98 protein-coding genes, 1 tRNA gene and 2 other RNA genes (2 of these 101 cut by a window edge) are annotated in these 115,343 nt (G+C 64.5%); 29 read left to right on the top strand and 72 right to left on the bottom strand.

Annotation, left to right across the window (positions count from 1 at the left end):
• From LRX75_RS17580 to uxuA, 6 genes are all read right to left on the bottom strand, one after another.
• Positions 1–123, bottom strand: partial view of a FadR/GntR family transcriptional regulator gene (locus LRX75_RS17580; protein ID WP_231815974.1) — the beginning only. Its footprint begins 573 nt before the window's first position; the window shows 123 of its 696 coding nt (coding positions 1–123); it begins with the start codon at positions 121–123; its stop codon lies beyond the left edge, outside the window.
• A 3-nt stretch (positions 124–126) separates the two neighbouring features.
• The gene (locus LRX75_RS17575) at positions 127–1,155 is read right to left on the bottom strand and encodes a four-carbon acid sugar kinase family protein (protein WP_231815973.1); all 1,029 of its coding nucleotides are present in this window, start codon (positions 1,153–1,155) and stop codon (positions 127–129) included.
• 208 nt (positions 1,156–1,363) lie between these two features.
• Positions 1,364–3,073, bottom strand: coding sequence for a methyl-accepting chemotaxis protein (locus tag LRX75_RS17570; protein WP_231815972.1), 1,710 nt, complete (start codon positions 3,071–3,073; stop codon positions 1,364–1,366).
• Between the two features lie 160 nt (positions 3,074–3,233).
• Positions 3,234–4,250 carry a Zn-dependent oxidoreductase gene (locus LRX75_RS17565; RefSeq protein WP_231815971.1) on the bottom strand — a complete coding sequence of 339 codons (1,017 nt, stop codon included), beginning with the start codon at positions 4,248–4,250 and terminating at the stop codon, positions 3,234–3,236.
• 38 nt (positions 4,251–4,288) lie between these two features.
• Positions 4,289–5,698 carry a mannitol dehydrogenase family protein gene (locus tag LRX75_RS17560; RefSeq protein ID WP_231815970.1) on the bottom strand — a complete coding sequence of 470 codons (1,410 nt, stop codon included), beginning with the start codon at positions 5,696–5,698 and terminating at the stop codon, positions 4,289–4,291.
• Between the two features lie 3 nt (positions 5,699–5,701).
• The gene (gene uxuA / locus LRX75_RS17555; RefSeq protein WP_231815969.1) at positions 5,702–6,898 is read right to left on the bottom strand and encodes a mannonate dehydratase; all 1,197 of its coding nucleotides are present in this window, start codon (positions 6,896–6,898) and stop codon (positions 5,702–5,704) included.
• 329 nt (positions 6,899–7,227) lie between these two features.
• Between uxuA and LRX75_RS17550 the strand changes: the two genes are divergently transcribed.
• The 4 genes from LRX75_RS17550 to LRX75_RS17535 all read left to right on the top strand — a co-directional run bounded on the left by LRX75_RS17550 (position 7,228) and on the right by LRX75_RS17535 (position 13,947).
• A complete protein-coding gene (locus LRX75_RS17550) occupies positions 7,228–7,959 on the top strand; it encodes a GntR family transcriptional regulator (RefSeq protein ID WP_231815968.1) in 732 nt (243 codons plus the stop codon).
• A gap of 321 nt (positions 7,960–8,280) precedes the next feature.
• Entirely contained in the window at positions 8,281–9,288 is a 1,008-nt protein-coding gene (locus tag LRX75_RS17545) for a TRAP transporter substrate-binding protein (protein ID WP_231815967.1), read from the top strand.
• Positions 9,289–9,409: 121 nt separating this feature from the next.
• Positions 9,410–11,269: a TRAP transporter large permease gene (locus tag LRX75_RS17540; RefSeq protein WP_231815966.1), complete on the top strand. Its 1,860-nt coding sequence runs from the start codon at positions 9,410–9,412 to the stop codon at positions 11,267–11,269.
• A 437-nt stretch (positions 11,270–11,706) separates the two neighbouring features.
• Positions 11,707–13,947, top strand: a complete 2,241-nt coding sequence (locus LRX75_RS17535; protein ID WP_231815965.1) for a methyl-accepting chemotaxis protein — start codon at positions 11,707–11,709, stop codon at positions 13,945–13,947.
• Positions 13,948–14,110: 163 nt separating this feature from the next.
• On the opposite strand, the gene arsC is transcribed toward LRX75_RS17535, so the two are convergent.
• The 7 genes from arsC to LRX75_RS17500 all read right to left on the bottom strand — a co-directional run bounded on the left by arsC (position 14,111) and on the right by LRX75_RS17500 (position 19,230).
• Positions 14,111–14,533 (bottom strand): arsenate reductase (glutaredoxin), encoded by a 423-nt coding sequence (gene arsC, locus LRX75_RS17530; RefSeq protein ID WP_231815964.1) that lies wholly within the window; start codon positions 14,531–14,533, stop codon positions 14,111–14,113.
• A 4-nt stretch (positions 14,534–14,537) separates the two neighbouring features.
• Positions 14,538–15,578, bottom strand: coding sequence for an ACR3 family arsenite efflux transporter (arsB, locus tag LRX75_RS17525; RefSeq protein ID WP_231815963.1), 1,041 nt, complete (start codon positions 15,576–15,578; stop codon positions 14,538–14,540).
• Positions 15,579–15,684: 106 nt separating this feature from the next.
• On the bottom strand, positions 15,685–16,044 hold the full coding sequence (locus tag LRX75_RS17520; RefSeq protein WP_231815962.1) for an ArsR/SmtB family transcription factor: 360 nt from the start codon (positions 16,042–16,044) through the stop codon (positions 15,685–15,687).
• A 138-nt stretch (positions 16,045–16,182) separates the two neighbouring features.
• Positions 16,183–16,258 (bottom strand) — tRNA-Lys (locus tag LRX75_RS17515).
• A 97-nt stretch (positions 16,259–16,355) separates the two neighbouring features.
• Positions 16,356–17,273 (bottom strand): PhzF family phenazine biosynthesis protein, encoded by a 918-nt coding sequence (locus LRX75_RS17510; RefSeq protein WP_231815961.1) that lies wholly within the window; start codon positions 17,271–17,273, stop codon positions 16,356–16,358.
• Positions 17,274–17,363: 90 nt separating this feature from the next.
• On the bottom strand, positions 17,364–18,134 hold the full coding sequence (locus LRX75_RS17505) for an NUDIX hydrolase (protein ID WP_231815960.1): 771 nt from the start codon (positions 18,132–18,134) through the stop codon (positions 17,364–17,366).
• Complete coding sequence (locus LRX75_RS17500) at positions 18,127–19,230, bottom strand: endonuclease/exonuclease/phosphatase family protein (protein ID WP_231815959.1); 1,104 nt, start codon at positions 19,228–19,230, stop codon at positions 18,127–18,129. Before LRX75_RS17500 ends, LRX75_RS17505 begins: the two co-directional genes overlap by 8 nt.
• 166 nt (positions 19,231–19,396) lie before the next feature.
• Between LRX75_RS17500 and LRX75_RS17495 the strand changes: the two genes are divergently transcribed.
• Entirely contained in the window at positions 19,397–20,455 is a 1,059-nt protein-coding gene (locus LRX75_RS17495) for an aldo/keto reductase (protein ID WP_231815958.1), read from the top strand.
• A 47-nt stretch (positions 20,456–20,502) separates the two neighbouring features.
• Here LRX75_RS17495 and LRX75_RS17490 read toward each other — a convergent pair whose 3' ends face one another.
• The 4 genes from LRX75_RS17490 to LRX75_RS17475 all read right to left on the bottom strand — a co-directional run bounded on the left by LRX75_RS17490 (position 20,503) and on the right by LRX75_RS17475 (position 25,033).
• The gene (locus tag LRX75_RS17490; RefSeq protein WP_231815957.1) at positions 20,503–21,450 is read right to left on the bottom strand and encodes an SHOCT domain-containing protein; all 948 of its coding nucleotides are present in this window, start codon (positions 21,448–21,450) and stop codon (positions 20,503–20,505) included.
• 95 nt (positions 21,451–21,545) lie between these two features.
• On the bottom strand, positions 21,546–22,775 hold the full coding sequence (locus LRX75_RS17485) for an aminotransferase-like domain-containing protein (RefSeq protein ID WP_231815956.1): 1,230 nt from the start codon (positions 22,773–22,775) through the stop codon (positions 21,546–21,548).
• A gap of 547 nt (positions 22,776–23,322) precedes the next feature.
• Positions 23,323–24,342 (bottom strand): ketol-acid reductoisomerase, encoded by a 1,020-nt coding sequence (ilvC, locus tag LRX75_RS17480; protein WP_092984265.1) that lies wholly within the window; start codon positions 24,340–24,342, stop codon positions 23,323–23,325.
• Between the two features lie 37 nt (positions 24,343–24,379).
• Positions 24,380–25,033, bottom strand: coding sequence for a TetR/AcrR family transcriptional regulator C-terminal domain-containing protein (locus LRX75_RS17475; protein WP_269456252.1), 654 nt, complete (start codon positions 25,031–25,033; stop codon positions 24,380–24,382).
• Between the two features lie 167 nt (positions 25,034–25,200).
• Between LRX75_RS17475 and LRX75_RS17470 the strand changes: the two genes are divergently transcribed.
• Complete coding sequence (locus LRX75_RS17470; protein ID WP_231815954.1) at positions 25,201–25,647, top strand: hypothetical protein; 447 nt, start codon at positions 25,201–25,203, stop codon at positions 25,645–25,647.
• A gap of 41 nt (positions 25,648–25,688) precedes the next feature.
• Here LRX75_RS17470 and LRX75_RS17465 read toward each other — a convergent pair whose 3' ends face one another.
• A complete protein-coding gene (locus LRX75_RS17465; RefSeq protein ID WP_231815953.1) occupies positions 25,689–26,153 on the bottom strand; it encodes an Lrp/AsnC family transcriptional regulator in 465 nt (154 codons plus the stop codon).
• Between the two features lie 164 nt (positions 26,154–26,317).
• Between LRX75_RS17465 and LRX75_RS17460 the strand changes: the two genes are divergently transcribed.
• Complete coding sequence (locus tag LRX75_RS17460) at positions 26,318–27,040, top strand: aspartate/glutamate racemase family protein (RefSeq protein WP_231815952.1); 723 nt, start codon at positions 26,318–26,320, stop codon at positions 27,038–27,040.
• Positions 27,041–27,050: 10 nt separating this feature from the next.
• Here the strand turns inward: LRX75_RS17460 and LRX75_RS17455 are convergent, their stop codons facing one another.
• Positions 27,051–27,413, bottom strand: coding sequence for a winged helix-turn-helix transcriptional regulator (locus LRX75_RS17455; protein WP_113149632.1), 363 nt, complete (start codon positions 27,411–27,413; stop codon positions 27,051–27,053).
• A 195-nt stretch (positions 27,414–27,608) separates the two neighbouring features.
• On the opposite strand from LRX75_RS17455, the gene LRX75_RS17450 reads away from it, so the two are divergent.
• Positions 27,609–28,493 (top strand): SDR family oxidoreductase, encoded by an 885-nt coding sequence (locus LRX75_RS17450; RefSeq protein ID WP_231815951.1) that lies wholly within the window; start codon positions 27,609–27,611, stop codon positions 28,491–28,493.
• A 21-nt stretch (positions 28,494–28,514) separates the two neighbouring features.
• Here the strand turns inward: LRX75_RS17450 and LRX75_RS17445 are convergent, their stop codons facing one another.
• Positions 28,515–29,270 carry a pyridoxine 5'-phosphate synthase gene (locus tag LRX75_RS17445; protein WP_231815950.1) on the bottom strand — a complete coding sequence of 252 codons (756 nt, stop codon included), beginning with the start codon at positions 29,268–29,270 and terminating at the stop codon, positions 28,515–28,517.
• 551 nt (positions 29,271–29,821) lie between these two features.
• Here LRX75_RS17445 and LRX75_RS17440 point away from each other — a divergent pair.
• The gene (locus tag LRX75_RS17440) at positions 29,822–31,081 is read left to right on the top strand and encodes a hypothetical protein (protein ID WP_338110335.1); all 1,260 of its coding nucleotides are present in this window, start codon (positions 29,822–29,824) and stop codon (positions 31,079–31,081) included.
• A 42-nt stretch (positions 31,082–31,123) separates the two neighbouring features.
• Here LRX75_RS17440 and LRX75_RS17435 read toward each other — a convergent pair whose 3' ends face one another.
• Complete coding sequence (locus LRX75_RS17435; RefSeq protein WP_113148945.1) at positions 31,124–32,251, bottom strand: ATP-dependent DNA helicase; 1,128 nt, start codon at positions 32,249–32,251, stop codon at positions 31,124–31,126.
• A 302-nt stretch (positions 32,252–32,553) separates the two neighbouring features.
• Here LRX75_RS17435 and LRX75_RS17430 point away from each other — a divergent pair, with 302 nt between their 5' ends.
• A complete protein-coding gene (locus LRX75_RS17430; protein ID WP_231815948.1) occupies positions 32,554–33,648 on the top strand; it encodes an AbrB family transcriptional regulator in 1,095 nt (364 codons plus the stop codon).
• 69 nt (positions 33,649–33,717) lie between these two features.
• Complete coding sequence (locus LRX75_RS17425) at positions 33,718–34,560, top strand: aldo/keto reductase (protein WP_231816011.1); 843 nt, start codon at positions 33,718–33,720, stop codon at positions 34,558–34,560.
• Positions 34,561–34,677: 117 nt separating this feature from the next.
• Here LRX75_RS17425 and ilvN read toward each other — a convergent pair whose 3' ends face one another.
• The 4 genes from ilvN to LRX75_RS17405 form a co-directional block, all read right to left on the bottom strand.
• Positions 34,678–35,250, bottom strand: coding sequence for an acetolactate synthase small subunit (gene ilvN, locus LRX75_RS17420; protein ID WP_231815947.1), 573 nt, complete (start codon positions 35,248–35,250; stop codon positions 34,678–34,680).
• Between the two features lie 18 nt (positions 35,251–35,268).
• Positions 35,269–35,673 (bottom strand): type II toxin-antitoxin system VapC family toxin, encoded by a 405-nt coding sequence (locus LRX75_RS17415; protein ID WP_231815946.1) that lies wholly within the window; start codon positions 35,671–35,673, stop codon positions 35,269–35,271.
• The gene (locus LRX75_RS17410) at positions 35,657–35,941 is read right to left on the bottom strand and encodes an AbrB/MazE/SpoVT family DNA-binding domain-containing protein (protein WP_231815945.1); all 285 of its coding nucleotides are present in this window, start codon (positions 35,939–35,941) and stop codon (positions 35,657–35,659) included. The genes LRX75_RS17415 and LRX75_RS17410 overlap by 17 nt, the downstream gene beginning before the upstream one ends.
• Positions 35,942–36,027: 86 nt before the next feature.
• The gene (locus LRX75_RS17405) at positions 36,028–37,812 is read right to left on the bottom strand and encodes an acetolactate synthase 3 large subunit (RefSeq protein ID WP_269456251.1); all 1,785 of its coding nucleotides are present in this window, start codon (positions 37,810–37,812) and stop codon (positions 36,028–36,030) included.
• Positions 37,813–38,191: 379 nt separating this feature from the next.
• Here LRX75_RS17405 and LRX75_RS17400 point away from each other — a divergent pair, with 379 nt between their 5' ends.
• Complete coding sequence (locus LRX75_RS17400; protein ID WP_231815943.1) at positions 38,192–40,240, top strand: ATP-binding protein; 2,049 nt, start codon at positions 38,192–38,194, stop codon at positions 40,238–40,240.
• Positions 40,241–40,266: 26 nt separating this feature from the next.
• On the opposite strand, the gene miaA is transcribed toward LRX75_RS17400, so the two are convergent.
• Positions 40,267–41,163, bottom strand: coding sequence for a tRNA (adenosine(37)-N6)-dimethylallyltransferase MiaA (gene miaA / locus LRX75_RS17395; RefSeq protein ID WP_420851223.1), 897 nt, complete (start codon positions 41,161–41,163; stop codon positions 40,267–40,269).
• On the opposite strand from miaA, the gene serB reads away from it, so the two are divergent.
• Both serB and LRX75_RS17385 read left to right on the top strand, forming a co-directional pair.
• Positions 41,162–42,064: a phosphoserine phosphatase SerB gene (serB, locus tag LRX75_RS17390; RefSeq protein WP_231815942.1), complete on the top strand. Its 903-nt coding sequence runs from the start codon at positions 41,162–41,164 to the stop codon at positions 42,062–42,064. The two genes, miaA and serB, sit on opposite strands and share 2 nt — an antisense overlap.
• Entirely contained in the window at positions 42,061–42,606 is a 546-nt protein-coding gene (locus LRX75_RS17385) for a GNAT family N-acetyltransferase (protein ID WP_231815941.1), read from the top strand. The genes serB and LRX75_RS17385 overlap by 4 nt, the downstream gene beginning before the upstream one ends.
• A gap of 48 nt (positions 42,607–42,654) precedes the next feature.
• Here LRX75_RS17385 and LRX75_RS17380 read toward each other — a convergent pair whose 3' ends face one another.
• Positions 42,655–44,292 carry a DegQ family serine endoprotease gene (locus tag LRX75_RS17380; protein WP_231815940.1) on the bottom strand — a complete coding sequence of 546 codons (1,638 nt, stop codon included), beginning with the start codon at positions 44,290–44,292 and terminating at the stop codon, positions 42,655–42,657.
• A 320-nt stretch (positions 44,293–44,612) separates the two neighbouring features.
• Between LRX75_RS17380 and LRX75_RS17375 the strand changes: the two genes are divergently transcribed.
• Complete coding sequence (locus LRX75_RS17375) at positions 44,613–44,831, top strand: alkylphosphonate utilization protein (RefSeq protein WP_062592536.1); 219 nt, start codon at positions 44,613–44,615, stop codon at positions 44,829–44,831.
• 21 nt (positions 44,832–44,852) lie between these two features.
• On the opposite strand, the gene LRX75_RS17370 is transcribed toward LRX75_RS17375, so the two are convergent.
• The 5 genes from LRX75_RS17370 to LRX75_RS17350 form a co-directional block, all read right to left on the bottom strand.
• On the bottom strand, positions 44,853–45,239 hold the full coding sequence (locus tag LRX75_RS17370; protein ID WP_092984301.1) for an ACT domain-containing protein: 387 nt from the start codon (positions 45,237–45,239) through the stop codon (positions 44,853–44,855).
• A 238-nt stretch (positions 45,240–45,477) separates the two neighbouring features.
• Positions 45,478–46,428, bottom strand: coding sequence for a protease modulator HflC (gene hflC / locus LRX75_RS17365; RefSeq protein ID WP_420851222.1), 951 nt, complete (start codon positions 46,426–46,428; stop codon positions 45,478–45,480).
• Positions 46,428–47,564 (bottom strand): FtsH protease activity modulator HflK, encoded by a 1,137-nt coding sequence (hflK, locus tag LRX75_RS17360; protein WP_231815939.1) that lies wholly within the window; start codon positions 47,562–47,564, stop codon positions 46,428–46,430. Before hflK ends, hflC begins: the two co-directional genes overlap by 1 nt.
• 144 nt (positions 47,565–47,708) lie before the next feature.
• Entirely contained in the window at positions 47,709–48,263 is a 555-nt protein-coding gene (locus LRX75_RS17355) for a dihydrofolate reductase (protein WP_231815938.1), read from the bottom strand.
• Entirely contained in the window at positions 48,260–49,054 is a 795-nt protein-coding gene (locus tag LRX75_RS17350) for a thymidylate synthase (RefSeq protein WP_231815937.1), read from the bottom strand. Before LRX75_RS17350 ends, LRX75_RS17355 begins: the two co-directional genes overlap by 4 nt.
• A gap of 317 nt (positions 49,055–49,371) precedes the next feature.
• Between LRX75_RS17350 and LRX75_RS17345 the strand changes: the two genes are divergently transcribed.
• From LRX75_RS17345 to LRX75_RS17325, 5 genes are all read left to right on the top strand, one after another.
• Entirely contained in the window at positions 49,372–50,250 is an 879-nt protein-coding gene (locus LRX75_RS17345) for a transglutaminase-like domain-containing protein (protein ID WP_231815936.1), read from the top strand.
• A gap of 84 nt (positions 50,251–50,334) precedes the next feature.
• Positions 50,335–50,733, top strand: a transfer-messenger RNA (tmRNA) gene (ssrA, locus tag LRX75_RS17340).
• Between the two features lie 197 nt (positions 50,734–50,930).
• Positions 50,931–51,473, top strand: coding sequence for an SspB family protein (locus LRX75_RS17335; protein ID WP_231815935.1), 543 nt, complete (start codon positions 50,931–50,933; stop codon positions 51,471–51,473).
• 6 nt (positions 51,474–51,479) lie between these two features.
• Positions 51,480–51,719, top strand: a complete 240-nt coding sequence (locus LRX75_RS17330) for a DUF4169 family protein (protein WP_231815934.1) — start codon at positions 51,480–51,482, stop codon at positions 51,717–51,719.
• Between the two features lie 73 nt (positions 51,720–51,792).
• A complete protein-coding gene (locus LRX75_RS17325; protein WP_231815933.1) occupies positions 51,793–52,047 on the top strand; it encodes a ribbon-helix-helix domain-containing protein in 255 nt (84 codons plus the stop codon).
• Between the two features lie 32 nt (positions 52,048–52,079).
• Here LRX75_RS17325 and LRX75_RS17320 read toward each other — a convergent pair whose 3' ends face one another.
• The 4 genes from LRX75_RS17320 to LRX75_RS17305 all read right to left on the bottom strand — a co-directional run bounded on the left by LRX75_RS17320 (position 52,080) and on the right by LRX75_RS17305 (position 62,090).
• Positions 52,080–55,901: an AsmA family protein gene (locus LRX75_RS17320; RefSeq protein WP_231815932.1), complete on the bottom strand. Its 3,822-nt coding sequence runs from the start codon at positions 55,899–55,901 to the stop codon at positions 52,080–52,082.
• Positions 55,902–56,100: 199 nt separating this feature from the next.
• Positions 56,101–57,510, bottom strand: a complete 1,410-nt coding sequence (locus LRX75_RS17315; protein ID WP_231815931.1) for an FAD-binding oxidoreductase — start codon at positions 57,508–57,510, stop codon at positions 56,101–56,103.
• 189 nt (positions 57,511–57,699) lie between these two features.
• Complete coding sequence (locus LRX75_RS17310) at positions 57,700–60,855, bottom strand: efflux RND transporter permease subunit (RefSeq protein ID WP_231815930.1); 3,156 nt, start codon at positions 60,853–60,855, stop codon at positions 57,700–57,702.
• On the bottom strand, positions 60,852–62,090 hold the full coding sequence (locus tag LRX75_RS17305) for an efflux RND transporter periplasmic adaptor subunit (RefSeq protein WP_231815929.1): 1,239 nt from the start codon (positions 62,088–62,090) through the stop codon (positions 60,852–60,854). The genes LRX75_RS17310 and LRX75_RS17305 overlap by 4 nt, the downstream gene beginning before the upstream one ends.
• 232 nt (positions 62,091–62,322) lie before the next feature.
• Between LRX75_RS17305 and LRX75_RS17300 the strand changes: the two genes are divergently transcribed.
• Complete coding sequence (locus tag LRX75_RS17300) at positions 62,323–64,881, top strand: ATP-dependent helicase (RefSeq protein ID WP_231815928.1); 2,559 nt, start codon at positions 62,323–62,325, stop codon at positions 64,879–64,881.
• A gap of 6 nt (positions 64,882–64,887) precedes the next feature.
• On the opposite strand, the gene LRX75_RS17295 is transcribed toward LRX75_RS17300, so the two are convergent.
• The 3 genes from LRX75_RS17295 to LRX75_RS17285 all read right to left on the bottom strand — a co-directional run bounded on the left by LRX75_RS17295 (position 64,888) and on the right by LRX75_RS17285 (position 68,393).
• Positions 64,888–65,562 (bottom strand): spermidine synthase family protein, encoded by a 675-nt coding sequence (locus LRX75_RS17295; protein WP_231815927.1) that lies wholly within the window; start codon positions 65,560–65,562, stop codon positions 64,888–64,890.
• Between the two features lie 83 nt (positions 65,563–65,645).
• Positions 65,646–66,680 (bottom strand): DUF2778 domain-containing protein, encoded by a 1,035-nt coding sequence (locus LRX75_RS17290; RefSeq protein WP_231815926.1) that lies wholly within the window; start codon positions 66,678–66,680, stop codon positions 65,646–65,648.
• Between the two features lie 444 nt (positions 66,681–67,124).
• Positions 67,125–68,393, bottom strand: coding sequence for an SfnB family sulfur acquisition oxidoreductase (locus LRX75_RS17285; RefSeq protein WP_231815925.1), 1,269 nt, complete (start codon positions 68,391–68,393; stop codon positions 67,125–67,127).
• A 232-nt stretch (positions 68,394–68,625) separates the two neighbouring features.
• Here LRX75_RS17285 and LRX75_RS17280 point away from each other — a divergent pair, with 232 nt between their 5' ends.
• Positions 68,626–69,126: a CreA family protein gene (locus LRX75_RS17280; RefSeq protein ID WP_231815924.1), complete on the top strand. Its 501-nt coding sequence runs from the start codon at positions 68,626–68,628 to the stop codon at positions 69,124–69,126.
• Between the two features lie 27 nt (positions 69,127–69,153).
• On the opposite strand, the gene pncA is transcribed toward LRX75_RS17280, so the two are convergent.
• From pncA to LRX75_RS17265, 3 genes are all read right to left on the bottom strand, one after another.
• Positions 69,154–69,789, bottom strand: coding sequence for a bifunctional nicotinamidase/pyrazinamidase (pncA, locus tag LRX75_RS17275; RefSeq protein WP_231815923.1), 636 nt, complete (start codon positions 69,787–69,789; stop codon positions 69,154–69,156).
• A gap of 115 nt (positions 69,790–69,904) precedes the next feature.
• A complete protein-coding gene (locus tag LRX75_RS17270) occupies positions 69,905–70,369 on the bottom strand; it encodes a chemotaxis protein CheW (protein ID WP_092934375.1) in 465 nt (154 codons plus the stop codon).
• Between the two features lie 2 nt (positions 70,370–70,371).
• Positions 70,372–72,438, bottom strand: a complete 2,067-nt coding sequence (locus tag LRX75_RS17265) for a methyl-accepting chemotaxis protein (protein WP_231815922.1) — start codon at positions 72,436–72,438, stop codon at positions 70,372–70,374.
• A gap of 214 nt (positions 72,439–72,652) precedes the next feature.
• Here LRX75_RS17265 and LRX75_RS17260 point away from each other — a divergent pair, with 214 nt between their 5' ends.
• From LRX75_RS17260 to LRX75_RS17245, 4 genes are all read left to right on the top strand, one after another.
• A complete protein-coding gene (locus LRX75_RS17260) occupies positions 72,653–72,805 on the top strand; it encodes a hypothetical protein (protein WP_162742857.1) in 153 nt (50 codons plus the stop codon).
• Between the two features lie 83 nt (positions 72,806–72,888).
• Positions 72,889–73,488: an SCO family protein gene (locus tag LRX75_RS17255; protein ID WP_231815921.1), complete on the top strand. Its 600-nt coding sequence runs from the start codon at positions 72,889–72,891 to the stop codon at positions 73,486–73,488.
• A gap of 116 nt (positions 73,489–73,604) precedes the next feature.
• Entirely contained in the window at positions 73,605–74,486 is an 882-nt protein-coding gene (locus tag LRX75_RS17250) for a 50S ribosomal protein L11 methyltransferase (protein ID WP_231815920.1), read from the top strand.
• A 459-nt stretch (positions 74,487–74,945) separates the two neighbouring features.
• The gene (locus LRX75_RS17245; RefSeq protein WP_231815919.1) at positions 74,946–76,775 is read left to right on the top strand and encodes an aminopeptidase P family protein; all 1,830 of its coding nucleotides are present in this window, start codon (positions 74,946–74,948) and stop codon (positions 76,773–76,775) included.
• Positions 76,776–76,818: 43 nt separating this feature from the next.
• On the opposite strand, the gene LRX75_RS17240 is transcribed toward LRX75_RS17245, so the two are convergent.
• The 12 genes from LRX75_RS17240 to LRX75_RS17185 all read right to left on the bottom strand — a co-directional run bounded on the left by LRX75_RS17240 (position 76,819) and on the right by LRX75_RS17185 (position 91,141).
• On the bottom strand, positions 76,819–77,145 hold the full coding sequence (locus tag LRX75_RS17240) for an AzlD family protein (RefSeq protein ID WP_231815918.1): 327 nt from the start codon (positions 77,143–77,145) through the stop codon (positions 76,819–76,821).
• A complete protein-coding gene (locus LRX75_RS17235) occupies positions 77,142–77,837 on the bottom strand; it encodes an AzlC family ABC transporter permease (protein WP_231815917.1) in 696 nt (231 codons plus the stop codon). Before LRX75_RS17235 ends, LRX75_RS17240 begins: the two co-directional genes overlap by 4 nt.
• 135 nt (positions 77,838–77,972) lie before the next feature.
• The gene (panB, locus tag LRX75_RS17230; RefSeq protein WP_231815916.1) at positions 77,973–78,806 is read right to left on the bottom strand and encodes a 3-methyl-2-oxobutanoate hydroxymethyltransferase; all 834 of its coding nucleotides are present in this window, start codon (positions 78,804–78,806) and stop codon (positions 77,973–77,975) included.
• Positions 78,803–79,678: a pantoate--beta-alanine ligase gene (panC, locus tag LRX75_RS17225; protein ID WP_231815915.1), complete on the bottom strand. Its 876-nt coding sequence runs from the start codon at positions 79,676–79,678 to the stop codon at positions 78,803–78,805. Before panC ends, panB begins: the two co-directional genes overlap by 4 nt.
• A 115-nt stretch (positions 79,679–79,793) precedes the next feature.
• Complete coding sequence (gene ligA, locus LRX75_RS17220) at positions 79,794–81,944, bottom strand: NAD-dependent DNA ligase LigA (protein WP_231815914.1); 2,151 nt, start codon at positions 81,942–81,944, stop codon at positions 79,794–79,796.
• 141 nt (positions 81,945–82,085) lie between these two features.
• Positions 82,086–83,759 carry a DNA repair protein RecN gene (recN, locus tag LRX75_RS17215; RefSeq protein WP_113148979.1) on the bottom strand — a complete coding sequence of 558 codons (1,674 nt, stop codon included), beginning with the start codon at positions 83,757–83,759 and terminating at the stop codon, positions 82,086–82,088.
• Between the two features lie 21 nt (positions 83,760–83,780).
• Positions 83,781–84,599, bottom strand: coding sequence for an outer membrane protein assembly factor BamD (locus LRX75_RS17210; RefSeq protein ID WP_231816008.1), 819 nt, complete (start codon positions 84,597–84,599; stop codon positions 83,781–83,783).
• Between the two features lie 222 nt (positions 84,600–84,821).
• A complete protein-coding gene (gene lpxC / locus LRX75_RS17205; RefSeq protein WP_231816007.1) occupies positions 84,822–85,769 on the bottom strand; it encodes a UDP-3-O-acyl-N-acetylglucosamine deacetylase in 948 nt (315 codons plus the stop codon).
• Positions 85,770–86,088: 319 nt separating this feature from the next.
• Positions 86,089–87,876 (bottom strand): cell division protein FtsZ, encoded by a 1,788-nt coding sequence (gene ftsZ / locus LRX75_RS17200; RefSeq protein WP_231815913.1) that lies wholly within the window; start codon positions 87,874–87,876, stop codon positions 86,089–86,091.
• Between the two features lie 87 nt (positions 87,877–87,963).
• Positions 87,964–89,295, bottom strand: a complete 1,332-nt coding sequence (gene ftsA / locus LRX75_RS17195) for a cell division protein FtsA (RefSeq protein ID WP_110728194.1) — start codon at positions 89,293–89,295, stop codon at positions 87,964–87,966.
• Positions 89,292–90,227 (bottom strand): cell division protein FtsQ/DivIB, encoded by a 936-nt coding sequence (locus LRX75_RS17190; protein WP_231815912.1) that lies wholly within the window; start codon positions 90,225–90,227, stop codon positions 89,292–89,294. The genes ftsA and LRX75_RS17190 overlap by 4 nt, the downstream gene beginning before the upstream one ends.
• The gene (locus tag LRX75_RS17185; RefSeq protein WP_231816006.1) at positions 90,215–91,141 is read right to left on the bottom strand and encodes a D-alanine--D-alanine ligase; all 927 of its coding nucleotides are present in this window, start codon (positions 91,139–91,141) and stop codon (positions 90,215–90,217) included. Before LRX75_RS17185 ends, LRX75_RS17190 begins: the two co-directional genes overlap by 13 nt.
• A 457-nt stretch (positions 91,142–91,598) precedes the next feature.
• Here LRX75_RS17185 and LRX75_RS17180 point away from each other — a divergent pair, with 457 nt between their 5' ends.
• A complete protein-coding gene (locus LRX75_RS17180; RefSeq protein WP_231815911.1) occupies positions 91,599–92,903 on the top strand; it encodes an MFS transporter in 1,305 nt (434 codons plus the stop codon).
• A 462-nt stretch (positions 92,904–93,365) separates the two neighbouring features.
• Here the strand turns inward: LRX75_RS17180 and murB are convergent, their stop codons facing one another.
• The 17 genes from murB to LRX75_RS17095 form a co-directional block, all read right to left on the bottom strand.
• Positions 93,366–94,340 (bottom strand): UDP-N-acetylmuramate dehydrogenase, encoded by a 975-nt coding sequence (gene murB, locus LRX75_RS17175; protein ID WP_231815910.1) that lies wholly within the window; start codon positions 94,338–94,340, stop codon positions 93,366–93,368.
• Positions 94,337–95,764: a UDP-N-acetylmuramate--L-alanine ligase gene (murC, locus tag LRX75_RS17170; RefSeq protein WP_113148987.1), complete on the bottom strand. Its 1,428-nt coding sequence runs from the start codon at positions 95,762–95,764 to the stop codon at positions 94,337–94,339. The genes murB and murC overlap by 4 nt, the downstream gene beginning before the upstream one ends.
• Positions 95,761–96,885: an undecaprenyldiphospho-muramoylpentapeptide beta-N-acetylglucosaminyltransferase gene (gene murG / locus LRX75_RS17165; protein ID WP_231815909.1), complete on the bottom strand. Its 1,125-nt coding sequence runs from the start codon at positions 96,883–96,885 to the stop codon at positions 95,761–95,763. Before murG ends, murC begins: the two co-directional genes overlap by 4 nt.
• A 226-nt stretch (positions 96,886–97,111) precedes the next feature.
• Positions 97,112–98,266: a putative lipid II flippase FtsW gene (gene ftsW, locus LRX75_RS17160; RefSeq protein ID WP_092934414.1), complete on the bottom strand. Its 1,155-nt coding sequence runs from the start codon at positions 98,264–98,266 to the stop codon at positions 97,112–97,114.
• A gap of 72 nt (positions 98,267–98,338) precedes the next feature.
• Entirely contained in the window at positions 98,339–99,727 is a 1,389-nt protein-coding gene (gene murD / locus LRX75_RS17155) for a UDP-N-acetylmuramoyl-L-alanine--D-glutamate ligase (RefSeq protein WP_231815908.1), read from the bottom strand.
• A gap of 4 nt (positions 99,728–99,731) precedes the next feature.
• A complete protein-coding gene (mraY, locus tag LRX75_RS17150) occupies positions 99,732–100,832 on the bottom strand; it encodes a phospho-N-acetylmuramoyl-pentapeptide-transferase (RefSeq protein ID WP_113148991.1) in 1,101 nt (366 codons plus the stop codon).
• 74 nt (positions 100,833–100,906) lie between these two features.
• A complete protein-coding gene (locus tag LRX75_RS17145) occupies positions 100,907–102,343 on the bottom strand; it encodes a UDP-N-acetylmuramoylalanyl-D-glutamyl-2,6-diaminopimelate--D-alanyl-D-alanine ligase (protein WP_231815907.1) in 1,437 nt (478 codons plus the stop codon).
• 4 nt (positions 102,344–102,347) lie between these two features.
• Positions 102,348–103,841, bottom strand: a complete 1,494-nt coding sequence (locus tag LRX75_RS17140) for a UDP-N-acetylmuramoyl-L-alanyl-D-glutamate--2,6-diaminopimelate ligase (RefSeq protein WP_231815906.1) — start codon at positions 103,839–103,841, stop codon at positions 102,348–102,350.
• A gap of 64 nt (positions 103,842–103,905) precedes the next feature.
• Positions 103,906–105,657 (bottom strand): peptidoglycan D,D-transpeptidase FtsI family protein, encoded by a 1,752-nt coding sequence (locus LRX75_RS17135; protein WP_231815905.1) that lies wholly within the window; start codon positions 105,655–105,657, stop codon positions 103,906–103,908.
• Positions 105,657–106,061, bottom strand: coding sequence for a cell division protein FtsL (gene ftsL / locus LRX75_RS17130; RefSeq protein WP_231815904.1), 405 nt, complete (start codon positions 106,059–106,061; stop codon positions 105,657–105,659). Before ftsL ends, LRX75_RS17135 begins: the two co-directional genes overlap by 1 nt.
• A gap of 3 nt (positions 106,062–106,064) precedes the next feature.
• Positions 106,065–107,090 carry a 16S rRNA (cytosine(1402)-N(4))-methyltransferase RsmH gene (gene rsmH, locus LRX75_RS17125; protein ID WP_231815903.1) on the bottom strand — a complete coding sequence of 342 codons (1,026 nt, stop codon included), beginning with the start codon at positions 107,088–107,090 and terminating at the stop codon, positions 106,065–106,067.
• A gap of 14 nt (positions 107,091–107,104) precedes the next feature.
• On the bottom strand, positions 107,105–107,545 hold the full coding sequence (mraZ, locus tag LRX75_RS17120; protein ID WP_231815902.1) for a division/cell wall cluster transcriptional repressor MraZ: 441 nt from the start codon (positions 107,543–107,545) through the stop codon (positions 107,105–107,107).
• A gap of 438 nt (positions 107,546–107,983) precedes the next feature.
• Positions 107,984–108,386, bottom strand: an RNA gene (gene rnpB, locus LRX75_RS17115) — RNase P RNA component class A.
• Positions 108,387–108,450: 64 nt separating this feature from the next.
• Positions 108,451–109,632, bottom strand: coding sequence for an NAD(P)/FAD-dependent oxidoreductase (locus LRX75_RS17110; RefSeq protein ID WP_231815901.1), 1,182 nt, complete (start codon positions 109,630–109,632; stop codon positions 108,451–108,453).
• A 48-nt stretch (positions 109,633–109,680) separates the two neighbouring features.
• Positions 109,681–110,313, bottom strand: a complete 633-nt coding sequence (locus LRX75_RS17105) for a lytic transglycosylase domain-containing protein (RefSeq protein ID WP_231815900.1) — start codon at positions 110,311–110,313, stop codon at positions 109,681–109,683.
• Between the two features lie 204 nt (positions 110,314–110,517).
• Positions 110,518–111,282 carry an N-acetylmuramoyl-L-alanine amidase gene (locus LRX75_RS17100; RefSeq protein WP_231815899.1) on the bottom strand — a complete coding sequence of 255 codons (765 nt, stop codon included), beginning with the start codon at positions 111,280–111,282 and terminating at the stop codon, positions 110,518–110,520.
• Entirely contained in the window at positions 111,279–111,986 is a 708-nt protein-coding gene (locus LRX75_RS17095; RefSeq protein WP_231815898.1) for a J domain-containing protein, read from the bottom strand. Before LRX75_RS17095 ends, LRX75_RS17100 begins: the two co-directional genes overlap by 4 nt.
• 336 nt (positions 111,987–112,322) lie before the next feature.
• On the opposite strand from LRX75_RS17095, the gene LRX75_RS17090 reads away from it, so the two are divergent.
• Together LRX75_RS17090 and LRX75_RS17085 are read left to right on the top strand one after the other, a co-directional pair.
• Complete coding sequence (locus tag LRX75_RS17090; protein WP_231815897.1) at positions 112,323–113,537, top strand: pyrophosphate--fructose-6-phosphate 1-phosphotransferase; 1,215 nt, start codon at positions 112,323–112,325, stop codon at positions 113,535–113,537.
• A gap of 276 nt (positions 113,538–113,813) precedes the next feature.
• Positions 113,814–114,851 (top strand): lytic transglycosylase domain-containing protein, encoded by a 1,038-nt coding sequence (locus tag LRX75_RS17085; RefSeq protein WP_231815896.1) that lies wholly within the window; start codon positions 113,814–113,816, stop codon positions 114,849–114,851.
• 139 nt (positions 114,852–114,990) lie between these two features.
• On the opposite strand, the gene LRX75_RS17080 is transcribed toward LRX75_RS17085, so the two are convergent.
• A protein-coding gene (locus LRX75_RS17080) for a serine hydrolase domain-containing protein (RefSeq protein ID WP_231815895.1) crosses the window boundary here: on the bottom strand, positions 114,991–115,343 show its end. The gene runs 1,012 nt beyond the window's last position; only the last 353 of its 1,365 coding nucleotides appear in the window; its start codon lies beyond the right edge, outside the window — the gene reads right to left on this strand; it ends in the stop codon at positions 114,991–114,993.

Raw genomic sequence — 115,343 nt, 5'->3', positions numbered from 1 at the left:
CAGATCATGCTCCGTCGGCAGACGCTCGTCCGGCTGGTAGGCTCCGGACTTGATGGCGCGGTGCATGCGCTCGAAGACCACGTCGCCGAGGCTCTTGCGTGTCGTTCCCGCTTCCAGTCCCATCCCTCAACCCCCGTCCCGAAGCATCTGCGCGGCAATCTCGCTCAGCGTTTCCGCCCCGCCGAAACCACCGGATTTCGCGATAATGCAATGCCCGTTCGCAAAGGCAACACCAAGACCGGGCATGCATTCCCCCATCAGCCGGAACCGATGGATCCCCATGCGCTCGAGCACAGCCTCGGCCGTGGCGCCCCCCGAGAGGACCAAGGTCGCCGAGGGCTCGACGCAGCCGGGAAAGACGCCCGAAGCGAGATGGTGCGCAACCTCGAGCGACGACACCTCGTCCTCGCCGGGAACGGCCTGCACCAGCGTCAGGACCGAACCCGCGCAATGGTCGGGCGTAAGGCGTCCGTTCGGTGCGGCACGATAGGCCGGGGCATGACGGAGACGAAGATGGTCGATCTGCGCCAGCGTGATGGTATCGCGCGAGCCGATGACGAAGAGGCCGGGGCCCGCCGGAACCGGCGCGCCGATGGCCGGCGCATCGCCGGTCATCCGCCGCGCCAGAGCTTCGGCGAGGCCGCGTGCGCCAACAAGCAGATCGATGCCTGCAGCCAGAGCCGCCTCGAGCTCTGACGCCATCTCCGGCATGTCGGCCGTGTCCGGTATCCGCGCCTTCTCGGCATGCGGGCCGAGACGCCCGGCGACGGGAATGGGCACATCGACGCCGAAGCCGGTGACCTTTCCGCCCTGCACGATGCGGCCGAAATCCGGGATCGCCGGCGCCACCAGCGCCGCCCGAAACGGCGTCCCGTCGAGCTCGGCGGCGATATGTCCCTTCAGCCGCGAATCGACCTTCTTGAAGCGCACGGCATCCGCCGGCAGAGCGGCGAGAACGGCCCGCGTCGCCGCCTGCGCGGCGGCCGCACCGACTTCCCGCGACCGGACGTTGATCGAGAGAACATCCGGTCCATCGGCCAGAGCCCCGGGGATCGCAGCGGGCGTCAGGGCGACCTCGACCGTCAAGCCCCGCGCGGCAAAGGGCGCGGCGGCATCGAGCGTGCCCGTGAGATCGTCGGCAAGAATGACCAGCAAGATGACAGCCTCCGCAATAAGTTGTCATCTTTATTCGAACATGGCGTATTGATTTGTCAAGATTTTCTGTCTGAATATGACAGATATTCAGGCGTTTCCAGACGCGTTGCGGTCGTGCCGCCCCTGCAGCGGCCGCAAGCCGGTCAAACGGTTCGGCCATCGCATCCCAGGGACGCGATGGCCGTTGGTTTTCACGCGTCTTTGGCGGTCAGGCGGCGACCTTGGTGCGCGCGCCGCGCGCGGCAGACGGGGACGAGACCGTCCGATGCGACACAGGCTCGTCGAACTGGAACTGTTCCAGCAGGTTGAAGAGCGCCCGTGCTTCCTCGGCAAGGCCGTGACTTGCGGCCGTCTGCTCTTCGACCATGGCCGCATTCTGCTGCGTGCCCTGATCCACCGTGTTGATGGCCTGGTTGATCTCGCCGAGGGCGGTGGATTGCTCGCGGGCGGCCTCCACGATCGCCCGGATGTCCTCGTTGATCTGCTGCACATGGCCGGCGATCGTCTGCAGGGCGTCCCCGGCCTTGCTGACGAGCGACACGCCGTCCTCGACATGGGCGGTCGAGGTGGTGATGAGCGCCTTGATCTCCTTGGCAGCGACCGCAGACCGCTGCGCAAGCTCGCGAACCTCCTGCGCCACGACCGCGAAGCCCTTGCCCGCATCCCCTGCCCGCGCCGCCTCCACACCGGCATTCAGTGCCAGAAGATTGGTCTGGAAGGCGATCTGGTCGATGACGCCGATGATGTTGGCGATCTCGCGGGAGGAATTGTCGATCTTGTCCATGGCCGAGATCGCTTCGCGGACCACATCGCCAGAATGATCGGCACTCTCCTTGGCCCGGCCGACGAGAACGCCCGCACCCTCGGCCCGGCGGCTGGAGCCCTTCACCGTGGTGGTGATTTCCTCCAGCGCCGCGGCCGTTTCCTCGACGGACGCCGCCTGCTGCTCGGTTCGCCGCGCGAGATCGTCGGCCGAGACGCGAACCTCGTCCGCACCGGCGGCGATGGCTTCGGCATTCGATCTCACCGCCTTCAGCGCGCTTTCGAGCTTGCGACAGGCTGCATTGAAATCGGTCCGCAGCTTGTCGAGGCTGGGGAGGAACGGCGTGTCGATCTGCTGTCCGAGATGGCCGTCCGCAAGCTTCGACAGGCTGTCGGCCAGACGATCGACATTGGTCACGCGCTCGCTCACGTCGGTCGCGAACTTGACGACCTTGATGACCCGGCCCTTCAGGTCGAAAACAGGGTTGTAGGACGCCTGAATGAAGACCTCCTGCCCGCCTTTGCCGATGCGCGTGAACTCGCCCGAGACGAACTCGCCCGCGTTCAGCTTCCGCCAGAAGTCGGTATAGGCACCGGACGCGCGATACGTGGCATCGACGAACAAGCTGTGATTCTTGCCGACGATGTCCGTTAGACTGTATCCGAGGGCATCGAGGAAGTTGGCATTGGCGGTGATGATCGTGCCGTCCGGCTTGAACTCGATCACGGCCTGCGCCCGGGAGATCGCATCGATCTTGGCGCTGAAATCCATGCCCGCCAGCGTCGTCTCGGTGACGTCGTTGGCGAACTTGATGACCTTCACGACCTTGCCGGTCGCGCTCCGGATGGGATTGTAGTTGCCGCGGATGAAGACCTCGGCACCACTTTTCGTGATTCGCGTGAACTCGCTGCTCACGAAGTTCCCGTCCCGCAAGTTCTTCCAGAACGCCGCATAGTCGTCGGACACGGCGTAATCCGGTTCGACGAAAATACGGTGGTTCCGGCCGACGATCTCGCTTTCGGCATAGCCGAGAAGGTCACAAAAATTCTTGTTCGCCTTGAGGATCTTCCCCGTCGTGTCGAACTCGATAATCGCGGACGATCGGTCGAGCGCATCAAGAACTCTATCGGATGCTGTTGAAAAAAGACGAGTCATCAAATCCTCCACAAATATATGTGAAGAACTATCAGAGTTTAAAATTAAGAGATCACTAAGATAAAATACCAGAAATAGGGGTCAGTCTGGGACGGTGTTCTCCCTTTTTTAACGACAGGCGGCCCCCGCTCAGGTGCAGAAGGCCGCCATTCCAAGCCTGTTACGAGAAGGCGAGCTGGACCTTCAGTGTCTGCTCGGGGTGCTTTTCGACAAGATCGAACGCTGCGCGCGCATCACGGGCGTCGAAGGTTTGCGTGATCATGGCTTCCGGACGCAGCAGACCGGCTTCCAGCCAGCCGATGACCTCGGGAATGAAGCGGCGATTGAGGCGCGAGCCGACCAGAGTCAGTTCCTTGCGCACGATTTCCTGCTGGCTGATGTTGCAGGGCCCCGGCGAGAAGCCGAGAAGCCCGATGCGTCCGGCGGGTGCGGCCACCCGGCAGGCTTCTTCGAGCAGGCTCGGAATGCCGGCACCGTCGATGACGATCGATGGACCGAGACCGTCGAGTTCCGGGGCGACGACCTCGGCCACCGACTGTTCCCGCGAGTTGATGACCACGTCGGCGCCGAATTCGCGTGCGCGCACGAGGCGGTCGGCGTCGATATCGGCGATGATGCAGCGAGCCCCTTTCATCTTGGCCATCTGGAGCACGGTGATACCGACGGTGCCCGCACCGTAGATCAGGACGACATCGTCCTTCGTGCATTCGGTGCGCCAGAGCACGTTGGCCGCAACGGCCAGCGGCTCGGCCAGGGCCGCGACATCGAGCCCGAGCGTGGAGGACACCTTGACGGCATTTGCTTCGGGCACGATCGCAACCGCCCGGAAGCCGCCATCGCGGTGCACACCGATCACCTGCAGGTTGGCGCAGACATTGGAGCGTCCGATCCGGCAGGGGTAACAGGTGCCGCAGGAGATGACCGGATCGGCGACGACATGCTGACCGATCGCCAGCGACGACACGCCCTCGCCCAGCGCCTCGATGACGCCGGCGAATTCATGGCCGATGACGCGCGGGTAGACCGCGAAGGGGTTCGAGCCGTGGAGGATGTGCATGTCGGACCCGCAAATGCCGGCACGGCGAACCCGGATCGCGACCTCGCCCGGGCCGGGCTGGGGAACGGGCCTGTCGTCGATTTCGAGCGTGTAGGGCTCGCGAACGGAAATCGTCACCATGTCGTCAGTCTCCTGCGCGCCGTCGCGCCTGGCTATTGTCAGAAAGCGTTCATTGCCGAAAGCCGGCCATCGATCGATGCGCGCCAGGCCGTGTTGTCCTCAAGCGCCGGCGGAAACAGGCCGGCGACCGCGAAGAAGGGCGCGGAGGTGCCGGCGGCGACCGCCTGTTGCGCTGCGACCTTCAGCTCCTGCGCCCGCGGATCGTCCAGCCGATCGACGGCGACGATATAGGCGAGCCAGAGCGCCACGACATCGGCAAAATCCGCGGCGTCATCGCCGGCGGCCAGCCGCTCCATCGCCGGCGCGAAGATGCGCTGCGGCATTTTCTGCGTTCCGTCCATGGCGATCTGCGCCGTGCGATGCGCGATGGCCGGGTTGGCAAAGCGCGCGACGAGCTGCTCGCAATAGGCGGAGAGGTCGATTTCCGGCACGGCATCGAGCGTCGGCAGGACGGCGCGCATGTGGCGGCGAACCCGCTCGGCATGCTCGGGAACCGCCATGACCTCCCGGACATAGTCGAGACCATGACGCTGGCCGAGATAGGCGATCAGCGAATGCGAACCGTTGAGCAGCCGGAGCTTCATGGTTTCATAGGCATGGACATTGTTGACGAAGATCGCACCGCCCGCCTCCCAGGCGGGGCGTCCGGCAGCGAAATCGTCCTCGATGACCCACTGGGTGAAGGGCTCGGTCTCGAGCGCCAGATGATCGTCCGCCCCGATGAGGGAAGCACTCAGCGCCCGCGTGGCATCCGTTGCCGCAGGCACGATCCGATCGACCATGCTGGAGGGAAAGCGGATCTCCCGTTCGATCCACCCGGCCAGCGCTGCGTCACGGCGCTCCGCCATCTCCAGGACGAGGCGGCGCACCACCTGCCCGTTGCCCGGAAGATTGTCGCAGCAGAGAATGGTCAAGGGGTTGCGGCCCCGCTGCAGGCGCCGCGCCAGCGCCTCGACCAGCAGTCCGATCACGCCCACGGGCGCGCCCGGCGTTGCGAGATCGTGAGAGACGGCCGCATGGGAAAGATCGAGCCCGCCGGACACCGGATCGATGCCATAGGCCTTCTCGCTCACGGTCAGGGTAATGATGCGGGTGGCATTGTCGGTCAGCCGGTCGAGAAGAAGCTCGCGCTGTTCCGTCGCGGCGATGGCCTCGACGATCGAGCCGACGATGCGCGCCCGATCGCCGTCCGCCCCGCGCGTGACGACGCTGTAGAGATGGTCCTGCGCCTTCAGATCCGCGACGATATCGACGGACCGCAGGCTGGCGCCGACGATCCCCCAGTCGCCACCCGCGGCCGCAAGCGCCAGATCGGTATAGACGGCATGGTGGGCGCGATGAAAGGCACCGATGCCGATGTGGACGATGCCGGGCTTCAAGGCAGCCGGATCGAACGCCGGGCGTTCGACATGGGCCGGGAGATGGGTCGTCCTGTCGAGGCGTGTCATCGCTTAATTCAGTCCATATTCCGCATGAGACAAAGCCTGCTCGATGCCGCGCAATTCCGCGAGCCCTTTAAGCCGGCCGATCGCGGGATAACCGGGCTGCGCGCCTCGGGTGAGGTCCTCGAGAATCTCCTGGCCATGATCGGGCCGCATGAAGATCACGCTGTCAGCCCGGCCTTCCGCCGAGCGGCGGCGCTCTTCGGAAACGAGCGCGGCAATCACCGCCACCATGTCCGTATTGCCTTCCAGATGTTGCGCCTCGAAAAACGAGCATGGCAAGCCCTCCGTCTCGCGCGTCACATTGCGCAGATGCGCGAAATGGATGCGCGGCGCCAGACGCTTGACCATGGCCGGAAGGTTGTTGTCCGGCCGGGCACCGAGCGAACCGGTGCAGAAGGTGACGCCATTGGCGTTCAGATCGACGGCGTCCAGCACCTTCACATAATCGGCTTCCGTCGAGAGCACCCGCGGCAGGCCGAGGAGCGGCCACGGCGGATCGTCACCGTGCGCGCACAGGCGCATGTTCAGGCTTTCGGCGACGGGGGCCACTTCGGCCAGGAAATCGATGAGGTTCGCGCGCAGCTTGTCCGCGCCGATCCCGTCATAGCGCGTCAGCGCGACATTGAGCTCGTCGATGCTGTAGCCGTCGGAGGAACCCGGCAGACCGGCACCGACATTGCGCGAGATCGCCGCGATCGTCTCGGGCGACATCTCGGCGAAACGCCGCCCGGCGGCGTCCAGCAGCGCGTCGGGATAATCTTCCGCAGCGCCGGGACGCTTGAGGACGTGAACATCGAAGGCGACAAAATCGACCAGATCGAAGCGCATGGCGCGCGCGCCATCGCCCGTTTCCCAGCGAAGCTCGGTCCGTGTCCAGTCGAGGACCGGCATGAAATTGTAGCAGACCGTCGAGATGCCAGCCTTGGCCAGCTGCCGCAGGCTTTCCTTCCAGGCCTCGACATGCGCCTTCCAGTCGCCCGTCTGCGTCTTGATGCTCTCGGAGACGGGAATGCTCTCGACGAGCTCCCATTCCAGCCCACCCGCGCGAACCTCGGCCTGCCGCTTCTGGATTTCCTGCTGGGTCCAGGCGGTGCCTGTCGGCACATGATGCAGCGCGCTGACGATGCCGCGGGCCCCGGCCTGCGCGGCATCCTGCACCGTCACCTTGTCGATCGGACCAAACCAGCGCCAGATATGTCTCATGTTCTTTTCCTCTTCGGGCTTCGCGCTTCCGCGTCCGCACGTCTCATCGGGAACCCAAGGTGCCGCGCCGGCACGCCACGCAAGGCGCGATCGGCATCGACCGGGCTCGGCCAAGGGAGATGCCTAGCGACACAAACCGGCGGTACGTGAATCATGGAAGCCTCCCCAGCCGACCGAGTCGGAATGCGCTCCTCGCCATCCCGACCATTAGGGTCGTATTATTTAATATACTACCATGGCAGACTGTCAACGCACCAGCCGTGGATATTCTTTCGGAACTGTGCGATTACGGTCCTAACGATAGAGATGAAGGGTCGCCCAGGATGGTGATGAAACGTACGGATGAGACCTCCGAATCCGGGATCGGGGCGCCCGCCTCGTCGGTTGTTCTGACCATCAATCCCCGCCAGCCGATCGCGGCCCAGATCTACGAGAAGCTGCGGCGTGCGATCATCACGCTCACCATGATGCCGTCCGAGGCGCTGAGCGAAAAGGAGCTATCCCTCCAGCTCGGCGTCAGTCGCACGCCGGTGCGCGAGGCCCTGATCCGGCTGGCCGACGAAGGCCTCATCGACATCCTCCCGCAGCGCGGCAGCTTCGTCGCACCGATTCGCCTTCGTGACGTAGAAGAGGCGCAGTTCATCCGGGAAGCCCTGGAGGTTTCCATCACGAAGCGCCTTGCCGCCGGCTGTTCACGGCATTTCCTGACGGAGATCAAGAGCAATCTCTACGACCAGGAGAAGGCCGTGAAGGCGGAGGCGCTCGACCTCTTCCTCGATCTCGACGAAGCCTTCCACCGCAGCTTCTGCGAGGAGGCGTCGCTGTCGAAGAGCTGGCGCGTCATCCAGTCCGTCAAGCTGCAGATGGACCGTGTGCGCTATCTCAGCCTGCCGGACCCGTCGCACCTTCGCACTCTCCTGGGGCAGCATCGCGCCGTCGTGGATGCCATCGAAGCGGGCGACGCCGACGCCGCCGGCCACAGCATGGCGGCGCATCTGCGCGAGGTCCTGCGCACCGCCCATCGCCTGCGCGAACAGCGCGCCGATCTCATCGAGGCGTGAATACCGGACCTCGCTAAAATACCTGTCACACAGACAGTTGACATTCTACCATGGTAGTCATAGACAAGCTGGGAGGATAGCCGCGGATCGGCGAATGGAGGAAGCAGGGGGATCTGCATCACGGATTGCATCGCTGGACCGCCGCCGAGATCGTGATCTCGAGGCTGCCTGCAAAGCGCAAGATGCCGAACGATGCAATGGGACGGCCTCGACAGCCTGCCTCGCTCACCCCATCGACACCGACCGATCATCGCGTACGACCACCCGCGCGGCACAGGCTGCAGCGGGACGAGGAACACATATCAACCTGGGAGGACTATCATGAACATCACACGTCGAACGTTCGGCACACTTGCGACCGGTGCGGCTGCGGGGCTCGTTGCAGCACCCGGCATCCTGCGCGCGGCGCCCAAGATCAAGCTGCGCTACGGCACGGCCTTTCCTCCCACGCATCCGGGCGTCACGCGCATCGTCGAGGCGTCGAAAACCATCGCGGCGCGCTCCGAGGGCGCCATCGACCTGCAGGTCTATCCGGGCAGCCAGCTCGGCGGCGAATCCGACATGTTTGCGCAGGTCCGCGGCGGTGCCCTCGACCTGATGTCCACGTCGAGCGTCAACCAGACCATCGTACCCTTCGCCGCCATCAATGCCGTCGCCTTCGCCTTCCCGACCTACGACCATGTCTGGAAGGCCATGGACGGCGACCTCGGCGATTTCGTGCGCAAGGCCTTCTTCGAGGCCGGCCTGTTCGTCTTCCCGAAGATGCTCGACAATGGCTATCGCAACATCACGACGGGCAGCAAGCCGATCGTCACCCCGGCGGATCTCGCCGGCATGAAGATCCGCGTTCCCGGCAACCAGCTCTGGGTCACGCTGTTCCAGACCCTGGGTGCCGCCCCGACGCCGCTGAACTTCGGCGAGCTCTACGCCGCGCTCCAGACGCACATCGTCGACGGGCAGGAAAATCCGCTGGCGCTCATCCAGAGCTCCAAGCTCTACGAGGTGCAGAAGCATGTTTCGATGACCGGCCACATCTGGGACGGCCATCACATCTTCTGCAACAACCGTCGCTGGTCGGCCGTGCCTGCCGAAGCCCAGACCATCATTCTGGAAGAGCTGTCGACCGCCGCGGTCAACGAACGCGCCGACATCAAGGCCCTGAACGAACAGGCCAAGATCGACATCGAGGCCGCCGGCCTGACGTTCCACACGGTCGACAAGGCGCCGTTCCGCGACGTTCTGGCAAAGGCCGGCTTCTACACCGGCTGGAAGGAAAAGTTCGGCGCAGAAGCCTGGGGCCTGCTCGAGAAGGACGTCGGCACGCTCTGACGATCAAAGCGCGGCGCGCGGTCCCTGAACGGGCTGTGCGCCGTGTTGCTTCGGGACGCCGCTGGGCATTCCCGAACAGGATGACATGCCGCGTTGAAGCGGATTTTCGGGGGGTATCATCATGGAAGCAACAACCACCGCGGACGTTCCCGCTCCAAAAGGCGCAGTCCAGCGCTTCGACCGCCTTTTCGGGCATATCGTCGAAGCCATTGCCGCCACGATCGTTCTTGCGGAGATCATTCTCCTCGGCTGGGCGACCACGGCCCGCTACCTCCTGCACACGCCCCTCGTCTGGTCCGACGAGGTCGCAACCATCCTCTTCGTCTGGATGACCATGCTCGGATCCGTCGTCGCCCTGCGGCGCGGCCAGCACATGCGGCTCACGGCCTTCGTGCGCAAGCTTTCGTCCGTCTGGGAGAGCCGCGCCAATGCCTTCGCCATGGTGATCGTGACGACGCTGCTTGCGCTCATGCTGCTCCCGACCTGGGAGCATGTCGAAGAGCGGATCATCAGCGTGACGCCCGTTCTGCAGATCAGCGAAGCCTGGCGCGAAGCGGCGCTGCTCGTGGGCGTCGTGCTGATGCTCATCACCGCGGCCGACAAGATGCTGCGGGCGAGCTCGCTCGCGCAGATCGCGGTCAGCCTTGTCGTTCTCGCGGCCGTCTTCGGCTGTTTTCAGCTGGCGATGCCCTGGTTCGAGGAAATCGGCAATTACAGCCTCCTGATCTTCTTCATCGGCCTCGTCCTCCTCGGCATCATGCTCGGCGTCCCGATCGCGTTCGCCTTCGTCCTGGCAACGGCCGCCTATCTCAATTTCGCCAGCTGGGTGCCGATCTCGATCGTGCCGGGCCGGATGAGCGAGGGCATGTCGCACATGATCCTGCTCTCTGTTCCCATGTTCGTCTTCCTCGGCGCCGTCATCGAAATGGCCGGCCTCGCACAGGCCATGATCGCCTTCCTCGTCTCGCTGATCGGCCACCTGCGCGGCGGTCTGCAATATGTCCTCCTCGGCGCCATCTATCTTGTCTCGGGCATTTCCGGCGCAAAGGCCGCCGATATGGCCGCCGTCGCACCGGCCCTGTTCCCCGAAATGAAGAAGCGCGGCAACAAGGACAGCGACCTCGTCTCCCTGCTCTCGGCATCGGCCGTCATGTCGGAAACCATTCCGCCATCGATCGTGCTGATCACGGTCGGCTCCGTCACGGGCGTCTCGATCGCGGCGCTCTTCACCGCCGGCCTCCTGCCCGCCTTCGTCGGCATGCTCGCCCTCTGCGTCGTCGTCTTCATCCAGACGCGCGGCGAGGACAACAGCCAGGCCCGCAAGATCGACGGCAAGACGAAGCTGAAGCTCTTCATCGCGGCCATTCCGGGGCTCGGCCTGCCGATCGTCATCCGCACGGCCGTCGTCGAAGGCGTGGCCACGGCCACCGAAGTGGCGACCATCGGCATCATCTACTCCATTATCGTCGGAGCCCTGTTCTATCGCCAGATGAAGTGGCGCCGGCTCTATCCGATGCTGGTCGATGCCGCCTCGCTTTCCGGCTCGATCCTGCTCGTCGTGGGCGCTGCCACCGCCATGGGCTGGGCGCTGACGCAGTCCGGCTTCTCGCAGTACCTGGTCGATCTGATGCAGGGCGTTCCCGGCGGCAAGATGGGCTTCCTGTTGCTCTCGGCGCTGGCCTTCATCATCCTCGGCAGCGTGCTCGAAGGCGTCCCGGCCATCGTGCTCTTCGGCCCCCTCCTCTTCCCCATCGCCAAGCTGATGGGGATCGACGAGGTGCATTACGCGATCGTTGCGGTCTTCGCGATGGGGTTCGGCCTGTTCTCGCCACCCTTCGGCGTCGGCTTCTACCTCGCCTGCGCCATCGGCCGCGTTTCGCCGGACGATGTCATCGGCAAGGTCTGGCCGCACCTCCTCGCCCTCTTCATCGCCCTGCTGCTGATCATCTTCATTCCCTGGATCTCGATCGGCTTCCTGTAGCAAACAGCTGTCCAGCCGGCCGGCCGGGACCGTCTCAACGGTCGAACGGGCCCGCCGGCGACGGAAACGAACCAATGCCGGTGCCGGACGTCCTTGCGACGGTCCCGGGGCCGGCATTGCCGCGTCTGGCACCAGCCGTGGCCGTTGCGCGGGCTTCGGACAGGTCCGGCATCCCCTGCAATCCATTACTTCGTGGTACACACCACACCAACGGACCGCATGCGCACGATGCTGCTTGCACAGCATTATTCGGAGACCGAATACCGATTGTAAAACGTCCGGTTCTTCTGTCACATTCGAGCCTGCAGACGAAGGTCGGAAATGTGCACCGAAACCCGAAAGAAGAACCCGCCGGGTACGACTTTTGGTATATTACACTTAAGTAATTTTTCATCGCTTCACCGTAGGAATCGAACAAATTCTTAAAGGATCTGTTCATGAAGATGTCTATACGGAGCCTCCTGATCGGCATGTTTGCCGTTCTGAGTTTGACCCTTGCAGCAACAATCGCATTCTCGATGGTCCTGTCCTATCGGGCCTATCTTCGCGACGACGAAGTTTCGACGCTGACGAATCTCGACAAGGCTCTGTTCGAGGCGCTGGTGGCGTTCCGCAGCGAGCGCGGCGACAGCGCTTCGGCCCTGAAGCTGAAAAGCAGCGATGCGGCCGGATCGATCGCGTCCTTTACCAAGATGCGCCAGATCGTCGATCGCGGCATGACGGAAGCCGACCGGGTCACGAGCGACATCACGGACGGCAACGTTCGCCAGCAATACGCAACGGTCCAGGCAACTTTCGAGAAGGTGAAGACCTATCGGGCAACCATCGACAGCGCGCTGGCCAATCCCCTCGAGAGCCGCGACGTGAGCGTCATCAAGACCTCCATGGATCTTGGCGCCACCTTCCTCACGGATATCGAGACGGCGCTTCTGGCTTCGGAGGCGCGGATCCGGACGGTCGATCCCGCAACGGTACCGATGATGCAGATCCGGGCCTCCGCCTGGTCCACGCGCGCGCTTGGCGGCGGAGCCTCGCTCCTCCTCAACAATGTCGTCACCAGCCCGACCGCTCCCGACCCGCAGATCGCTTCGCAGCTGGCGATTTTCGATGCGAAGATCGATTACGCCTGGAAGGCCGTGGAAATGCTGGTCAAGCACCCGCAGACCCCGCAGGAGATCCAGGATGCCTTCGAAGACGCGAACCGGACCTATTTCGCCGGCAGCTATGCCGAGATGCGGAACGCCGTGATCGCCAAGATCGCCGCCGGCGAGAAGCCTTCCCTGACCATCGACGACTGGCGTGCCCCGACGACCGCATCGCTGTTCAAGATCGCGAACGTCGCGATCCTCGCGATGGACACGATCGATCGCGAGGCGACAGCGACGAAATCCGCAGCCCTACGCCAGTTCCTCACCCTGCTCGGACTGTTTGCCTTTTCCCTCGCGACCGGCGTGGTCGCCATGGGCGTCATCGTCTACAAGGTCACCAAGCCGCTGGCTGCGCTCACGCACTGCATGCGCGCCCTTGCGGACGGCAATCTGAAGATCACGATCCCCGGCGTCGAGCGCGGGGACGAGATGGGCAAGATGGCGCAATCGGTCGAGGTCTTCCAGATCGCCGCCGTGCGAAACCAGGAACTGGAAAACAACGCGACGGCGAACCGTCTGGCCGCCGAGCAGGAACGCGAAAACATCCGTATCACGGCCGAAGCGGAAGCCGAGGATCGCCTGAACCGGGCAACGGGAACGCTCGCCGCGAGCCTTCGCCGCCTGTCGACCGGCGACATGCAGTGCGAAATCACGGCACCTCTGGCGCCGCAGTTCGAAGACCTGCGCGCGGACTTCAACACGTCGGTCGAAAAGCTGCGCTCCGCCCTGGTGTCCGTCGATGGCTCCGTCGTCATCGTCACCAACGGCTCCAGCGAGATCTCCGAGGCCTCCGACAACCTCGCCAAGCGAACGGAACAGCAGGCCGCAGCCCTCGAGGAAACAGCGGCAGCGCTCGAGCAGATCACCGTCAACGTGGCCGCGACGTCGCAGCTCACGGTCAAGGCGCGCGATGTCGTGCGTTCCGCCCGGGAGCGCGCCGATCGGTCGGGCGTGGTCGTGCGTGATGCCGTGGTCGCCATGCAGCGGATCGAGGATTCGTCGCGCCAGATCGAGCAGATCATCTCGGTGATCGACGAAATCGCCTTCCAGACCAACCTTCTGGCGCTGAACGCCGGCGTCGAGGCTGCCCGCGCCGGCGAAGCCGGGCGCGGCTTCGCGGTGGTCGCACAGGAGGTTCGCGAACTGGCGCAGCGCTCCGCCACGGCGGCACGCGAGATCAAGAAGCTGATCGTCAACTCCTCATCCGCCGTCAGCCAGGGCGTCGACCTCGTCGGACAGACCGGCGAAGGCCTGACGGAGATCGAACAGCTCGTTCAGGTCATCAACGCCCATATGGATGCCATCGCCACGGCGGCAGGCGAGCAGTCTTCCGGCCTTGCGGAGGTAAACGTCGCGATCAATCACATGGATCACGCCACGCAGCAGAACGCGGCCATGGTCGAGGAGATGACGGCGGCCGGCGCAGGCCTCGCACAGGAAAGCGCCAACCTGACGAACCTCCTGTCCTACTTCGTCCTCTCGGACCGCGACGCCGGCATGCCGTCCGCCCCACTCCGCAGGCGGGCCTGACGCGCGGGCCCGGGGCCGACGGCTTCTGAGCGAGACGGCGCGAACAAGCAAGGCCGGGCGACATCGCCCGGCCTTGCTGCGTCTGGGGTCACGCCGCTCTCCCTTGCCTCGGCGAACCGTGGCAAGGTGCGGTGAAGGGAAACGGGACAGGGCCGGCCGGCCATCAAACGATGCGCTTGCCCTCGACGTCGAGAACCTCTTCGCCGTCTTCCTTGGCGAAGGCGCCGGTATGGGTCTCCGGCAGGATGTCCAGCACCCGTTCGGAGGGACGGGCAAGGCGCGTGCCCATCGGCGTTACCACGAAGGGACGATTGATCAGGATCGGATGCGCCAGCATCGCGTCGAGCAACTGGTCATCGGAGAGGTCCGGATCATCGAGACCCAGCTCCGCATAGGGTGTCCCCTTCTCGCGGATGGCGCCCCTTACCGTCAGACCGGCATCGCCGATCATCCTCACCAGCCGCTCGCGGGTCGGAGGCGTCTCCAGATAGGCGATCACGGTGGGTTCGATCCCCGCATTCCGGATCATCGCCAGCGTATTGCGCGAGGTGCCGCAGGCGGGATTGTGGTAGATGGTGACATCCATGGTCTCAGGCCTTCCCGATGGTTGCGGCATGGGTCCGAACGGCGGCGCCGCGTTCGTACCAGCCCCTGCTGCGATTGACGATCCAGACGACGGACAGCATCACCGGCACCTCGACCAGAACGCCGACGACGGTTGCGAGCGCAGCACCGGACGTGAAGCCGAACAGGCTGATCGCTGCTGCAACCGCCAGCTCGAAGAAGTTCGAGGCGCCGATCAGTGCGGAGGGCCCGGCAACGCAGTGCGCCTCGCCGCTGACGCGATTGAGCAGATAGGCGAGGCCGGCGTTGAGATACACCTGAATGAGGATCGGCACGGCCAACAGCGCGATCACGGTCGGCTGCGCGACGATCTGCTCGCCCTGGAAACCGAACAGGAGCACGAGTGTGCCCAGAAGCGCCAGCAGCGACACCGGCTGCAGACGGACGGCCAGACGCTCGACATCCGTGCTCCGGCGCAGCAGCTGCGCGACGACGACCGGCAGGACGATGTAAAGCACCACCGAGAGGATGAGCGTATCCCACGGGACAGTGATGGCGGAGAGCCCGAGCAACAGGGCGACGATCGGCGCGAAGGCGACTACCATAATCGCGTCGTTGAGGGCGACCTGGCTCAGCGTGAAATGCGGCTCGCCCTTCGTGAGGTTCGACCAGACGAACACCATGGCCGTGCAGGGTGCGGCGGCAAGAATGATGAGGCCGGCAATGTAGCTGTCGATCTGCGTTTCCGGCAGGTACGGCCGGAACAGCCAACCGATGAACAACCAGCCGAGCAGCGCCATGGAGAATGGCTTGACCGCCCAGTTGATGAACACAGTAATGCCGATGCCGCGCCAGTGGCGGCCGACGAGGGCCAGCGTGGCAAAATCGATCTTCAGCAGCATGGGAACGATCATCAGCCAGATCAGCACCGCCACCGGCAGGTTGACCTTGGCCACCTCCACCGCCCCGACGAACTGAAACACGCCGGGCATCAGGTGCCCGAGGGCGATGCCGACGAGGATGCAGAGAGCGACCCACAGGGTCAGGTAGCGTTCGAACGTCGACATCAGAGTCCCAAATCTCTCTTTTGGCGTTCATGAACGGCATTCTCAAAGGTCGACACGACGGCCTCGCTGCAACCGCACACCGAGATTTCCGGGCATCGCACGCGGGTCATTGCGGCCCACCCGGCGTTGTCGAAGCGCAGCATGGGGTCAGTGCGGCGATGAGGGGCGCACACATCTCCGCATGTCCCCCGCAGCAATCCTTGACCAGATACAGCGTCAGCTCGCGCAGTGCATCGATCTTCGCGCGATAGACGATCGATCGACTGAAGCGCTCGCCTGCGACAAGGTTCGCGCGGGACAGAATCGCAAGATGGGCGGACATGGTATTTTGCGGCACGCCGAGAAGCCGCGCGAGCTCGCCGGCCGGCAGCCCTTCGGGCTCATGTCGAACCAGCAGACGAAAGGTTTCCAGCCGGGTGGCTTGTGCAAGGGCGCCGAGCGCATCGATGGCGGATGTGGATTCCATATATCCAGATAATCAGATATCTGATCGACGTCAAGCATATGACGGTGCGAGACAGCCCAAACGGTCGGATCGATCGCAGGACGTCCATTGTGACGATGAATAGGAAAAACGTCAGCCAGAAGATGAAACGGGAGATTTTGGTGGGTGATGTAGGGTTCGAACCTACGACCCGCTGATTAAGAGTCAGCTGCTCTACCAACTGAGCTAATCACCCACGAGGACTGCATTGCTGCGGTCTGACGCGGCGTATAAAGGCCTTCGCGCGGCTTGTCCAGTTGTCGCGGACAGGAATCCGTGGAAAGGGCGAATTATCAGAGATAGAGTTCGCCGGCGGCGATCTTGACCGCCTGCCCGCCGATCCGCGCACCGGCGATATCGCCATTCGCGATGTCGAGATGAAGGTGGAGGAAGGAAGGCCGGCCCATTTCGACGCCCTGCTCCACGAGAAAGCTGTGATGGCCCTCGGTGAGCTTGTCGAAACAATGGATGGCAGCCGAGAAGGCGGCGAGCGCGGCACCGGTCGCCGGGTCTTCGTGAATGCCCATGCCGGGCGCGAACATGCGGACATGGAAGCGGGCAGTGTGGTTGATGCCGCCGCGGCAATAAAGATAGGCGCTCGCCAGACGGCCGTCGGCCATCGGCGCGATCTGCTCCCAGCGCCCCGCGTCGAATTCCACATCCGTCATCGCATTGAGGTCGTGCAGCGGCACGGCCACGAAGGGCACGCCCGCGCTCCAGAGCGCCGGTACGTGATTCTCGAAGCCGATCTGGGTCGTTTTCAAACCGAGCGCATCGGCAAGCCGGCCGATGTCGAAGCGTGCATCGAGCCGCACCGACTTGCGCGGCAGGTCGAACTCCGCAAAGCCTGCCTCCCCCGGCCGCAGCTTCACGGCGCAGCGCACCGGACCGATGCTCTCCTCGAGCACGTGCACCAGGTCGCGGTTCACCCCCTCGCCCGCCTGTGCGGCCTCCGCGAGCGCCACGGCCGTGCCGACGGTCGGGTGCCCGGCAAAGGGCAGTTCGGTACCCGGCGTGAAGATCCGCAGTCGCGCGGCGGAGGTCGGATTTTCCGGCCGGCAGACGAATACGGTCTCGGACAGGTTGAATTCGCCGGCGATCGCCAGCATGGCCTCGGTCGAAAGTCCGTCTCCGTCAAAGACAACGGCGAGCGGGTTGCCCTGAAGCTTCTCGCTGGTGAAGACGTCGTAGATCGCGTAGCGGCGTGCCAAATCCGTTCTCCCATTCCGTGCGGCCGCCTCGGTATCACCGGTCGCCCGCGGACCTTGCCTTCGCGCTCCGCCGGGGGCAAGGCCAAAACGTCATCGCGGCTGTCCGAAGATGTGCGCAAGAATGACCCGCATGAAGGGCTGGTAGTTGTGTCGCCCGGGATCGGCATCGAAGATCGCGACCGCACCGTCGATCTCCTCCTCCTCGGCCGTCTCGACGTGCAGCCGGATGCGCTCGAGGATGGCGGCCGAGGTTTCGGCAAAGCGGAGCCTGCGAAACAGCGTGACGGCGCCATGGATATGCAGAGCCTGGAACGGCCCGGCCTGCGCCTCCGCAAGATCGAGTCCCGTTTCCTCCAGTACCTCGCGGCGCATATTGCCCGGCACGTCGCAAACCCGGCCGCGGGCATCCTCCACGATGTCGGAGGCGTCGATGGAGCCCGCCGCGCAATAGACCTTGCCCGGATTGGCCGTCCGCGCGCCCATGCGCACCGCGATGACAGCCCCGTCGGCAGTCTCGATCACGGGAATGGCCGCGAGGTGGCAGGCGACCGGAGGCCGGGAGACGTTGCGCCACCAGAGAAATGCCGCATAGGGCGCGAGATAGCCCTCGCCGACGATCGTACCGGCATCCACGGTCAGGCGGTGTTGCAGCACCATCTCGCCGTTGAAGAGCGAAGGATTGGCCGCATGCTCCCGCTCCCAGTTCGCCGCGATCTCGGGACCATGCCGGGCAAGGATGGGATGCGACCCCGGCAGGACCCGCAGATCGGTGCCGGCGACGGGAAAGATCGTGCCTTCCGCGGGCCAGCCGGCCCCGATGCCGGAGTTGCCCTGCGTATGGATCTGCGGCGCCTCAAACATCCAGAGCCACCACGACGGGGCAATGGTCCGATGCCTTGGGCCGGTCCCATCCGGTGCGGGGATACCGTTCGACGTCCTGGCCCGGCGGAAATACGGTGCGATAGGGCTGACCGGCGCGGATGATCTCCGGCACGGCGCCGGCATTGCGCATCGCCAGCGCCGGCGACAGCCAGATATAGTCGAGCTGGCAGAGATGACGCTCCGCCGGGCCGCGGCTGTGGAACAGCGTCCAGCGATCGAGCACCGGTCGCCGCTGGACGACGTTTTCGGCGAAGCCGTCCGCCGCGAACACGTCGAGCGCTGCGGAGGTGTCCGCTGCCGGCGCGAAACCGTAGCCGTTGCGACGGTCGCCGGTGACGTCGATGCGCTCGCGATAGTCATTCATGTCGCCGCAGATCGCAAAGCTTGCGGCCTGCAGATGGCCGGCGAACCGCTTCTCGATGATGCTGCGCACCGCCAGCGCCTCGGCACGCCGCACCGGCATGGTGGAGAGCCGGCCGTCCACCCCGTCCCGGCTCGGGCCCATCGACTTGAAATGGACGACGAACAGCGTCAGCGGCCGTCCCCCGATCGTCAGCTCCAGCTGCAGGCAGTCGCGGCGGAAGATGCGGTCCTCCGGGACATTCGTGCGGGCGATCTCCGCATCGTGAAGGCCGAGATCGGCATAGGTCAGTGCGGCGTGCGAGATAGCGCCGGTGCAGACGATCGCCTCGCCGTCGCGCGTCGTCTCCCGCATCATCACCGCGACGTCGATACCGCGTCCGTCGTTTCCCTCGATCAGCACCTTCTTGCGATAGCCGCTGCCCATCATCCGGTAGAGATAGCCATATTCGAAGGCCTCCAGCGCGGCGATGTCGTCCGCCTCCTGCAGGCAGAGAATGTCGGCATCGCAATCGGCGATCGCCAGCGCCGACATCTGCCGCGTGTCGTCGGCATGGGTGATGGTGCGCGCCTCTTCCAGACGCTCATAGGCCGCCTCGTTGCCTATATCGAACAGGCGAAGCACGCGATCCTGCTTGGACGGATTGCGGAAGCCGGAGAAATCGAACCGGCGCATTAGATTTTCGATGTTGAAGGTGGCAAGTCGAAGGGTCATGAAGGCATCCGCTGTCTCGTCCCGACCATAGACGGGACGGCGAAAGAGGCAAGCGTGGAAGAGGCGGTGCTCACGCAAGCAACCGCTCATCTGCCGGAACCGTCATTCCCGCAAAGGTCGCCCTGCCCTATCTGGCTCTGCACGACGGACAACAGGAGGAATCAGCATGGAATACCGCAATCTCGGCCGCTCGGGCCTCAAGGTCTCCACCATCACCATGGGGACGATGACCATGGGCGGCAAGGGCTGGGCCTCGATGGTCGGCAGCCAGGGCGTGGACGAGGCCCGTCGGCTGATCGACATGTGCCTCGACGCCGGCGTCAACCTGATCGACACCGCCAACGCCTATTCCGCCGGAGCCTCGGAGGAAATCATCGGCGAGGTCCTAGGCGGCAAGCGCAAGAACGACGTGCTGATCGCGACCAAGGCGCGCTTTCCCATGGGTGACGGCATCAACAATCAGGGCCTGTCGCGCCACCATCTCATCCGCGAATGCGAGGCGAGCCTCAAACGGCTGAACACCGACGTCATCGACCTCTACCAGGTCCACCAGTGGGACGGACAGACGCCGCTGGACGAGACGATGGCGGCGCTCGACACGCTCGTGCAGCACGGCAAGGTGCGCTACATCGGCTGCTCGAACTTCTCCGGCTGGCACATCATGAAGGCCATGGGCATCAGCGCCAGCGACCACCGCCACCGCTTCGTCAGCCAGCAGATCCATTACACGCTGGAAGCGCGCGAGGCCGAATACGAGCTGCTGCCGATCTCGATCGACCAGGGCCTCGGCGTTCTCGTTTGGAGCCCGATCGCCGGCGGCCTGCTCTCCGGCAAGCACCGGCGCAACCACACGCCGGAGGGCAGCCGTCAGGCCGCCGGCTGGACGGAACCGCCGATCCGCGACGTCGACCGTCTCTGGTCGATCGTGGACGTCCTGGTCGAAACCGCGGAAAGCCGCGGCGTGTCGGCCGCGCAGGTGGCGCTCGCCTGGCTGATCGGCCGCAAGGCGGTGACATCGGTCATCATCGGCGGGCGGACGGAAGAACAGTTCCGCGACAATCTCGCGGCCGCCGATCTGAAACTGACGGAGGACGAACGCAACCGCCTCGACACCGTCAGCGCGCCGCCCATCCTCTACCCCTATTGGCACCAGATGCAGACGGCCGCCGAGCGTCTCGGCGAGGCCGATCTGTCGCTCCTCGGCCCGCATATCGCCAAGGCGTAAAGGCAGAGCGCCCGCGGCGGACCATCGTCCACCGCGGGAAGCCGCGATCAGAGACGCTTGAGCAGCTCGGCCTTCTTGGCGGAAAACTCGTCATCCGACAGGATACCCGCAGTTCGCAGGGCAGCGAGCTTCTCGATCAAGGCGATGACTTGCAGGCCGTCCGAAGCCGGCTGGGCTGTCGAGGCCGCGGGCAGTGGTCGATCCGATGTGGGAGCGGACGCTTCCGTGCGGGATTCCGCTGCATCCACCAGACGTTCCTCCAGCGACGCGCTCGAAGGGCTGATGGCGGCGAGCGGCGCGGACTGCGCGGAAGACCAGCTTTCCCCGCCCGTCTCGCCGGCGCCCGTGTGTTGCGCGGACCAGGGATCGGATCGGCCCGGAACATCGGCATATCCGGCACCGGCATGGCTCTTGTCATGGTTGCCGATCGGCGCGGCGCCGGGCAGATCCCCGCCATTGTTGAGACGGCGAAGGCCGGAGACGGAAAAGGACCCGCGCTGGCTGGTAAAGGTCTGCGAGCCCCCGATGCCCTGCTGTTGGCCGACGCCGGAGATCAGATGATCTTCCGTATCGTAGAGCGTCACGCCGTCGCCGTCCTTGATGGCAAGGCAGCGCTGGGACGGGAAGACGGCATAGGCGCTGTCGTTCTGCGCGCCGGTGCTGGAGGGAACGCCGAGCCACTGCGGCCACCAGGCGTGCTGCCCGCTCGGACCATCCGGCAGATCGATGCGTCCGGACGACAGGGCGTCCGCGAGGCTGTTGCAGAGATTGTCGACCGTGGTCTTCAGGCCGTGATTGAACATATCGCCAACCATGGTCATGCCGCCGCGCATCCACTGGCCGTGACCGCCGAGTTCCGCGATATCGAACTGCGCCATCGTGCCGTGTCCGCGCTTGACCGCAACGAGCATGGCCGTGACAGCGCTTTCGCTCAGCTGAAACCGGCCGGCGAGGTCGGAAATAAAGGCTTTTGTGGCATCGCTCTGGCCCTGCATCGATCGTCCTCTCAGGTGACATCACGCGGGGAAAGCCGCGTACCCCTCTCATGACAGAGTGGTACGCGAATACATAGAGCGATGCTTGCAGACGATCAGGCGACCTTGGCGAGTATTTCGCCGCGGATGAGGTTGGCGAGGCGCGAGATGCCCTCCTCGATCATCGTCTCGTTGGCGCAGGAGAAGCTGACGCGCAGCGTGTTGGCACCGGAGCCATCGGCGAAGAACGCCTTACCGGGCACGAAGGCGACTTTGGCTGTGACCAGCGATTTGGCCAGCAGCGCGGCCCCCTCCATGCCCACCGGCAGCGTCAGCCAGACGAACATGCCGCCTTCCGGACGCGTCCAGGACACGCCGTCGGGCATGTGCGTTTCCAGCGCCTTCAGCATCGCATCGCGGCGCTGGCTGTAGACGGAGCGGATCTTGTCGACCTGCCGGTCGAAGCCACGCTCGGCGACATGGCAGATCGCCATCTGGTTGATGGTCGAGGAGTGCAGGTCGGCCGCCTGCTTCATCAGGACGAGCTTGCGGATGACCGGCATGGCGGCCACGACGAAACCGACGCGCAGACCCGGCGCCAGCGTCTTGGAGAACGAGCCGCTATAGATGGTGCGCGTCTCGTTGATGGTGCCCTTGCGGGCGATCTCCAGCGCGAGGATCGGCGGGATCGCGTCGCCGTTGAAGCGCAGCGACTGGTAGGCACCGTCCTCGATGATGGCGATGTCCATTTCGTCGGCCATATCGATCAGCGCCTCGCGCTGGGTGCGCGTCACGGTTTCACCGGTCGGATTTGAGAAATCGGCCGACAGATAGGCGAACTTGACGCGGCCGCCGGCTTTCGCCGCCGTTTCCTGATAGGCGGCCGGCGTGCGATTGCCGCCGGGCGTCAGCTGGTCGTAGTTCGGCTCGTAGGCATTGAAGGCCTGCAGCGCGCCGAGATAGGTCGGCCATGTTACCAGAGCCGTATCGTTCGGCGACAGGAACAGCTTGCCCAGATAATCGAGCGCCTGCTGCGAGCCGGACGTGATGAGGATGTTTTCCGCCTCGCAGGGAATGCCGATCTTCGCCATTTCGCCGACCAGCCATTCGCGCAGCGGCAGATAGCCTTCGCTCACCGAATACTGAAGGGCGGCACCGACCGAGGGCCCGGAGAAGATATCGGCATAGGCCGTCTTGAATTCCGCATCCGGAAACAGGGCCGGGTCCGGAATGCCGCCGGCAAACGAGATGATGTCGGGTCGATCGAGCAGCTTCAGAAGTTCGCGGATTTCCGACGCGCGCATGCGGCTCGAGCGCGTTGCGAAAATGGATTCCCAGTCCAGCATGGATGTTTCCTCGATGATGCTTTTGCCGAACCACATCACGGCAGGTGGAATAAGTCAACAATACTGACCTAAATCAGCGGAAAAAGTCCCCTCGTCGGGGTGGCCGAGAGAGGCGGGCGTCGGGTGCTGCGGATGGGTGACACGGGAGATCTTAGGCCGACGTGGAGCGCCGGGCACGCATGCCCGGCGAGGTCTCTCGGGAAGGGTCCGGTCCTCGGCCGGCCTCCCCATGCATCAGCGTGGCTGACACGTCTTACGCTTTGCCGGATGTCACACTGCACGCGATCAGGGCGCCGATGGCGCAGAGAATCGCGAAGTCGAACCAGGCGAAATACTCCATCACAGTCGTCATCACACTATCCTCCTCGATGTGGAACGAGACAGGGTCAGTGTGCACCCAACAGCGCAATCATGCAACCTCCAATGTAATTTTTTGCAAAGCACAATCATTTTTGCGCTGCAAAACAACGATGGGTGGCCATGTCCGCCAGGAACGAAAACGCCGGGCACGATAGCCCGGCATTCTCAGCATGCGATGCGCGCAGGCTTAGTTGCGGGCCTTGTCGACCAGCTGGTTCTTCGCGATCCAGGGCATCATGCCGCGCAGCTTGGCGCCGACTTCCTCGATCTGGTGCGTGTCGTTCATGCGGCGGATACCCTTGAAGCGCGCCGCGCCCGAACGGTATTCCTGCATCCAGTCCGACGTGAACTTGCCGGTCTGGATGTCGTGCAGGACGCGCTTCATCTCGGCCTTGGTTTCCGCCGTGATGATGCGCGGACCCGTGACGTATTCGCCCCACTCGGCCGTGTTGGAGATCGAGTAGTTCATGTTGGCGATGCCGCCTTCATAGATCAGGTCGACGATCAGCTTCACTTCGTGCAGGCACTCGAAATACGCCATTTCCGGCGCATAACCGCCTTCGACCAGCGTTTCGAAGCCGGCGCGGATCAGTTCGACCAGACCGCCGCAGAGAACGACCTGCTCGCCGAAGAGGTCGGTTTCGCACTCTTCCTTGAAGTTTGTCTCGATGATGCCCGAACGGCCGCCGCCGACGCCGCAGGCGTAGGAGAGCGCGAGATCGAGCGCATTGCCCGAAGCGTCCTTCTCGACGGCCACGAGGCAGGGAACGCCGCCGCCCTTCTGGTATTCGCCGCGAACCGTGTGGCCGGGGCCCTTCGGCGCGATCATGACGACATCGAGCGTGTCCTTTGGCTCGATAAGGCCGAAGTGGACGTTCAGGCCGTGAGCGAACGCGATGGCGGCGCCGTCGCGGATGTTGCCGGCGATGTCGGCCTTGTAGATGTCGGCCTGGAGTTCGTCCGGCGTCGCCATCATCAGGAGGTCGCCCCACTTGGCGGCTTCGGCAACGGTCATGACCTTGAAGCCGTCGGCTTCGGCCTTCTTGACGGTCGGCGAACCGGCCTTCAGCGCGATGACGACGTTGGTCGCGCCGCTATCCTTGAGGTTCAGCGCGTGGGCGCGACCCTGGCTGCCATAGCCGACGATGACGACGTTCTTGGACTTGATGAGATTGAGATCGGCATCACGATCGTAATAGACGCGCATGGAATGTATCCTTCCCTGGTTGAACCTTCGGCCGCCTTCAGGGCTTGGCCGTTTCCTTCTTCGTGCCGCAGAGATCGAGAAAGGCGTCGACCGCCCGCTCCGCCCTGCGGCTGAAATCCTGTTTCGTCAGCTTCATGTCCTCACCGAGCAGCATGCGAAGATGCAGATCGGTGACGACGAGCCCGTAGAGCATGCCATAGGCCTCCTCGCCATTGTCAAAGCGCAGCAGGCCCGCCCGGCGTCCGGCATCGAGCAATCCGCCGGCACGCTTGCCGATCTGGCGCCGTCCCCGCTCCTGCAGCATTTGCCCCAGATGCGAGCCGTCGCGGCTCGCCTGCCCGATCGCCAGACGGTTCAGCGCCAGCGAAACGTCGCCGCTGAGGACGTCGAGCAGATCGCGGGCGAAAACCACGAGATGCGCACGCAAGCTGTCCGCCGTCAGCGTTTCCGCCCGCTCGTCCAGCGTGCGCACCTTGCTCGCCTGATAGCCGATCATCGCCGAGAGAATGCCGTCGCGATCACCGAACCACTTGTAGAGGCTTTCCTTGGAGCAGTTCGCCGCCCGGGCAACGCCTGCCGTCGTCAAGGCCCGCTCGCCGCCATCGACCAGCAGCCGAAGCGCGCTGTCGAGAACAGCGTTCTGGCGCGGCGAAAATTCCGGCTGGGTGGACAGAGACGACACGGGCGACAAACCTCCAATACAAGTACCGTACGGTACGGTTCTGCTTATGCCGTATGCCTTGCCGCCGGTCAAGCCGCCGGATCGAAATTTATCGAAGACGCGGAAACATAAGAATGGACCTCCCGCTTGCGCGCGGGCTGGTCTACAGATCGATCGGAGATATTCGGAGGAACACCATGTCGAAGCGTTACGCCATCGCCTTCACGCTCGTCGCCGCGCTGTCGTCGGCGCCATTCGCTTTCGCGCAATCGACGGCGGAGACCCGGGAGCGGATCGAGTCGCTGCACGGCAATTCCCAAGGCTTCGACGACAGCTTCAAGCTGCTCACAGAGGCGATGCGCTTCGGCGATCCGGTCACGGTGGCCAATCTGGGCGCCTACCCGCTGACCATCAACGCCAATGGCGAGACCTATGAGATCCAGTCGGACGACGACATGGTGGAGAATTACGAGAAGCTGGTGATGCAGGAGACCCAGAACAGCGTGGCGGAACAGGCCTATGGCGACTTGATCGTCAACAGCGACGGGGTCGGCTTTGCCAATGGCGCCCTGTGGATGGCGGCGATCTGCGACACGGACGACTGCGGCGTCTCGCACTGGGCCATCACCAGCATCAACAATTGAGGACTTGGAGCAATTGGAAACAATGAGATCGTGAGTTTTCTCTAGATGGCGTAATCGACCGGAAACGCGCCGCCGCTTTTCAGGACCTCCATCGAGATCGACGCGGAGACATCGAAAAGTTCCGTCTTGCGCACGATCTGCTTGTAGATCACGTCGTAATGCTCGACGCGCGGCAGCACGATCTTGAGGATGTAATCGTAATTGCCGGTCAGCCGGTGCACCTCGACGATCTCCGGTATGTCGCGGATGATCCGGCGAAACCCGTCGATCCACTCGTCGGAATGCTGCGTCGTCTTGATCAGCGCAAAGACCGTCGTGGGCACGCCGATCCGGTGGCGATCGAGCACGGCAATTCGGCGCGATATATAGCCCGCCTCCTCCAGCCGCTGGATCCGGCGCGAGCAGGCCGACACCGACAGGCGGATCTTCTCGGCAAGCACCGTCACCGACTGGTCCGCATCCTCCTGCAGCAATCCCAGCAGCTTCCGGTCACGATCATCGAGCATTCAGGCGCCTCCATGCAGCTTGGTGCGCAAATATTGCACGTACTGACACTTTCGCGCAATTTGTTTGCGTGATGGGACGCAGATGGACCTGAAAATGCAATCACATAAGAAGAAATCCGCCGCATCATGGTCGTCATCGCAAGCGAAGCAGGGGAAACGGCATCATGCGCAAGATCGGCCTTATCGGTGGAATGAGCTTCGAGAGTTCGGCGGTCTATTACCGCATGGTCAACGAAGCGGTGCGGTCCCGCCTCGGCGGCCTGCACTCGGCCGAGGTCCTGATGCATTCCGTGGATTTCCAGTCGATCGTCGATCTGCAGATGGCAGGCCGCTGGGCCGATGCCGCCAAGCGCCTGGCCGATGTCGCGCGCGGACTGGAAGCCGCCGGTGCGGACTGCGTTCTGATCTGCACGAACACGATGCATCTGGTGGCCGAAGAGGTGCAGGCCGCGATCGGCGTGCCGCTGATCAACATCATCGACGAGACGGCGCAGGCCATGACCGCCGCCGGCATCCGCCGGCCGCTGCTGCTTGCCACGCGCTATACGATGGAACACGGCTTCTACGCGGACCGCATGGCGGGCCTCGGTATCGCGGTCATGGTGCCCGAAGCCGACGATCGCACCCTTGTCCATGACGTCATCTTCAAGGAGCTCTGCGCCGGCCACATCCACGCCGCTTCGCGCGAGGCATTGCACGCGGTGATCGCCAAAGCGAAGGCACAGGGCGCCGATGCCGTCATTCTCGGCTGCACCGAGATCTGCCTGATCCTCGATCCCGATACGCTCGCCCTGCCCGGCTTCGATTCGACTGCCATCCATGCAAAGGCCGCCGTCGCCTTCGCGCTCGACGAAGCCGGCGAAACCGTCTGCCGCAAGGCAGCCTGAAGCGACGGGTTCAGCCTGCGGCGTCGAACGCGGTGCGCGCCTCGCGGATGGCGCCGTGGTGGCTTGTCGACCAGTCCACGAGCGGCAGAAGCACGGTCAGGAACGAGCGGCCGAGGTCCGTCAGGGCGTAATCCACGCTCGGCGGATTGGTCGGGTAGACGGTGCGCGAGATATAGCCGTCGCGCTGGAGATCGCGCAGCGTCTGCGTCAGCATGCGCTGCGAGATATCCGGGATGGTGCGCTTGAGCGCTGAAAAGCGCATCGGTCCCTCGCTCAGCGCATGAATCATCAGCGTCGTCCACTTGCCCGCGATGTTGCCGAGCACGTCGCGCATGGGGCAGTTGGCCGGCGTGAAGACGATGCCGCCGATCATGATGGCGCTTTCCCCCTGGGTCTTGCGGACATTCGTGTTCATCGGTCGGTTCCCTTTCTGTGCCTATCGGCGAAAAAACTGCCGCCTTTACAGATGCGCCCTCCTCATGGATGAAGAGAAGGTCTCTTTTCGAGACCATATCTTTCATCGGCCTCGCCGGCAATGCGGCAGCCGTCATTCTTGAGAAGGAAGTCCATGTCCACGATCCTCGTTACCGGCGCCTCCGGCCAGTTCGGCCGTCTCGTTCTCGACGCCCTCCTCGCATCCGGAAACGTCGCACCGGCCGATATCGTCGCCGCCAGCCGCGATACGGGCAAGCTCGCCGCTTATGCCGAGAAGGGCGTAACGCTGCGCACGGCGGACTTCGATGACGCCGCCACGCTCGACGCTGCCTTTGCAGGTATCGACAAGGCCCTGATCATCTCGACCGATGCGCTCGCCGTTCCCGGCCAGCGTCTGACCCAGCACCGCAATGCCGTCGCCGCCGCCAAACGCGCCGGCGTCGGCCGCCTGTTCTACACGTCCCTGCCCAATCCCGAGACGTCGGTCGTCACTTTCGCGCCGGATCACTTGGGCACCGAAGAGGCCATCAAGGCGTCAGGTTTGGCTTACACGATCCTTCGCAACAGCTGGTACATGGAGAACCTGTTCCTGTCGCTGCCGAACGCGCTGCAGTCCGGCACGTGGTACACCTCGGCAGGCGATGGACGGACATCCTATGTCGCCCGGGCCGATCTCGCCGCCGCAACGGCCGCAGCGCTGCTGTCCGACGAAACAGCCAACCTCACGCTCACCCTCACCGGCCCTGTCGGCTACACCAATGGCGAGGTGGCGGCGCTCGTCAGCGCGGTCTCGGGCAAGCCGCTCGCCGTCGTCAACCTGACCGATGAACAGCTCGCCGAGGGCATGGCAGGCGCCGGCGTGCCCGATTTCCTCAACCCGACATTCGTGTCTTTCGACGCGAACACCCGGCTCGGGCACATCGAGATCGTGACGGACTCGGTGGAAACACTGACCGGCCGGCCCTCGACGTCCCTCAAGGCCTTCCTCGACGCCAACGCGGCAGCGCTTGCCGGTTGATCGGTCCGGAAGGGCCTGCGATCAGGCGACGACCTCGCCGCAGGCCCGACGGAAACGGCGAACCGTTTCCGTCATTCCGTATTCCAGCGCATCGGCCGTCAGGCCATGGCCGATCGAGACTTCATCCAGATGGGGAACGTGCTCGACGAGAAGCGGCAGGTTTTCCACCGTCAGGTCATGGCCGGCATTGACCCCGAGGCCGAGCGTGCGGGCGATCTCCGCCGTCCGCCCGAGCTCCTTCGCGATGGCCGCCGCCTGATCCGGCGCGCCGAAGCAGCCGCCGTAAGGACCGGTATAGAGCTCGATCCGGTCGGCACCGGTCGCCCGTGCGATCTCGAGCGCTTCCCGGTCGCCATCGCCATCCGCAAACAGCGAGACGCGAAGCCCGAGGTCCTTCAGGCGCGCGATGACGTCCGTCAACAGTGTCTGATTTGCCCGGAAGTCCCATCCGTGATCCGACGTCGCCTGCGCCGGATCGTCAGGTACCAGCGTCACCTGCTCGGGGCGATGGCGCTCGACAAGGCCCAGAAATTCGGCATTCGGATAGCCTTCCATGTTGAATTCCGCCTGCGGAAAGGTCTCGTCGATCAATGTCCGCAGCGGGCCGAGATCCGAGAACCGGATGTGGCGCTGGTCGGGCCGCGGATGCACGGTCAGCCCGTGCGCGCCGGCCTCAAGCGCGCGCTTGCCGATGCCGACGACCGAAGGCCAGGGGAGATCGCGCCGGTTTCGCAGCATGGCGATCGCGTTGAGGTTGACCGAAAGCTTGGCGGGCATGAGACACCTATGGAACCGGGGAAATCGGGACGACGACGCCACCTCTACCATCCCGCGAGACACCGTTCCAGAGCCGGCACGCCCCACGAGGGGCCGATCATGACGGGCCTCCGGGTCGCCTCGGGACTGACGCCGCACCGATAGGCCGGCCGGCGCCCTGCGATGGTACGTCAGCGGTTTATTTCTCCATTATTAGTAAGTAAAAAACATCATTTTTAAACGATGCGCATATCGGACCTTGCTAGAAGGAAAGCGAAGACGAACAATAGGCACGCAGAACCGTGTGTGACGGCATCGAGTCGCGCGCCCCCAAGGATGGCTCTGAGAGCCGTATGCCGAGCGGCGCGGAAGAATGACGTCATGCAACCCTAAAGGGTCATTCGATGCGGAACGGTGATGAAATTTGTTTGTGTGGTAGCATGCCTCCGACTGGTCAGACCGCATATGAAGTGCTTGATACGCATCGAGGACGTCGAGAATTGCCGTGATGCAGGAGCCCCTTGGACGGGGCTGGCCCGCAGGCCGTTTTCAGAGGAAGGAGGCACAGTGTCTTGAAGCCGTTGGACAGACCAACCGATACCGAAATGCGCACGGCCCTCGCCGATGTGCTGTCCAGCACCACGTTTGCGCGCTCCGAACGCCTGCGCGCGTTCCTTTCCTATGTCGTGACGAAGGACCTGGCCGGACAGGCCACGCAGCTGAAGGGCTACACCATCGCCGTGGACGTTTTCCGCCGGCCGGATGCCTTCAACGCCGACAGCGACCCCCTCGTCCGCGTGCACGCCGGCAAACTGCGTAAGCTTCTGACAGCCTATTACGAGACCGATGGGAAGGATGCCGTCTGGCAGATCGAGATCCCGAAAGGCGGATATGCGCCCGTCTATTTGCGACGCCCGCCGGTAGCGGTGCTTCCGGAACCAACCATCACCGAGACGGCGGCGGACGTCGTCGGTCCCGCAGCGGTGCTCGAGGTGGTGTCTGAGCAGACAGAGCCGGTCGGGCGCGTCGGCGAGGCGCCGCCCGCGGACGGAGCGAACGAGAACACGGTGACCGCGCCGACGCCTGTGGCGGCCGGCGAGCGGGTGAAATCCCGCCTGTCGATCACCCGGCGGACGCGGCCCGGCTGGCTTCCGGCTCCGCTCGCATCGCCCGTCGCGATGATCTCCCTTCTTCCCCTGCTTCTTTTCGCGCCGCTGAGTTCGACGGCGCTCGGCGTCAGCCCGCAGGTCCAGGCCCGCCTTTCGCTCTCCACCAAGGCGGACGATATCGGCCTGCCCCGTGTGACCGTCCGCGCCGATGGCGCACAGACGAGCCTCGCGGCACAGCTGGCCGGAGAGATCCGCGCTGCGATGGACTATTACACGGTCATCATCCCGGCTCCGCAGAAGGGCGTTGCGGCCTCGCTGACACCGTCGAAGAGTCCCCTCGCCTTTACGATTGCCATCAGCCCCGCGGAGACCGATGGGCAGACGCGCGTCACGGTATCGAGCGATGCGACGGGCGATCTCGTCTCCCAGATCTGGATCGACAACGAGAACCTCTCCAACGATTTCGACCTGCTGTTCGAAAGCCTCGGCATCGCCGCGAGAACGCTCGCGACCAATGGCGACCTCTTCCACTATGCCGTAGACAAGGGGATATCGAGCCCGCTGATGCAGTGCATGCTGATCACGGATACCTATCGCCGCGAGAAAAGCCGGGATGCCCTGAAGCAGGCACGCCTCTGTCAGGAAAAGCTGCTGGGCAAGCGCAAGAACGACCACGAATTCATCATCAGTGCCAGCGAGTTGAAGCGGAACGTTCACCCCTGACGGGTGAACGCATCCCCCCGGACGCCGAAGCCCCGGTCCGGATCAGCGCACGATCGTCAGCGTTTCCGCAGCACGCGTGATGGCCGTGTAGAGCCAGCGCTCGCGCGTATCGCGGAAAGCCCAGCTTTCATCGAAGAGAACCACGTCGTTCCACTGCGACCCCTGCGCCTTGTGCACCGTCAGCGCATAACCGTAGTCGAACTCGTCATAGCGCTTGCGGGTAGACCAGGGAATTTCGCCCTCGACATCCTCGAAGGCGGTCTTGAGGAGCTTGATCTTGGCCGCGCCGCGATCGATGTCGTCGTCTTCCGGCCGGATCATCAGGTTGATTCCCGGCTTCACCGTCTCCTTGGACGAAGTCATGACCTGCCAGAGAGAGCCGTTGAGGAGCCCCTTCGCAGGGTCGTTGCGCAGGCAGACCAGCTTGTCGCCCGACTGGGGATATTCCGTCGTGAAGCCCTTCAGTTCCCGCAGACGCGTATTGTAGCGCCGACGGGTCTTGTTGGTACCCACCAGCACCTGATCGGCCTTGAGCACGAGATCCTGCGTCACCTCGGACTTCGGAATGATTTTCGCCGTGCCGTAGTCGCCGAACATGATCTCCTTGCCCTCACGCACCTGCATGGCGAGCTTGATGATCGGGTTGTCGCGCGCCTGCCGGTGAATGTCGGTCAGAAGGTAATCGGGCTCGTCATTGGTGAAATATCCACCACCGGACACCGGCGGCAGCTGCCCGGGGTCCCCGAGAACGAGGATCGGCGTGCCGAAGCTCATCAGGTCCTTGCCGAGCGCCTCATCGACCATCGAGCATTCATCGACGATGATCAGCGCAGCCTTCGCGACCGGGCTCTGGCGGTTGATCGAGAACATCGGCGAGACCGAGGTCTTGCCGGTTTCCTCGTCGGAAACCTCCTCCTCGCCGCGCGGTCGATAGATCAGCGAATGAATCGTCTTCGCATTGGACGCGCCCTTGGAGCGTAGCACCTGTGCCGCCTTGCCGGTGAAGGCGGCAAACAGCACCTCGCCATCGACATGCTCGGCGAAATGACGCGCAAGCGTCGTCTTGCCGGTTCCGGCATAGCCGAACAGCCTGAACAGAGGCTTGCGCCCGGCCTTCAGCCACTGGCTGACGGCCTTCAGCGCCTCATCCTGCTGGGGTGCAAATTCCATGGAACGACGTGGCAGGATTCGGCGCCGGAGCGCAAGCCCGGCCATGCGCTTTCCGGGCATGGACGCACCACACGTCAAGATGCGGACGGCCGCCGCCCCGGAACCTTGACTTCCGGGCGCCCATGGTTCTTAACGCGCGGAAGACAGGCACCCGTGCGCCACGCGCGCCGGATGTCCCTCCTCCGGTCCGAGCCTCTCCGGTAAACTTCAGCGCCCCGGAGACGATCTGGCCATCGCTTTTCCGCATGTCCTGCGCCGAACCCTCATGTTTCGGCCGGAGATGCCCGAGATCGGCTTGCCTGATGACATCACACCCCTCTCCCCTGAAGACCGGCCTTGCCCGGCGGTCGCACGGCGTCCAATGGGCGCTCTTGCTGGTCCTCTCGGTCGCCATTGCCGGCGGTCTTGAAGCACTCGGCATCCCGGCAGCGCTGCTGATGGGCCCCATGGTCGCCGGCGGCATCGTCGGTCTGAACGGCGGCACCATTCGCCTCAACCGCGTGTTCGTCCTCGCCTGCCAGACGCTCATCGGCACCATGATCGCGGGCTCCATCACCGGCGACATCGTCGGGACCTTTCTTGGAAACTGGCCGCTCTTCCTCGGCATCATCCTCTGCGTCATCACCATGAGCACGCTGAGCGGCTACATGATCACCCGGCTCAACGTGCTGCCCGGCACCACGGCCATCTGGGGCTGTTCGGCGGGTGCCGCCACGACGATGATGGTCATGGCGGAAGCCTATGGCGCCGATGTGCGGCTGGTCGCCTTCATGCAATATCTCCGCGTGGTCTTCGTCGCGGCGGCGGCGGCCCTCGTCGCGCGCTACTGGGCAGGGCTGGAAGGCGCCAGCACCGCGATCGTCTGGTTCGCGCCGATCGCGGCGCTCTCGCTCGCCCAGACACTCGCCGTTGCCGTCTTCGGCGGCATGCTCGGCTGGTACCTGCGCATCCCGGCCGGCGTCCTGCTGATGCCGTTCCTCATCGGCGGACTGCTCAGCGTCACCGGCGCCGTTCACATCCATCTGCCCGAATGGCTGCTCGCCATCAGCTATGCCGCGCTCGGCTGGAATATCGGCCTCGGCTTCACCCGCCCGATCCTCGCCCATGCCCGCCGCGTCCTCCTGCCGACCGTCGCCTCCATCCTCGTGCTGATGGGCATATCCGGCATCCTCGCCTTCATCCTGACGCAGACCGCCGGCATCGATCCACTGACGGCCTATCTCGCGACCAGCCCGGGCGGCATGGACTCGATCGCCATCATCGCGGCCTCCAGCAATGTGGACCTATCCTTCGTCATGGCCCTGCAGACGGCGCGGCTGCTCCTCGTCATGGCCATGGGCCCGCCGCTCGCCCGCTTCGTCGCCAGGCGCGCCGGCGCCCGGCCGCCCCTGGACTGACAGCTCTTCCGTCCGCCCCGCATGCACCTATATCCTCCTGACGACACGAAGAGGATACGCATGATGACGATGACCACCCCCTTGCCCAGCACCACCTTCCCCAATGCACCCTCGGTTCCCGTTCTCGGCCAAGGCACCTGGCACATGGGGGAAAGCCACGCCGCGCGCGCGGACGAAGTCTCAAGCCTTAGGATGGGTCTCGATCTCGGCCTGACGCTGATCGATACGGCCGAAATGTATGCCGATGGCGGTGCGGAACGCGTGGTGGGCGAGGCCGTTGCCGGTCGGCGCGATGACGCCTTTATCGTCAGCAAGGTGCTGCCCTCAAACGCCGCCCGCGAAAGGACGCTGCGCGCCTGCGAGGACAGCCTGAAGCGGCTCGGTACCGATCACATCGACCTCTACCTCCTGCACTGGCGCGGCGGCGTTCCCCTGTCCGAAACACTGGAAGCCTTCGAGCGCCTGCAACAGGACGGGAAGATCCGTGCCTGGGGCGTCTCCAACTTCGATGTCGATGACATGGAGGAGGTCGAGGACCTGGCGCCGGGCAGGATGGCGACCAATCAGGTTCTCTATAACCTCTCGCGCCGGGGCATCGCCTTCGATCTCATGCCATGGTGCGCCGAAAGGCGTGTTCCGATCATGGCCTACTCGCCGCTGGACGAAGGTCGTCTGCTCGGCAACGCCACCCTGAAGCGCGTTGCCGCCGCGCACGGTGCGACGGTCGCACAGATTGCGCTTGCCTTCGTGCTGTCGACGCCGGACGTCATCGCCATCCCCAAGACCGGCCGCCCCGACCGCATCCGCGAGAACCTCGCCGCGCTGGACATCCGCCTGACGGATGAGGACAAGGCGATGCTCGACGCCGCCTTCCCGCCGCCCACGCGAAAACGCCCTCTCGAAATGATCTGAACCGACAAAGGCCGCGCCTTCTTGTGGAAGCGCGGCCTTCGTGGGTGATTCGATGCATGAGGAACCGGATTCGCTATCCGCAAAATCCGCCTCAACCGTTTGAAAGACAGAGCATTATTACATGCCCTGCGCACCGCGATTCATCGCGGCGATGCCGGTGCGGCAGACTTCCAAGAGGCCGAGCGGCTTCATCACGGCGACGAACTGGTCGATCTTCGACGACTTGCCGGTGATCTCCAGAATGAAATGCTCCACCGTCGCATCGACCACCTTGCCGTGGAAGGCATCGGCAAGGCGCAGAGTCTCCGCGCGGTTTTCGCCCGTTCCCTTGACCTTCACCAGCGCAACCTCGCGCTCGATCGGCCGGTCGTGGCCGAGCGAGCCGGCCCGCACCGTCAGATCCACGACGCGGTGGACCGGCACCAGCCTCTCGAGCTGCGACTTGATCTGTTCGAGAACATGCGGCGTCCCCCGCGTCACGATCGTGATGCGCGAGAGATGCGCCTCGTGCTCGGTTTCCGACACGGTCAGGCTTTCGATATTGTAGCCGCGCCCGGAAAACAGCCCGATCACCCGCGCCAGAACGCCCGGCTCGTTGGCCACCAGAACGGACAGCGTATGCTTCTCCGCAATCTCGGTTTCCTTGGCGATGAAATAGGCCGAGCCGGTCGGCTGTAGGTGGGCGTTCATGGTCTGGATCCGTTTCCTCTAGAGTGTGTCTGCCAGTTCAACGCTGGCACTTGGCAAGGACCGTCTCGCCCGCCGCACGAGATCGCGGTCGAAGGTGACGAAGGTGGTGGCCTCATCGCTGAGGCAAAGATGCATGGCATCCGCAAAGTCCATTCCGGCCTGATGGAGATCCAGAACACGGCGGACATTGTCCGAATTGTCGACGATGACACCTTGTGTTTTTAACAGAACACGAAACATCGCATTGATGCTCTGTGCGTCCGCTTTCACGATGCTTCGCAGAATCCATTCCGTTTCGAGCAGGACGCTGCAGAGAATCATCAGCGTGTTCGCCGCTGCGAGCCGTCTGACGATCGCTCCCTGACCAGGATCGATCTGCACCAGCATCCGGACGAGGACGTTCGTATCAATCGTTAGCATCATCGGTAGACTGCTTCTCGAACGCCGCCCACATCCTGATAGCCTCAGCGTCGATAGCCCGATGCATCATCTCATCCGTAATCGGAGGCCCGTCATACGGCAGTGCCATGGCAAGCAACTGTTCCATCGTCACCGTGCGCTGGCGCGCAGCGTCCTCCATCACGGCTCCCACCGGCACGACGACCAGCTTTCCCGCGCTTTCGGTGATATCGACTTCACCGCCCGGAACCAGTCCGATCGCATCGCGGAGTGCCCGTGGCAGTTCCACCATTCCGGTCTCCGACATCCTCACTCTCGCCATGGCCCTCACCTCTCTCGAACGGGACGCCGTGACACTACCGCGTCCCGTTCTCGCAATCAAACCAGCTGCCGGCCCTTGGCGTCGATCGCTGTGGCGACCGCTTCGTCCGTGGCTTCGTCGGGCAGCAGCATTTCGTTATGCGCCTTGCCCGACGGGATCATCGGGAAGCAGTTGGCGAGATTTGCAACACGGCAGTCGAAGATGACGGGTGCCGGGCTGTCGATCATCCGCAGGATCGCATCGTCCAGTTCGCCGGGCTTTTCACAGCGAATGCCGACGCCGCCATAGGCCTCCGCCAGCTTGACGAAGTCCGGCATGGCTTCCGTGTAGGAGTTGGAGAGGCGGTTGCCGTGGAGCAGCTGCTGCCATTGGCGCACCATGCCCATGTACTGGTTGTTCAGGATGAAGATCTTGACCGGCAACCCGTACTGGACGGCGCAGGACATTTCCTGGATGCACATCTGGATCGAGGCATCGCCCGCGATGTCGATGACGAGGCTGTCGGGATGCGCGACCTGAACGCCGATGGCGGCCGGGAAACCATACCCCATCGTGCCGAGGCCGCCCGACGTCATCCAGCGGTTCGGCGCTTCGAAGCCGTAGAACTGTGCCGCCCACATCTGATGCTGGCCGACTTCCGTGGTGATGTAGGTGTCGCGATCCTTCGTCAGCGCATGCAGGCGCTGAATGGCGTATTGCGGCATGATGACATCATCGCTCGGCTTGTAGGACAGCGACTTGCGTCCCCGCCAGCGCGCGACGTCGCCCCACCAATCGTTGAGCCGCGCCGTGTCGAGATCGGCCGATCCGGCATGCCAGAGGCGAACCGTGTCCTCCAGGACCCGGCCGACGTCGCCGGCGATCGGCACATCGACGCGGACGATCTTGTTGATCGAGGACGGGTCGATATCGATGTGGATCTTTTTGGAGTTCGGCGAGAACGCGTTCAGCCGTCCGGTGATGCGGTCGTCGAAGCGCGCGCCGATGCAGATCATGACATCGGCATCATGCATGGCCATGTTGGCCTCGTAGGTGCCGTGCATGCCCAGCATGCCAAGCCAATTGGTGCCGGAGGCCGGATAGCAGCCGAGCCCCATCAGGGTCGAGGTGATCGGGAAATTGGTCAGCGACACCAGCTCGCGCAGCAGACGCGTCGCGGCGTCGCCGGAGTTGATGACACCACCACCCGAATAGATGATCGGACGGCGCGCCGTCTTCATCAGCGCGACGGCTTCCTCGATCCGGCGGATGTCTCCATCGACCTTCGGCTGGTAGCTCGTCTGGATCGGAACGGCAGAGGGCGGGGTGTAGGTGCCCGTCGCGAACTGGATGTCCTTGGGAATATCGACCAGAACCGGGCCGGGACGGCCGGACCGCGCGATGCGGAACGCCTCATGAATGGTGGCGGCCAGTTCGTTGACGTCCTTGACCAGCCAGTTGTGCTTGGTGCAGGGGCGCGTGATGCCGACCGTGTCGCATTCCTGAAAGGCATCCGAGCCGATGAGCGAGCTCGGGACCTGGCCGGACAGGCAGACGAGCGGGATCGAGTCCATCAGCGCGTCCTGCAGCGGCGTCACGGCATTGGTCGCGCCGGGGCCGGAGGTGACGAGCATGACGCCAACCTTGCCGGTGGACCGCGCATAGCCTTCAGCCATGTGGCCGGCGCCCTGCTCGTGACGGACGAGGATGTGCTTGATGTCTTCCTGCTGGTGGATTTCGTCATAGATCGGAAGGACGGCACCGCCGGGATAGCCGAAGATGACCTCGACGCCATTATCCTTGAGAGCGCGCAGAACGATTTCCGCGCCCGTCATCCTGTTATCCTTGCTCGCTGCATCCATTTCGCTATTTCCGCCCGACATGTCTCGATCCCGTGTTCTGCTTGTTCGAAGGCATAAAAAAAGGCCCCGTCAGGAGCCTTGGTTTGCGCATGGGTGGCTGTCGCCGGATGGTTACACCATCCTGCCCATGCGCGATCCCACCACAAGAATGTTTGCTTGAATGTTCATAGGGCGCACTGATATCGGCATTCGGCCGCGCCGTCAACGCTTTTTACACCTTTGCCGGGCGGGCGCCCTCTTGCGGCGGCAGCGCAAAAACCCCGTCTCGATCGACCTTGGTACCGCAATGTCCTGACAGCGGGAAAATCAAAAATAGCCAAAGGGAAACATCTTCTTAAAGTCCGTCGCTTACATTCCGCCCTGTAAGCGGGGTTGCGACGTGGTGAACAACGAACTTCAGGCCGACGGCCGGACAGCGGAGGCGGACAGGCGCGATACGGTCGCCCGGGGCAATCGCTTCCTCGGACGCGTCATCGCCTGCAACGGTTCTCGCGCGACCATTGCGGCCCTTGCCGAGAACGGCGAGACGTCGCTGACGGAACTCTGGTCCGTCGGGCGGCTGGTCTCCATCACCGTCGGCGTCAATCGCGTCGTCGCTCTCGTGTCCTCCATGCGCACGAGCGACGACAATTGGGCGGAGCAGCAGGACAACATCTTCCGCATCGACGTGGAACTGGTGGGCGAAGTCCGCGTCGACAGCGACGGGCACGAGGCCTTCTCCGCCGGCATCAGCCAGTATCCCTATCTCGGCGCCATCGCGCATCGCATCCGCACGGCCGATCTCGCGCGCATCTATGACACCGGCCGCGGCGGTTGCTTCACCATCGGCAAGCTGACGCAGGACGAAAGCCTGGATGCGGCGATCCATATTCCCTCCATGCTCTCGAAGCATTTCGCCGTCGTCGGCACCACCGGCGTCGGCAAATCGACGGCCGTCACGCTGCTCCTGCGCAAGGCGATCGAAGCGGACCCCAAGCTGCGCATCCTGATCCTCGACCCGCACAACGAGTTCGCCGCCGCCTTCCCCGACCATGCCGTGGTCATCGACACCGACACGCTGGACCTGCCCTTCTGGCTGATGCGGCTCGAGGAGTTTGCGGAGGTCGTCTTCCGCGGGCGCCCCGCCGTTGCCGAGGAACTCGATATCCTGCGCGACCTTATTCCCGAGGCCAAGAAAGGCTTCAAGGGCGATGGCGGCCTGATGCGGCGGCAGACGGAAAAGAGCTCGCTGACGGCGGATACGCCCGTCCCCTATCGTATCGCCGACCTGATGGCGCTGATCGACGAGCGCATCGGCCGGCTGGAAGGCCGCACGGAAAAGCCGTCGCTCCGCTCGCTGAAGGTCCGCATCATGGCGGCGGTCAACGACCCGCGCTACACCTTCATGTTTTCCTCCAACACGATCAACGACACGATCCTGGAGACGATCGCCAAGATCTTCCGCATTCCGGGCGACGGCCGCCCCATCACCACGTTCCAGCTGGCGGGTATCCCCTCGGAGGTCGTCAATTCGGTCGCCTCGGTGCTCTGCCGCATGGCGTTCGAAATCGGCCTCTGGAGCAATGGCGGCGTCCACATGCTCGTCGTCTGCGAAGAGGCCCACCGCTACGTCCCGTCCGACCAGTCGCTGGGCTTCCTGCCGACGCGCCAGGCCATCGCCCGCATCGCCAAGGAAGGACGCAAATACGGCGTCTCGCTCGGCATGATCACCCAGCGCCCGGGCGAACTCGATCCGACGATCCTCTCGCAGTGCTCGACGGTGTTTGCCATGCGCCTGTCGAACGATCGCGACCAGGACATCATCCGCTCGGCCATTCCGGACTCGTCCGTCTCGACCATGAGCTTCCTCTCCTCGATCGGAAACGGCGAGGCTATCGCCTTCGGCGAGGCTGTCTCCGTCCCGATGCGCATGCGCTTCGAGCGGATACCGGAGAGCCGCCTGCCAAAGGCGGCCGGCGGGCTGATGAAGGCCGATGACGATACGCCGGCGAATGTCGACCTGCGCACGATCGTTGCGCGCATGCGCGCAAGCTCCGGCGGCGACGCAACGCCATTCTCACCCGCGACCATCGGAGCCGGCGGCCTCGCCTTCGGCGAAAGCCTCGAGCCGCCGCCGTTTTCGCCGCGCGTACCCGAGCGGCCCGAAAGCCCGAACCGAACGGAGATACCGGCCGGATCGAGCAGGCTCGAAAGCTATCGTCCTGACATGCTGCCGCGCGTCGAGCCGCAGCACCCCGATCCCGTATCCAATCCGCAGGCCGACCGTTTCAACGCGTATCGCCGGCAGATCCTCGGCGGCGAAACCGACCGGCGCCCGCCCGAAGCGCCCGCGCCGCAGGCACCGGACGACCCGTCGGCATCCCCGCGTACGCCATCCCTTCGCGAAAGCCTGCTTAGGAAGCCGCTCGGCAGCATGATCCGGAAGTAGGCCGACGCTTGATCCGAGCGGCTCGATCATGGCACCACGCGCTCCCAGCGCTCGTCCAGCTGGTTGCGAAACCACGTCATCTGCCGCTTGGCATATTGCCGGGTTGCCGCCGACGCGGTCTCGATGACGGCGCGCCGGTCCATCTCCGCGCGCAGCATCGCCGCGATCTGCGGCACGCCGATCGCCTTCATGGCCGGCAGGTCTGGGGAGAGATTCTGTGCCAGAAGGCGCTCGACCTCCTCGATCGCGCCCTGGTCCAGCATCGTCTCGAACCGCCGGTCGATCCGCTGGCGAAGCTCGTCCCGCTCGGGCATCACGACCATCTTCAACGCCCGTTCGGGATCCACCACCGTGGCGCCGGGTGCCGCCTGAAAGCCACGGATGGAGCGCCCCGTCGCCTCGAAGATTTCGAGAGCCCGGACGATGCGCTGTCCGTCCTCGGGCTTGAGCACGGCCGCCGTTTCGGGATCGCATTCCGCAAGCCGGGCCTGCAGCGGCCCGGGCCCTTCCGCCTGAAGGCGCGCCCGCAGGCGCGCGCGGATCGCGTCGGGCACGTCGGGCATCTCGGACAATCCGCCCGTCAGCGCCTTGAAATAGAGCCCGGTGCCACCGACGATGACCGGCACGCGGCCTTCCGCGCGAAGCTCGTTTACAAGCACCGTCACCTGTCGCAGCCATTCGCCGGTGGAATAGCTGTGGCCAGCCGGCACATGCCCGTAGAGCCTGTGCGGCACCCCGTCCATGTCGGCTTCCGAAGGCCGTGCCGTCAGCACGCGCAGCGTATCGTAGACCTGCATGCTGTCGGCATTGACGACCACGCCGCCGTGGTCTCGCGCCAGCCGAACGGCCAGCGCGGACTTGCCGCTGGCAGTCGGTCCCGTTATCAGGATCGTGTCCTGTCCTCTTTCAAGGTTTTTCATCATGGCTCTCGTTGCCACGCTTGTCGCCAATCCGTCAAATCCGGTGCTGAGCGCGGCTCTCGGTGAAAAGGCCGCTGCGGCCGTGCCCGCCTCCGGTCTCTACTGGCTTGCCGACGGGGTCGCCTGCGATATCGCCCTGCGCGACGGGACCGACCCGGCCGACGCCGAGCGGCGCTTGCGCGACGCCGTGGCCGGACAGCCTGTCGACGTCATCGTGCAGGATGCGGAAACCCGGCGCAAGCGCCTGCTGATCGCCGACATGGACTCGACCATGATCGGACAGGAGTGCATCGACGAACTCGCCGCCGAAGTCGGCCTGAAGGAACAGGTCGCCGCCATCACGGCACGGGCCATGAATGGCGAGATCGCCTTCGAACCGGCCCTGATCGAACGCGTCGGCCTGCTGAAGGGCCTTTCGCTCGGCGTCGTTGACGATGTGATCGCCAAACACATCACGCTGACGCCCGGCGGGATCGAGTTGGTCGCCACGATGAAAGCGAAGGGCGCCTATACCGCCCTCGTCTCCGGCGGCTTTACCGTCTTCACGGGTCCCATCGGCGAACGTATCGGCTTCGACGAGAACCGCGCCAACCGACTGGTCGTCGCGGACGGCGTTCTGAACGGGACCGTGGAAGAACCGATCCTCGGCCGGCAGGCCAAGGTCGATGCGCTGATCGAGATCACGGATCGCCTCGGTATCACGCCGGAGGATGCGATGGCGGTCGGCGATGGCGCCAACGATCTCGGCATGATCAAGCTGGCCGGTTCGGGCGTCGCCCTGCACGCAAAGCCGACGGTCTCCGCCGAGGCGAAGATCCGCATCGACCATGGCGACCTCACCGCGCTCCTCTACATCCAGGGCTATCGAAAGACCGATTTCGTCACCCCCACCGGCCGCGCATGATCATCGCGGAAACGGAGCGGCTTCGCATCCGCAACTGGCAGGACCCGGATCGGGATCTCTTCTTCGAGATCAACAGCGATGCCGAGGTCATGACGTTCTTCCCGTTCCGCCGAGATCGCGCGGCCGCGGACGCCCTGTTCGACCGGAACCGCGACGCCATCGCGGACACAGGCTACGGCTTCTTCGCGCTTGCCCTGAAGGAGACCGACGAGCCCATCGGCTTCTGCGGCCTCGCCGTCGCGGACCTCGTCCCGATCCTGCCTGCCGGAACCATCGAGATCGGCTGGCGTCTGGCACGGCGGCACTGGTCGAAGGGCTATGTGACGGAAGCGGCAAGCGCCCTGCTCGCCTTCGGGTTCGAGACGCGCGGGCTTGCGGAGATCGTGTCCTTCGCGGTCGCCGACAATGATCGCTCCATCGCCGTGATGGAGCGTATCGGTCTTGCCCGCGATATCGAGGGCGATTTCGAGCATCCGCGCGTGCCCGACACCCATCCGCACCTCAAACGCCACGTGCTCTATCGCCTGAAGCGTCCGCAGTGATCGTGGGCCTCCGACCGGAGGCCCAGCATTTCCGGCGCGATCGGAAGGCTACTCGATGCGCACCGTGACGAAGCGCAGTTCGCCGGTCTTGTTGGAGATCATCAGCAGGGCATTGCGGCGCCCGTCCGCCTTCAGCTCCTCGATCCGTGCGGTCACGTCCTCGGGTGTCTTCATGGCTTCCTGGCCGATCTCTACGATCACGTCGCCCGCCGTGATCCGCCGCTCTGCAGCGGCCGAGCCCTGGGCGACCTCGGTGATGACGACGCCCTCGACATCGTCTCCGATACCGAAGCTGCGGCGGTTCGGCGTCTCCAGCAAGGCCAGCTTCATGCCGAGCACCTCGTCGAATTTCGGCAGTTCGGCGGCCGGCGGCTCTGCCTGATCCGTCCCTTCCGGGCTGCCCGCACCGCCTTCGCCCTCGGTTGCCGGCGCGTCGTCCGAAGACCCCGGCGCATCCTCCGTCGAGGCCTCGGCATTCGCCACATCGGCATCTTCCAGCCGGCCGAGCGTGACCTGCACGGTCATCTCCTTGCCGTCCCGGATGACGATGACATCGACAGCCTTGCCGACGGGGCTTTCCGCCACCACGCGCGGCAGGTCGCGCATCTCCGCCACGTCGCGACCGTCGAACTTGGTGATGACGTCGCCGGTCTTGATTTCACCCTTGGAAATCGGCCCGCCCTCGATAATGCCGGCAACCAGTGCGCCGCGCGGCGTGTCCATGCCGAGGCTTTCGGCGATATCGTCGGTGACCGGCTGGATGCGCACGCCAAGCCAGCCGCGCCGGGTCTCGCCGAAATCCTTCAGCTGGGTGATGACGTTGGAGGCAAGCTCCGTCGGGACGGAAAAGCCGATGCCGATCGAGCCGCCCGAGGGCGAGATGATCGCCGTGTTGATGCCGATGACCTCGCCCTTCATGTTGAAGAGAGGACCGCCCGAATTGCCGCGGTTGATGGCGGCATCCGTCTGGATGAAATTGTCGTAGGGGCCGGCATTGATGTTGCGCCCGCGCGCCGAAATGATGCCGACGGTGACCGTGCCGCCGAGGCCGAACGGATTGCCGATCGCCATCACCCAGTCGCCGATCCGCATTGTGCGGCTGTCACCCAGCGGCACGGCCGTCAGCGGCTTCTTCGGCTCGACCTTCAGCACCGCAAGGTCGGTCTTGGTATCGGTCCCGATCAGCTTCGCCTTCAGCTTCGAGCCGTTGGCGAAGTTGACTTCGATGTCATCTGCACCCTCGATGACGTGGTTGTTGGTCACGATGTAGCCGGTGGGGTCGATGACGAAGCCGGAGCCGAGCGATTCGACCTTGCGGCCGGGCGCACCCTGCCCGTTCTGTCCCTTGAAGAACTCGTCGAAGAAATCCTGGAACGGCGAACCCTGCGGCACCTTCGGCATCGGCGTGTCGTCGTCCGTCTTCACATTCTGCGAGGTGGAGATGTTGACGACGGCATCCAGAAGGCCCGCAGCGAGATCGGCCACCGAATCCGGCCCCTGCGCGGCGCGTGCCTGCGGAGGGATGGAGGGCGACGGCTGCGGCGGAACCGGAAGCGGCCCGGTGGCCGTGGGCGGCGCGATCGGCTTGGCGACCTGCGCCATCGCCTCGAGCGGGCCTGCGAAAACGAGAGCCGTCGACAGGGCAAGCGCCGCCGTCCGGGTGAAGCTGGAGCGGTGTGATCCCATGAAGTCCTCGTTTCGGAAAGATAAGCCGTCGGTTCGCCGGTACCTTACCGGCAGCACGGCGGAAGGAAAAGCCTCGGGCGCGCGACGCGCGCTGTGCAGAAGCAGATAGAGGCCCATCCGGCAGTCCGATGTCCTGCGCCCGCATGGAAGCGAAGATAAGGCGCGCGCCCGACCCGTCCAGTCATCTTTTCGTTATGGTGCGGATGCGACACGGCACCGCATGCCATCCGGCACCGTGGGCCCTTGCGCCGGCACCGCCCGGGCGTCATAAGCGGCGAAACGCACACGCAGGCGCGCGGCGCGCCAGAGGGGATACAACCATGAGCATTGTCGTCAGGGATAGCAACGGAACCGCACTCGCCGATGGCGACTCGGTCACGCTGATCAAGGACCTCAAGGTCAAGGGAACCTCGGTCACGCTGAAGCGCGGCACGCTGGTCAAGAACATCCGCCTGACAGACGATCCGGCGGAAGTCGAATGCAATGCGGAAAAGGTCAAGGGTCTCGTGCTGCGCACGGAGTTTCTCAAGAAGGCCTGACCGTCGGAAGACGTGTCGCGCTCAGACCATGACCTCGTGGCCATGGGCCTTGAGCGCGGCGACGGCCTTGTCGAGGTCGGAGCCGAGAATGAAGATGTAGTCGGTGCTGAAGGTCGAGTTCGCAAACAGGCCGACGCCGGCGGTCGACAGCGGCTCCAGCACGGACGACAGGATGCCGGGAATATCGAAGGCGAAGTGTTCCTCGATCCGCAGGCACCGCCAGCCGTTCGACGAGATCACCCCGGTCGGCACGCGCGCGGCGCGACAGACGAGCGTCATTTCCTCGCGCGACGAGGAGACCGACCAGAAGCCGGCGCCCGGCAGCCATTCCGGCAGGGGCGAGCCGACATTCAGCCGGGTGATCGAATATTCGGCTTCAACCAGCCGGATCAGCAGTTTGCGAGACATTCATACCCCTCGATACGCCGGCCCGGATCGACGGCCCAAAGAACGGGCCTGACGGGCAGCAAGCGTTGTGGACGTAACGTCTGCTGCGCTTGAAGCAGCAGGTCAAACCATTCGGTGAGGGCCTGACATGGGAGATGCCGCCCTGCAAGCCTGCCCTGCCATCCCTAGCGCATGCCGTCAAGAACGAAGGGGCCGGCATCGCTGCCGGCCCCGTCTTTTGTGATGCGGTTCGTTTCGCTCAGTTCGCGGCCGGTGCCGCGGGGGCTGCAGGTGCAGCCGGAGCCGTCGGCGCCGCCGCGGACGGCACAGGCGCGCCTTGCGAACTGTTGAAGAAGCGGAAGAACTCCGAGTCCGGCGAAATCACCAGCGTGGTGTCCGGGCTGGCGATGGCCGCGCCGTAAGCGGTCATCGAGCGATAGAACTCGAAGAAGCTCGGATCGCGGGAGAATGCATCGGCGAACACGCGGGTCCGCTCGCCTTCGCCTTCACCGCGCAGGATTTCCGCATCCCGCTGGGCCTCGGCCACGATCTCGACGACCTGACGGTCGGCGATGGCGCGGCGGCGCTGGCTCTCTTCATTACCGCGGGCGCGGATGAGTTCGGCCTCGGCCAGACGCTCCGCCTTCATGCGGTCGAAGGTCTGCTGCGAGACTTCCTGCGTCAGATCGGTGCGGCGGATACGAACGTCCTGAATGTTGAGACCGAGCGATTCGGCATCGTTCTTCAGGTCGGCGCGGACCTCGCGCATCATCGAAGCACGCTCTTCGGAGAGCGCCGATTCGAAGCCCCGGAGACCGTAGACACGGCGCAGCGACGAATCGAGACGCGTGCGAAGCCGGGCTTCGGCCGAGGACCGGTCACCGGAGACCGTCTCGCGGAAGCGGCGCGGATCCTGGATACGATAGACGACGAAGGCATCGACCTCGTAGAATTTACCGCCGGAAACCTGGACGCGGATATTGTCGAGGTCGAACCGCAGGGCCTGATCCTCGACATACTGGACGCGATCGGCATCCATGAAGGCGAAGGGCAGCTTGAAGTAGAGGCCCGGCTCGGTCTTGACGTCCTGGATCTGACCGAAGCGGACGACGACCGCCTGCTGGCGTTCCGTGACGACGAAGACGGAGGAATAGACGACCATCAGGATGACCGCGAGAGCGATCAGGAAATAGGGAAGACGGCTATTCATCAGTTGCCTCCTCCGACCTGCGGGGCCGGTCGGCCGATTTCGGTAAGCGGCAGGTAGGGCAGCACGCCCTGTCCGTTGCGCTCGTCGAGAATGACCTTCTTGGACTTGCCAAGAACCTCCTGCATGGTTTCCAGATACAGACGCTTGCGCGTCACGTCCGGAGCCTGCGCATAGGCATCGTAGACCGAGACGAAGCGCTGCGCCTCACCCTCGGCTTCCTTGACGACGCGGTCCTTGTAGGCGGCGGCTTCTTCGCGATTCTGCGCTGCCTGACCACGGGCCCGGCCGAGCACCTGGTTGGCGTACTGGTTGGATTCCTCGACGAAACGATCCTCGTCCTGCTCGGCGCGCTGCACCTCGTCGAACGCGTCGGCAACCTCGCGCGGCGGAGCCGCATCCTCGATTGCGACGGTATTGACGGAGATGCCGGCGCCATACGTGTCCATGGTCGCCTGGATCGTCGCCTTGACGTCCTGCGCGATCGCCTGGCGGTTGTCGCGGAAGATGTCCTGTGCCGGACGACGGCCGACGACCTCGCGCATGGCGCTTTCGGCGACCTGCTGCAGGGTGTTGGCGGGATCCTCGACGTTGAAGAGATAGGCTTTCGGATCGGTGACCGAGAACAGCACCGAGAACTGGACGTTCACGATATTCTGGTCGCCCGACAGCATCAGGCCGGCCGACGACGGGTCGGCCGAAACCGACTTGCTGCCGATGTTCTGCTGCTGCTCGGTGACCTTGACCAGCTCGACGGTTTCCAGCGGCCAGAAATGATAATGCAGGCCCGGCATCGAAATCTCTTCCTTCGGCTTGCCGAAGCGCATCTCGACGCCACGCTCGTCCGGCTGGACGGTGTAGACGGAATTGATGAGGATGAAGCCGACGATCAGCAGACCGATGATGGCGGCAACGCCACCATTGAAGCCGCCGGGAACGACGTTCTTCAGCTGGTCCTGACCCCGGCGCAAGATCTCTTCGAGATCCGGCGGACCGCCATTGCCGCGGCCACCGCCGCCGCCACGCGGGCGATTGGGACCTTGGCCCCACGGACCCTTGTTTCCACCACCGCCATTGCCGCCGTTACCGCCGCCGCCCCAAGGACCACCGCCGCCGCCGTTCTGATTGCTCCAGGGCATTCATACCTCTTTCGTTACACTCCCACCTCCGGCAATCGGCGGAACCGACTGGGAAGTAAACCCGTTATAGGTATCGCCCCGAAGCCTTTCAACGCGGCGCGTCATAACTTTGGCGTTAACAAGGCAATTTCGTTCCGTTTACTGCTAAAGTTCGAGCAAAGCGGTGCCGGGGTCCCGCACGGCCTTCGTCCGCCGGCGCCAGGTCGTGAAGACGACGCTGTGGCTGTCCGTTTCGCCACGCGGCGGTGCAACCTCGAAAACCTTTTCGAAGAGAGACGCGTCGATCGCCGGAAACACCGTATCGCCCTCGATATCCGCCTCGACCACCGTCATCTGGATGATGTCGGCGAACGACATCGCGTCACGATAGACCTGCCCGCCCCCGATGATGCAGATGTCGTCCACACCGAGGCCCTCCGCCTTCGCCTGCGCGCGCTGAACGCCCTCTTCCAGCGAGCCTACCCGCTCGGCGCCCTCCGCCACGAAGCCGGCGTCGCGCGTGATGACGATGTTCGGGCGGCCCGGCAGCGGGCGGCCGATCGATTGCCACGTCTTGCGGCCCATCACAACTGGCCGTCCGAGCGTCAGCGCCTTGAAATGCTTGAGGTCGGTCGGCAGGCGCCACGGCATGTCCCCGTCCCGGCCGATCACGCCGTTGCGCGCCGCCGCCACGACGATGACGACTCTTGGCGGCGTCATACCGCGATCGGCGCCCGGATCGCCGCCTCCGCCTCGTAGCCGACAAGCTGGAAATCCTCGTAGCGGAACGCGAACAGGTCCTTGACCTCGGGGTTCAGCCGCATGACCGGCAGCGCCTTCGGCGTCCGGGTCAACTGTAGCCGCGCCTGCTCGAAATGGTTGGCGTAGATGTGCGCGTCTCCCAGCGTGTGCACGAAATCCCCCGGCTCCAGCCCGGTCACCTGCGCCACCATCAGCGTCAGCAACGCGTAGGAGGCGATGTTGAAAGGGATACCGAGAAAGATGTCGCCCGAGCGCTGATAGAGCTGGCAGGAGAGCTTGCCCTCCGACACGTAGAACTGGAACAGGCAATGGCACGGCGGCAGCGCCATCTCGTCCACCAGCGCGGGGTTCCAGGCGGAAACGATATGCCGGCGGGAGTGCGGATTGATCTTGAGCCCCTCCACCAGCTGCGCGATCTGGTCGATATGCCGCCCGTCGGGTGCCGGCCACGAACGCCACTGATAGCCGTAGACGGGGCCGAGATCGCCTGCCTCGTCGGCCCATTCGTCCCAGATGCTGACGCCGTTTTCCTTGAGATAGGCGATGTTGGTGTCGCCGCGCAGGAACCACAAGAGCTCGTGGATAATCGAGCGCAGGTGCAGCTTCTTCGTCGTGAGGACCGGAAAGCCCTCGGAAAGGTCGAAGCGCATCTGATAGCCGAACACCGAGCGCGTGCCTGTCCCGGTCCGGTCGCTGCGGTCGGAGCCGGTGTCCATCACATGACGAAGGAGGTCGAGATATTGTTTCATGATCGGCTGTCCGCAAACTTCGAGTCCACACGAGAATAAAGGCTGTGACGCCGCCGCGATAGGCCCCGCGCCGCGTTGTCCCGGCCTTCCGGCGCCGGTTCGCGGCAAAGCGCCTCGCTTGCGACCGGCAACGGCAGATAACCCACCTTGAGCAACGGTCACAGACCTGACATTCACGCCATTTATCATTTTCGAATGAACGCCGGAACCTTTTACCCTCCCGCGTGTTCCCCGGCACGTTGATCTTACCCGTCATCCGGGCAGCGTCTCCTCCCGGCGTGTGCCCGACCTGAATCCCCCTTTACGAAAGCGCGCTCATGACCGTCCGTTACAAGCTTGGCTGCACCCTCACCTACGAGGTTCGCGAACCCACCGTGTTCATCTTCAACGTCGAAGTCGCCAAGCTGCAGCGCCATCACGATCTGGTGGAAACGCTGACGATCAGCCCCAAGGGCCCGCGCTGGACCTACACCGTGCCCGAGGAGCAGAACCGCTACTTCAAGATCGATGCGGCCCCCGGCCCGCTCGAAATCAATTACGCGGCCGAAGTGACGCTCGACGTCTTCCGCGCCGACCCGGCCACGATCAACGAGACGCCGCTGTCGGACATCCCGCTCGACATCATGCCGTTCCTGCTGCCCTCGCGCTTTGTTTCCTCCGACCGCCTCGCCGCCTTTGCCATCCGCGAGTTCGGCGCCCTGCCCAAGGGACACGAGCGCGTGACGTCGATCTGCAACTGGATCTACAACAACATCGACTACCAGCGCGGCTCCTCCAACGGCCAGACCACAGCCGATGAAAGCCTGCTTCTGCGCGCCGGCGTCTGCCGCGACTTCTCCCATATCGGCATCGCCTTCTGCCGCGCGCTCGGCATCCCCGCCCGCTTCGTCAGCTGCTACGCCTACGGCCTGCGCCCGTCCGATTTCCATGCCGTCTTCGAGGCCTATCTCGATGGTCGCTGGTGGCTGTTCGATGCGACGCGCCAGGCCAATCTCGATGGCCTCGTGCGCATCGGCGTCGGCCGCGATGCCGCCGAAATCGCCTTCTGCACGCCCTTCGGCCTGATGGACCCCGGCGCCGTGAACATTACCATCGAACATGCCGACGGCTCGCCCGAGCAGCCCGGCCGCACGATCGATGCCATCTCGACGGACGACCGCATCGAGATCGCCGAAATCGAGCAGGACGCCGCCTGAACATCGGCCCTTGAGGTCGTTGCGAACACGGATTGGACAGGGCATCCCGCTTTTCGGCGGCGGTGCCCTTTTTCCATGCGCTTTGCCCTTTTCATCGGCTGCGGGAACGCCTATATCACTCCTGCCGTCGCAAGGCGGATATGGCAATAAACTGTCGGTGTAATAAACCTATTGGACCCGGGGGCGGTACCCGGCGCCTCCACCAAAAACCGGCCTCGAGATGTTCTGGAAACAGGACGTCGATAGGGCGCAGGCTGAAACGGCCGGCTTTTGATGGGGGCGAAATAGGATCGACAAGGGCGTAAAGATCGAACTTTTGCTCGGCATTGTACCACCGTTATCGGGCTCAAACAGTAGTTGCAAACGACAACTATGCGGAAGCTCGTCTCGCTGCTTAATCGCGGTGTGACACTTCAAATCAAGTCCTTCCGGTTCGCACCGTAAGGCGGGGTTCGGAGGTACCTGGCAACAGAAACCTCCACTTTTCCCCACACGATCACGACCACACGGAGCCTTGCGCCGGACGCATGCGCGGCGATGCCAATTCCCGGCCTGCGACCGCTGCGCCTTGAAATCGTCCATCAATAGTGCAAATGGTTTGGTGAACGACACGCCGTCGGACGCCGCTCGCGCGGCTCATGGCAGCGAATACTGAAACAGCTAGGCAAGACGGGGATCCGATGGGCCAGGACCATATCCGCTACGACATTCTCGCACAGGACGCGCTGCGTGGCGTCATCCGCAAGGTTCTGAGCGAGGTTGCAGCGACCGGTCACCTTCCGGGCGATCACCACTTCTTCATCACCTTCCTGACCGGTGCGCCCGGCGTCCGTATCTCCCAGCATCTGAAATCCAAATATGCCGAGCAGATGACCATCGTCGTGCAGCACCAGTTCTGGGAGCTGAAGGTGACGGAATCGCTGTTCGAGATCGGCCTTTCCTTCTCCGATACGCCGGAAAAGCTGGTCATTCCGTTTAACGCGATCCGTGGTTTCTATGACCCGTCGGTGAATTTCGAGCTGGAATTCGACGTGGCGATTGCAGAAGACGAGGATGCGGAAACGGAATCCGCCGAGATCACCGCCTATCCCGGCGTCACCGTCGAGCGTCCGGGCGTGAGCCTTGAGAGCGACGACGAGGCGGACGCCGAAGCGCCGAAGACCGACGACGGCAAGCCCGGCGCGTCCGTGGTTTCCCTCGACGCGTTCCGCAAGAAGAACTGACGCATCATGGCGGGCGACGTCGTCAATCTGCGCCAGTTTCGCAAGCAGAAGTCGCGCGCGAACGACGAGAAGACGGCGGAGCAGAATCGCATCAGCTTCGGCCGCACCAAGGTCGAGAAGACGCTGACGAAAGCCCTGAACGAAACGTCCGAACGTCGGCTGGATCAGGGGCGGCGGGAGACGGCGCCCTCGACCGGCAGGCGGGACGAGGACGGCCGGGACAAGGACGGGCAGGACAAGGATTGATCCGCTCGAAGCCTCACGTCGGGCGCCCCGCGACGAGCACGGTGCCTCGAACGCCCAAAAGGCCGCACCGGCCATGCTGAGAAAACACTCTGCCACCCTTCACGGTCACCGCACGAGCTTTTCGCTGGAAGACGTCTTCTGGCAGGAGCTGAAGGCCATTGCCGCCGCCCGCGCCGTTCCCCTCGCCCGCCTCATCGCCGAGATCGACGACGCTCGCCCGGCCGACAGCAACCTCTCCTCCGCCCTGCGGGTGCACGTGCTCGCCTGGGTGAAGTCCGAAGCGGCACGCTTTTCAGGAGCCGACACAGGCGAAACGCCACAGGCCTGAGCCTTGGGCGACCGCCTGCCCGGCGCGTCCGATCACTGGGGCCTCACGCCCGGCAGTGTCTGGAAGTTCAGCCTGTCGGGGCTCGTCCCCGGTGCCGGCAGGGTACCACCCCGCTCCACCTGTTCGCCGGGATCGACCGGCATCAGGCGCCGCTGGCGCTCCTGTTCCGCAGCGCGTGCGGCATCGCGCGCCTCTGCTGCGGCCTTCTTCTCCGCGGCCATGCGTTCTGCCTGCGCGGCCCACTGGTCGGCAATGGCTTTCGCCTCCGCGGCAGCCTTGGCGGCGGCAGCCGCACGCGCTTCCGCCTCCGCCTTCTGCCGCGCCGCTTCTTCGAGCGCGAGCGCGCGGCGGCGCTGCTCTTCCGCAGCACGCACGCGCTCCGCCTCGCGCTCCTCTGCCCGCGCCTTGTAGAGCGCTGCCTCGCGGCGCAGGCGCTGCTTCTCGAGCACATTGGCCTGAAGGATCTCGACGCGCCGCCGCTCGCGCTCGAAGGCGCGCAGCGACAGGAAGCTTGCGAGTTCCCCGGTCTGTAGCTGGAAGCCCGGTGCCTCCAGGGCGCCCGTGTAGGAGAGCTCCACCTTGGGCTCGGCCCCGGCCACGGTCTGGTCGCCGACATTGAAGACGACCTGCAGGGCGGCATTCAGCGTCTGGTCGGGCAGCGACACCTCGGCATCGCCGGTCACCGTCGCACCGTCGACCTTGGACGTCACGTTCTGCGCGCGCAGCGTGCCGCCGGCGATGCTGAAGGGCACCTTGACCGTGCCGAGGGCGGCGTCGCCCGAAAGAATGGCCGGACGGGCGATCGGCTCGACGGCCGCCGGCGTGATCTCGCCCTCCAGCCGGTCGGCACCGGCAAGAATGGCGGGAAGCGCGCCGACATTCAGTCCGCGCACGGTGAAATCGGTCAGGTTGACCGCGCCGGACCCGCTGGCGGATTCCGCCATGCCCTTCGCCGTCTTGCCGGAAGCCTCCAGCGCCAGCGACAGGTCGAACCGGCCATTGGCGACGGACGCGCCGGAGGTCTTCCACGCCGCGGCGGAGAGATCGCCGCCGGCAAGGTCGAGCCGCGCCTGAAGGAAGCCGGACCCGTTGCCGTTGCCGAGCAACATCCGCCCGGACATCTTGCCGCCCAGCCATTCCCCGGCGGCATCCGAAATTTCGAGCTGGTCGCCCTTCCAGACGGCCTTGCCGATCATGTTGGAAATCGCGCCGTAGACACCGGGCCAGACCTGTCTGGCGGTGAGATCGAGCGCGACGTCGTAACCGCTCCAGGTCACCGGTGAGACCGGCGATGTCGCCAGCGTTCCCTCCAGCGGGTCCTGCACCGGCCCGAGCAGACCCTCGGCGGCCCAGGCAAGATCGAGCGTATCGAGCGCCAGCTGACCGGTCGCCTTGCCGGGCACGGTGCGGTCGAAGGCGATCTGTCCGGAAAAACCGTTCCGGTCCGCCTTGCCCTCCATGGCCGACAGCGTCACCGCCTCCGGCGTCACGGTCACGTCGCTCTTCAGGCTCACCGGCAGGCCCGTTCCCGTCTGCGGCAAGGCGATGCCCTGCACCAGCAGGAAGGGCTCGAAATCCTGGCTCTCCAGCGTCACCTTGGTCTGGCCGCTGAGGAAGCGGTCGCGCGACAGGTCGATCTCGCCGCTGGCGTTGAGCGCCGTCTTCTCCGTCGTGAAGCTGAGCGTTCCCGAGGCCTTGTCGCCCTCTGTGCTCTGCAGCTTGATGGAGAGAAGGCCGTTTGCATCCGTGTCGAACGGCAGCGCGTCGAAACCCGCCTGGCCGAGCAACGCAAGGCTCGACGGGTTCTCAAGCGTCGCTTCGAGGAAGATGCCCTGCCCGGCGAGCGCCTGCGCGATCGTCGGCGCCTGATAGTTCGCAGCAACGCGGCTGCCGCCGGCCGTGCCGACGATGCCGAAGGTCACCGGTGCGTCGCCCTCGCGGCTGCCCGCCGTCAGCGTCACGTCAAGTGCGGCATCATTGTAGTAGCCGCCGCTGCGGGCAAGCCGTGTGAGGATCGGATGGGCCGCCGCGTGCCGCTCGACCATCTGGAAGAACGAGGTCATGTCCGGCGCCGCGATCTTCATCTTGGCGGACACGATCGGCGCGGCCAGCGTGCCGCCCATGCGCCCGGAGGCCGCAAGCTGCGCGCCGGCGATGCTGCCGATGGAGGCGCGCTCGGCCTGCAGCTGCCCGTTCTTCAGCGTCGCCACCAGCTGCACGTCCCGCGCTTCCTCGCCAAGCGCCAGCAGCGTATCCGCGGAGATATCGGCGGCGATCGTGTGCGACAGCAGCGTTTCATAGGAGGCATCCCCCGCCACCAGCCCGGTCAGCGCCTGCAAGGCTTCCAGATCGATGCGGTTGCCCTTCAGCTGCACGGACAGTGTCGGGGGAACGCCGTTCAGCGCCTGCCGCTCCACCCGCCCGTTCAGCGTTGCCGGACCCACCGCGACTTCCAGGCGCTCGAACTGCTGCAGCGTGTCCGTCAGGTTGACGGTCGCCGAGAAGCCGGCCGTGCGAAGACGGCGGATCGCGGGATCGACCGAGCCGGCAAGCCAGGAGGCGAGCCCCGAGGGCTGGTTGGACGCCACCAGAAGGTCGCCCCGGAAGGCGCGCTGGCCGGACAGATTGAGCCTCCCCTTGGCCTCGAGCTGCGTCCGTCCGGGAAACTGCGCGACGGCATTGTCGATCATCCAGCCGGCGCCATCCGGGCGAAGGTCCAGCCGCACGTCGCGCACCGTCGTGTCGCCGATGACGATGGCGGGAAGCTTCAGGCTCGCCCGGCCCGGCACCTGCGGAATGGGGATGTTGGCGATGATCTCCATCATGGCGGACAGCCGCTGCCGGATGGAAATCGCGGGATCGCGCCCGGTCTTGCCGGCAGCGCCCGCCTTGCCGCCGATGCGGCTGACGTCGATCTGCTGGCCGTCGGCCAGAAGCAGGAATTCCGGCATCTTGCCGGTGTCGAGCGTCGCCTCGCCGGTCACGAGATAGGGGTCGTCGCGCGGGCCGACCTCGACGCGGTAGTCCGGCACGCGGATCCGGTCATTGGTGAGTTCGAACTGTCCATTGATCCGGAGGGCTGCCGCATCGTCCTCGCGCTTCGGGGCGTCGGCGGGCCGGTTCTCCGTCATGGTGAACTTGCCCTGATAGACCGGGCGAAATTCGACGATCTTCAGCTCGCCATCGAGATCGACGCCGAACGGCCGCTTGTCGGGCGTGAGCCGCGCCCGCAGCGGCAGTCCGCCGCCCTCGAGCGGCTCGCTGCTGGAAAAGGAGAAGCTGCCGGCCTCGCCATCGAGCGCTGCCCGGCCCTCGACCTTCCAGGGGCCGGCCAAGGTCCGCGCGGAAAGATCGGCGGTCAGCCCCGTAACCTCGCGCGTGCGCCCGGTCTGCTCGTCGATGAACTCGATTTCGCCATCGGTGATCTCGACGTTCTCGAGCACCACGGTCTTTGCCGGAATGGCGGCACGGCGCCCCCGGGCCCAGTCGAGCGTGCCGTCCGGCAGAAGCCGCATCTTCGCCTTGGGCTTGTCCAGCCGCATATCGAAGATCAGCGCCTCGCCGGACAGAAACGGCGCAAGCTCGGCATCCATGGAAAAATGCTCGACCTGTACCAGGGGCGCGCCGGCTTCGGTCTCGCCGATACGGACGTCGTTGAGCGTAACGGAGGGAAAGGGGATCAGCCGCGCATCGACGCTGCCGTGCACGACGACCGGCTGCCCGATGATCCGGCCGGCCTCGCGCTCGAAGTCCTTGCGGAAATCCGTCCAGTCGATGAACAGCGGCGCGATCAGCGCAGCAAACAGCGCGAGCACAAACAAACCGCCGACGATGACGAAAATACGCGAAAGCACCGAGCCTTACGTCCTGTCCGATCCTGCCACCCAGCCCACAGCGGGCCGGTGTATCCTCTTGGCCTTTGCCGCCTTGCACCCCGCGTCGTCAAGGACTTGGGCGTGCCGGTTGGCGCATGTCACTTACCTGCCGTCGTTCCCGTGCGGGCGAGGCACCGCGCAGGCGATGCAGTAGCATGGCACGGCGGCAAATTCTCGTTCATCGCGTAAAAATCTTACCCGGATTGAAGATTCCGGTGGGGTCGATCGCAAGCTTGACCTGCCGCATCAGATCGAGCGCATCGCCAAGCTCCGCCTCCAGAAACGGCATCTTCCCCTGCCCGATGCCGTGCTCGCCCGTGCAGGTCCCGTCCATGGCCAGCGCCCGCGCGTTCAGCCGTTCCACGAAAGCTTCCGCCCTGTCGACAAAGGCCGGATCCTTGTCGTCAAACAGCAGACCGACATGAAAGTTCCCGTCGCCGGCATGGCCGACGATGGGCGCGATCAGGCCGTTTTCGCGAATATCCTCCCGTGTCGCCTCGACGCAGTCCGCGAACCGCGAGATCGGCACGCAGACGTCTGTCGAGAGCATGGCGAAATCGGGTCGAAGCGCCTTCTGCGCCCAATAGGCATCGTGCCGCGCCTTCCACAGCACCGCGCGCTCGTCGGCATTCGAGGTCCAGCTGAAAGCACCGCCGCCGAACGCCTCGACGATCTCGGCAAAGGCCGAAGACTGCAACGCCACGCTCTCCGGGCTGCCGTGGAACTCCACGAAGAGCGTCGGCATTTCCGGCAGGTGCAGACCGGAATAGGCGTTGCTCGCCTTCACCTGCGTCTCGTCCAGAAGCTCGATGCGCGCAACGGGAATGCCGGACTGGATGGTGAGAATAACCGCATTGCAGGCGGCCCCCACATCCGGAAACGCGCAGACACCACCCGCGATCGTCTCGGGAATGCCGTGCAGCCGGAGAGTGACCGAGGTCAGCACGCCGAGCGTGCCTTCCGCGCCGACGAACAGCCGCGTGAGATCGTAACCCGCCGAGGATTTGCGCGCCCGGTGCGCCGTGCGGATCTCGCGCCCGTCGGCGATGACGGCGGTGACCGCGAGAACGTTTTCCCGCATCGTGCCGTAGCGCACCGCATTGGTTCCCGAGGCGCGCGTGGAGGCCATGCCGCCGATCGACGCATTGGCGCCGGGATCGATCGGGAAGAACAGTCCGGTCGCGCGCAGGTCGCGGTTCAGGTCCTCGCGCGTGATGCCCGGCTCCACCGTGCAGTCGAGATCGCTTTCGTTGACAGAGAGCACGCGGTTCATCCGGCTCATGTCGAGGCTGATACCGCCATGCGGCGCGTTGACGTGACCTTCGAGCGAGGAACCCGTTCCGAACGGGATCAGCGGCACCCCGTTTTCGCGGGCGATGCCGACGATCGCCTGCACCTCGGCGCTGTTCTCCGGAAACACCACCCCGTCCGGCAGCTGTGCCGGGATATAGGTGGTCGTGTGGGCGTGCTGCGCCCGGATCGCCTGCCCCGTCTGCAGCCGCTCGCCGAACCGCGCCTTCAGCGCCGCGATCGCCTCGACGATCCCCGTCTCGTTGCGAACGCCCGACCTGATCGCCTTCAGAGCCATCGACCGCATCCTCTACCGCAGGCATCCTGCCTGCGGTCCTGCTGAAATATCAATGCCCTACTGTAGAATCCGGAATCGCTTTGTCCAGCGTCTCCTGCACCACGTCAGCTTTGCCGCGCATTTTGGAGTCACATGGGACGCAAGCGCCACAGGTGCACCGATCCGAGACATAGGCCGTCGCGCCAAGGCCTATTCCGCAGCGCGCAGCGTCTCTTCCGGCTCGACCTCGTGCACGCCGTAGGCGGCTGCAAGCTCACGCTGCAGCCGTCGCTCCTCGTCCACCTGAGGCTTCGAAAAGCGGGCGATGGCGAGATAGGCGACCGGCGTGAGATACAGCGTGACCACCGTCGCAAGGCCGAGACCGCCGACGAGAACCCAGCCGAGCGCGATGCGCGCTTCCGCCCCGGCGCCACTGGCCAGCACCAGCGGCACGGCACCGACGATGGTCGCGATCATCGTCATCATCACCGGGCGAAGCCGGATATTGGAGGCATTCTCGATCGCCTCGCGCAGGCCCTGCCCGCGGTCGCGAAGCTGGTTGGCGAATTCGACGATCAGAATCCCGTTCTTCGCCATGATGCCGACCAGCAGCACCAGACCGATCTGGCTGTAGATATTGAGGGAGTTGCCCGTGAGGACCATCGCGAACACGGCGCAGGCCAGCCCCAGCGGCACCGTGGACATGATGACGAGGCCGCTGATCAGGCTTTCGAACTGGGCCGCCAGAACGAGGAAGATGATGATGATGGCAAAGCCGAAGGTGACGAAGAGCGCGCCCGAGTTCTCGTTGAGCGTGGCGGCTTCCGCCAGAGGCACCACGCGGGATCCGGCCGGCAGCAGCGGCTTGGCGAGCTGTTCGGCATAGGCGAGCGCCTCGCCGAGGCCTGTGCCGGGCGCAAGCCCCGCCGAAAGCGACACGGCCCGCAACTGCGATTCGCGCGACAGCTGCGGCGCGACGGCCTGCTCCTTCACGGTGGCGATGGACGACATCGGCACGATCTTGCCGTCCCCGGTCTTCAGGAACAGGTTTTCGAGGTCGGTCGGGTCGTTGACCGGATTGGTGGTCGAGAGCAGCTTGACCGGATAGGCCTCGCCTTCGACATAGACGTCGATGACGCTGTTGCCGTCGAGCATGGCCTGCAGCGCCGCCGACAGGCCGTTGATGTCAATGCCGAGATCGGACGCCCGCTCCCGGTCGATGGTCACGGACAGCTGCGCCTGGTTCGCCTCGTAGTTCAGGCGCACGTTTTCGAAGCGGCCGCTGTCCTCCATCTGCCGCACCAGCTTGGCGGCGGCATCGCCGAGCGCCTTGTAGTCGTTGCCGACGAGCGCCAGCTGCAGGCCGTTGCCGGCGCCACGAATGCCGAGACTGTTCGGCTGTACGGGGAAAACGCGGATCGAGGGGATTTCGGCCGAGAGGCGCGAGATCTCGCGGGAGATCTGCTGCTGCGTCCGCGCGCGATCGCCCCAGGGTGAGAGCGACAGGACCATAAAGCCGTTGTTGACCGACCCGCCCTGCCCCGAGATGGAATAGACATTGGCGATCTCGCCGGCCTTTACCATCGGCTGCAGCGCATCCTCCACCCGGCGCATCTGCGCCTGCGTGTAGTCGAGCGAGACGCCCTGCGGCGCCTGCATGCGCAGGAGGATACGCGCCCGGTCCTCCGTCGGCGTCAGCTCGGACGGTAGCGTCGTGAACGCGATGCCGCCGGCGACGACAACCATCCCGGCGGCCAGAAACACGACGAGCGGCGAATCGAGACAGGCCTTGAGCGAGCGACGATAGCCACGGGCGAACATGCCGCCGATGCGGCCGAGAATCCCGCTATGGCCGTGACCGGCATTCTGCGCCTTCAGCATGCGCGAGGCGAGCATCGGACAGAAGGTCAGCGCCACGAAGGCGGACAGAATGATGGCGAAGGCGAGGACGAAGCCGAACTCGCGGAAGAGCCCACCCGTCTGCCCCGGCAGAAAGGACAGGGGAATGAAGACGGCCGCCAGCGTCGCCGTCGTCGCGATGACCGCGAAGAACACTTCGAGCGTGCCGAGAACGGCCGCAGCGCGCGGTCCCATTCCCTCGCTTCGCCGTCGCACGATGTTCTCGAGCACGACGATCGCGTCATCGACCACGAGGCCGGTGGCCAGCACGATGGCAAGCAGCGTCAGGATGTTGATCGAAAAGCCGGCCATGTAGATGGCGGCGCAGGTGCCGATCAGCGCGATCGGCATGGTCAGAACCGGAATCAGCGTCGCCCGCCAGTCGAGCAGGAACATGTAGATCACGACCGTCACGATGATCACCGAGGCGACGAGGGCGATCTCGACTTCGTGGATGGCGCCCTGAATGAAGACGGCATCGTCGCTGGTGATGGTAAGCTCCGTGCCCGGCGGCAGGATCTTGCCGATCTCGGCCACGGTCGTCTTCACGCCGTTCGAGATGTCGAGCGTGTTCGACTGCGCCTGCCGGATGATGCCGAGGCCGATGCCCTGCTTGCCGCCGGAGCGGAGCGAGGACGTGCCGATGTCGGGTCCCATCGTCACCGTGGCGACGTCGCCGAGACGCACGTTCGGCCCGAGAATGACCTTCTCGAACTGTTCGGGCGTCTGCAAGTCGGCTGTCGCGCGGACGGAGAGGTCCTGGTTGGCGCTGGTCAGCGAGCCCGCAGGCACGTCGAGCGAGGCACTGGCCAGCGCCGTGCGCAGGTTGGCCACGGTCAGGCCGCGGGCGGCGAGCTTGCCTTGATTGACGTCGATGCGGAAAATCTTCTCCTGCTCGCCGTTCAGCTGAACGTCGGCCACCCCCTCGACCGAGGCGAGCCGGTCGGTCACCTCGTTTTCGGCCAGCAGCGTCAGGTCTTCCATCGACAGCGTGTCGGAGGTGAGCGCAAGGCGCAGGATGGGCTGGCTGTCGGCATCCGCCTTCACGATCTGCGGCGCATCGGCCCCATCGGGCAGATCGTTCGTCACCCGGCCGAGCGCATCGCGCACATCGTTGGACGCCTGCCCGATATCGGTCGTGTCGCTGAACTGCAGCGTCACGCGGCTCTGGGCATATTGCGAGGTGGAGGAGATGTCCTTGATGCCCTGCACGCGGGAGACGGCGCCTTCGATCACCGAGGTCAGTTCGCGATCGACCGTCTCCGGTGCCGCCCCTTCGAAGCGCGTATTGACGGACACGACCGGCTGGTCGACCTCCGGCAGTTCGCGGATCTCCACGCCGTTGAGCGCCGCAAGACCCGCGACGATGATCAGCGTGTTGACCACCAGCGCGAGGATCGGCCGCCGGATGAAGAGCGCTGTAAACCCCGCAGAGCCACCCGCGCCCGCCTTGTGCGCGCCGCTCATCGCGCGGCCTCGGCGGTCATGGCCACGGGTCGTGCGCTCGAAACCTTCTGCTCGCCCGCATCACCTACAGCGCCCGCCGGTGCATTGGCGACCTTGACCGCCCCGCCGTCGCGCAGCCTCTGCACGCCCTCGGTCGCCACCATGTCGCCCTTTTCGAGCTTGGCATCCACCAGCACCTTGTCGGAATTGCGCTGGATGATCGTCACCGGCACGCGCTCGGCCTTGCTGTCCACGACGCGCCAGACATAGGAGCCATCGGCGCTCCACTGCACGGCGAGCGGATTGACCGTGGGATAGCTGTCACCGGGAAAACGGACATTGACCGAAAAAGACATGCCGGCCCGCAGGCTGTCGTCCGGATTGGCGAGACGCGCCCGCACCCGCAAGGTCCGGCTTGCCTGGTCGATCCGGTTATCGATGGCGTGGATGGCACCGGTCAGCTGGCGCGTCACCTGCGCCACGGCAACCGCCGAGACCTCCTGACCGACCTTGATATTATTGGCGAAACGCTCGGGAACCCAGAAATCGACGAGGATCTGCGATCGGTCGTCCACCACGGCAATCGGCGTCGAGGTGGTGACGTAATCGCCGGGATTGACGGTGATGATGCCGACGATGCCCTTGGACGGCGCAACGATGTCGCGCCGCGTGAGATCGAGTTCCGCCGTCTTCAGCGCCAGCTCCGCCGCCTGCTCGGCGAACTCGGCTTCGCGCAGCGTGGCGATCGAAACGGCATTGCCGAGGCGGCGGTTGCGCTCCACCTTGTCGCGGGCGGCGTCCAGCAGCACCTTGGCCTGCGCGACGGCCAGCACCTGCTCGTCGCTGTCGAGCTTGGCGATCACCTGCCCCTGTTCGATCCGCTCGCCGGATTTGACCAGCACTTCCGTCAGGTTTCCGGTCGAGAGCGGCGTCACGGTCACGGAGAGGATGGCCTCGCCGTTGCCGATGGCGTTCAGCCGGTCGTTGACGAGCGCGGTTCCCGCAGCCTCGGTCACGACGAGCGGCGTCTGGTTGCCGGCCGCTGCCCGCTGCGTCCCGCTCTGACCGCCCCGTCCCTGCCCCTCTCCCTGTCCCTTGTCGCCGGAAGCTGCAGACGGCGCGACCAGAGCTATGACGCTGCCGGGCACACCGACGGACACGAGCATCGGCCCGGCGGACGGCACGACGCGCACCCAGGCGGCGAGGCCGACGAGGAGAAGGACGAGGCTGAGCGCCAGCTGTTTCCAGATCTGCATGCAGGTCTCCGACGTCGACATTCCCGGAAGGGACGGTTCAGATGAACGGAATGCAACGGTTTGTCCCAAGGTACCGGGCAGCCCGCATGTCACGCAATCCCGCAGGCTCATCATTACGCAATTGTAATGATGATGGATTTCCTCTCTTCGCGAGAGAACCGCAACGTGGCGCGGGGAATAAAAGAAGAACGCAATTCTGGCCTTTCGATCCCGAATCACTACATTGAGCCGCATGAGCAACGGTTTCGACGACATTCCCTTCTTCGACGAAGAGCCCGCCCGTGCGCCCGGGCGGGGCGAACGCCGCGCCGCCGTGCCGGCCGATGGGCCGGCGGATGCACGCGATGGGCGTGCCAGACAGGATCAGGGCGCCGCCCCGGCACAGGGCCCGTCCGGCCTTGCAGCCCGCGCCATGGCGGCCCGCGACCGCGATCGCGCACCGGATTATCTCTCGGGCCTCAACCCCGAGCAGCGCCTCGCCGTGGAAACGCTGGATGGCCCGGTGCTCGTGCTGGCGGGTGCCGGCACCGGCAAGACGCGGGTGCTCACCACGCGCATCGCCCATATCATGGCGACCGGACGCGCCTATCCGAGCCAGATCCTCGCCGTCACCTTCACCAACAAGGCGGCGCGCGAGATGAAGGAGCGCATCGGCGTCCTCGTCGGCGGCGCGGTCGAGGGCATGCCGTGGCTCGGCACGTTCCACTCCATCGGCGTCAAGCTCTTGCGGCGCCATGCCGAACTTGCCGGTATCCGCTCCGACTTCACCATTCTCGACACGGACGACGTCACCCGCCTGATCAAGCAGATCCTGCAGGCCGAATCCATCGACGACAAGCGCTGGCCGGCAAAGCAGTTCGCCCAGCTGATCGACGGCTGGAAGAACAAGGGCCTGACGCCCGCCGACATTCCGGAAGGCGACGCGCGGGCATTCGGCAACGGCAAGGGCCGCGAACTCTACGCCGCCTATCAGGCACGCCTGCGCACGCTGAACGCCTGCGACTTCGGCGACCTGCTGCTTCACCCGATCGCCATCTTCCGCAAGCATCCCGACCTGCTGCGCGAATATCACGGCCGCTTCCGCTACATCCTGGTGGACGAATATCAGGACACCAATACCGCCCAGTATATGTGGCTGAGGCTCCTGGCTCAGCGACCGAGCCCCGCGAAGGGGGAGCCGCGCACGGCGGACAATACGGTTAATATCTGCTGCGTCGGCGATGACGATCAGTCGATCTATGGCTGGCGCGGCGCGGAGGTGGACAACATCCTGCGCTTCGACAAAGATTTTCCCGGCGCGACCGTCATCAAGCTGGAGCGGAACTACCGCTCGACCGCCCATATCCTCGCCACCGCCGGCCATCTGATCGCGCACAACGAGGGCCGCCTCGGCAAGACGCTCTTCACCGACCGCCACGATCCCGAGGATCAGAAGGTTCAGGTCCACGCGGCCTGGGATTCGGAAGAGGAGGCCCGCGCCGTCGGCGAAGAGATCGAGCAGCTGCAGCGCGACAAGCACCTGCTCAACAACATGGCGATCCTCGTGCGCGCCTCCTTCCAGATGCGCGAGTTCGAAGACCGCTTCGTCACGCTCGGCCTCAACTATCGCGTCATCGGTGGTCCGCGCTTTTACGAGCGCATGGAGATCCGCGATGCGATGGCCTATTTCCGGCTGGTCTGCCAGGATGCCGACGATCTCGCCTTCGAGCGCATCGTCAACACGCCGAAACGCGGCCTCGGCGACACCACCATCCGCCTGCTGCACGACTATGCCCGCGCCCGCGATATCCCGATGCTGGCGGCTGCCGCTGATATCATCGAGACCGACGAGGTGAAGGCCAAGGCCCGCAAGTCGCTGTTCGACGTCGTCACCATGGTGCGCCGCTGGCAGGGCCTGCTCGAAAACACGCCGCATACGGAGCTCGCCGAAATCATCCTCGAGGAATCCGGTTACACCGATATGTGGAAGGTCGACAAGACGGCGGAAGCACCGGGTCGGCTCGAAAACCTGAAGGAGCTGGTGCGCTCGATGGAGGCGTTCGAGAGCATGCGCGGCTTCCTCGAGCACGTATCGCTGGTCATGGATGCCGAGCAGAACGAGAACCTCGACGCCGTCAACATCATGACGCTGCACTCCGCCAAGGGGCTGGAGTTCGAAACGGTGTTTCTACCCGGCTGGGAGGAAGGCCTGTTTCCGCACCAGCGCTCGCTGGACGAAGGCGGCCGCTCCGGGCTCGAGGAAGAGCGCCGCCTCGCCTATGTCGGCCTGACCCGCGCCAAGCGCCGCTGCCACCTCTGGTTCGTCTCCAACCGCCGCATCCACGGCCTCTGGCAATCGACCATCCCCTCGCGCTTCATCGAGGAGCTTCCGGTCGATCACGTCGAGGTCGCCGAGATGGAGCAGTCCTATGGCGGCTACGGGCGCGGCGGCTACGGCCAGTCCCGCTTCGACAAGCAGGAGCCGTTCCAGAACACCTATGCGACGCCGGGCTGGAAGCGCGCGCAGGCCAACAAGACGGACGCGACACGCGACAACTGGGGCAACCGCTCCGGCGTCGCCATCGATCGCATCGGCTATGGCGAAAGCGGCCCCAAGGCCCGCACCATCGAGGGCGAACTGACCGTCCGTTCGACGGTCGAGACCCCATCGAAATTCGGCATCGGCGACCGCGTTTTCCACATCAAGTTCGGCAACGGCAACATCGCCGGCATCGAAGGCAACAAGCTCACCATCGATTTCGACCGTGCCGGCCAGAAACGCGTGCTGGACGGTTTCGTTGAGAAGGTTTGACGCCGTCTATCGCTTCACGGCCACCCAGATCACATGGCGCGCACCGCCCCGTTTGCCGTTGGCTCGCGTCGTCACCGCCTCGGCCTTGAAGCCGGCCTCTTTCAGCCGGCGCGTGAAGCGCGGATCAGGCCCGGAGGACCAGACGGCCAGCACGCCGCCCGGGCGAAGCGCCGATAGCGCGGCCCGCAGGCCCCCATGGTCGTAGAGACGGTCGTTGGAGGTACGGGTCAGCCCGTCCGGACCGTTGTCCACATCGAGCAGAATCGCGTCGTAGGCCGAACGCGCGGCCGCGATGCAGGCGCCGACATCGCCATCGTAGACCGTCACCCTGGGATCATCGAGACAACCCTTGAACACGCTCGCCATCGGCCCCCGCGCCCATCGCACGACGGCGGGCACCAGTTCGGCCACGACAACCTCGGCATCTGCCGGCAGGATTGCGAGCGCGGCCCGTAGCGTGAACCCCATGCCGAGCCCGCCGATAAGGAAGGCCGGACGCGAGCGATCGCCGATTGCGTCGCGAGCAAGAGTCGCGAGTGCCTCTTCCGAGCCGCTGAGCCGGCTGTTCATCAGCTCGTTGCTGCCGAGCATGATCGAAAACTCCTGGCCCCGGCTTTTCAGCCGCAACTGCCCGCCACCGCCGGGAATATCGGCCGTGTCAATCTCGATCCAAGGAAGCATCGCTTAAGCCCTGCAGAAACGCCTGCCTGACAGGCCGCGCCGTTGTTATTGTGAAGAAACAAGGCCCTCTCTTTACACCAACCTCACCCGTTGCGCGAGAAGAGCGAAGCGAGCGTCTTTGCAGGCTTGGAGAAGCCGCCCTTCATGCTCCTGACGATGACCATCTGGGTCACCTCGCCGCGCTTGAAGGCCTTGAGGAAGCGCGGATAGTCGGCAAAGGCGACGCAGCCATGGCTGTCGCCGCGGTTGCGCAGAAGGTAGCTGTGGGCCAGCAGACCGACGCGACCATGCGGCGCGACCCCGTCGATCGGCGTCAGGCGAACGGCTTCCACGCCATGAAACAGCGATTCCCGCATCGTCACCTTGTAGGTGCCGGGCGGTGTCGGGCCCTTCATCGGAATGTGCACGGCATCGGGATTGTCGCGCAGCTTGCCGATTCCGGAATGCGCCTCCAGCCTCTCGCCGTTCGGCATATGCACGACGCCGGCCGAGATATCGTAATAGGCCACGCCCTTGCGGCTGCCGAACAGCGGCTTGCGCGGCGCCATCGACGGCTCGTCGTCCTCCAGGTCGATCGGCGCGTTCGGCTTGGCATAGGCCAGCTGCATCGACGGCTTGCGCGGGCGCTCGGCCGCGGTCGGCGTCTCGTCCGCCTCGATGGCGATGCCGGGGCGCGCGAGCGGCAGCGGCCCGAGGTCCGGCAGATGATCCGTCGTCTCGTCGTCGCTGAGAACGAGGCTGAAGGGCTTGGGCAGCGATCCTGTCGGCCGGGCATCCGGCTCCAGCATCGCATTTTCGCGCAAGGGAACGACGACATCCGAGCGGGTGTCCAGCGACGCGACCTGAACCGGCGCGGCCGGCGTCGCCGGCTTGGGCGGCAGGGCGGCCAGAACGATGCGGTGAACGGTGCTGGCGGAGGCCATCTGCGGCTGCGTCCTGGCAGCGGCGACGGCCACGACCGGCGTCTTCACCAGACGCGAGAATTTCGCCACATGCACCGTCCGCTCGCCCACCGGGCCGCGGGGAATGGCGTTGAGCCCGAGCGACGTCTGGAAGGTCGGACGTCCGCCGGTCGCAAGATCGCCGGCGACGCCATGCATGGTGAGGATGGTGGCCATGAGCCAGCCGACGCCGGCCAGACCGACACCAGCGGCGAGGACGGCAGGAAAAAGACGTGAGCGTTGCGATCTGGCCGGGCCGGCACTCTGCGGCGATGGGGCGTTCTGGCGGAGGGGGTGCGTCTGCGAACGCGTGTCGACCTGTCGAACATTCTCAATCGCTAGCGCCATGGAACTCTTTACCCAAATTGGTTACGCAATCCGAAAACAGCACTACGCACTGTCGTCGAAGCCGGCCGTTTGGGTCGCCTGGCGCTGATGTTGCGCGCTCCCTAGAACACTGCGGCTAGGCGAAAGAATGGCGAAACATGGTAACCATTTCCTTTACGAGCATCCCGAAATCTGAGGATTGTCAAAAATGCACAAGCCGCAGGGCACACCCGCGGCTTCATGATGAACGAAAAAACGGAGCCATTTCGGCACTGCCGCGCAGCGCTGGCTGCCTCAGCTCCAGGGGTGACGCGGCGGATTGAGACCGTTCAGATAAAAATTGCCGACATGGAAGAACTTCCACCGCACCGGGTCGTGCAGCGTGTGCGCACGGGCGTTGCGCCAATGGCGGTCGAGGTCGTATTTTGCCAGCGTCGATCGCGTCCCCGACAGTTCGAAGAGCTTGTTCGTCGCGAGAATGGCGATCTCCGTCGTCAGAACTTTCGCCTCGGCGGTTTTCACTGTCGCGTCGGCAATCACCTCTTCCGTCGGGTTCACATATCCCGCATCGATCGCATCGCCGGCGATCGCCAGCAGGGCTTCGGCGGCGTGCAGCCTGATCTTGAGGTCGCCGATCGCGGCAATCGTGAAGGGATCTTCGCCTGCCGTTTCCTTGCCGCTGTCCACCCAGGGCCGACTATGCGTCTTGACGAAGGCGATCGTCTCGTTGATGGCACCGCGCGCAATCCCGGCGTCGATAGCCGCCTGAATGATCTGCGAGACGGGGCCGGCGATCGTCGGACGATCGAAGGCGGCAATCGGCAGCAGACGCTGCTTCGGAACGCGGACATTCTCGATCCTGACGGAACCCGAGGCCGTCGTTCGCTGACCGAAGCTCGACCAGTTGTTCGTGACCGTGATGCCGGGCGCCTCGCGGTCGGCGAAGACGAGGACTCCCTGGTCGTTCTCATCGACGGCCACGATGGGAATGATGTGCGACAGCAAGGCACCCGTCGTGTAGAATTTCTCGCCGTTGACGACCACATCGTCGCCGTCCCGGACGACCCGCGTCTCGAAAGCGGCGACGGTCTTGCTGTTCAGTTCGGAGAACGCGTTGCCGAAGCGCAGGCCGGACAGAACCCAGCCGAAGAACTCCGTCTTCTGCTCCTCCGTGCCGTCGAGATCGATATGACCTGTGATCGCGAGGTGATTTTGCGTGATCTGTGCGATGGACGGGTCGGCGGCAGCGAGAATGGCGATGACTTGCGCCAGCGTCCGGTAGGAAACACCGGCCCCACCATAGGCCTTGGGCACATTGATCGCCCAGAGGCCGCTTTGCGAATAGGCGTCGATCTCCGCGATCGGCAGCAAGCCCTCCCGGTCGCGCAGAGCGGCGCCGACCGCAAACTGCGCCGCGAGCCGGTGCGCGACAGCAAGAGCCTCTTCGTCGCTGGCAATAACATGCGCAGCCTGTGTCGGTCGCCCGCGCGGCGGGACAGGATCGCTGGAATTCACGCGCGGGTGCTGCGTGTAGTCGATAGACTGCGGTTCGATCACTCCCATAGGGCGCTCCTTGTTGAAACACCGACAGAGTGCGAATTAATCGACTTATTTGATAGAAAATATATATTAATATTGTCCGATGCGTGAGAAATCCCTACCTAACCGCCAATCTCCCGACGTGTCATCGCGAGAGGACATAAGCATGTCGTGGGACAGCATATTCATCACCGACGGCTTGTATTGCTCTCCCGCACGCTTATTTCGGCTGTGAACCCGACCCGGAGATCCGCCCATGTCCCTGCCCAAGATCCGCCTTGCCGCCGCTGCCGCCCTCATGAGCTTCGCCGCCCTTGCGGCACCAGCCACGGCGGAAACCGTGGGCGACGTTGGCGTGGATTGGACCGGTAACGATATCATCGTGGACGCCGTCAGCGACCCGAAGATCGAGGGCATCACCTGCCATGTGACCTATTTCGATCGCGGCGTCATCGATCGCCTGCGCAAGGGCAACTGGTTCGAGGACCCCTCCAACAACTCCATCGCCTGCCGCCAGACCGGCCCTGTCGTCATCGACGACATCGACCTGTCCAAGGGCGGCGAAGAGGTGTTTCGCTCGGGTCTCTCCCTGATCTGGAAATCGCTGCAGGTCACCCGCATCTACGATCGCAAGAACAACACGCTGATCTATCTCGCCCATTCCCGCCAGGTCGTCGAAGGGTCGGCGAAGATGTCGATCTCGACCGTTCCGCTCTTCAACCAGCAGGTGACGTGGAAGAAGGGCGCGCCGCAATAAGGCGCTGTCCCTTCAGCGAAATCCGGATCAGCTCCGCGTCTCGCTGAGAACCGTCGCCGAGGTAACGACGGCGATTCCCACCTGCGTCATCTCATCGATCGCGATACGGACACTGTCGGGATCGATCCCGCGACTGGCATCCTCGATAAAGCGGATATGCGCCTCCGGCAGCATGGCGCGGGCATCGAGGGCCGAAAACTTCACGCAGTAATCCGTCGCCAGCCCGCAAATGTCGAGCCGCGTCACGCCGCGTGCGAGAAGAAGGTCGGAGAGCCCCGTCAGTGCGGCCTGATCGTTGTCGCGAAAGGCGGAGTAGCTGTCGACGTTGCGATCGAGCCCCTTGCGCTGGATCGTGTCGATCCGGCTCTGGTCGAGATCGGGCCGGAGGGCCGCGTCCTCGGTACCCTCGACGCAGTGGTCCGGCCACAGCATCTGCGGCTGGCCGTTCAGCGTTCCCATGGTGAAGGGCGCGGCGCCCTCATGCTGCGAGGCGAAGCTTCCGTGATCGGCCGGATGCCAGTCCTGCGACGCGACGATGAGGTCGTAGCCGCCTTCTGCCATCAGCCGGTTGGCAACGGGCACGACGGCATCCCCACCGGGCACGGCAAGATGGCCGCCGGGGCAGAAGCCGTTCTGGATATCGACAAGCAAAAGGCATTTCATCGGCCGGGCGTCTCCCAAGGCATGATCTTGAGAGACGCAGCATAGACCGACGGTGCCTGCCGGGCTACCCCGGCACGCACCGCCAAAACGAGAGGCCATCGATCAGGCAGCCCGATCAGGCAGCCTGGGCCAGTTCGTCGGCGATGACGGTGTCGAGGTTGAGGAAGCAGACCATGGTCTTTTCCAGCGCCACGATGCCGCGGCAGAAGGCGCGCTGGGCTTCCGGGATGATCTCCGGTGCCGACTGCAGGTCCTCGCTGCGGATCGTCATCATGTCGGAAACCTGCTCGACCAGCAGGCCGACCAGCTTGCCGGCGATGTCCGTCACGATGATCGCCGAACGTTCCGATGGTTCCGTCATGTTCATGCCGAGACGGCAGGCCATGTCGATGACGGGAATGACGGCGCCGCGCAGGTTGATGAGGCCGAGCACATAAGGCGGCGTGTGCGGCATCGGCGTGACCGGCGCCCAGCCGCGGATTTCGCGGATCGCCATGATGTCGATGCAGAATTCCTGGTTGCCGAGGTGGAAGGAGACGATTTCCATCGAGCTTCCCGACTGCTTGGAGGTGATGTTCATGATCAGAATTCTTCCCATTGATCGTTGGAACTGGAGGCCGGCGGCGTTGCGAACGCGCCGGAAAGCTTGCCCATGAGCGCCTTGGCGGGCGATGGCGCCGGGCGCGCATTGGCGGCAGCCGGCTTGATGGTCGCGGGACGGATGGCGATGGGGCTCTTTGCGGAGACCGCGCTCTTCGCCGACGCCGCGGGGCGATGGCTCGATGACGACGCCATCGTCCGGGGCGAATGCGAGGGGCCCGATGCCGTGGCATAGGACGCCGCGGCGCCGCCGATGGCGAACTGGGCGATCAGGCTCGAAAGGCTCTCGGCGTCCTGCGCCAGCGTGTGGCTGGCCGCATTGGTCTGCTCGACCATGGCCGCATTCTGCTGCGTCATCTGGTCGAGCTGGCCGATGGCGACGTTGATCTCGGTCAGTCCGGTCGACTGCTCGCGGGCGGCGACCACGATCGTGCGCATATGCTCGTTGATCAGATCGACGTCCGTCCCGATGCGGCCGAGCGCCTCACCGGTTTCCTGCACGAGCCGTACACCGGTGCCGACCTCGGTCGACGACCGGTTGACGAGGCCCTTGATGTCCTTGGCCGCGCCGGCCGCGCGCTGCGCCAGTTCGCGGACTTCCTGGGCCACCACGGCAAAGCCCTTGCCGGCCTCCCCGGCCCGCGCGGCCTCGACGCCGGCGTTGAGCGCGAGAAGATTGGTCTGGAAGGCGATCTCATCGATGACGTTGATGATCTTGCCGATCTCGGCGGAGGCATCCTCGATGCGCGCCATGGCCGCGACGGCCTCGCCGACGATCCGGCCGGACTCCTCGGCATTGGCATGCGTGCGGCTGACCATCTGGCTCGCCTCTTCCGCCTTGTCGGTCGCGGTGCGGACGGTGACGGTGATCTGGTCGAGCGCGGCGGAGGTTTGCTCGAGGGAGGCCGCCTGCATTTCGGTGCGCTTGGCAAGATCGTCCGCGGCAGAGCGCATCTGGCGTCCGTTGGCCGTGATCGAGGCGCTGTTGTCGCGCATGCCGGAAAGCACCGTGCGCAGCTTCTCGACGGCCTGATTGAAATCGAGGCGCAGCGATTCGAGGTCGGCCCGGAACGGCGTATCGATGGCAACGGTCAACTGGCCGTCGGCAAGCTTGTTCAGCGCCTGGCCGAGCGCGCTGACGGCGAGCTGGACCTGGCGGGCATCTTCCGCGGCCGCGACGTCGCGCTGGCGGCGATCGGTGTCGTTGTGGCTGCGGCTGTCGGCGGCATCGCGTTCCAGCCGCTGCTTGTCGATGGCGTCGATGCGGAAGCGATCCACGCAACGCGCCATGTCGCCGATTTCGTCGCTGCGCTCCACCGAACCGACGGGCGTCGCGTAGTCGCCGCCATGAATGCGCTGCATGCTGTCGCGCACGCCGAGAATGCCGCGGCGCAGGATATTGCCCTGCACCGTCAGGAGGCCGAGAACCAATGCCATGGCACCGAGGCCGCAGACGAACTGCCAGATGAAGGCCGAGCGCGAAATCGCACCCGCCTCTTCGACACGCATCTGCGTCATCGCCATGCCCGCTTCCGCAAGGCTCGAAAAACGTTCCGTCAGCTGAGACCCGGCCGTATCGATCCGGTCGTCGATCGCATCGAACGCGGCCTGGTCGGCACCGGATTCGACAAGCGCCTTCAGGTCCGTCTGGATGGACTGGTTCAGCTGGACGATCATCTCGGCAACCCCAGCACCGAGCTCCGGCTTGCCGACAGCGACGGCAAGACCCGCAACGTCGCCGCTGGCGTTCCGAAGATCCGACACGGCGGCATCGATTTCCTTCATACGGTCCGGGGCGATGACCTTGTCGGCCTTGTCGACGATCGTATCCATGGCCGCGAGCACGAGGTCGAGGCTGGTGACCCGCAGCTCGATGGCGCGGTTCTCGACGGACTTCGCGATGCTCGCTTCCGCGAGAACGCGCTCAACCTGCCGTTGCTCGTACCATCCCGTCACGAGAATCGCGCTGATTCCGACGAAGGTGACGACCCCGAGCGTGGCAAGCCTCTGGCTGACGGTCAGGGATCTCTGGCGGGCTTCATGATGCATGATCGAGGTCCGGGATGGCGCGAATCGTGTCGCGCGCAGATGGGAGAGCAGCGGTCACAGATGGCGATGGCGGGAACGGCCGACCTCATGTCGACGCGCGGAAAGACCTGCACGGAAAAGAAGCATAAGCGCGATGCGTTAAAGATCCGGTAAAGATAACAAAGCTTCATCCGGCCTTCTGGCGAAGGGCAAAACCGTCTATAACAGCGGCATCATGGACCGCATCTCGCCCCGCAACGCCTCGCGCATCGCTCTCCTTGCAGCCGGCCTCCTGCTCCTGGGCTGGGCGGGCATGCTCGGCTGGTGGGCATATGGTCCGGACATGATCCTGGCGCTTGCCGCCGGCAGCCTGTCGCTCTGCTTCTGAAATCGATTCCGATCGACGGAATTATGCAGTAAGCCTTGGTCGTGACATCAAGCGCAGCGGCATGGACGTGAAACGGGCCTGACATGAAACTCCTTCGAATCGTGCTTTGGATCGCCGTTCTGGTCACCGCCTCGGCGCTCGGCTTCCTGACCTACAAGATGACGGAGACCAGGGAGGCGGATGCGGGCGGCCCCTTCGGCGTTCCCTTCAGGCTGGTGGCGCAGAATGGCGAGCCGATCACCGAGAAGGCCCTGACCGGCAAACCCTCGGCCGTCTTCTTCGGCTTCACCCATTGCCCGGAGGTCTGCCCGACGACGCTGTTCGAGATGAACGGATGGCTTGCCAAGGTCGATCCCGACAACACGAAGCTCAACGCCTTCTTCGTGACCGTCGATCCCGAACGCGATACGCCGGAGATCCTCGGGCAGTACGTCTCCAACGTCTCCGACCGTATCACGGGCATCTCCGGGCCTCCGGACAAGGTCATGGACATGGTCAAGGGCTTCCGGGTCTATGCCAAGAAGGTCCCGCTCGATGCGGCAAAGCCCGATGGCGACTATACGATGGATCACTCCGCCTCCGTCTTCCTGCTGGATGCGGAAGGCCGTTTCCGCGGCACCATCGCCTATGGCGAGAACACCGACACGGCGGTCCAGAAGCTCGAAAACCTGACGAAACGCTGAGCGGCCTTTCGCCGCGTGGGCAGAGCCTGTGGCAGCAACGGGCATTTTGGCCGTGCAATGCCGCGCGGTCGTGGTAAAGCGCTCATCCGAAGCTCAAGAGACCTGAAGGACCGACCGTGGCTGATTTGCGCCTCTATCTCACCACCACCGAAAAAGGTGCCGACAGCATTCTCGCTCTGATGACCGATGCCTTCGAGGACGAGGGCTATGCCATCGCCACGATGGAGATCGATGAGAAGCGCGACATATGGGAGGCCTCCGTCTATCTGGACTTTGCCGAAGAGGACGAACTGCGCGCGCGTTTCTCGCAGATCGTCGATGGCTGGAAGCCGGGCACCGACATCCTGCGCGAGGAAATCCCCGATATCGACTGGATCGCCAAATCGCTCGAGGGCCTGAGCCCCGTGGCCGCCGGCCGGTTCCTCGTCCACGGCTCCCATGACCGGGACAAGGTGCGTGCCGGGCAGATCGCCATTGAGATCGACGCCGGCGAAGCGTTCGGCACCGGCCACCACGGCACCACGGCCGGTTGCCTGGAGATGATCGAAAGCGTCGTACGGTCGCGAACCGTCACCAATGCGCTGGATCTGGGAACCGGCAGCGGCGTTCTCGCGATCGGCCTGCGCAAGATCAAGACCGTGCCGGTGCTGGCCACCGATATCGATCCGATCGCCACCCGCGTCGCCCGCGAAAACGTTCGCCGCAACGGCATCGCCAGCGGCATCGCGGCCGTCACCGCCACCGGCTTCCAGTCCCCGGCCTTTGCCGAACACGGTCCCTTCGACCTCATCATCGCCAACATTCTCGCCCGTCCGCTGATGCGCATGGCGCCGGATGTCCCCCGCCACCTCGTGCCCGGCGGTTCCGTCATTCTCTCGGGCATTCTCGCGGAACAGCGCTGGAAGGTTCTCTCGGCCTACAATGCCCAGAAGCTGCGCCACGTCCGCACGCTCTGGCGCAACGGCTGGGTCACCATTCATCTCGACAGCCGCGCCTGAGGGGCGGCTTACATCACCGGGCATGACGAAAAAAGCCGTCCGATGCGGAAGCATCGGACGGCTTTTTCAAGACGAAGGCGATGCCGAAGCATCGCCCGTGACCGGCAAGCCGGCCAATGTCCGCGAGCCAAAGGAGGAGGATCGCTCAAGCGGACCCTGCGTGATCCCAAAAACGGCGCCCGGAGGGAGGAGGAGAAGGCAACCGATCGAACGGATCACTCAGACGATTGCCTTGCGGCATCTGCGGTAACGGGGTGTTCGCGGCCCGTCCGTTGGCGGTGCTTCTAAAGCATTGTCCGATGGGAGCTAGGGTCTGACGCGAATAGGTGCCATGCGGAATCTGCATAAGTATGATGAATGCATCCGGGTGCTCTGGTCACCGCCTGCACCGATGGGACATCGGGACCGGATTTGCTATAAGGCGGAGGGTCCCATTTCAGCCGCATGCAGGAAGACATCATGTTCCAGTCCTTCGACGTCACCTCCACACCGCAGTTCGGTCGCGAACGGGCCGATGGTCTGCGGGCCTCCTTCGATGCGCTCGGCATCGACGGCGTCCTCGTGCCGCGGGCCGACGAATTTCAGGGAGAATACGTCCCGGCCTCCGCCGAGCGTCTGGCCTGGCTCACCGGCTTCACCGGCTCGGCCGGCATCGCCCTCGTCTTGCGCGAGAGGGCGGTCGTCTTCGTGGACGGGCGGTATGTCACGCAGCTGGCCGAACAGGTGGACGGAACGGTCTTTACCGGCGGCGACCTGATCGGCGAGCCGCCGCACCTGTGGATCGAGCGTCACGCACCGAAAGGCTTCCGCCTCGGCATCGACCCCTGGCTGCACACGGGGGCGGACGTCCGCAAGCTGGAAACCGCCTTGGCGAAGATCGGCGGTGCCCTCGTCCACCTCGACCACAACCCCCTCGACCGCCTCTGGACCGGACGTCCGGACGCGCCGCTGGGCCGCGTCGTCATCCAGAAGATCGAACAGGCCGGCATTCTTGCAACGGAGAAGATCGCCGACATGGCCGAGATGGTGGTGAAAGCCGGCGCCGCCGCTGTCATCCTCACCGACCCCTCTTCCGTCGCCTGGACGTTCAACCTGCGCGGCAACGACGTGCCCCACACGCCGCATCCTCTCGCCCGCGCGATCATTCACGCCGATGGCAAGGCGGAAATCTTCCTCGACGCCCGCAAGACCGGTATCGAGGAAAAAGCCTATCTGACCCAGATGGCCGAGATCGCCGCGCTGGACAGCTTTGGTGCCCGCGTTTCGGCACTCGCCGCGTCCGGCCTCAGCCTCATGCTGGACCCGGATCACGCCGCCTTCGCGCTCGCGGACCGGATCCGCAAGGACGGCGGCACCGTGATCGAGGCACCCGATCCGGCGCGGCTTCCGCGGGCATGCAAGAACCCGGTCGAACGTGAGGGCTCCGCCCGCGCCCATCTGCAGGATGGCGCGGCCATGGTCGAGTTTCTCGCCTGGCTCGACCGAACGACGCCCGGCACCATTACCGAAATTTCCGCCACGGAAAAGCTGGAGGCCGTACGGATTGCCTGCGGCGAGCGCCTGCAGAACCCGCTGAAGGACGTCTCCTTCGACACGATCGCCGGTGCGGGTGCGCACGCGGCGATCATGCACTACCGCGTGACGACGGAAAGCGATCAGCCGCTCGAAGCGGGAACCATGTTCCTGGTCGATTCCGGCGGGCAATACGTCAACGGCACCACCGACATCACCCGCACGGTCGCCATCGGCGACGTGCCGGCGGAGCAGAAGCGCTTCTTCACGCTGGTGCTGAAAGGCATGATCGCGATCAGCACCGCCCGCTTCCCCAAGGGCACGCGCGGGGTGGAACTCGACCCCCTCGCCCGCATCGCCCTCTGGAAGGCCGGCGCCGATTACGGTCACGGCACCGGGCATGGTGTGGGTTCCTACCTCTCCGTCCATGAAGGGCCGCAGCGCATCTCGCGCGCCGGCATGCAGGAGCTTCTGCCCGGCATGATCCTCTCCAACGAGCCCGGCTACTACCGTCCCGGCGCCTTCGGCATCCGGATCGAGAACCTGCTGCATGTGCTGGAGGCCGCGTCCGTCGAGGGCGGCGACCAGACGATGCTCGGCTTCGAAACGCTGACCTTCTGCCCCATCGACCGCCGGCTGATCCTCCCCGAGCTTCTGACGGAGGAGGAACGCGCCTGGGTGGATGCCTATCATGCCGAAACGCGCGAGAAGCTGACGCCGCTCGTGGACGGCGCGGAGGTGAAGGCATGGCTGGAGGCCGCGACGGCCGCGCTCTAGAGATGCAGAGAAGGGCCGACGGGCGACAGGCTCGTCGGCCCGATCAGAACAATCCGGTGTACCGCAGCACCATCACCACGGCCCAGCCGGCAAACAGCATGGGCAGTGCCGAAAACCGCAGGCCGACGAGGAAGGCGGCGAAGATGGCGATCGTGACGTCCGCTCCGCCGTAAAAGAGCGCCGGTGCGACCAGCGTCGAGAGAACCGCTGCGGGCACGGCGTTCAGTGCGGCCTCCATGCGCGGGGGAATGCGCTCCATCCGCGCCATCATGATCGCCCCGCCAATGCGCGTCAGATAGGTGGCGATGGCTGCGAGAAGGATGATGCCGATCAGACGCAGGTCCTGCGGCAGAAAATGGTCGAAGCTCATCGCGCCGTCTCCCCGGATGTCACGGGCAGGCAGGCGGCCAGCACGACGCCGGCAAGCGCCCCGATACTGACATGCCACGGCGAGCCGACGAGATGCATGGCGATCACGGAGACGACCGAGCTGAGAGCGACCACCGGCAGCCAGTTGTCACGGCTGCGGAAGCCGAGCACCAGCGCCATGAAGTAGATCGGTAGCATGACATCGAGCCCGATCGCCTTGGGATCGCCGATCAGCCCGCCGAACACGGCCCCGAGAAAGGTCGCGACCAGCCAGGGCAGGTAGATCGCCAGGCCGAGCCCCATATACCAGACGAAGGTCACCGGCTCCCCGCGCTCGCCCCGCTTTTCCGTTTCCGCATATTGCGGATCGGTCAGCAGGAACAGCGCGGCCGCCTTCTGGAGAAGGGAGAAATGCGCGATGTGGCGCGCCATGGAAGCCGAATAGAGCACGTGGCGGAAGTTCACGGCAAAGACCGAGAGCACGATCAGCCACGGCTGGACGGCGTGCCCGAAGAGATCGAGCCCCACCATCTGGCTGGCCCCCGCAAAGACCGTCGCGCTCATGACCATCGCATCGACGATGCTGAACCCGTTGTCGATCGCCAGCGCGCCGAAGAGGGCGCCGAAAGGCGACGCGGAAAGGACGATGGGAACGCCACGGCGCGCGCCGTCCCAGAAATCACGAGATGCCATATTGAAGATCCAAGGACGGTGCCGGGCCTGCGGCGTGAGGCCCCGGCTTTAGCCACGGACGCCGCCAGCGGCAAATGAATTCCGCTGATGGCCCGATCAAGCCGCGTCATGCATGAAGAGGGTGGCGTACCGCCCTCAGCTCTTCACCGTGAACGTGTGCTCCGGCCCCGGGAAACTGCGCGCCTTCACCTCGGCCGCATAGGCTTCGGCGGCCGCCGAAATCTGCGGCGCAAGCTCGGCGAAATGCTTGACGAAGCGCGGCTTAAAGTCGTTGAAGAGGCCGAGCATGTCGTCCGAGACGAGGATCTGCCCGTCGCAGGCGGGAGATGCGCCGATGCCGATGGTCGGCGCCCGCAACGAGGCCGTGATCTCGCGCGCGAGCGGCTCCACGGTCCCCTCGACCACGATCGCGAAGGCGCCGGCATCGTCGATCGCCTTGGCATCCCGGCGGATCTTGGCCGCCTCGCGCTCGGTTCGTCCGAGCGAGCGATACCCGCCCGTCGTGTTCACCAGCTGCGGCATCAGCCCGACATGGCCGAGCACCGGAATGCCCCGGCTCGACAGGAAATCGACCGTCTCGGCCATCTCCGCCCCGCCCTCGAGCTTGATGGCGCTGCATCCCGTCTCTTTCAGGATGCGCGCCGCATTGCGAAACGCCTGCTCGCGGCTTTCCTGATAGGAGCCGAACGGCATGTCCACGACGACGCAAGACACCGACGTTCCCCGCATGACGGCCTGGCCATGCGCGATCATCATCTCCAGCGTGACGCCGAGCGTCGAGTCCATGCCGTAGAGCACCATGCCGAGCGAATCGCCGACCAGCAGAAAATCGACATGCGGATCGAGCAGCCGGGCGATCGGCGTCGTATAGGCCGTGAGGCTGACGATCGGCCGCTCGCCCTTCAGCGCCTGGATGGCGGAGGGCGTCAGGCGGCGACGGGTGATGGCGGAACCAGGCTGAACGCTCATGGCAAACGGCTTTCGCAAGAAGAGGACGGGGGATAGACGCGATTGTCGAGAAGCCGCGTGGCGCCGAACCGGACGAAGAGAAGAACCAGAACGGCCCGGTCCCGGACCGTATCGAGGGGCGCCAGCGTCTCGGGATCGCGAACGGCGACGACTTCGGGCACGGCGAGCGGCGCGCGGCGGATGAAGTCCGCGATCGCCTGCTCCAGCTCCGTCGCAGAGGCGACACCGGAAGCCAGCAGCCGCGCCGCTTCGTCCAGCGCCTGCGGCACGATCACCGCCGCGCGGCGCTCGACCGGCGACAGATAGACATTGCGCGAGGAGAAGGCGAGGCCATCGGCCTCGCGCACCGTGGGCACGGCCACCACCTCGACTGGCTGCGCAAGATCCTCCACCATCCGGCGGATGATCTGCACCTGCTGGAAATCCTTCTCGCCGAAATAGGCACGGTCCGGCTGGACGAGATTGAAAAGCTTCGTCACCACGGTCGCCACACCCGCGAAATGGCCGGGACGCACCGCCCCCTCAAGCTCGGCGCCGAGCGCGGGAAGATCAACCACCGTTTCCATCGCTCGCGGATACATATCGGACACACCGGGCGCAAACAGAATATCGACGCCGCCCCCCAGCAGCATCGCCTGGTCACGCGCGAGATCGCGCGGATAGCGCGACAGATCCTCGCCGGCGCCGAATTGCAGCGGATTGACGAAAATGCTGGCGACGACGACGTCGTTGCTTTCGCGCGCCCGCCGCACGAGCTCCATATGCCCGTCGTGAAGATAGCCCATGGTCGGCACGAGACCGACGGAGCGCCCTGCCCGCCGATGTTCACCCAGCAACTGGCGCAGACTCGCGATTGTCGAAACTGTCTCCATCCCGGATCTCCCCTCCGTTATGCGGCATCCGGTATCGTGTGCGGTGCAGAAAGACAATTCAAAGACGACGCGCGTGCAAAATAAACCGCTCATACACGGACGTCGATCGACGGCATCAGCCGCTGATCAATGCCAGCCACGCGTCCTCGTCCATGGTCTGGACGCCGAGTTCGCGCGCCTTGTCGAGCTTGGAGCCCGCACCCGGACCGGCAACGAGGATATCCGTCTTCTTGGACACGGAGCCGGACACCTTGGCCCCCAGGCTTTCCGCCTGGGCCTTGGCCTCGTCGCGCGTGAATTTTTCGAGAGAGCCGGTGAAGACCACCGTCTTGCCCGCGACCGGGCTGCCCTCGCCCGATGGCGCTTCCGCGTCGAGCGGCGTCACCTGACCCAGGAGACGATCGACCACCGCCACGTTGCGGTCTTCCTTGTAGAACTCCACGATCGCGCGCGCGACGACGTCGCCGATCCCGTCGATCCGGTTCAGGTCGTCCCAGGCCTCCGCCCCCGGCTCGCCCGCCGCCCGCATCGCCTTGTCGAAGTCCTCGTAGCTTCCATAGGACCGCGCCAGCAGCTTTGCCGTGGTCTCACCGACATGGCGAATGCCGAGCGCATAGATGAAACGCGCAAGCGCCACCTGACGCCGCTCGTTGATCGCCTCGTAGAGCTTGCGGACGCTGACCTTGCCGAAGCCGTCGATGTTTTCGAGCTTGGCAAGGGAGCCCTGCTGGCGCTCCTCCAGCGTGAAGATGTCGGGTGCGGTGCGGATCGACAGGGTCGGATCGTCGGAGGCAAAGAAGAAATCGATCTGCTTTGCGCCAAAGCCTTCGATATCGAAGGCATTGCGCGAGACGAAATGCTTCAGATGCTCCACCGCCTGCGCCCGGCAGACGAAGCCGCCGGTGCAGCGCGTCACCGAATCGACCTTGCCGGTCTTCTCGTTGACTTCGCGCACCGCATGGCTGCCGCAGACCGGGCAGGTCTTCGGGAAAACGTAAGGGGCGCTGCCCTCCGCCCGCTTCTCCTCAACGATATCGACGATTTGCGGAATGACGTCGCCGGCACGCTGGACGATGACCGTATCGCCGATGCGGATGTCGCGCCCCTCGCGCAGCGGCTGGCCGGCATTGCCGAGACCCTTGATATAATCCTCATTGTGCAGCGTCGCATTGGTCACGACGACCCCGCCGACGGTGACGGGCACCAGACGCGCCACCGGCGTCAACGCTCCGGTTCGCCCGACCTGGATGTCGATGGCCGTGAGCACCGTAAAGGCCTGCTCGGCCGGGAACTTGTGCGCGGTCGCCCAGCGCGGCGAGCGCGAGCGGAAGCCGAGCCGGCCCTGGAGCACGAGATCATCGACTTTGTAGACGACACCGTCGATATCGTAGTCGAGCTCCGGGCGCGTGAGGCCGATCGCGCGGTAGTGGTCGAGAATGGCGGCGACCGACGTCAGCCGCTGTGTCAGCGGATTGACCGGGAAACCCCAGACCTTCAGCGCCTCGACCATGCCGGACTGGGTATCCGCCGGCATCGCCGACATCTGCCCCCAGGAATAGGCGAAGAAGCGCAGCTTGCGGGTCGCGGTGATGGCGGGGTCGAGCTGGCGAAGAGAGCCCGCCGCCGTGTTGCGCGGATTGACGTAGGTCTGGCGCCCCTCCTCTTCCATCTGCGCGTTCAGCTTGAGGAAGTCGCTCTTGGCCATGTAGACCTCGCCGCGCACCTCCACCACGTCCGGCGCGCCGTCGGGCAGCGTCTGCGGTATTTCCGCAATGGTGCGGATGTTGGCGGTGACGTTCTCCCCCGTCGTACCGTCGCCCCGCGTGGCGGCCGAGACGAGTTTGCGGTTCTCGTAGCGCAGCGACATCGACAGGCCGTCGATCTTCGGCTCGGCCGTAAACGCGATGGAATCATCCGGCAGGCGGCCGAGGAAGCGGTAGACGCTGGCGATGAAATCGCTGACGTCCTCGTCGGAAAACACGTTGTCGAGCGACAGCATGGGCCGGGCATGCGTGACCTGCTGAAAGAGACCGGAGGGAGCAGCGCCCACCTTGCCGGACGGACTATCCGGCCGCACGAGATCGGGAAACCGCGCCTCGATCTCGCCATTGCGCCGCTTCAGCGCATCATAGTCGGCGTCCGAAATCTCAGGCGTGTCCTTGCCATGATAGAGCGCATCGTGGCGGGCAAGCTCGGAAGCCAGGAACGCCAGCTCTTCCACGGCATCGGCTTCGCTCAGCGCATCCACGGGCTTGATGTCGGTCATGGCGGTCACTCCTGCTATCGGGAGTGTTGTAGCGAAAATCGCTCTTTTGAGAAGGGGACGATGCTCGCCATCCCACGCTCATCCCGCGCCGATGTCCTTGCGAGAATACGGAAAAAACGCATGGAAACGCGGCCGCAATTCTCAGCCGCCGCCCGCCAGCAACTTCGCCGCCGCCGCCCGCGCTTCCTCGGTGATCGAGGCGCCGGCCAGCATGCGGGCGATCTCTTCGGTGCGGTCCTTGTCGTTCATGCGTGCCACGCGCGTCGCGATCATCTCGGCGGATTTCTCGGACGGGCCCTTGGAGATCAGCAGATGGGTCGCAGCCCGCGCCGCGACCTGCGGCGCGTGGGTGACGGAAAGCACCTGCACCGTCTTCGACAGCCGCTTCAGCCGCTGCCCGATCGCATCGGCAACGGCGCCGCCCACCCCGGTATCGATCTCGTCGAAGACGAGCGTCGGTGCGGAGCCGCGATCGGCCAGCGCCACCTTGAGCGCCAGCAGGAAGCGCGAAAGCTCGCCGCCCGACGCGACCTTCATGATCGGCCCCGGCCGCGTGCCCGGATTGGTCTGCACATGGAACTCGACCACATCAATACCTTCGGCCGTCAGCTGCGTCGGGTCGCTCGCGACCTCCGCCATGAAGCGGGCCCGCTCCAGCTTCAGCGCCGGAAGCTCCGCCATCACGGCCTCTGACAGGGCGCTCGCCGTATTGTGCCGCTTGGAGGAAAGAGCCGCCGCCGCCGCATCGAAATCCGCCCGCGCGATCGCGACCTGCGCCTCGAACTGCTTCAGCTTCTCTTCGCCCGCATCGAGATCGGCCACGCTGTTGATCATCCGAACGGCGAGCGCCGGAAGCTCTGTCACGGGAACCGAATATTTGCGGGCGGCAGCGCGCAGCGCAAACAGCCGCTCCTCCACCCGCTCCAGTTCCTTCGGATCGTATTCCGTGCGCCGAAGCGCCGCCTCCACCGCCATCTGCGCGTCGGACAGCTGGTTCAGCGCCGCATCGAGCAGGTTGACCGTTTCCTCCAGCAGGCCCGGCGCCTCGTGACTCTTGCGCTCTAAGCGCCGCACCAGCGAGGCGATCTGCGGCACGGGAGAGGCGTTGCCGTTCAGAAAATCGCTGGCCTCGCTGATATCGGAAGCGATGCGCTCGGATTTCATCATCGTCGCCCGCCGCTCGGCAAGCTCGTCCTCCTCGCCATCGAGCGGCGACAGGGCCTCGAGCTCCTCCACGGCAGCGCGCAGATAATCGGCTTCGCGGGCGGCGGCGTCCACCTTCTCGCGGTGGCGCTTCAGGCCCCGCTCGGCATCGCGCCAGATCCGGAAAAGATCGGCAACCGTTTCCGCATCGGCCGTCAGGCCGCCGAAAGCATCCAGAAGCAGCCGGTGGGCGTGGGTATCGACCAGCGCACGATCGTCATGCTGCCCGTGGATCTCCACGAGCAACTGCCCCGCCTGGCGCAGAAGCTGGACGGACACCGGCTGGTCGTTGACATAGGCCTTGGTGCGCCCATCGGAGGTCTGTACGCGGCGGAAGATCAGGTCGCCATCATCGTCGATGCCGTTTTCGCGCACCAGAACGCGGGCCGGATGATCCGGTGCGACATCGAAGACGGCGGTCACCTGCCCCTTGGTGCCGCCATGGCGCACGAGCGAACCGTCGCCGCGCCCACCCAGCGCCAGAGACAGGCTGTCGAGTAGGATCGACTTGCCGGCTCCGGTTTCGCCGGTCAGCACGGACAGGCCGGCATCGAAGGACAGGTCGAGCCGTTCGATCAGGACGATATCGCGGATCGAGAGCTGGGAAAGCATCCGGTCTTCTGTTCTTTCGGATCAGACGCCGAGGATCTTCTTGCCGGCCCGGGAAATCCAGGACCCGCCATTCTCGCGCGGCTCGAGGCCGTTGGACTGCAGCAGCTTGTAGCTGTCGGCATACCACTGGCTGTCAGGATAGTTGTGACCGAGAACGGCCGCAGCCGTCTGCGCCTCGCTGGTGATGCCCATGGCGAAGTAGCTCTCGACCAGTCGGGCCAGCGCTTCCTCGACCTGGTTCGTGCCGGAATACTGCTCGACCACGGTGCGGAAACGCGTCACGGCGGCGAGATATTCCTTACGCTCCAGATAGTAGCGCCCGACCTGCATTTCCTTGCCGGCCAGCTGGTCCTTGGCAAAGCGGATCTTCGCCTGCGCGTCCTCGACATATTCCGATTTCGGATATTTATCGACGACAGCCTGCATGGCCTCGATGGTCTTGAAGGCAGGCTTCTGGTCCTGCGTCACCGTTGGGATCTGCTTGGAATAGGCAAGACCCAGAATGTACTGGGCGTAAGCCGCATCTTCCGATTCGGGATAGAGATTGAGATAGCGCGTCGCCGCGTTGATCGCGTCCTGCGTCTGGCCCTGGCGGTAGTTGACGAAGGCCTTCATCACCAGCGCCTTGCGGGCATATTCGGAAAACGGCTGCTGCTTGTCGATCGCGTCGAACTTGCGCGCGGCTTCCGTCGTCTTGCCGGCATTCAGGTTGGCGAGACCCTGATTGTAGAGAACCTCGGGCGGATCGGTCTCGGCCGTCAGCTTGGTGATGTCGATGTCGGGGTCGTTCTGGCAGGCGGTCACGACGACGCTGGTTGTCGCCGCTACAAGCGCGACCATCGCCACGCGCGTGATCGTCTTCCATTCGAAGCCGTCTGCAAAAACCATCAGAACATCCCAACTCGAGTGGCAGCTGCCCCGCCGCCGACCATGCGGTTCTAGATCATACTAGAACAAGTCCGCAACGTCATGGTGACCGATTAACGCAATTTTGTGGCATCGCGTCCATGAAAAAGCCGGTCATATGACCGGCTTTAAGGCAATTCTTATGGATATTGTGCGTCAGGCCGACAGTTCGGACGCGCCTGCGACCTGCTTCTCGCGTGCAACCCGCGTGCGCGGCATCGCCGTTTCCACAATCTCGTAGGCCGTGGGATCGCTGAACAAAGCCTGCAAGGCATTGGCGTTCATCTTGTGGCCGCCACGATAGGACCGGTAGCAGCCGATAAACGGCAGGCCGGCAAGCGCGAGATCGCCGACGGCGTCCAGCGTCTTGTGGCGGACGAACTCGTCCTTGGCGTAACGCAGGCCCTCGACATTGATGACCGTATGGTCGTCGGCAATGACGACCGAATTTTCGAGCGAGGAGCCGAGACCACGCCCGGCCGCCCACATCCGCTCGACATCGCGCATGAAGCCGAAGGTGCGGGCGCGCGACAGTTCGTTCTTGAAGGTCGCGGCCGTCATGTCGCCCTGCCAGGACTGGCGGCCGATCAGCGGCGTGTCGAAGTCGATCTCGACCTCGAAGCGCATGCCGCCGTCATAGGGCACGAACTCCGACCACGAGGCACCGTTCTCGATGCGCACCGGCTTCAGGATGCGGATGTAGCGGCGCTTGACGGCGAGCGCCTTGATGCCCGTCTGCTCGATGGCCTCGATGAAGGGTGCGGAGCTGCCGTCCATGATCGGCATTTCCGCGCCGTGAACCTCGACCAGCAGATTGTCGATGCCGACGGCGTAGATCGCCGCCATCACATGCTCGATCGTGGCGATCCAGGTGGCCGGCGACGTGCCGAGAATGGTGCAGAGATCCGTATTGCCGACGTTGGACGACACGGCGCGATATTCGCCGAGGACCCGCTCGCCTTCGATGCGCTGGAAGACGATGCCGGTATTGGCTTCAGCCGGATGGAAGGTGATCGAAACGTCGGCGCCCGAATGCACGCCCGTCCCGCTCAGGGTTGCCTGATCGGCGATCGTCGTCTGAAACCCCAGCAGTCCAATTCCCAGTCCCATACTCTTCACTTTCACAATTCTGGCGGCGAACCGCCTTATTCCGTGTCTGCAAGATACGTCTTTGAGCCTCAGGTCAACCTCTCGACGGCAAGTCGAACTTGCCGCCCCCAGTCTTCGTCGCGATCGGGAGACTTGATATCCGCAGACTTTCCAGTGTGAAGATAAGGCCCTCGCCCGGTCATTCCAAATCACTGTTTCTTTCGCTTTGTAACGCTTCTTCCCTGACGCCTATGTCCCTGCAAAGCTTGCGAAAAAACGGAAAAGCCTGGGCTTGGGGCCCAGGCGTTCCGGCAAGGTAGAAGGCGGGTGGAAATCAGTTCGACTGCCGGCGAAGGAAGGCCGGAATTTCGAGCTGATCGTCGTCCTGCGCACGCGGCTGCGGGTTCACGCGGCCGCGTTCGTCGAGCGCACCGCGACGCGGTGCGTAGACGCTCGCCTCGGTGGACAGCGGGCGGCGCTGCTGCGACGCAGCGCTCGGCGCTCCCGAGGTCATGTCCGACGCGACGGAATGATCTTCCTCTTCGCGGCGGCCGAGCGAATTCGTGATTCGCTTGAGAAGGCCCATCGGACCGCGCTCTTCGTGATGCGCGACGGCCGGCTGGGACCAGTGCTCGGCTTCGGCCTTCACCATCGGCGGGAAGTCCTCGACCTTCGGCATGCGAACCGATTCCGGCTGGCGCATCATCGGCGCGGGCTCGTGACGCTGAACCATCGGCTCATGCGGCATGTGGTGCGCCGGAGCATGCTGGGCATGCATCGGTGCGGCCTGCATCGGCTGCGGCTGGTAGACCGGCATCTCGACCGGAGCCTGCTGCATCGGCGCCTGCGGTGCCGGAGCCCGCATGACGGGTGCGGTTTCCGGTGCGCCGGCAAACAGCTTGCTCTGCGGACGGAAGTCGTCCTGGGCCTTTTCGGCGGCGCGCGCCTGGATCAGGAGTTCGCGTTCGATTTCGGCCTGGCGGATGGCTTCGGCGATGTGGTCGGCCTGCGGCGCCTGCGGCTGAGGCGCCGGCTGCTGCATGACGGGTGCCGGCTGGGCCTGCATGGACGGTGCGGCGGCAGGTGCTGCCGGACGTGCGGCGGGCTTGGATGCTACCGGGCGAAAGCTGGCAGTCCGATCGGCCACCTCCGCGGCCGTACGATCGATTCCGGTTGCAACGACGGAGACACGAATCATGCCTTCGAGCTCTTCGTCGAACGTCGCGCCGAGAATGATGTTGGCGTCCGGATCGACTTCCTCGCGGATACGCGTCGCGGCTTCGTCGACTTCGAAAAGGGTCATGTCGCGACCGCCGGTGATCGAGATCAGCAGGCCCTGCGCACCCTTCATCGAGGTTTCGTCGAGAAGCGGGTTGGCGATGGCGGCTTCGGCAGCGGCCATGGCGCGGCCATCGCCGGAGGCTTCGCCGGTGCCCATCATCGCACGGCCCATCTCGCGCATCACCGAACGAACGTCGGCGAAGTCGAGGTTAATAAGGCCTTCCTTGACCATGAGGTCGGTGATGCAGGCAACGCCCGAATACAGGACCTGGTCGGCCATCGCGAAGGCATCGGCAAACGTCGTCTTGTCGTTGGCGATGCGGAAGAGGTTCTGGTTGGGAATGACGATCAGCGTATCGACCGACTTCTGCAGTTCGGCGATGCCCTGGTCGGCAAGCCGCATGCGGCGCTGACCTTCGAAGTGGAAGGGCTTGGTGACGACGCCGACGGTCAGGATGCCCTTGTTGCGCGCCGCCTGAGCGACGACCGGAGCAGCACCCGTCCCCGTGCCGCCGCCCATGCCGGCGGTGACGAAGCACATATGCGTGCCGGAGAGGTGATCGATGATCTCGTCGATGCACTCTTCGGCGGCCGCGCGACCGACTTCCGGCTGCGAACCCGCGCCGAGACCTTCGGTAACGGCGACACCCATCTGGATGATTCGTTCGGCCTTGGTCATGGTCAGCGCCTGGGCGTCCGTGTTGGCGACGACGAAGTCGACACCCTGGAGACCTGCGGTGATCATGTTGTTGACGGCGTTGCCGCCGCCGCCGCCGACACCGATGACAGTGATGCGGGGCTTGAGCTCGGTGATATCCGGCTTCTGCAAGTTAATGGTCATTTTACCCGTTCCTTCCTGGTTTCTGGTCGCCTTGCCGAGCCGGCCAGATCTCAATTTACCCTTATGGCGGTTCTACCTTACGCGAACCTAGAAACTCTCTTTCAGCCACTGGCCCATTCGGGCAAAGCGGCTGTCGCCGCCGCCGAGGGCAGACAGCATCCCGCCCTGGGCGGCGTGCGTCTCCATTTCGGCGACCTGCGGATAGATCATCAGGCCGACAGCCGTAGAGAAGGCCGGTCCCTTGGCGGCCGGCGGCAGGCCGGAAACACCGAGGGGACGACCAATCCGCACGTTGCGGGCGAGAATACGGCGCGCCGCTTCCGGCAGGCCCGTCAGCTGGCTTCCGCCGCCGGTCAGAACGACGCGCTTGCCGACGATCGGCGAGAAGCCGGAACGCTGGATGCGGTCGCGAATGAGTTCGAGCGTCTCTTCGACGCGGGCACGCACGATTCGCGAAACGAGGGCGCGCGGCACGTGAGTCGGCTGGTCGCGATCGTCCTCGCCGATCGGCGGAACCGTCACCATCTCGCGCTCGTCGGCATCGTTCGGCATGGCCGATCCATGGACGACCTTCAGTCGCTCGGCGTCCTCGATCCGGGTCGAGAGACCGCGTGCGAGGTCCGTCGTCACGTGATGACCGCCAAGGCTCACGGCGTCGGCATGCACGAGCTTGCCTTCCGCAAAGACCGAGATCGTCGTCGTGCCGCCACCCATGTCGATGCAGGCGCAGCCGAGTTCGACCTCGTCATCCACCAGGGCGGAGAGGCCGCTGGCATAAGGCGTCGCGACGATGCCCTCGACCGAGAGATGCGCGCGGTTGATGCACAGTTCGAGGTTCTTGAGCGCCGCACGCTCGGCCGTCAGCACGTGCATATCGACGCCGAGAGTATCGCCGAACATGGCGAGCGGATCGCGGATGCCGCGTTCGCCGTCGAGCGAGAAGCCCGTTGGCAGGGAATGGAGAATCACGCGGTCCTGACGCTGCGAGCGTTGGCCGGCGGCCGCAAGAACCCGCTTGAGGTCTGCGCCGTCCACTTCCTGACCGCCGAGATCGACGGACGCCGTATAGATGTCGCTCTGCAGGCGGCCGGCGGAGACGTTGACGATCAGGCTGTCGATGGTCAGCCCGGCCATGCGCTCGGCGGCGTCGACGGCGAGCCGGACGACGCTTTCGGCCGCATCCAGATCGGCGATCACGCCGTTCTTCATGCCGTGCGACTTGTGATGGCCGAGACCGATGACCTCGATCGCATGCGTGCGACCGGGCAGGATCTGGCTTTCGGCGCGCGGTGTCAGGCGGCCGATCATGCAGACGACCTTCGTCGAACCGATGTCGAGCACGGAAACGATGTGGGATCGCTTCGCCGACAGGGGCTTCAGACGCGGCAGGCCGAAATGCGACGAACCGAACAGGCTCATATGCGGTCCTCTTGGCTCTCGATTTTCTTGAGCTGTTTGGTACGGGCTTCAAGGGCGACCTGTCGGCGCTCTGCGGCGCCGGGGGTCAGTTGGATGGTGGTGCGGTCTTCCAGACGAAGATCGACGGCGGCGATGTCGCGTTCCAGCAGCTGCTGGCCCTCTTCCATCGTGGACAGCACCTGCATGGCGCGGTCGAGATCCTGCTCGGGAAGCTTCACCATGACGCCGTTGTCGAGGATCAGATCCCAACGACGGCCGGCAACGCGGACATAGGCCTTCACGCGGCCGGCGATTTCCGGCCAGTCGGCGAAGCGGGCGTAGAAGTCGGCTGCAGCCGTTTCCGCATCGCGGCCGACGAACAGCGGCAGTTCGGCGAATTTGTTGTCGCGCAGCGGCGCGATCACGCTGCCGCTCTTTTCGATGAGCGAGAGATCGGACCCGTGCTGCCAGATCCCGAAAGCCTTGCGCTCCTTGAGGTTCACCTCGATGGTGCCGGGATAGACCTTGCGGACCGTCACCTCTTCCACCCAGGGCATCTTCGCGATCGCCTGACGAGCGGCATCGATGTCGAGCGCAACGAGAGACGTCGCACCGTCGAGGCCGATTTCCTGGAGAATGTCGATCTCCGACGTCTGATCGTTGCCCGAGATCTTTACGTCCTCGATGGCAAAGCCGGCGGCCGATGTTGTCGCCTTGGCGACTTCAGGCGTGTGCCCGCCGATCGCCATGCCGTAAAGACCGGTTGCCGCAAACAAGGCCAGCGCCGAGACAGTCCCGGTATGAGGTGCGAAATGGATGCGGCCCGTGCCGAGCGCAACGAAGAAGCGGACGACGCGGCGCAGCGGACGCGGCAGGACCACATGACCATCCATGTCCCGGAATTCCTGCGGCGCACGGACGCGCTCCTGGAAACGACCTCTCAACGCAAACACGACGCATCCTCCACGATCCAGCTGAGGAACTCACCAAAGGAATGGCCGGCATGAACCGCCATTTCAGGAACCAGCGATGTCGGGGTCATGCCCGGCTGCGTGTTGATTTCGAGCCAGATCAGTTCGCCGTCTTCGGACGCGCTTTCGTCGAGGCGGAAGTCGGAGCGGCTGACACCACGGCACCCCATCGCATGATGTGCCGCAACGGCCAGTCTTTGAATGTTTTGGTAAATATTCGGTAAAATTTCTGCCGGAATGACATGCTTCGAGCCACCGGCCACATATTTCGCATCGAAGTCGTAAAAGGCATGGCCCTGCGGAATAATCTCGGTCACGCCAAGCGCCTCGCCGCCCATCACGCCGCAGGTGAATTCGCGGCCAGGAATGTACCGCTCGACCATCACAAGGTCGCCATAGCGCCATTCGCTGGAGGTGATGATCTGCGGCGGGTGCGACTGGTCCTTCTGCACGATGACGACGCCAAAGCTCGACCCCTCGCGCACCGGCTTGACCACGTAGGGCGTGGGAATCGGGTGGTCGTGAGCGAAATCGTGCCGATCCATGACCTTCGCCTCGGCGACGGGAATGCCCGCAGCCTTCGCAACGATCTTCGCCTGCCCCTTGTCCATGGCCAGCGACGAGGCCAGCACGCCGGAATGCGTATAGGGGATTTCGAGATATTCCAGGATGCCCTGAATCGTGCCGTCTTCGCCGAACGGCCCGTGCAGCGCGTTGAACGCCACATCCGGGCGCAGAGTCCCGAGAACCGTCGCGATATCCCGGTCGACATCCACGCGGGTGACACGATAGCCGAAGGCTTCCAGGGCATCGGCACAGGCGGCGCCCGAAGACAGGCTGACCGGCCGCTCCGACGAGAAGCCCCCCATCAGCACTGCGACGTGTTTGCCACTCATGAAAACCCCCGACATTTCTGACCCATTCTGCGGCAGCGAAGCGACCGGTTCGAACCCGACTCAAAGCCTGCCTGCCTGCGCTCACTAAAGCGTCATTAAGGTTAACGAACCGTTTACTTTCGTTAACCAGGTGCGGTGAGCGGCATATCCGGGCGGGTCTTTCGACACGGCAGCTGCACCCTGTGTTCAAAATGGCACGGGTGCGGACCCTGCATGGCTGCAATCGATTCCCGGGCACTTTTCTGTCGAATGAAGCGCCCTCGCCGCGCATCCGCCCAAAGACAAGGCAGCGATAAGGCGGCACGGCAGCCGGCTATGCGACATCGTTCCACCTCACGCGATGCCGTCGGAGATTGCGCCATATTCTTGCGCAAAAAGGGTTTCTTCCGACATTAACTTGCCGTAAGAAGCCGTCAGCTACCTATGAGGGTGGCGGATCCTCAACACGGACAAGATCATGAGCAACGCGATATCTCCGGTATCGTCGAAGGCAGATGTCTTGGACGCACGCGCTACCAATTCCCCGGCTCGCGTGCTCCTGGCGAGCCTCGTCGGCACCACCATCGAATTTTTCGACTTCTACGTCTATGCGACGGCTGCCGTTCTGGTGTTCCCGACGCTGTTCTTCCCGAACACCGATCCGACGACGGCGCTGCTGGCTTCCTTCGCCACCTTTTCCATCGCCTTCTTCGCCCGCCCGCTCGGCGCGGTCGTCTTCGGCCATTATGGAGATCGCGTCGGCCGCAAGACCACACTGGTCGCAGCCCTTCTGACGATGGGTATCTCCACCGTCATCATCGGCCTTCTCCCCTCCTACGAATCGATCGGCGTTCTCGCGCCGCTGCTGCTGGCCTTGTGCCGGTTCGGCCAGGGCTTCGGCCTCGGCGGCGAGTGGGGCGGTGCCGTTCTGCTGGCGACCGAAAATGCGCCCGAAGGCAAGAAGAGCTGGTACGGAATGTTCCCGCAGCTCGGCGCGCCCGTCGGCCTCTTCCTCTCCTCGGGCGTCTTCTGGCTGCTGCTGCATGTCATGTCGCAGGAAGCACTGCTCAGCTGGGGCTGGCGCGTGCCGTTCATCGCCTCGATCCTACTGATCGCTGTCGGTCTCTGGGTGCGCCTCTCCATCACCGAGACGCCGGCGTTCCAGAAGACCATCGACAGCCACGAGCGCGTTCAGGTCCCGGTCGTCGAACTCTTCCGCAGCCACAAGCGGAGCCTCGTTCTCGGCACCTTCGTGGCGCTCGCCACCTTCGTGCTGTTCTACATCGGCTCGGCCTATCTTCTGTCCTACAACATCAAGGTTCTGAAGCTGCCCTTCGTCGATGCCCTGGAAATCCAGCTGCTCGGCGCCGTTCTCTTCGGCATCTTCATTCCGATCGCCGGCAAGCTTGCCGAGCGCTTTGGCCGCCGCGAGATCCTGATCGGCGTCACCGTGCTGATCGGCATCTTCTCCTTCTTCCTGCCGGGTCTGCTGACAAGCGGCGAAGCGAGCGTCGTCCTGTTCGTGGTCATCGGCATGGCGCTGATGGGCATCACCTATGGCCTGATCGGAACGGCGCTCGCCGCCCCCTTCCCGACCAATGTGCGCTACACGGGTTCGTCGATCACTTTCAACTTCGCCGGCATCTTTGGTGCCTCGCTCGCGCCCTACATCGCCACCTATCTGCAAGCGACGTACGGCATGACGGCCGTCGGCTACTATCTCCTGTTCGCCGCCGTCATCACGCTCGTCTGCATCCTGCTCTCGGGCAAAAACGAAGTCTGAGTTCAAGCGGAATCAGAACAAACAAAAAGGCCGCGATGTCCCTGACATCGCGGCCTTTTATACAACTTACAAATCCATGCAGAGTGTTTGTCGCCCAAGAGGCGGCTCGCCGCTTAGAAAACTTATTTCTTATCCTGGTTGGGATAACGCATGTAATCGACAGCAAGCCACGCCAGACCCAAGACTGACACCGTGATCGGTACACCCCACCAGAACAGCACTTGTTGTGTCATGTCTTCAACCTTCCAAGAACACGTTGAGAAATTAAATGTAGGATAACTGCGCCGATTAGCCAACAGGTCGCATTGAAAACGCTCCATAGCGAAGCAGTCGAGGGCGTCAGCGCAACAACAGGACCAAGAACGCCAACAACGACCAATGCCGTGGAAAGCCGGTCGAGAGAACTCGCAACGAGCTTCATTCGCTCATTGTGAACGAGAGGCGATGCGCTCTCGCCTGCCATCACACCGTCGCCCGGCCCAGAAACTCCCGCACCTCATAACCGGCCATGAATTTGCCGATCCGCTTGATCTCCCATTCCAGCTTGATGCCGGAATGCTCCATCACGCGCTGGCGCACGGTTTCGCCGAGATATTCGAGCTCGTAGCCGCTTGCCTGACCCGTATTGATCATGAAGTTGCAATGCATCGGCGACATCTGGGCGCCGCCGATCATCATGCCGCGGCAGCCGGCTTCGTCGATGAGCTTCCAGGCGGAATGCCCTTCCGGATTCTTGAAGGTCGAGCCGCCGGTCTTCTCGCGGATCGGCTGAACGGTCTCGCGGTGCTGGCGCACGGCATCCATGTCGGCGCGGATCTTTGCCTTGTCTTCCGGGTAACCCTCGAAAACCGCGTGCGTGAAGATAAGGTCCTTCGGCGCATGCGAATGCCGGTAGCTGTAGCCCATGTCGGCATTGCTCAGCACGTGCGTCTCGCCCTGACGGTCGACGGCATGCACCTCGACCACCCGCTCGTGCGTCTCGCCGCCATTCGCGCCCGCGTTCATGCGCAACGCGCCGCCGACGGTACCGGGGATACCGTAGTAAAAGAAGAAGCCGCCAATGCCGTGATCGAGCGTCATCGCCGCGAGGTTCTTGTCCGGGCATATCGCGCCGGCCTTCACGCGGTTGTCGCCCACACGTTCGATATCGCCAAAGCCCTTGGCGGAAAGGCGGATCACGACACCGGGAATGCCGCCGTCGCGCACCAGCAGGTTGGAGCCGACGCCGGCCACCATCACCGGCACGTCTTCGGGAACGAGCTTCAGGAACGTCACGAGATCGTCGACGTCGTGGGGCTGGAACATCAGCTCGGCCAGTCCGCCGGCGCGGAACCACGTCACGCGGTCCATGGGCGCATCCGGCGTCAGCCGTCCCCGAAGCGCGTTGACGCCCTCGCCAAGCGATGCGAGCAGCTTTGTTCCGTCGACCTGTTTCATGCGTCCTGTCCTGTCCCCTGCCCTGTGATGTCGGCCAATTCCTTTGGCAGCGCCGCAGCCCAGTAGGTAATGCTGCCGGCGCCCAAAAGAACCACGAAGTCACCGGGTTGTGCAATGGTGGAGACGAGCGGCGCAAGGGCTTCCGGCCCGTCCACATAGCGGGCATCGCGATGTCCGCCCGCTTTGATCCGGGAAACCAGCTCCTGGGAGGTGATGCCCTCGATCGGCTCCTCGCCGGCCGAGTAGACGGGCGACAGAAGAATCGTATCGGCATCGTTGAAGCAGGCCGCGAAATCCTCGAACAGGCTCTGCAGGCGCGAGAATCGATGCGGCTGGTGCACGGCGATGATTCGGCCCTGGCAGGCCTCGCGTGCGGCGCGCAGCACGGCCTTGATCTCGACCGGGTGGTGCCCGTAGTCGTCATAGATCCGAACGTTGTTCCACTCGCCGGTAAAGGTAAAGCGCCGCTTGACGCCGCCGAACGCGGCAAGACCCTTGGCGATATCCTCGGAATTCATGCCGAGCCGGTTGGCGACGGCAATCGCGGCCGTCGCGTTGGAGACGTTGTGACGACCGGGCATCGGCAGGCGCAGGTCCTTCAGCTCGATCAGCTGGCCCGTGCGGCGACGCCGGATGGCGACGTCGAAGATGGAAGTCGCCCCGTCCATGCGGATGTTGAAGAACCGCACGTCCGCCTGCGGGTTCTCGCCATAGGTGATGACCTTGCGATCCTCGATCTTGGAGACCATCGTCTGCACCTCGGGATGGTCGAGACACATCACGCCGAAACCGTAGAACGGGACGTTTTCGACGAACTGGCGAAACGCCGCGCGCACCTGGTCGAACGTGCCGTAATGATCGAGGTGCTCCGGGTCGATATTGGTGACAACAGCTACATCGGCCGGAAGCTTCAGGAAAGTGCCGTCTGATTCGTCGGCCTCCACCACCATCCACTCGCCGGCACCCATGCGCGCATTGGTGCCATAGGCATTGATGATGCCGCCATTGATCACGGTCGGGTCGAGACCGCCGGCTTCCAGCAGTGCCGCGACCATCGAGGTCGTGGTCGTCTTGCCATGCGTCCCGCCGATGGCGATCGAGCTGCGGAACCGCATCAGCTCGGCCAGCATCTCGGCACGGCGCACGACGGGCAGCAGCTTCTCGCGGGCCGCGATCAGCTCCGGATTGGTCTTCTTGATCGCCGTGGACACGACGACGACCTCGGACTCGCCGAGGTTCTCCGCCTTGTGGCCGACGAAGACCTCGATGCCCTTCTCGCGCAACCTCTGGACGTTGGCGCTGTCGGACTGATCCGAACCCTGGACGCGGTGGCCGAGATTGTGCAGCACTTCCGCAATGCCGCTCATTCCGATCCCGCCGATACCGATGAAATGGACGAGGCCGATCGTCTGCGGCAGTTTCATGAGCGTTTTTCCTTGAATTGGGCAATTGTCTGGCCGCTGGCAATAGCCTCTACCATGCCGGCAAGCAAGCGCGCGGCGTCCGGCCGGCCTGCAGCCTTGGCGCTGGTCGCCATGGCCGCCATGCTCTCAGGGTTGTTCATCGCATCGCGAAGGAAGCCCGCCAGAACCTCCGGCGTCAGGTCCTTCTGCGGCACGAGCCGTGCCGCTCCGGTCTCTGCAAGCGCCGCCGCATTCGCCGCCTGATCGTGATCGAGCGCGAAGGGATAGGGTACGAGGATGGAAGGACGACCGATGACGGCGATTTCCGATACGGTGGAGGCACCGGAGCGGCAGACGAGCAGATGAGCCGCGGCGATCCGTCCGGCCATATCGGTGAAGAAGGGCGAGATCTCCGCCGTCAGCTCGAATTTCGCCATTGCCGTCCGGGCTCCGTCAAGGTCCTCCGGGCGCGCCTGTTGCGTGACATGCAGCCGGGCGCGAAGCTCGGGCTCCAGCAGGGCGATGGCCGCGGGAATGGCCTTGGAAAAGAACTGCGCCCCCTGGCTGCCGCCGAACACGACGAGCCGGAAGGCCTCGCCTGTGCCGGAGGCCGCATAGGGAACCTCGGCCGCTTCGAGCACGGCCGGGCGCACGGGATTGCCCGTCGTCACCGTCTTGCGGGCATAGCGCCCATTCGTCTCCGGCAGGAAGCCGCCGGCAATTGCGGTGACGCGGCCGGCAAGACCCTTGTTCGCGCGGCCCATGACGGCGTTCTGTTCGTGAATGATCGTGGGGATCCGCAGCCGGCTGGCGGCAAGAAGCGGCGGCACGGTCGGATAGCCTCCGAACCCGACGACCACCTTCGGCTTCACCTCTTTGAGAATAGCGCGGGCCTCGCGCAGGCCGCTCCACAGCTGCCAGAGCGAGGACGCGACCTTCACGGGATTGCGCGAGCCGATCGTGGCGGAGCGCACAACATGGATGCGCTCGGCCGGGAAGGAACCGGCATAGCGCTCGGCCCGGTGGTCTGTGATCAGGTGCACCGTAAAATCCAGTGCGGCCAGTTCGTGCGCAAGCGCCTCGGCTGGAAAAAGATGACCGCCGGTACCTCCGGCGGCTAGCATGACGATGCCCTTGGTCAAGACTCGAGACCTCCAGTACGAAGCGTGTTGCGCAAACCTGCGCAGCGAAGATGTGTCAAAAAAGCACGGACGAAATGTTCTAGCGCATAATGTCGGAAATCGGGACCGGTTTCCTGACCCATTCTGCAGCCGCTTGAAGTGCCACAGCGTCGCGTGTCGGAGGGACGCGCGACGCTGTCATGTCATGATCGACACCCCGGAGAAGCGCGCATGGAATGCCGTGATCCTACTCCGCAGCGACGGGCGCACCGGTGCGGAACAGACTGCGCTCCAGAGCGCGCTTTTCCGGGCGGTGGCGGGTGAGAGCCAGAATGAAGCCGGCGGTGACGCAGATCGCGATCATCGAAGACCCGCCATAGGAGATCAGCGGCAGCGTCATGCCCTTGGCGGGCAGCAGTTCGAGATTGACCCCGACATTGATGATCGACTGGATGCCGATCTGCAGCACGAGGCCGGCAACCGCGAACCGGTTGAAGTCGTTGCGCTCGCGAAACGCATGGCTGAGGCCGCGCATGACGAGGAACGAGAAGATGGCGACGATCACCATGCAGAACACGATGCCGAACTCCTCGGCCGCGACCGAGAAGATGAAGTCGGTATGGCTGTCGGGGATGATCCGCTTGATGATGCCCTCGCCGGGACCCTGCCCCAGCCAGTCGCCGCGGATGATCGCTTCGCGCGCCGTGTCCACTTGGAACGTGTCGCCTTCGCCGGTCATGAACCGGTCGATACGGCCGGCCACGTGCGGAAGCAGCGTATAGGCGACGACCAGACCCCCGACGGCCGAACCGCCGAGAACGACGATCCAGAGCCACGGCATTCCCGCCATGAAGAACATGCCGCCCCAGACGGCCGTCGTCAGGATGGTCTGCCCGAGGTCGGGCTGGGCGATAAGGAGCGTGGCGACGATGCCGTAAAGCAGGATCGCAAAGAGATTGCCGGGAATTTCCGGCTGGCGGGCGTGTTCGGAGAAGAGCCAGGCGCAGACGATAACGAAGGCCGGCTTCATGAATTCGGACGGCTGGATGCCAATCGGGCCGATGGAGAACCAGCGGCGCGAGCCCTTGATCTCGACGCCGAAGAACAGCGCCAGGATCATCATCGCGATGGACGCGGCGAGAATGACGATGGCCGTGCGACGGACCTGACGCGGCGTCAAAAACGACAGGCCGATCATGACGATCAGCGACGGAATGAGGAAGGCCGCCTGACGCTTCACGAAGTGGAAGCTGTCGAGCCCCAGCCGTTCGGCGACCGCAGGGCTCGCGGCGAAGGACAGCATGAAGCCGATGCCCATCAACAGAATGAACGTCGCCAGGAAGAACCTGTCGATGGTCCAGAACCAGTCGGCCACAGGGCCACGCTCCGCACGACTCACCATGTCATCATCCTCGTCAAAGAGCGCCGTCGCGCCGTAAACCGTCGAACCGCGGCGGCAAAACCGCCACGGCCGTCAAATCAGCATGGTCACGCCGGGAAGAGCGGCCACATGGGCCACGAACGCATCCCCGCGCATCTCGAAGTTTCTGTACTGGTCGAAGCTTGCGCAAGCCGGTGATAACAGAACGGCGGCCGTCAACCCGTCGCGCGCCGCGTCCGCCGCGGCATCGGCCACGGCCCTCTCCAGCGTCTCCGACCGGTCGAACGGGACGGCATCGCCGAGCGTTGCCGCGAAATCGTCGGCGGCACGGCCGATCAGATAGGCCTTGGCAATCTTCGGGAAAAACGGCGACAGTGACGCGATCCCGCCTTCCTTGGCCACGCCGCCGGCAATCCAGTAGATCCGCTCGAAACTCGACAGCGCCGGCGCTGCCGCCTCCGCATTGGTGGCCTTGCTGTCATTGACGAAGGTCACGTCGCCGACCGTGGCGACAGGCTGCATGCGATGCTTCAGCCCGGGAAAAGAGGCAAGCCCCGCAAGAATGTCCGCCTTCGACACGCCGACCGCAAGGCAGGCGGCGATCGCCGCTGCCGCGTTCTGGCCATTATGGCTGCCGCGCAAGGTCGCGATGCCGGAGAGATCGGCAAAGACCTCCGCAAGGCCGGCCTCGGCGCGCATCACGGCGGCGTCCTGGGCAAAGTAGCCGTCGCCCAGCGACCGGTGACGCGCGATGCGGGTGACGGCACGACCGGCGAGCGCCACGCGATCCGCAATCGCCTCGCACCAGGCATCGTCCACGCCGATGATGGCCGTCCGGCTCGCAGCGACGAGGCGTTCCTTGATCGCCGCGTAGTTTTCCATCGTCCCGTGCCGGTCGATATGGTCGGGCGTGAGGTTGAGGAGGATGCCGGCGGTCGGTTCCAGCGACGGCGCAAGGTCGATCTGGTAGGACGAGCACTCGACCACATAGAAGCGATCCTCCGTCGGAGGATCGAGCGTCAGCACCGCCGTGCCGATATTGCCGCCGAGCTGCGTGTCGCGGCCACTGGCGGCAAGGATATGCGCGATGAGCGCCGTCGTCGTGGACTTGCCGTTGGTGCCGGTAATGGCGATCAGCGGCGCCTCGGGCGAAAGAACCCGTCGTTCGCGCGAGAACAGCTCGACGTCGCCGATCACCTCGACCCCGGCCTTGCGCGCGAGATCGACCGTCCAGTGCGGTGTCGGATGGGTCAGCGGCACGCCGGGCGACAGGACGAAGGCGGCGAAGGCCGACCAGTCGGCCTGCCGCAGATCGCCCGTGCCGATACCCTCGGCCGCCGCCTTCGCCACGCTCTCAGCATTGTCGTCCCACGCCGTCACGGTGGCGCCGCCGGCCACCAGCGCGCGCGCGGTCGCAAGCCCGGAGCCTCCGAGACCGAAAAGGGCGACGTGCCGCCCGTTGAGCGTGGTGACCGGGATCATCGGCTTACCGCAATTTCAGCGTGGAGAGACCGACCATCGCCAGAATGACGGCGATGATCCAGAAGCGGATGACGACCTGGCTTTCCGTCCAGCCCTTCTTTTCGAAATGGTGGTGGATCGGCGCCATGAGAAACACGCGGCGGCCGGTGCGCTTGAACCAGAAGACCTGGATGATGACGGACAAGGTCTCCATGACGAACAGGCCGCCGATGATGACCATGACGATCTCGTGCTTGGTGGCGACGGCGACGGTACCGATGAGACCGCCGAGCGCCAGCGACCCGGTGTCGCCCATGAAGATGGCAGCAGGCGGCGCGTTGAACCAGAGGAAACCGAGCCCCGCCCCGATCACCGCCCCGAGAATGACGGCCAACTCCCCCGTGCCGGGCACGAAATGGATCTGCAGGTAGTTCGCGAACACCGCGTTGCCGGCAAGGTAGGCGATGACGCCGAACGACGCCGCCGCGATCATGACAGGCACGATGGCGAGACCGTCGAGCCCGTCCGTCAGGTTCACCGCATTGCCGGCGCCGACGATGACGAAGCCGCCGAACAGGATGAAGAAATAGCCGAGGTTCAGCGTAAAATCCTTGAGGAACGGGAACGTCAGCGAGGAGCCGAACGTCGAGCCGGCCGTGCCCGCCGAAATCGCCGAACGCATCATGAAGAACACAGCGACGGCGGCGACCGCGAACTCGATCCCGAGGCGCGCCTTGCCGGAAAAGCCCTTGTCGGACTGCTTCGTCACCTTGAGATAGTCGTCGTAGAAACCGATGGCGCCGAAGCCGAGCGTGACGAGCAGGGTCGAGACCACATAGACGCTGGAGAGGTCGGCCCACAGCAGCGAAGAGACGACGATACCGGCCAGGATCATCAGGCCGCCCATCGTCGGGGTGCCCGCCTTCTTGAAATGCGTCTGAGGTCCGTCGGCGCGGATCGGCTGCCCCCGACCCTGACGCACGCGCAGCGACGAAATCATCTTCGGACCGAACAGGAAGACGATCATGGCCGAGGTGAAGAGCGCCGCACCGGTGCGGAAGGTGATGTACCGGAACAGATTGAAAAACTGGAAATGGTCCGCCAGTTCGACAAGCCAGATGAGCATGAGGGACCCTTCCCCGAGAATTCGATGTCGACACCCCCTCGCAACCGGAGAGGATCGTTGATGAAAAGCGCGCGCTAGAGCGCTCGCTCCGTTTCGGCCTGCGCCGGAAATGTATCGAGAAGCGCCTGGACGATCCGTCCGCAGCCCGTTCCCTTCGAGGATTTGATCATGACGACATCGCCGGCGCGCACCGAGGCGACCGCGTGATTGCGCAGATCGTCGACCGCATCGCAATGCACGACGGAGACCGTCTCCGGCAGGGCATCCCGCAGATGCGTCATCTCGGGTCCGGCAACCCAGACCGTGTCGATGCCCTGCTGCAGGAGCGGAGCCGCGAGAGACGCATGGGCCTGCGCGGAATGCGTGCCCATTTCCAGCATGTCGCCGAGAATGGCGATCCGCCGTCCGCCCGCAATGCCGGTCTCCGCCTCGCCGAGAAGGGCGATGGCTGCGCGCATGGAGGCGGGATTGGCATTGTAGCTCTCGTCGATCAATGTCAGCGTGCCCGTGCCCACGGACAGGCGATGGCGCTCGCCACGGCCCTTTTCCGGCTGCAGCGTCGCGAGCGCCGATATCACCGTCTCGAGGTCCGCGCCGACAAGGCTCGCCGCGCCGAGCACGGCCAGCGCATTCTCGGCGATGTGCCGCCCGGGCGCCCCGAGCGGAATCTCGAGCGTGCGGCCATCGATCATCGCCCACAGCGTGCCGCCCTCCGGCGTTGCCGCATATTCGATCATCCGGAAGTCGGCGCGCTGATCGACGCCGAAGCTGTGGACGTTGGAGACGCCGAGCATGGCGGCCGCCTTTTCCAGCGTGCCGAACTGCGCATTGTCGCGGTTGAGCAGGACATGACCGCCATCGACCAGCCCTTCCATGATCTCGGCCTTCGCCGTGGCGATCTCGTCGAGATCGCGGAAATTGCCGAGATGCGCCGGGGCGATCGTGGTGATCACGGCGACATGCGGGCGCACCATGCGCACCAGCGGCCGGATCTCGTCCGGGTGGTTCATGCCGATCTCGAACACACCGTAGTCCGTGGCTTCGGGCATGCGCGCGAGCGTCAGCGGAACGCCCCAGTGATTGTTGAAGGAGGCGACGGACGCATGCACGCGGCCGCTCGGCGACAGCGCATGCCGCAGCATCTCCTTGGTGGTCGTCTTGCCGACGGAGCCCGTGACCGCGATGATCTTGGCCGCACTGCGGTCGCGCGCCGCGCAGCCGAGCCGGACCATGGCCGCGAGCACGTCGTCCACGACGATCATCGGCGCGATCAGGCGCCCGAGCGCCGGCAGCTTGCCTTCGCTGACCACGAGAAGCGCGGCACCATTGGCGATGGCGAGGCCCGCATAGTCATGCCCGTCCACCCGGTCGCCCTTGATGGCGAAGAAAGCCTCGCCCTTGCCCATGGCGCGGCTGTCGATCGAGATGCCGGTAATGCCCTGCGGCAGGTTGCCCACGGGGCGCCCATGCATGGCCGCCATCAGGTCGGCGCTCGTCCAGAGAAAACCCATGTCGTCAGCCTCCCGTTTCCTGGCGCGCGGTCGGCTGCACACCAAGAGCCTTGCGAATTTCGGCATGATCCGAGAAGGGCAGCGTGACCGCGCCGACCGTCTGTCCCTGCTCGTGCCCCTTGCCGGCAACGATCAGCGTATCTCCGGGGCCGAGCATTCCCACGGCATGGCGGATAGCCTCCGCACGGTCGGCGATCTCGGTCGCGCCGGGTGCTGCGGCCAGGATCTCGCTGCGGATCGTCGCTGGCGTTTCGGAGCGCGGATTGTCGTCTGTCACGATGACGATGTCGGACAAGCGGCGCGCGATCTCACCCATCAGTGGCCGCTTGCCCTTGTCGCGGTCGCCACCGCAGCCAAACACCGTGACGACGCGTCCGGTCGTGAAGGGGCGGACGGAGGAGAGGACCTGCGCCAGAGCGTCCGGCTTGTGAGCATAATCGACATAGGCCAGCGCGCCCTCCGGCGTCTGACCCACGAGTTCCAGCCGGCCCGGAGCACCCTGCAGTTTTTCGAGCGCCAGCATCACCGTGGGCGCATCCACGCCTGTGGACAAAGCAAGCCCTGCGGCCACCAGGGCATTGGAAATCTGGAAGTCACCCGCGAGCGGCAGGTTCACCTCGAAGATGCGTCCATCGACATGCACTTCGGCGATCTGCTTGTGGCGGAAATGCTCGACGCGCTTCAGGGCGAGATAGTCGCCCTTGCGGCCGACGGTGCGCACGTCGCTGCCGGCGGCTTTCGCGGCCCGGATCGCGGCATCCGACCACTCGTCGTCGGAGAAGATGATGGCCGGCGCGCCCTTGGGCAGCAGCGCTTCGAACAGACGCATCTTGGCGCCGAGATAGTGTTCGATCGTCGGATGGTAATCCATGTGATCGCGACCGAGATTGGTGAAGGCGGCGGCCGACAGGCGCACGCCATCGAGCCGGCTCTGGTCGAGCCCGTGACTGGAGGCTTCCATGGCCGCGTGCGTGACGCCGGCCGCGGCCAGTTCCGAGAGCAGCTTGTGCAGGGAGACCGGATCGGGCGTGGTGAGCGAACCATAATCGTTGCGACCGGGCGCAACGACGCCGGTCGTGCCGATCATCGCAGCGGCAAGTCCGGCATGCGCCCAGATCTGGCGGGTGAACGAGGCGACGGAGGTCTTTCCCGCCGTGCCGGTGACGGCGACCATCGTTTCCGGCTGCCCATCGTAAAAACGTGCGGCGGCCAGAGACAGAAACGCGCGGGTCGAGGCGACGCGAAGGACGGGCACGGGAAGATCGGGGCCGAGATCGTCCTCGGTCACGATAGCCACCGCGCCCCGCGACACGGCATCATCGACATAGAGGCTGCCGTTCGCCTTGTTGCCGGGAACGGCGACGAACAGAGTGCCGGGCGAAACCTTGCGACTGTCGGCCGTCAGTCCGCCGATATCGGCATCGGCCTGACCTGGAGGCAGGACCGTGCCTGCCCCATCGTTACCGTTCGCAAGCGTCGCTAGGTCACTGATCTTCATCGATTGCACTTTTCCCAACACGATTCCCTCGGGCCATCACGGCCGCGTGACCGTCCTTTACCGCTCAATACGCCACAAGCAAGGCGGAACCGTCGGCGCCGAACTTCGGCTCGACGCCCAGAAGCGGCGCGGACCGGCTGATGATGTCATGCACCATCGGCGCCGCCGTGTTGCCGGCCAGCGCCGCCCCGTTGCCCTTGTCCGTCTTCGGCTCGTCGATGAAGGTCAGCACCACATAGCGCGGATCGTCGATCGGGAAGCCGGCGAGGAAGGCGTTGAAGTTGGCGTCACTCGAATAGCGACCGTTGACCACCTTGTCGGCCGTGCCCGTCTTGCCGCCGACGTTGAAGCCGGGAACGCGGGCGTTGCGGCCCGATCCGTGAACACCGTTCCAGCGGAACAGGTAGCGCATATCGTCGCTGGTGGATTTCTTGATGACCTGCGTGGAGGCGGCAGCGGCCTCCTCGATGGAGCGCGGCAGGAAGGTCGGTTCGATCAGCTTGCCGCCGTTGATCAGCGCGCCACCGGCGACCGCTGTCTGCAGCGGCGTGGTAGAGACGCCGTGGCCGAACGAGATCGTGATCGAGTTGATCTTCTTCCAGACCTTCGGCTGGCTCGGCATCTTGATTTCCGGCAGTTCCGTCGGGATCCGCGTCAGAAGGCCCATCCGCGTCAGGAACTCCTTGTGCGCGTCGATGCCGACGATATCCGCCATCTTGGCCGTACCGATGTTGGACGAATACTGGAAGATCTCCGGCACGGTCAGCACGCGATGCTTGCCGTGGAAGTCCTTGATGGTGAAGCCGCCGATGCGAATGGGGAAACGCGCGTCGAAGCTGTCCGTCAGCTTGACCTTGCCGCTGTCGAGCGCCATGGCCGTGGTGAACGACTTGAAGGTGGAGCCCATCTCGAACGTGCCGTTCGACATGCGGTTCATCCAGCCTTCCTTGGCGCCGTCCGCCGGCTTGTTCGGGTCGTAGTCGGGATAGGAGACCATGGCGAGAATCTCGCCGGTCTTCACGTCCATGACGACGCCGCCGGCGGCCAGAGATTTGAACTTGGCCATCGCATCGACGACGACATCGCGCATGATGTTCTGGACGCGCAGGTCGATCGACAGGCGCACGGGCTCAAGCTTTGCATCGCTGGTCATGCCGATGGCGGCGAGATCGGCAAGGCCCTGATTGTCGATCCAGCGCTCCATGCCGGCAATGCCGCGATTGTCGACATTGACGTGGCCGACGACATGCGATGCGGTGACGCCGCCCGGATAAAAGCGGCGCTTCTCCGGCCGGAAGCCGATGCCGGGAATGCCGAGCGCGAGGATTTCGCTCTGCTGCTTCGGCGTCAGCTGACGGCGCAGCCACTGGAAGCGCGATTTGGACTTCAGCTTGTTGTAGATGTCGGCATTGTTGAGGTTGGGCAGCACGGTCGCCAGCTGCTCGACGGCCTCGTCCGCATCCACGATCTTGTGCGGCTCGGCAAAGAGCGACACGGTGCGGATGTCGGTTGCCAGAATCTGGCCGTTGCGATCGAGAATGTCGGGCCGCGAGGCCATCAGATTGTCGGCGCGGCCGATGCTCGACACCGTCTCGGGCTGGGCGAAACCGTACTGGATCAGGCGCCCGCCGATGACGCAATAGACGACCGAGAAGCCGGCGATGACGATGGCGACGCGGCTGCGGGCCTGGTTGCCACGCCGCTTGCGGATGCCCTCGAACGGTGCGCCGCGCGAAAGGTCGCCGGGGTGATTGTTGCCGCCGGCAGAGAAATGCGCCTTGCTCTTGACGACCATGATGCGGGAAAGAAACGACATCAGCGCGCCACCGAACCTGTTGAGATTTCGTCGGTCTCCCGGCTTTCGCTGGATGCGACGGCCGGGGCGGCCTTCTTCTTGCCCTTGCTGTCCTTCTCTTCGGGCGGCGGGACATCGGCCTTCAGCATCGGCAGCTCTTCGGGATGCGCAAGCTGCGTCGGATCGGTGGGAACGAGCTGCAGGTCCTTGTCATAGGCCTTGACGAGACGATCGAGCCGGTTCGGCTGGGTCAGGAGCGCCCAGTCGGCCCGCAGCAGATCGATCGTGTCTTCCTCGAGCTTGATCTGCGCATCGAGCGAGCGGACCTCCTCGAGCTTGTTCTCCGCCTTGTGCTTGATCGTATAGGTCACGGTCGCCGCAGCGGTCATGACGACGATCAGCACGATATCGAGCGTTCTCAGCATGCGTCAGCCTCCCAGCTTCGAAAGACTTGCAAGGTCTGGCAGATCGAAAATCGACATGTCGGCGGCCTCGGCTGGAGCATGCGTGCGTTCCCCGACCCGCAGCTTGGCGGAGCGGGCGCGCGGATTCCTGGATGATTCGTCTTCGCTGGCAGCAATCATCGCCTTACCAACTGGTGCGAAGGTTGCCGGGCGTTCGTGCATGATGGGAAGATGACGCGAGCCCGATGCCTTGCCGGCGCGGTCCTGGAAGAATTTCTTGACGATCCGGTCTTCGAGCGAGTGGAACGTGACGACGCTCAGCCGCCCGCCGGGCTTCAGCGCGCGCTCGGCGGCAAACAGCGCCTGAGCCAGCTCGCCGAGCTCGTCGTTGACGAAGATGCGCAGCGCCTGGAAGACGCGGGTTGCCGGATGGATCTTGTCCTTGGCCTTGCGCGGGGTCACCACCTCGATCAGCCCGGCAAGATCGCGCGTCGTCTCGAACGGGGTGTCCGCCCGGCGCTTCTCGATGGCGCGCGCGATGCGGCCCGACTGCGGCTCTTCGCCCAGAAACCCGAAGATGCGGATGAGATCGCCGACCTTCGCGCGGTTTACGACATCGGCCGCGGACACGCCATGGCTCGACATGCGCATGTCGAGCGGACCGCGACGCTGGAACGAGAAACCGCGATCGGCCTCGTCGATCTGCATTGAGGACACGCCGATATCGAGCACGACGCCATCGAGCCCGCCTTCGGGCGCATGACGGGCCAGCTCGGAAAATTGCGCGTGCACGAGGGTGAGCCGACCGGCGCTCGCCGCAACGAGGGCCTGCCCGGCAGCAATCGCGCTCGGATCGCGATCGAGCGCGATCACATCGGCGCCGCCCTCGAGAATCGCCGACGTGTACCCGCCGGCACCGAACGTGCCATCGAGGATCGTCTTGCCGGGTCCCGGCTGGAGACTGTTCAAAACCTCTGGGAGAAGAACCGGAATGTGGCGGACCGGTCCGCCATCGGCTCCAGTTGCACTGTCGCCAAGATCCGCCACCATTCCGTCTCTCCATGCTAGCCGGGGCGCAGACCTCGCAACCTGCGTTCCTGACGTGCCGCCGCCTGTGCTTCCTGAAACACCTGCGGCGCCCATAACTGAAAGTGATCCGCCCGGCCAACGAAAGTCACCTCGTTGGTGATGCCGGTGAAGTCGCGGATGAAATCCGTGACCATCAACCGACCTTCCTGGTCGAGCTTCATGAAGACCCCGCCCCCGTGAATGAGGAGCGACATCTCGTTGGCTTGCGGCGAAAACGGATCCTCGCCCGCAATCTGCCGCTCGAAACGGTCCAGCAATTCCGGTCCGCCCGCACTGATGGCCGGGAACACGAAATCCTGGAAACAGTATAGCTCCCGGATATCCAGCTTCGCCAGCACGCCGCGAAACGACGAGGGAACGGAGACCCGTCCCTTCGCATCGATACGGTTCGTGGCATGCGAGAGAAAGCGGTTCATGACGCGCGACAGCCGTTTTCATCCAATGCGCCGACGGCAAACGCCCGCAAGCAACCCCGGAAGCAGACACAATACGCCACCGCCGGGCGAGAGGCCCGTTCCAAAACCCCTGTCGGGGCAACCACCAAACTCGCGATGATCGGGCCGTCAACGACCCCTGTGCAGTGCATGATTGGGATAGCATGGGACCATATGGGGGTCAATGGGATTTGGGTCGCTGGAGGGGCCGCCTCCACCCCTCATTGATAGACTGTTAAGTTTAACAAATGGTTACGACGTCCCCGGCAAGACTTTGTTTACAAAGCGCGTTCCAACAGTCCCGAAATACCGCAGGCAGCATTCGGAAACGCTCAAATGCTTGAGAGAACAGCGACATAGACGAAATGTGCGGGCATGCCGATACGCGGTATCGCACGCAGGAATGGTAGGGAGGGAAAAAGCGCCAGTCGGCCTGTAAGCCGGGTTCTGTATGGCTCCGGCCGGTTGAGGACCGGAACGTGGCAGCCATTCATCTGGGACGACGCTCGCGCGCCGCCTCGTGCAACCCACCCGGATGACTGGCCCGGAACAGGCCGGCAGCCTTGCGGCTCCCACGTCATCCCTATTCGGTCTTGCTCCCGGTGGGGTTTACCGTGCCGCCCCTGTTACCAGACGCGCGGTGGGCTCTTACCCCACCCTTTCACCCTTACCCGCGTCAGACGCGGGCGGTTTGCTTTCTGTGGCACTGTCCCTGAGGTCGCCCTCGCCGGACGTTATCCGGCACCGTTTTTCCGTGGAGCCCGGACTTTCCTCCCCCCGCAACCTTTCGGTCATAGCGGAGAGCGGCTGCCCGGCCGACTGGCAGCGCCCTGATAGCGGAGACTTCCGGCCTTGGCCAGCGATATCCACGAGCGGACGTAGCCGTCTCAGGCAAAGATCGGCGCGAAAGACTGCGTGTAGCCGTCGTCGTCCACCGCACCGTCAAGGATCAGCGAGGCCCCGAGCCGGCCGATCTCGTCGCAGCTCTTCGCCGCCATGCCGTTGCCGCCGGCAAGAACCGCGACACGGTCGGACTCGACATAGCCGATATAGGGATAGCCGCTCTGCGTCAGCGAGACGACGCACGGCGAGAAATGCGTGGAGACCGGTGCGAGGTCCGGCAGGATATCGGCAAGATGCCGCGCCAGATGGGCCGCGGCCTCGCCGCGTCCGCCACTACGGAACCATGACCGGATCGCCCCTTCGTCGCCGAGCGCAAGATCGTCCGGGTCTCCGCCGATCTTGATGTAGGTCTTGCCGTCGGGGTAGAGGATCGGCGGCAGAAGGTAGAAGCTTTCGGCCTCCGTCGGCCCGTTGCGGATGAGCGACGGCATGAGAGACAGGCGCTCCCGATCCGCCTCGGCAACTTCCGCGAAGAGAACCGTGCGCGCCATGACCTGCATGGCAAGCCTGCGTCTCAGGAGCCTGTCCGACAGCGCGAACCCGCCGGTCGCCACCAGCACCTTCTGCGCCCGGTAAGCGGCGCCATCGGCGGTCGTCACCGTTACGCCGTCCGTGGTCTCGGCAAGGCCGGTCACCACGTGGCTGATGACGGACGCGCCGGCCATGGCGGCACAGACGGTCTCTGCGGCCACCAGTGCCCGCGGGTTCACATGCCCGGCAGCGCGCGCCTCGAAAATTCCGCTCTCATGGTCGTGGAAGGAAAAATAGGGAAAGCGCGATTGCAGGTCGGTCTTCGCCATCCGGGCGATGGGGACGTCGAGCCCTCGTGCAGCGGCATCGACGTTGCGCAGATACGCACCCCCGTCTGCCGCCGCGATCAGGCAACCGACCTCGGTATAGAAGGCAACGCCGGATCGGGTCTCGATCCCGTGATAGCGCTCGATGGAGCGGCGGGCCATGCGCGCCCAGTCGCCGTCGCTGTCGATGGTGCGGGTGATCCGGCCATTGTCATAGTGGCTGGAGAAGACGCCCTCATGCGTGGCCCAGTTACGCGGCTCGTCCGGGCCGATCAGCGCGACGCTCGTCCCGCTCACCGCCAGATGGCGCGCGGCGGCCGCGCCCATCATACCCTTGCCGATCACGATCGTGTCGAACGTTGCGCTCATCGTCATCTCCGGACTGCACCATCTCGAACGGGGGCTCCGCCCTCGCCTTTACGAGTCCAGCAGAGTCTGGACCTTGCCGCAATAGCGCCGGGAGACCGGGTTCATGCGGGTGGCGCCATGACCGGCGTTGTAGCGCAGGATGGTGCCGCAGGTGAAGCCGCCGGAGAGCCGATGCGCCTTGGCGAGATACTTCATGCCGAATTTGATGTTGGTTTCCGGATCGAACAGCCCTGCCCGGCTGCCGTCATACCCCATCATCCGCGCCGTCGCCGGCTTGATCTGCATCAGCCCGATTTCACCGGCGCTGCCGCGCGCCTTCGGGTTGAAATTGCTCTCGACCCGGATAACGGCATGCGCCAGATCGATCGGCACGCCGAAGGCCTGCGCATAGGTGGCGATGAGACCGGAATAGGCCGGCGCGTCCATCTCGAAACTGGTCAGCGGAAAGCCGAGCGTGCGCCCGATATCGGGCAGCGAACGCGTCATCTCGGACGTTTTGACGTCCTCGAGAGAGGCTGTTCTCGTCGGTGAGGATTGAAAGGAAAGTTCTGTGGAAGCGGTCTGGTAGGCGGCTTCCGGTGCCGGCACGACCGGTGCGAAAGCGCCGGCGAATGATGGTTGAACCCCCGAAAAAAGCACGCAAAAGCAGGCGGCTGCCTGGACGACAGTCGTTCGTCTCATGAATTTTGTAATCTCCGCTGGGATCGGGAAGCCAGCGGACGCCCCGCCCCGGCCTCGTCCGATCCATGATCATGGTCATCAGCGGGGAACGGTACGCAACCCTCAGGACCCCGCCCTCGGTACGGCGTCAAAATCCGTGTGGAACATGGTCATGATATGGCGATGCAGCAAAATGCTGCGAAACGGTAAATGTGACGGTGATCGTCAGCGCGCGAACTGCGGCAGCGAACCGAGCAGCCGATGCAAGGTGTCGAGCGTCGAAATATCGGCGATTCCATCGACTTGGCTCGGTCGGAAATGCCGCTGGAAAGCCTCCACGACGCCCTGCGTCCGCTCGCAGAATTCGCCAGTCACCTCAAGGCCATAGCCATAGAGCGACAGCATGCTCTGAACCGCTTCGACGGGCTGGCCGTGGTCGCCCCGCTGAAAGTAGCGTCCGCCGCCGACGGGCGCCGGCGTGACCCAGTGGCCAACGCCGTTTTCATACAAGTTCTTCCAGGGGAAATTTTCCCCTGGATCGACCTTGCGGACCGGGGCGATATCGCTGTGGGCCAGCACCCTCTCGGGGGCAATGGACCAGCGTTCGACACAAAACTGACACAGTTCGACGACCCCCGCGATCTGGACCGCGGGGTAATCCGGCAATCCGCCGGGATGTCCCGCATTGACGATCTCGATGCCGATCGAGCGGGAATTGATGTCCGTCTCGGTCTTCCAGACGCTCTTTCCGGCATGCCAGGCGCGCCGGTCCTCGGCGACCAGCTGGTCCACCCGGCCGTCCTCATGCACGAAGTAATGGCTGGAAACCTGGCTCTCCTCGCGACACAGCCAGTCGAGCGCACCGGCCGCCGTCGGCATGCCGGTATAGTGCAGGATGATCATATCGGGACCGGACACGCCCAGCCGCTCGTTGTGATTGGGCGAGGCGACGAACCGCGCCTTCGGAAAGTCGCAGACGGAAAGGCTCATGCGGCGCGACGTTCTCTCTCGATCGCCGCATAGGCGGCGTTGAACGCGGCCATCCGGTCGTTTGCCGACGCATACTGCTCGGCCGGAACGCCGCGGGCGACCAGAAGGTCGGGATGATACTCGGAGACGAGAACGCGGTAGCGCCGGCGGATGGTCGAGAAGTCGTCCTTGCGCGACACGCCGAGCAGCGCATAGGGATCGACACCTTCGAGATAGGCATGCCGCGAGAGGATCGTCTCGAACTTCACATCGTCCATGCCGAAGATCTCGGCGACGCGGCGCAGGAAGGTGAGCTCCTTCTCGTGCAGCGCCCCGTCGGACTTGGCGATATGGAACAGTCCGTCGATGATATCTTCAAGCACCGGGCAATTGGCTTCGCCTGAAACGCAAAGCCCCGACAGCTTCTCGGCATAGGCCTCGTAACCCGCGACGTCCTGACGGGCGAGATTGTAGAGCCGGGCGACGTTCTGCGCCTGATCTTCCGGGAACTTGAAGATCTGCCGGAACGCCGAGACCTCGGCCTCCGTCACCACGCCATCGGCCTTTGCCATCTTGGCCGACAGCGCGATCATGGCCACGGAAAAAGCCACCTTGCGGCGTGTTTCCGGGTCGCCCTCGAACAGCGTCCGGATCGCTTCGACGAGACCCGACAGCGCATTGCCGGTCGATGTCACGATTCCGATGAGGCGATCCCAGATCGACATGAGGATGTTCTTTCCCGTTTGTCCGGCCTGTCTCAGGCCCGTTTCGTCCGGCGGTGATTGTCTGGACTAAAGCGTCGCACATGCGATTTGTTGCATCGGAACAGCAGACATCTCGGGTCGCGGTCCCGCAAGGAGCCGAAGTCTGATCAGATGTCGCCGGCGATTGCAAGACGAGGACGGCCTCGAATGACACCTTTGTGATGGCCCTCACTATTTTCATGCTGCAATTTGCGCTCAACGCTCGGCAGCCCTGCGGTTCATGTCATTTTACTTGAGGGGGATCTGGGCTAGGACAGGTGCGGAACCCGATGAATGGCATCATCCCGAGGAGGAATCATGGCCAAGCAGAAAGTCGCAATGCTCACGGCGGGCGGTCTCGCTCCGTGCCTGTCGTCTGCCGTAGGCGGACTGATCGAGCGCTATACGGATATCGCCCCCGATATCGAACTCATGGCCTACCGCTCCGGCTATCATGGCCTGCTTCTGGCCGACCGGATCGCCATCACGCCGCAGATGCGCGAAAAAGCGGGCCTTCTGCACCGCTATGGCGGCTCCCCCATCGGCAACAGCCGCGTGAAGCTGACCAACGCCGCCGACTGCGTCAAGCGCGGCCTCGTGAAGGAAGGTGAAAACCCGCTGCGCGTCGCAGCCGAGCGCCTTGCCTCCGACGGCGTGACGATTCTCCACACGATCGGCGGCGACGACACCAACACGACGGCCGCCGACCTTGCCGCCTATCTCGGCGCCAACGGTTACGACCTGACCGTGGTCGGCCTGCCGAAGACGGTCGACAACGACGTCGTGCCGATCCGCCAGTCGCTCGGCGCCTGGACCGCAGCCGAGTATGGCGCGAGGTTCTTCGACAATGTCAGCAACGAGCAGAGCGCCGCACCCAAGACGCTGATCGTCCACGAAGTCATGGGCCGCCATTGCGGCTGGCTGACAGCCGCGACGGCACGCGCCTACATGCAGACGGTCGAGACGACCGAATTCGTCGACGGCTTCATGATGAACAAGGCGCTCAAGACCATCGACGGTCTCTATCTCCCGGAAACGGCCTTCGACCTGCAGGCGGAGGCCGAGCGCCTGCGCGCCGTCATGGCAAAGACCGGCTACGTCACCCTCTTCGTCAGCGAAGGCGCCTGCATGGATGCGATCGTTGCCGAGCGCGAAGCCGCCGGCGAGACCGTGAAGCGCGATGCCTTCGGCCACGTCAAGCTCGACACCATCAATGTCGGCAACTGGTTCTCCAAGCAGTTCGCGGATCTTCTCGGCGCCCAGCGCGCCATGGTGCAGAAGTCGGGCTACTACGCCCGCTCGGCCCCGGCCAATATCGACGACCTCCGCCTCATCCAGGGCATGGTCGATCTCGCGGTCCAGAGCGCCCTCGACAAGGTCTCGGGCGTCACCGGTCATGACGAGGACCAGGGCGGCAAGCTGCGCACCATCGAGTTTCCCCGCATTCGCGGCGGCAAGCATTTCAACACCGCCACGCCGTGGTTCGGTGACGTGATGGATGCGATCGGCCAGAGCTGGAAGCCGGCACACTGACGACAGGACACCCGGGAGCATGGCGGTCGAGCGAGGATCCACCACCATGCTCCCGGGTACCGATGGATGGCAAGAACGGCGCCGGGGCTCGAAAAACACGCGCTCCGGCGCCCGCATTTCCGGGCTTTCGCGGCTGTGGAAACAGCCGCCAGACGGGTCCATCTCCCGCCCTCGCTTGCGACCAGCCTTCATATAGGTTAATGACGGGCACGACATGGCGGCTTTTGGCTGCAGCACTGGTAAGGCTACGGGGCCACAAAGCACGAAAGCGACAGCATGGCAGTTTCACGTCTTTCCGTTCATAAACAATCTCTTACGGCATGCGCACTGATCTCGGCGACCTTGATGGCCGGCTGCTCGAGCGTGGAGCGCACCCCGATGGAGCAGTTGATGGCAGCGCAGACGGTCACGCCGCTTGCCAAGCCCGGAACGGAAATGACGGCTTACGCTTTGCCGACACCGGACGGCGCAGCCACCACGGCCGCAGCCGCCCTCGCCGCCCAGACGGCCAACGCGTCGGCATCCGCAACCGCACCGGGCGTTACCGCGGCGACGACCACAACAGCGGTGGCCACGGCATCGGCCGAGGCTGCAAAGACCGCACCGGCCAACCCCTCGGCCATGACGGCGCTGGCCAACACGGAGGTCGCGTCCCTGACCCCGGCCAAGACGACCACATCCGTCAATGCCGCCAACCCGCTTCTCGCCAGCACCGCGACCGATGCCCTGCCGGAAACCGCCAATGCGATGATCACCGTGCGCAAGGTCCCCGTCCAGCCGACGATCGCCAGCGCCGGCGCCATGGATTCCGATTTCGACACCGGCGAGCCGGTCGGCCTGGAAACGCTCGTCGCCAAGCGCATGATCGTTCCCGCCGCCAAACCGCAGCTGATCTCGGTCGCCTATTCCAAGATGGAATCGGCCGCCAGCGCCCTCCTCGGCCGCGAGAAACCCACCAGTTCGCGTCCCGAACTCGACAAGCTGATCACCCATTACGCCAAGCTGAACGGCGTGCCCGAAGAGCTGGTGCATCGCGTCGTCCGCCGCGAGAGCACCTACAATCCGCGCGCCTACCACAACGGCAACTACGGCCTCATGCAGATCCGCTACAACACGGCCAAGGGTCTTGGTTACGACGGCCCGCCGGAAGGCCTGTTCGATGCGGAAACCAACCTGAAATATGCGACGCAATATCTGCGCGGCGCCTGGGTCGTTGCCGAAAACCAGAACGACAATGCCGTCAAGCTCTATGCGAGCGGCTATTACTATCACGCCAAGCGCAAGGGTCTGCTCGACACCCTCGGCATGCGCTGATCGCACATCCGGCCAGGGGCTGAACCGCGATCAATCACCGGCTTGCGCTCCCGTCCCGCAAAACTCGGCCCCTCAGCGCGATGATCCTGCCAGCGCTTTTCTCACGATCAGAATGTGAACGCCGGATGTCCCTGTGCCATCAGGGCTGCGGCTGTGCCAGCGCGGCGATGATGTCGCGATGGAGCACGCTGTCATCATAGCCCGCCCGGCGCGGCGTCAGGCCCAGCCTGACCACGGCGAGCTTCATCGAGGGCACGAGCAGGATCGACTGCCCGTCATGCCCTCGCATCCAGTAGGCATCGCTCGGAAAGCCCTGAGCCTCCGGCCCCGTCTTCATCCAGACCTGCCCCGAGCCGAACCGCCCGTTGGAGGCGGACGTCGCCGTGCGCATGAGGCGGACGTAGTCGGGCGGCAGGATCTGCTCGTTGTTCCAGGCGCCGTCCTGCAGCAGGAAGAGCGCGAATCGCCCCCAGTCCCGCGCCGTCGCATACA

Source organism: Rhizobium quercicola, from assembly GCF_021168455.1.
Lineage (GTDB): Bacteria > Pseudomonadota > Alphaproteobacteria > Rhizobiales > Rhizobiaceae > Ferranicluibacter > Ferranicluibacter quercicola.
Note: the sequence above shows the minus strand (reverse complement) of the source record. Positions and strands in the feature narration are given on the sequence as shown.

Excerpts from the sequence above, each read along its gene's own strand:
- LRX75_RS17570 (WP_231815972.1), bottom strand. The coding sequence starts at position 3,073 with ATGACTCGTCTTTTTTCAACAGCATCCGATAGAGTTCTTGATGCGCTC.
- LRX75_RS17565 (WP_231815971.1), bottom strand. The coding sequence starts at position 4,250 with ATGGTGACGATTTCCGTTCGCGAGCCCTACACGCTCGAAATCGACGAC.
- LRX75_RS17560 (WP_231815970.1), bottom strand. The coding sequence starts at position 5,698 with ATGACACGCCTCGACAGGACGACCCATCTCCCGGCCCATGTCGAACGC.
- uxuA (WP_231815969.1), bottom strand. The coding sequence starts at position 6,898 with ATGAGACATATCTGGCGCTGGTTTGGTCCGATCGACAAGGTGACGGTG.
- LRX75_RS17550 (WP_231815968.1), top strand. The coding sequence starts at position 7,228 with ATGAAACGTACGGATGAGACCTCCGAATCCGGGATCGGGGCGCCCGCC.
- LRX75_RS17545 (WP_231815967.1), top strand. The coding sequence starts at position 8,281 with ATGAACATCACACGTCGAACGTTCGGCACACTTGCGACCGGTGCGGCT.
- LRX75_RS17540 (WP_231815966.1), top strand. The coding sequence starts at position 9,410 with ATGGAAGCAACAACCACCGCGGACGTTCCCGCTCCAAAAGGCGCAGTC.
- LRX75_RS17535 (WP_231815965.1), top strand. The coding sequence starts at position 11,707 with ATGAAGATGTCTATACGGAGCCTCCTGATCGGCATGTTTGCCGTTCTG.
- arsC (WP_231815964.1), bottom strand. The coding sequence starts at position 14,533 with ATGGATGTCACCATCTACCACAATCCCGCCTGCGGCACCTCGCGCAAT.
- arsB (WP_231815963.1), bottom strand. The coding sequence starts at position 15,578 with ATGTCGACGTTCGAACGCTACCTGACCCTGTGGGTCGCTCTCTGCATC.
- LRX75_RS17520 (WP_231815962.1), bottom strand. The coding sequence starts at position 16,044 with ATGGAATCCACATCCGCCATCGATGCGCTCGGCGCCCTTGCACAAGCC.
- LRX75_RS17505 (WP_231815960.1), bottom strand. The coding sequence starts at position 18,134 with ATGTTTGAGGCGCCGCAGATCCATACGCAGGGCAACTCCGGCATCGGG.
- LRX75_RS17500 (WP_231815959.1), bottom strand. The coding sequence starts at position 19,230 with ATGACCCTTCGACTTGCCACCTTCAACATCGAAAATCTAATGCGCCGG.
- LRX75_RS17495 (WP_231815958.1), top strand. The coding sequence starts at position 19,397 with ATGGAATACCGCAATCTCGGCCGCTCGGGCCTCAAGGTCTCCACCATC.
- LRX75_RS17490 (WP_231815957.1), bottom strand. The coding sequence starts at position 21,450 with ATGCAGGGCCAGAGCGATGCCACAAAAGCCTTTATTTCCGACCTCGCC.
- LRX75_RS17485 (WP_231815956.1), bottom strand. The coding sequence starts at position 22,775 with ATGCTGGACTGGGAATCCATTTTCGCAACGCGCTCGAGCCGCATGCGC.
- ilvC (WP_092984265.1), bottom strand. The coding sequence starts at position 24,342 with ATGCGCGTCTATTACGATCGTGATGCCGATCTCAATCTCATCAAGTCC.
- LRX75_RS17470 (WP_231815954.1), top strand. The coding sequence starts at position 25,201 with ATGTCGAAGCGTTACGCCATCGCCTTCACGCTCGTCGCCGCGCTGTCG.
- LRX75_RS17465 (WP_231815953.1), bottom strand. The coding sequence starts at position 26,153 with ATGCTCGATGATCGTGACCGGAAGCTGCTGGGATTGCTGCAGGAGGAT.
- LRX75_RS17460 (WP_231815952.1), top strand. The coding sequence starts at position 26,318 with ATGCGCAAGATCGGCCTTATCGGTGGAATGAGCTTCGAGAGTTCGGCG.
- LRX75_RS17455 (WP_113149632.1), bottom strand. The coding sequence starts at position 27,413 with ATGATCGGCGGCATCGTCTTCACGCCGGCCAACTGCCCCATGCGCGAC.
- LRX75_RS17450 (WP_231815951.1), top strand. The coding sequence starts at position 27,609 with ATGTCCACGATCCTCGTTACCGGCGCCTCCGGCCAGTTCGGCCGTCTC.
- LRX75_RS17445 (WP_231815950.1), bottom strand. The coding sequence starts at position 29,270 with ATGCCCGCCAAGCTTTCGGTCAACCTCAACGCGATCGCCATGCTGCGA.
- LRX75_RS17435 (WP_113148945.1), bottom strand. The coding sequence starts at position 32,251 with ATGGAATTTGCACCCCAGCAGGATGAGGCGCTGAAGGCCGTCAGCCAG.
- LRX75_RS17430 (WP_231815948.1), top strand. The coding sequence starts at position 32,554 with ATGACATCACACCCCTCTCCCCTGAAGACCGGCCTTGCCCGGCGGTCG.
- LRX75_RS17425 (WP_231816011.1), top strand. The coding sequence starts at position 33,718 with ATGACCACCCCCTTGCCCAGCACCACCTTCCCCAATGCACCCTCGGTT.
- ilvN (WP_231815947.1), bottom strand. The coding sequence starts at position 35,250 with ATGAACGCCCACCTACAGCCGACCGGCTCGGCCTATTTCATCGCCAAG.
- LRX75_RS17415 (WP_231815946.1), bottom strand. The coding sequence starts at position 35,673 with ATGATGCTAACGATTGATACGAACGTCCTCGTCCGGATGCTGGTGCAG.
- LRX75_RS17410 (WP_231815945.1), bottom strand. The coding sequence starts at position 35,941 with ATGGTGGAACTGCCACGGGCACTCCGCGATGCGATCGGACTGGTTCCG.
- LRX75_RS17405 (WP_269456251.1), bottom strand. The coding sequence starts at position 37,812 with ATGGATGCAGCGAGCAAGGATAACAGGATGACGGGCGCGGAAATCGTT.
- serB (WP_231815942.1), top strand. The coding sequence starts at position 41,162 with ATGGCTCTCGTTGCCACGCTTGTCGCCAATCCGTCAAATCCGGTGCTG.
- miaA (WP_420851223.1), bottom strand. The coding sequence starts at position 41,163 with ATGATGAAAAACCTTGAAAGAGGACAGGACACGATCCTGATAACGGGA.
- LRX75_RS17385 (WP_231815941.1), top strand. The coding sequence starts at position 42,061 with ATGATCATCGCGGAAACGGAGCGGCTTCGCATCCGCAACTGGCAGGAC.
- LRX75_RS17380 (WP_231815940.1), bottom strand. The coding sequence starts at position 44,292 with ATGGGATCACACCGCTCCAGCTTCACCCGGACGGCGGCGCTTGCCCTG.
- LRX75_RS17375 (WP_062592536.1), top strand. The coding sequence starts at position 44,613 with ATGAGCATTGTCGTCAGGGATAGCAACGGAACCGCACTCGCCGATGGC.
- LRX75_RS17370 (WP_092984301.1), bottom strand. The coding sequence starts at position 45,239 with ATGTCTCGCAAACTGCTGATCCGGCTGGTTGAAGCCGAATATTCGATC.
- hflC (WP_420851222.1), bottom strand. The coding sequence starts at position 46,428 with ATGAATAGCCGTCTTCCCTATTTCCTGATCGCTCTCGCGGTCATCCTG.
- hflK (WP_231815939.1), bottom strand. The coding sequence starts at position 47,564 with ATGCCCTGGAGCAATCAGAACGGCGGCGGCGGTGGTCCTTGGGGCGGC.
- LRX75_RS17355 (WP_231815938.1), bottom strand. The coding sequence starts at position 48,263 with ATGACGCCGCCAAGAGTCGTCATCGTCGTGGCGGCGGCGCGCAACGGC.
- LRX75_RS17350 (WP_231815937.1), bottom strand. The coding sequence starts at position 49,054 with ATGAAACAATATCTCGACCTCCTTCGTCATGTGATGGACACCGGCTCC.
- LRX75_RS17345 (WP_231815936.1), top strand. The coding sequence starts at position 49,372 with ATGACCGTCCGTTACAAGCTTGGCTGCACCCTCACCTACGAGGTTCGC.
- LRX75_RS17335 (WP_231815935.1), top strand. The coding sequence starts at position 50,931 with ATGGGCCAGGACCATATCCGCTACGACATTCTCGCACAGGACGCGCTG.
- LRX75_RS17330 (WP_231815934.1), top strand. The coding sequence starts at position 51,480 with ATGGCGGGCGACGTCGTCAATCTGCGCCAGTTTCGCAAGCAGAAGTCG.
- LRX75_RS17325 (WP_231815933.1), top strand. The coding sequence starts at position 51,793 with ATGCTGAGAAAACACTCTGCCACCCTTCACGGTCACCGCACGAGCTTT.
- LRX75_RS17315 (WP_231815931.1), bottom strand. The coding sequence starts at position 57,510 with ATGGCTCTGAAGGCGATCAGGTCGGGCGTTCGCAACGAGACGGGGATC.
- LRX75_RS17310 (WP_231815930.1), bottom strand. The coding sequence starts at position 60,855 with ATGAGCGGCGCGCACAAGGCGGGCGCGGGTGGCTCTGCGGGGTTTACA.
- LRX75_RS17305 (WP_231815929.1), bottom strand. The coding sequence starts at position 62,090 with ATGCAGATCTGGAAACAGCTGGCGCTCAGCCTCGTCCTTCTCCTCGTC.
- LRX75_RS17300 (WP_231815928.1), top strand. The coding sequence starts at position 62,323 with ATGAGCAACGGTTTCGACGACATTCCCTTCTTCGACGAAGAGCCCGCC.
- LRX75_RS17295 (WP_231815927.1), bottom strand. The coding sequence starts at position 65,562 with ATGCTTCCTTGGATCGAGATTGACACGGCCGATATTCCCGGCGGTGGC.
- LRX75_RS17290 (WP_231815926.1), bottom strand. The coding sequence starts at position 66,680 with ATGGCCACCATCCTCACCATGCATGGCGTCGCCGGCGATCTTGCGACC.
- LRX75_RS17285 (WP_231815925.1), bottom strand. The coding sequence starts at position 68,393 with ATGGGAGTGATCGAACCGCAGTCTATCGACTACACGCAGCACCCGCGC.
- LRX75_RS17280 (WP_231815924.1), top strand. The coding sequence starts at position 68,626 with ATGTCCCTGCCCAAGATCCGCCTTGCCGCCGCTGCCGCCCTCATGAGC.
- pncA (WP_231815923.1), bottom strand. The coding sequence starts at position 69,789 with ATGAAATGCCTTTTGCTTGTCGATATCCAGAACGGCTTCTGCCCCGGC.
- LRX75_RS17270 (WP_092934375.1), bottom strand. The coding sequence starts at position 70,369 with ATGAACATCACCTCCAAGCAGTCGGGAAGCTCGATGGAAATCGTCTCC.
- LRX75_RS17265 (WP_231815922.1), bottom strand. The coding sequence starts at position 72,438 with ATGCATCATGAAGCCCGCCAGAGATCCCTGACCGTCAGCCAGAGGCTT.
- LRX75_RS17260 (WP_162742857.1), top strand. The coding sequence starts at position 72,653 with ATGGACCGCATCTCGCCCCGCAACGCCTCGCGCATCGCTCTCCTTGCA.
- LRX75_RS17255 (WP_231815921.1), top strand. The coding sequence starts at position 72,889 with ATGAAACTCCTTCGAATCGTGCTTTGGATCGCCGTTCTGGTCACCGCC.
- LRX75_RS17245 (WP_231815919.1), top strand. The coding sequence starts at position 74,946 with ATGTTCCAGTCCTTCGACGTCACCTCCACACCGCAGTTCGGTCGCGAA.
- LRX75_RS17240 (WP_231815918.1), bottom strand. The coding sequence starts at position 77,145 with ATGAGCTTCGACCATTTTCTGCCGCAGGACCTGCGTCTGATCGGCATC.
- LRX75_RS17235 (WP_231815917.1), bottom strand. The coding sequence starts at position 77,837 with ATGGCATCTCGTGATTTCTGGGACGGCGCGCGCCGTGGCGTTCCCATC.
- panB (WP_231815916.1), bottom strand. The coding sequence starts at position 78,806 with ATGAGCGTTCAGCCTGGTTCCGCCATCACCCGTCGCCGCCTGACGCCC.
- panC (WP_231815915.1), bottom strand. The coding sequence starts at position 79,678 with ATGGAGACAGTTTCGACAATCGCGAGTCTGCGCCAGTTGCTGGGTGAA.
- ligA (WP_231815914.1), bottom strand. The coding sequence starts at position 81,944 with ATGACCGACATCAAGCCCGTGGATGCGCTGAGCGAAGCCGATGCCGTG.
- recN (WP_113148979.1), bottom strand. The coding sequence starts at position 83,759 with ATGCTTTCCCAGCTCTCGATCCGCGATATCGTCCTGATCGAACGGCTC.
- LRX75_RS17210 (WP_231816008.1), bottom strand. The coding sequence starts at position 84,599 with ATGGTCGCGCTTGTAGCGGCGACAACCAGCGTCGTCGTGACCGCCTGC.
- ftsZ (WP_231815913.1), bottom strand. The coding sequence starts at position 87,876 with ATGACCATTAACTTGCAGAAGCCGGATATCACCGAGCTCAAGCCCCGC.
- ftsA (WP_110728194.1), bottom strand. The coding sequence starts at position 89,295 with ATGAGCCTGTTCGGTTCGTCGCATTTCGGCCTGCCGCGTCTGAAGCCC.
- LRX75_RS17185 (WP_231816006.1), bottom strand. The coding sequence starts at position 91,141 with ATGAGTGGCAAACACGTCGCAGTGCTGATGGGGGGCTTCTCGTCGGAG.
- LRX75_RS17180 (WP_231815911.1), top strand. The coding sequence starts at position 91,599 with ATGAGCAACGCGATATCTCCGGTATCGTCGAAGGCAGATGTCTTGGAC.
- murB (WP_231815910.1), bottom strand. The coding sequence starts at position 94,340 with ATGAAACAGGTCGACGGAACAAAGCTGCTCGCATCGCTTGGCGAGGGC.
- murC (WP_113148987.1), bottom strand. The coding sequence starts at position 95,764 with ATGAAACTGCCGCAGACGATCGGCCTCGTCCATTTCATCGGTATCGGC.
- ftsW (WP_092934414.1), bottom strand. The coding sequence starts at position 98,266 with ATGGTGAGTCGTGCGGAGCGTGGCCCTGTGGCCGACTGGTTCTGGACC.
- murD (WP_231815908.1), bottom strand. The coding sequence starts at position 99,727 with ATGATCCCGGTCACCACGCTCAACGGGCGGCACGTCGCCCTTTTCGGT.
- mraY (WP_113148991.1), bottom strand. The coding sequence starts at position 100,832 with ATGCTCATCTGGCTTGTCGAACTGGCGGACCATTTCCAGTTTTTCAAT.
- LRX75_RS17145 (WP_231815907.1), bottom strand. The coding sequence starts at position 102,343 with ATGGGTTTTCTCTGGACGAGCGCCGACCTGATGGCGGCCATGCATGGG.
- LRX75_RS17140 (WP_231815906.1), bottom strand. The coding sequence starts at position 103,841 with ATGAAGATCAGTGACCTAGCGACGCTTGCGAACGGTAACGATGGGGCA.
- LRX75_RS17135 (WP_231815905.1), bottom strand. The coding sequence starts at position 105,657 with ATGTCGTTTCTTTCCCGCATCATGGTCGTCAAGAGCAAGGCGCATTTC.
- ftsL (WP_231815904.1), bottom strand. The coding sequence starts at position 106,061 with ATGCTGAGAACGCTCGATATCGTGCTGATCGTCGTCATGACCGCTGCG.
- rsmH (WP_231815903.1), bottom strand. The coding sequence starts at position 107,090 with ATGGTGGCGGATCTTGGCGACAGTGCAACTGGAGCCGATGGCGGACCG.
- mraZ (WP_231815902.1), bottom strand. The coding sequence starts at position 107,545 with ATGAACCGCTTTCTCTCGCATGCCACGAACCGTATCGATGCGAAGGGA.
- LRX75_RS17110 (WP_231815901.1), bottom strand. The coding sequence starts at position 109,632 with ATGAGCGCAACGTTCGACACGATCGTGATCGGCAAGGGTATGATGGGC.
- LRX75_RS17105 (WP_231815900.1), bottom strand. The coding sequence starts at position 110,313 with ATGAGACGAACGACTGTCGTCCAGGCAGCCGCCTGCTTTTGCGTGCTT.
- LRX75_RS17100 (WP_231815899.1), bottom strand. The coding sequence starts at position 111,282 with ATGAGCCTTTCCGTCTGCGACTTTCCGAAGGCGCGGTTCGTCGCCTCG.
- LRX75_RS17095 (WP_231815898.1), bottom strand. The coding sequence starts at position 111,986 with ATGTCGATCTGGGATCGCCTCATCGGAATCGTGACATCGACCGGCAAT.
- LRX75_RS17090 (WP_231815897.1), top strand. The coding sequence starts at position 112,323 with ATGGCCAAGCAGAAAGTCGCAATGCTCACGGCGGGCGGTCTCGCTCCG.
- LRX75_RS17085 (WP_231815896.1), top strand. The coding sequence starts at position 113,814 with ATGGCAGTTTCACGTCTTTCCGTTCATAAACAATCTCTTACGGCATGC.